General features: G+C 57.0%; 103 protein-coding genes, 7 tRNA genes and 2 rRNA genes (1 of these 112 running past the window's edge). 73 read left to right on the forward strand and 39 right to left on the reverse strand.

Annotated elements, in window-relative coordinates:
• Both GNX18_RS02525 and rrf read left to right on the forward strand, forming a co-directional pair.
• Nucleotides 1–2,818: ribosomal RNA gene (locus GNX18_RS02525) — 23S ribosomal RNA — on the forward strand; it begins 65 nt to the left of the window's first position.
• A gap of 213 nt (nt 2,819–3,031) precedes the next feature.
• Nucleotides 3,032–3,147, forward strand: a 5S ribosomal RNA gene (rrf, locus tag GNX18_RS02530).
• Between the two features lie 669 nt (nt 3,148–3,816).
• Here the strand turns inward: rrf and GNX18_RS02535 are convergent.
• Nucleotides 3,817–3,903: transfer RNA gene (locus tag GNX18_RS02535), tRNA-Leu, on the reverse strand.
• Between the two features lie 144 nt (nt 3,904–4,047).
• On the opposite strand from GNX18_RS02535, the gene queA reads away from it, so the two are divergent.
• From queA to secF, 4 genes are all read left to right on the forward strand, one after another.
• Nucleotides 4,048–5,106, forward strand: a complete 1,059-nt coding sequence (gene queA / locus GNX18_RS02540) for a tRNA preQ1(34) S-adenosylmethionine ribosyltransferase-isomerase QueA (protein WP_166215232.1) — start codon at nt 4,048–4,050, stop codon at nt 5,104–5,106.
• Between the two features lie 51 nt (nt 5,107–5,157).
• Complete coding sequence (gene tgt / locus GNX18_RS02545; RefSeq protein WP_205828039.1) at nt 5,158–6,291, forward strand: tRNA guanosine(34) transglycosylase Tgt; 1,134 nt, start codon at nt 5,158–5,160, stop codon at nt 6,289–6,291.
• Between the two features lie 194 nt (nt 6,292–6,485).
• Nucleotides 6,486–8,354 (forward strand): protein translocase subunit SecD, encoded by a 1,869-nt coding sequence (secD, locus tag GNX18_RS02550; RefSeq protein ID WP_166215234.1) that lies wholly within the window; start codon nt 6,486–6,488, stop codon nt 8,352–8,354.
• A 10-nt stretch (nt 8,355–8,364) separates the two neighbouring features.
• A complete protein-coding gene (gene secF, locus GNX18_RS02555; RefSeq protein WP_166215236.1) occupies nt 8,365–9,366 on the forward strand; it encodes a protein translocase subunit SecF in 1,002 nt (333 codons plus the stop codon).
• 87 nt (nt 9,367–9,453) lie between these two features.
• Here the strand turns inward: secF and GNX18_RS02560 are convergent, their stop codons facing one another.
• The 4 genes from GNX18_RS02560 to pyrC form a co-directional block, all read right to left on the reverse strand.
• The gene (locus GNX18_RS02560) at nt 9,454–9,630 is read right to left on the reverse strand and encodes a hypothetical protein (RefSeq protein WP_371808096.1); all 177 of its coding nucleotides are present in this window, start codon (nt 9,628–9,630) and stop codon (nt 9,454–9,456) included.
• A 197-nt stretch (nt 9,631–9,827) separates the two neighbouring features.
• Nucleotides 9,828–10,778, reverse strand: a complete 951-nt coding sequence (locus GNX18_RS02565; RefSeq protein ID WP_166215240.1) for a PHB depolymerase family esterase — start codon at nt 10,776–10,778, stop codon at nt 9,828–9,830.
• A 98-nt stretch (nt 10,779–10,876) separates the two neighbouring features.
• Nucleotides 10,877–11,557 carry a ribonuclease T gene (gene rnt / locus GNX18_RS02570; RefSeq protein WP_166215242.1) on the reverse strand — a complete coding sequence of 227 codons (681 nt, stop codon included), beginning with the start codon at nt 11,555–11,557 and terminating at the stop codon, nt 10,877–10,879.
• A 46-nt stretch (nt 11,558–11,603) separates the two neighbouring features.
• Nucleotides 11,604–12,641, reverse strand: a complete 1,038-nt coding sequence (gene pyrC / locus GNX18_RS02575; RefSeq protein WP_166215244.1) for a dihydroorotase — start codon at nt 12,639–12,641, stop codon at nt 11,604–11,606.
• A gap of 354 nt (nt 12,642–12,995) precedes the next feature.
• Between pyrC and GNX18_RS02580 the strand changes: the two genes are divergently transcribed.
• The 14 genes from GNX18_RS02580 (at nt 12,996) to GNX18_RS02645 (ending at nt 28,142) form a co-directional block, all read left to right on the forward strand.
• Nucleotides 12,996–14,216, forward strand: coding sequence for an argininosuccinate synthase (locus GNX18_RS02580; protein WP_166215246.1), 1,221 nt, complete (start codon nt 12,996–12,998; stop codon nt 14,214–14,216).
• 145 nt (nt 14,217–14,361) lie between these two features.
• Complete coding sequence (ccoN, locus tag GNX18_RS02585; RefSeq protein ID WP_166215248.1) at nt 14,362–15,822, forward strand: cytochrome-c oxidase, cbb3-type subunit I; 1,461 nt, start codon at nt 14,362–14,364, stop codon at nt 15,820–15,822.
• Between the two features lie 12 nt (nt 15,823–15,834).
• Entirely contained in the window at nt 15,835–16,452 is a 618-nt protein-coding gene (ccoO, locus tag GNX18_RS02590) for a cytochrome-c oxidase, cbb3-type subunit II (protein ID WP_138237281.1), read from the forward strand.
• A 15-nt stretch (nt 16,453–16,467) separates the two neighbouring features.
• A complete protein-coding gene (locus GNX18_RS02595; RefSeq protein ID WP_166215250.1) occupies nt 16,468–16,710 on the forward strand; it encodes a cbb3-type cytochrome c oxidase subunit 3 in 243 nt (80 codons plus the stop codon).
• Nucleotides 16,707–17,615, forward strand: a complete 909-nt coding sequence (gene ccoP / locus GNX18_RS02600; RefSeq protein WP_171019041.1) for a cytochrome-c oxidase, cbb3-type subunit III — start codon at nt 16,707–16,709, stop codon at nt 17,613–17,615. Before GNX18_RS02595 ends, ccoP begins: the two co-directional genes overlap by 4 nt.
• 155 nt (nt 17,616–17,770) lie before the next feature.
• Nucleotides 17,771–19,186, forward strand: coding sequence for a cytochrome c oxidase accessory protein CcoG (ccoG, locus tag GNX18_RS02605; protein WP_138237283.1), 1,416 nt, complete (start codon nt 17,771–17,773; stop codon nt 19,184–19,186).
• A 50-nt stretch (nt 19,187–19,236) separates the two neighbouring features.
• The gene (locus GNX18_RS02610; RefSeq protein ID WP_138237284.1) at nt 19,237–19,794 is read left to right on the forward strand and encodes a FixH family protein; all 558 of its coding nucleotides are present in this window, start codon (nt 19,237–19,239) and stop codon (nt 19,792–19,794) included.
• A 4-nt stretch (nt 19,795–19,798) separates the two neighbouring features.
• Nucleotides 19,799–22,306, forward strand: a complete 2,508-nt coding sequence (locus GNX18_RS02615) for a heavy metal translocating P-type ATPase (RefSeq protein WP_166215252.1) — start codon at nt 19,799–19,801, stop codon at nt 22,304–22,306.
• A gap of 69 nt (nt 22,307–22,375) precedes the next feature.
• The gene (ccoS, locus tag GNX18_RS02620; RefSeq protein ID WP_138237286.1) at nt 22,376–22,603 is read left to right on the forward strand and encodes a cbb3-type cytochrome oxidase assembly protein CcoS; all 228 of its coding nucleotides are present in this window, start codon (nt 22,376–22,378) and stop codon (nt 22,601–22,603) included.
• Nucleotides 22,603–23,496, forward strand: coding sequence for a sulfite exporter TauE/SafE family protein (locus GNX18_RS02625; RefSeq protein ID WP_166215254.1), 894 nt, complete (start codon nt 22,603–22,605; stop codon nt 23,494–23,496). Before ccoS ends, GNX18_RS02625 begins: the two co-directional genes overlap by 1 nt.
• Nucleotides 23,497–23,652: 156 nt before the next feature.
• Nucleotides 23,653–25,074, forward strand: coding sequence for an isoprenylcysteine carboxylmethyltransferase family protein (locus GNX18_RS02630; protein ID WP_240914175.1), 1,422 nt, complete (start codon nt 23,653–23,655; stop codon nt 25,072–25,074).
• A 23-nt stretch (nt 25,075–25,097) separates the two neighbouring features.
• The gene (locus GNX18_RS02635) at nt 25,098–26,621 is read left to right on the forward strand and encodes a glycosyltransferase family 39 protein (protein WP_205828040.1); all 1,524 of its coding nucleotides are present in this window, start codon (nt 25,098–25,100) and stop codon (nt 26,619–26,621) included.
• A complete protein-coding gene (locus GNX18_RS02640) occupies nt 26,608–27,036 on the forward strand; it encodes a GtrA family protein (protein ID WP_166215256.1) in 429 nt (142 codons plus the stop codon). The genes GNX18_RS02635 and GNX18_RS02640 overlap by 14 nt, the downstream gene beginning before the upstream one ends.
• Nucleotides 27,024–28,142 (forward strand): glycosyltransferase family 2 protein, encoded by a 1,119-nt coding sequence (locus GNX18_RS02645; RefSeq protein ID WP_166215258.1) that lies wholly within the window; start codon nt 27,024–27,026, stop codon nt 28,140–28,142. Before GNX18_RS02640 ends, GNX18_RS02645 begins: the two co-directional genes overlap by 13 nt.
• Here the strand turns inward: GNX18_RS02645 and nadC are convergent.
• Nucleotides 28,070–28,927 (reverse strand): carboxylating nicotinate-nucleotide diphosphorylase, encoded by an 858-nt coding sequence (nadC, locus tag GNX18_RS02650; RefSeq protein ID WP_166215260.1) that lies wholly within the window; start codon nt 28,925–28,927, stop codon nt 28,070–28,072. The genes GNX18_RS02645 and nadC overlap by 73 nt on opposite strands.
• Before the next feature lie 408 nt (nt 28,928–29,335).
• Here nadC and GNX18_RS02655 point away from each other — a divergent pair, with 408 nt between their 5' ends.
• From GNX18_RS02655 to GNX18_RS02685, 7 genes are all read left to right on the forward strand, one after another.
• On the forward strand, nt 29,336–31,606 hold the full coding sequence (locus tag GNX18_RS02655) for a DUF1631 domain-containing protein (RefSeq protein WP_240914176.1): 2,271 nt from the start codon (nt 29,336–29,338) through the stop codon (nt 31,604–31,606).
• A 438-nt stretch (nt 31,607–32,044) separates the two neighbouring features.
• A complete protein-coding gene (locus GNX18_RS02660) occupies nt 32,045–34,441 on the forward strand; it encodes a DUF1631 family protein (RefSeq protein WP_166215262.1) in 2,397 nt (798 codons plus the stop codon).
• A 222-nt stretch (nt 34,442–34,663) separates the two neighbouring features.
• Nucleotides 34,664–35,251, forward strand: coding sequence for a 1,6-anhydro-N-acetylmuramyl-L-alanine amidase AmpD (ampD, locus tag GNX18_RS02665; RefSeq protein ID WP_166215264.1), 588 nt, complete (start codon nt 34,664–34,666; stop codon nt 35,249–35,251).
• 60 nt (nt 35,252–35,311) lie between these two features.
• Nucleotides 35,312–36,235: a regulatory signaling modulator protein AmpE gene (gene ampE, locus GNX18_RS02670; protein ID WP_166215266.1), complete on the forward strand. Its 924-nt coding sequence runs from the start codon at nt 35,312–35,314 to the stop codon at nt 36,233–36,235.
• Nucleotides 36,236–36,289: 54 nt separating this feature from the next.
• On the forward strand, nt 36,290–37,294 hold the full coding sequence (locus GNX18_RS02675) for a threonine/serine dehydratase (protein WP_240914178.1): 1,005 nt from the start codon (nt 36,290–36,292) through the stop codon (nt 37,292–37,294).
• Nucleotides 37,295–37,520: 226 nt separating this feature from the next.
• Nucleotides 37,521–37,964, forward strand: a complete 444-nt coding sequence (locus GNX18_RS02680; protein WP_205828041.1) for a YbhB/YbcL family Raf kinase inhibitor-like protein — start codon at nt 37,521–37,523, stop codon at nt 37,962–37,964.
• Nucleotides 37,965–38,050: 86 nt separating this feature from the next.
• Nucleotides 38,051–39,421 (forward strand): AmpG family muropeptide MFS transporter, encoded by a 1,371-nt coding sequence (locus tag GNX18_RS02685; protein ID WP_166215268.1) that lies wholly within the window; start codon nt 38,051–38,053, stop codon nt 39,419–39,421.
• Nucleotides 39,422–39,447: 26 nt separating this feature from the next.
• Here GNX18_RS02685 and GNX18_RS02690 read toward each other — a convergent pair whose 3' ends face one another.
• Entirely contained in the window at nt 39,448–39,780 is a 333-nt protein-coding gene (locus tag GNX18_RS02690) for an MGMT family protein (RefSeq protein WP_166215269.1), read from the reverse strand.
• Nucleotides 39,781–39,968: 188 nt separating this feature from the next.
• Between GNX18_RS02690 and GNX18_RS02695 the strand changes: the two genes are divergently transcribed.
• On the forward strand, nt 39,969–40,955 hold the full coding sequence (locus GNX18_RS02695; protein WP_240914179.1) for a DUF481 domain-containing protein: 987 nt from the start codon (nt 39,969–39,971) through the stop codon (nt 40,953–40,955).
• A gap of 52 nt (nt 40,956–41,007) precedes the next feature.
• Nucleotides 41,008–41,769 (forward strand): SDR family oxidoreductase, encoded by a 762-nt coding sequence (locus GNX18_RS02700; RefSeq protein WP_166215272.1) that lies wholly within the window; start codon nt 41,008–41,010, stop codon nt 41,767–41,769.
• Nucleotides 41,770–41,821: 52 nt separating this feature from the next.
• On the opposite strand, the gene cfa is transcribed toward GNX18_RS02700, so the two are convergent.
• Nucleotides 41,822–42,997 (reverse strand): cyclopropane fatty acyl phospholipid synthase, encoded by a 1,176-nt coding sequence (gene cfa, locus GNX18_RS02705; RefSeq protein WP_166215273.1) that lies wholly within the window; start codon nt 42,995–42,997, stop codon nt 41,822–41,824.
• Between the two features lie 253 nt (nt 42,998–43,250).
• Between cfa and GNX18_RS02710 the strand changes: the two genes are divergently transcribed.
• From GNX18_RS02710 to groL, 3 genes are all read left to right on the forward strand, one after another.
• Nucleotides 43,251–43,730 (forward strand): FxsA family protein, encoded by a 480-nt coding sequence (locus GNX18_RS02710; RefSeq protein ID WP_166215275.1) that lies wholly within the window; start codon nt 43,251–43,253, stop codon nt 43,728–43,730.
• 236 nt (nt 43,731–43,966) lie between these two features.
• Entirely contained in the window at nt 43,967–44,260 is a 294-nt protein-coding gene (gene groES / locus GNX18_RS02715; protein ID WP_105104448.1) for a co-chaperone GroES, read from the forward strand.
• A 47-nt stretch (nt 44,261–44,307) separates the two neighbouring features.
• Nucleotides 44,308–45,948, forward strand: a complete 1,641-nt coding sequence (groL, locus tag GNX18_RS02720; RefSeq protein ID WP_138237302.1) for a chaperonin GroEL — start codon at nt 44,308–44,310, stop codon at nt 45,946–45,948.
• A 51-nt stretch (nt 45,949–45,999) separates the two neighbouring features.
• Here the strand turns inward: groL and GNX18_RS02725 are convergent, their stop codons facing one another.
• The gene (locus tag GNX18_RS02725; RefSeq protein ID WP_166215276.1) at nt 46,000–46,980 is read right to left on the reverse strand and encodes an integron integrase; all 981 of its coding nucleotides are present in this window, start codon (nt 46,978–46,980) and stop codon (nt 46,000–46,002) included.
• Nucleotides 46,981–48,334: 1,354 nt separating this feature from the next.
• Between GNX18_RS02725 and GNX18_RS02730 the strand changes: the two genes are divergently transcribed.
• From GNX18_RS02730 to GNX18_RS02760, 7 genes are all read left to right on the forward strand, one after another.
• Nucleotides 48,335–48,646 (forward strand): hypothetical protein, encoded by a 312-nt coding sequence (locus GNX18_RS02730; RefSeq protein WP_205827903.1) that lies wholly within the window; start codon nt 48,335–48,337, stop codon nt 48,644–48,646.
• A gap of 1,007 nt (nt 48,647–49,653) precedes the next feature.
• Nucleotides 49,654–50,166 carry a hypothetical protein gene (locus tag GNX18_RS02735; RefSeq protein ID WP_166215277.1) on the forward strand — a complete coding sequence of 171 codons (513 nt, stop codon included), beginning with the start codon at nt 49,654–49,656 and terminating at the stop codon, nt 50,164–50,166.
• Nucleotides 50,167–50,221: 55 nt separating this feature from the next.
• Nucleotides 50,222–50,596, forward strand: coding sequence for a hypothetical protein (locus GNX18_RS02740; RefSeq protein ID WP_166215279.1), 375 nt, complete (start codon nt 50,222–50,224; stop codon nt 50,594–50,596).
• A gap of 1,229 nt (nt 50,597–51,825) precedes the next feature.
• Nucleotides 51,826–52,221, forward strand: coding sequence for a hypothetical protein (locus GNX18_RS02745; protein ID WP_166215280.1), 396 nt, complete (start codon nt 51,826–51,828; stop codon nt 52,219–52,221).
• 164 nt (nt 52,222–52,385) lie between these two features.
• On the forward strand, nt 52,386–52,835 hold the full coding sequence (locus GNX18_RS02750) for a DUF5063 domain-containing protein (RefSeq protein WP_166215282.1): 450 nt from the start codon (nt 52,386–52,388) through the stop codon (nt 52,833–52,835).
• A 748-nt stretch (nt 52,836–53,583) separates the two neighbouring features.
• Nucleotides 53,584–55,128 carry a group II intron reverse transcriptase/maturase gene (gene ltrA, locus GNX18_RS02755; RefSeq protein WP_205828042.1) on the forward strand — a complete coding sequence of 515 codons (1,545 nt, stop codon included), beginning with the start codon at nt 53,584–53,586 and terminating at the stop codon, nt 55,126–55,128.
• Nucleotides 55,129–55,378: 250 nt separating this feature from the next.
• Complete coding sequence (locus GNX18_RS02760; RefSeq protein WP_166215285.1) at nt 55,379–55,651, forward strand: hypothetical protein; 273 nt, start codon at nt 55,379–55,381, stop codon at nt 55,649–55,651.
• Nucleotides 55,652–55,898: 247 nt separating this feature from the next.
• Here the strand turns inward: GNX18_RS02760 and GNX18_RS02765 are convergent, their stop codons facing one another.
• Together GNX18_RS02765 and GNX18_RS02770 are read right to left on the reverse strand one after the other, a co-directional pair.
• Complete coding sequence (locus GNX18_RS02765) at nt 55,899–56,945, reverse strand: transposase (RefSeq protein WP_166215286.1); 1,047 nt, start codon at nt 56,943–56,945, stop codon at nt 55,899–55,901.
• A 1-nt stretch (nt 56,946) separates the two neighbouring features.
• A complete protein-coding gene (locus tag GNX18_RS02770; protein WP_166214670.1) occupies nt 56,947–57,846 on the reverse strand; it encodes a site-specific integrase in 900 nt (299 codons plus the stop codon).
• Between the two features lie 254 nt (nt 57,847–58,100).
• Between GNX18_RS02770 and GNX18_RS02775 the strand changes: the two genes are divergently transcribed.
• On the forward strand, nt 58,101–58,442 hold the full coding sequence (locus tag GNX18_RS02775) for a DUF6508 domain-containing protein (protein ID WP_166215287.1): 342 nt from the start codon (nt 58,101–58,103) through the stop codon (nt 58,440–58,442).
• 247 nt (nt 58,443–58,689) lie between these two features.
• Here the strand turns inward: GNX18_RS02775 and GNX18_RS02780 are convergent, their stop codons facing one another.
• The 9 genes from GNX18_RS02780 to GNX18_RS02820 all read right to left on the reverse strand — a co-directional run bounded on the left by GNX18_RS02780 (nt 58,690) and on the right by GNX18_RS02820 (nt 67,446).
• Nucleotides 58,690–59,736 (reverse strand): transposase, encoded by a 1,047-nt coding sequence (locus tag GNX18_RS02780; protein WP_166214667.1) that lies wholly within the window; start codon nt 59,734–59,736, stop codon nt 58,690–58,692.
• Between the two features lies 1 nt (nt 59,737).
• Complete coding sequence (locus GNX18_RS02785) at nt 59,738–60,637, reverse strand: site-specific integrase (protein WP_166214670.1); 900 nt, start codon at nt 60,635–60,637, stop codon at nt 59,738–59,740.
• A gap of 222 nt (nt 60,638–60,859) precedes the next feature.
• Nucleotides 60,860–61,177 carry a CcdB family protein gene (locus GNX18_RS02790; protein WP_166215289.1) on the reverse strand — a complete coding sequence of 106 codons (318 nt, stop codon included), beginning with the start codon at nt 61,175–61,177 and terminating at the stop codon, nt 60,860–60,862.
• Nucleotides 61,177–61,422 carry a type II toxin-antitoxin system CcdA family antitoxin gene (locus GNX18_RS02795; RefSeq protein ID WP_166215290.1) on the reverse strand — a complete coding sequence of 82 codons (246 nt, stop codon included), beginning with the start codon at nt 61,420–61,422 and terminating at the stop codon, nt 61,177–61,179. The genes GNX18_RS02790 and GNX18_RS02795 overlap by 1 nt, the downstream gene beginning before the upstream one ends.
• Nucleotides 61,423–61,753: 331 nt before the next feature.
• Nucleotides 61,754–61,830, reverse strand: a tRNA-Arg gene (locus GNX18_RS02800).
• Nucleotides 61,831–62,422: 592 nt separating this feature from the next.
• Nucleotides 62,423–64,216, reverse strand: a complete 1,794-nt coding sequence (gene polX / locus GNX18_RS02805) for a DNA polymerase/3'-5' exonuclease PolX (RefSeq protein ID WP_205828043.1) — start codon at nt 64,214–64,216, stop codon at nt 62,423–62,425.
• 40 nt (nt 64,217–64,256) lie between these two features.
• Nucleotides 64,257–64,475 (reverse strand): BRCT domain-containing protein, encoded by a 219-nt coding sequence (locus GNX18_RS02810; RefSeq protein WP_138235231.1) that lies wholly within the window; start codon nt 64,473–64,475, stop codon nt 64,257–64,259.
• Nucleotides 64,472–66,307: an NAD-dependent DNA ligase LigA gene (gene ligA, locus GNX18_RS02815; RefSeq protein ID WP_166215292.1), complete on the reverse strand. Its 1,836-nt coding sequence runs from the start codon at nt 66,305–66,307 to the stop codon at nt 64,472–64,474. The genes GNX18_RS02810 and ligA overlap by 4 nt, the downstream gene beginning before the upstream one ends.
• A gap of 161 nt (nt 66,308–66,468) precedes the next feature.
• Nucleotides 66,469–67,446 (reverse strand): tRNA-dihydrouridine synthase, encoded by a 978-nt coding sequence (locus tag GNX18_RS02820; protein ID WP_138235496.1) that lies wholly within the window; start codon nt 67,444–67,446, stop codon nt 66,469–66,471.
• A gap of 338 nt (nt 67,447–67,784) precedes the next feature.
• Here GNX18_RS02820 and GNX18_RS02825 point away from each other — a divergent pair, with 338 nt between their 5' ends.
• The 8 genes from GNX18_RS02825 to GNX18_RS02860 all read left to right on the forward strand — a co-directional run bounded on the left by GNX18_RS02825 (nt 67,785) and on the right by GNX18_RS02860 (nt 75,197).
• On the forward strand, nt 67,785–68,033 hold the full coding sequence (locus GNX18_RS02825) for an OadG family protein (protein ID WP_240914181.1): 249 nt from the start codon (nt 67,785–67,787) through the stop codon (nt 68,031–68,033).
• A 128-nt stretch (nt 68,034–68,161) separates the two neighbouring features.
• Nucleotides 68,162–69,952: a sodium-extruding oxaloacetate decarboxylase subunit alpha gene (gene oadA / locus GNX18_RS02830; RefSeq protein WP_138235233.1), complete on the forward strand. Its 1,791-nt coding sequence runs from the start codon at nt 68,162–68,164 to the stop codon at nt 69,950–69,952.
• 11 nt (nt 69,953–69,963) lie between these two features.
• The gene (locus GNX18_RS02835; protein WP_138235234.1) at nt 69,964–71,277 is read left to right on the forward strand and encodes a sodium ion-translocating decarboxylase subunit beta; all 1,314 of its coding nucleotides are present in this window, start codon (nt 69,964–69,966) and stop codon (nt 71,275–71,277) included.
• 170 nt (nt 71,278–71,447) lie between these two features.
• Entirely contained in the window at nt 71,448–72,236 is a 789-nt protein-coding gene (gene djlA, locus GNX18_RS02840; RefSeq protein ID WP_166215293.1) for a co-chaperone DjlA, read from the forward strand.
• An 18-nt stretch (nt 72,237–72,254) separates the two neighbouring features.
• Nucleotides 72,255–72,560, forward strand: coding sequence for a BolA family transcriptional regulator (locus tag GNX18_RS02845; protein WP_166215294.1), 306 nt, complete (start codon nt 72,255–72,257; stop codon nt 72,558–72,560).
• A gap of 482 nt (nt 72,561–73,042) precedes the next feature.
• The gene (locus tag GNX18_RS02850; protein ID WP_166215296.1) at nt 73,043–73,795 is read left to right on the forward strand and encodes an OmpW family protein; all 753 of its coding nucleotides are present in this window, start codon (nt 73,043–73,045) and stop codon (nt 73,793–73,795) included.
• Between the two features lie 121 nt (nt 73,796–73,916).
• Nucleotides 73,917–74,867 (forward strand): DnaJ C-terminal domain-containing protein, encoded by a 951-nt coding sequence (locus GNX18_RS02855; protein WP_138235237.1) that lies wholly within the window; start codon nt 73,917–73,919, stop codon nt 74,865–74,867.
• Between the two features lie 12 nt (nt 74,868–74,879).
• Nucleotides 74,880–75,197, forward strand: coding sequence for a chaperone modulator CbpM (locus tag GNX18_RS02860; RefSeq protein ID WP_166215297.1), 318 nt, complete (start codon nt 74,880–74,882; stop codon nt 75,195–75,197).
• 12 nt (nt 75,198–75,209) lie between these two features.
• On the opposite strand, the gene GNX18_RS02865 is transcribed toward GNX18_RS02860, so the two are convergent.
• Together GNX18_RS02865 and recQ are read right to left on the reverse strand one after the other, a co-directional pair.
• Nucleotides 75,210–76,193: a calcium/sodium antiporter gene (locus tag GNX18_RS02865; protein WP_166215299.1), complete on the reverse strand. Its 984-nt coding sequence runs from the start codon at nt 76,191–76,193 to the stop codon at nt 75,210–75,212.
• Nucleotides 76,194–76,351: 158 nt separating this feature from the next.
• Nucleotides 76,352–78,220: a DNA helicase RecQ gene (recQ, locus tag GNX18_RS02870; protein ID WP_166215300.1), complete on the reverse strand. Its 1,869-nt coding sequence runs from the start codon at nt 78,218–78,220 to the stop codon at nt 76,352–76,354.
• 163 nt (nt 78,221–78,383) lie between these two features.
• Between recQ and GNX18_RS02875 the strand changes: the two genes are divergently transcribed.
• Nucleotides 78,384–78,872, forward strand: coding sequence for a hypothetical protein (locus GNX18_RS02875; protein WP_166215302.1), 489 nt, complete (start codon nt 78,384–78,386; stop codon nt 78,870–78,872).
• Nucleotides 78,873–78,912: 40 nt separating this feature from the next.
• Here the strand turns inward: GNX18_RS02875 and GNX18_RS02880 are convergent, their stop codons facing one another.
• Nucleotides 78,913–79,695 (reverse strand): glutaminyl-peptide cyclotransferase, encoded by a 783-nt coding sequence (locus tag GNX18_RS02880; RefSeq protein WP_166215304.1) that lies wholly within the window; start codon nt 79,693–79,695, stop codon nt 78,913–78,915.
• A gap of 51 nt (nt 79,696–79,746) precedes the next feature.
• Between GNX18_RS02880 and GNX18_RS02885 the strand changes: the two genes are divergently transcribed.
• A complete protein-coding gene (locus GNX18_RS02885) occupies nt 79,747–80,373 on the forward strand; it encodes a DUF502 domain-containing protein (protein WP_138235243.1) in 627 nt (208 codons plus the stop codon).
• A 62-nt stretch (nt 80,374–80,435) separates the two neighbouring features.
• Here GNX18_RS02885 and mnmC read toward each other — a convergent pair whose 3' ends face one another.
• The 4 genes from mnmC to GNX18_RS02905 form a co-directional block, all read right to left on the reverse strand.
• Complete coding sequence (mnmC, locus tag GNX18_RS02890; RefSeq protein WP_166215306.1) at nt 80,436–82,481, reverse strand: bifunctional tRNA (5-methylaminomethyl-2-thiouridine)(34)-methyltransferase MnmD/FAD-dependent 5-carboxymethylaminomethyl-2-thiouridine(34) oxidoreductase MnmC; 2,046 nt, start codon at nt 82,479–82,481, stop codon at nt 80,436–80,438.
• Between the two features lie 8 nt (nt 82,482–82,489).
• Complete coding sequence (gene fldB, locus GNX18_RS02895; RefSeq protein WP_138235245.1) at nt 82,490–83,011, reverse strand: flavodoxin FldB; 522 nt, start codon at nt 83,009–83,011, stop codon at nt 82,490–82,492.
• 51 nt (nt 83,012–83,062) lie between these two features.
• The gene (trmL, locus tag GNX18_RS02900; RefSeq protein ID WP_166215308.1) at nt 83,063–83,527 is read right to left on the reverse strand and encodes a tRNA (uridine(34)/cytosine(34)/5-carboxymethylaminomethyluridine(34)-2'-O)-methyltransferase TrmL; all 465 of its coding nucleotides are present in this window, start codon (nt 83,525–83,527) and stop codon (nt 83,063–83,065) included.
• Nucleotides 83,528–83,631: 104 nt separating this feature from the next.
• Nucleotides 83,632–84,162 carry a glycine cleavage system protein R gene (locus GNX18_RS02905; protein ID WP_166215310.1) on the reverse strand — a complete coding sequence of 177 codons (531 nt, stop codon included), beginning with the start codon at nt 84,160–84,162 and terminating at the stop codon, nt 83,632–83,634.
• Between the two features lie 210 nt (nt 84,163–84,372).
• On the opposite strand from GNX18_RS02905, the gene GNX18_RS02910 reads away from it, so the two are divergent.
• From GNX18_RS02910 to GNX18_RS02920, 3 genes are all read left to right on the forward strand, one after another.
• Nucleotides 84,373–85,191 (forward strand): class I SAM-dependent methyltransferase, encoded by an 819-nt coding sequence (locus tag GNX18_RS02910; RefSeq protein ID WP_166215312.1) that lies wholly within the window; start codon nt 84,373–84,375, stop codon nt 85,189–85,191.
• 248 nt (nt 85,192–85,439) lie between these two features.
• Complete coding sequence (locus GNX18_RS02915; RefSeq protein WP_138235249.1) at nt 85,440–85,670, forward strand: YheU family protein; 231 nt, start codon at nt 85,440–85,442, stop codon at nt 85,668–85,670.
• Entirely contained in the window at nt 85,670–86,326 is a 657-nt protein-coding gene (locus GNX18_RS02920; protein WP_166215314.1) for an alpha/beta fold hydrolase, read from the forward strand. The genes GNX18_RS02915 and GNX18_RS02920 overlap by 1 nt, the downstream gene beginning before the upstream one ends.
• On the opposite strand, the gene GNX18_RS02925 is transcribed toward GNX18_RS02920, so the two are convergent.
• On the reverse strand, nt 86,304–86,588 hold the full coding sequence (locus GNX18_RS02925) for an antibiotic biosynthesis monooxygenase (RefSeq protein ID WP_138235251.1): 285 nt from the start codon (nt 86,586–86,588) through the stop codon (nt 86,304–86,306). The genes GNX18_RS02920 and GNX18_RS02925 overlap by 23 nt on opposite strands.
• Nucleotides 86,589–86,745: 157 nt before the next feature.
• Between GNX18_RS02925 and tusA the strand changes: the two genes are divergently transcribed.
• Nucleotides 86,746–86,979 (forward strand): sulfurtransferase TusA, encoded by a 234-nt coding sequence (tusA, locus tag GNX18_RS02930; protein ID WP_138235252.1) that lies wholly within the window; start codon nt 86,746–86,748, stop codon nt 86,977–86,979.
• 68 nt (nt 86,980–87,047) lie between these two features.
• Here tusA and GNX18_RS02935 read toward each other — a convergent pair whose 3' ends face one another.
• Nucleotides 87,048–87,734 (reverse strand): hypothetical protein, encoded by a 687-nt coding sequence (locus GNX18_RS02935; protein ID WP_166215316.1) that lies wholly within the window; start codon nt 87,732–87,734, stop codon nt 87,048–87,050.
• A gap of 569 nt (nt 87,735–88,303) precedes the next feature.
• Here GNX18_RS02935 and GNX18_RS02940 point away from each other — a divergent pair.
• Genes GNX18_RS02940 through GNX18_RS02960 form a run of 5 tightly spaced genes read left to right on the forward strand, consistent with a single transcriptional unit; the run spans nt 88,304 to nt 93,056 of the window.
• A complete protein-coding gene (locus tag GNX18_RS02940) occupies nt 88,304–88,843 on the forward strand; it encodes an elongation factor P hydroxylase (protein WP_240914182.1) in 540 nt (179 codons plus the stop codon).
• Nucleotides 88,840–89,781 (forward strand): 5'-3' exonuclease H3TH domain-containing protein, encoded by a 942-nt coding sequence (locus GNX18_RS02945; protein ID WP_166215319.1) that lies wholly within the window; start codon nt 88,840–88,842, stop codon nt 89,779–89,781. The genes GNX18_RS02940 and GNX18_RS02945 overlap by 4 nt, the downstream gene beginning before the upstream one ends.
• A complete protein-coding gene (locus GNX18_RS02950) occupies nt 89,778–90,908 on the forward strand; it encodes a 4-phosphoerythronate dehydrogenase (protein ID WP_166215321.1) in 1,131 nt (376 codons plus the stop codon). Before GNX18_RS02945 ends, GNX18_RS02950 begins: the two co-directional genes overlap by 4 nt.
• Before the next feature lie 15 nt (nt 90,909–90,923).
• Nucleotides 90,924–92,117, forward strand: a complete 1,194-nt coding sequence (locus tag GNX18_RS02955; RefSeq protein ID WP_166215323.1) for an ATP-NAD kinase family protein — start codon at nt 90,924–90,926, stop codon at nt 92,115–92,117.
• Nucleotides 92,118–92,120: 3 nt separating this feature from the next.
• On the forward strand, nt 92,121–93,056 hold the full coding sequence (locus GNX18_RS02960; RefSeq protein ID WP_166220312.1) for a class I SAM-dependent methyltransferase: 936 nt from the start codon (nt 92,121–92,123) through the stop codon (nt 93,054–93,056).
• Nucleotides 93,057–93,219: 163 nt separating this feature from the next.
• Here the strand turns inward: GNX18_RS02960 and GNX18_RS02965 are convergent, their stop codons facing one another.
• Both GNX18_RS02965 and GNX18_RS02970 read right to left on the reverse strand, forming a co-directional pair.
• Nucleotides 93,220–93,615 carry a hypothetical protein gene (locus GNX18_RS02965; protein WP_166215325.1) on the reverse strand — a complete coding sequence of 132 codons (396 nt, stop codon included), beginning with the start codon at nt 93,613–93,615 and terminating at the stop codon, nt 93,220–93,222.
• Nucleotides 93,616–93,632: 17 nt separating this feature from the next.
• Complete coding sequence (locus GNX18_RS02970; RefSeq protein WP_138235259.1) at nt 93,633–94,847, reverse strand: pyridoxal phosphate-dependent aminotransferase; 1,215 nt, start codon at nt 94,845–94,847, stop codon at nt 93,633–93,635.
• A gap of 263 nt (nt 94,848–95,110) precedes the next feature.
• Between GNX18_RS02970 and msrB the strand changes: the two genes are divergently transcribed.
• The 9 genes from msrB to queF all read left to right on the forward strand — a co-directional run bounded on the left by msrB (nt 95,111) and on the right by queF (nt 99,810).
• A complete protein-coding gene (gene msrB / locus GNX18_RS02975; protein WP_166215327.1) occupies nt 95,111–95,518 on the forward strand; it encodes a peptide-methionine (R)-S-oxide reductase MsrB in 408 nt (135 codons plus the stop codon).
• Nucleotides 95,519–95,565: 47 nt separating this feature from the next.
• Nucleotides 95,566–96,327, forward strand: a complete 762-nt coding sequence (locus GNX18_RS02980) for a DUF1499 domain-containing protein (protein WP_138235261.1) — start codon at nt 95,566–95,568, stop codon at nt 96,325–96,327.
• A 248-nt stretch (nt 96,328–96,575) separates the two neighbouring features.
• Nucleotides 96,576–96,651, forward strand: a tRNA-Glu gene (locus GNX18_RS02985).
• 1 nt (nt 96,652) lies between these two features.
• Nucleotides 96,653–96,728: transfer RNA gene (locus tag GNX18_RS02990), tRNA-Gly, on the forward strand.
• A 114-nt stretch (nt 96,729–96,842) separates the two neighbouring features.
• Nucleotides 96,843–96,918 (forward strand) — tRNA-Glu (locus GNX18_RS02995).
• A 40-nt stretch (nt 96,919–96,958) separates the two neighbouring features.
• Nucleotides 96,959–97,034 (forward strand) — tRNA-Gly (locus tag GNX18_RS03000).
• Between the two features lie 137 nt (nt 97,035–97,171).
• Nucleotides 97,172–98,122, forward strand: coding sequence for an ABC transporter ATP-binding protein (locus tag GNX18_RS03005; RefSeq protein ID WP_138235262.1), 951 nt, complete (start codon nt 97,172–97,174; stop codon nt 98,120–98,122).
• Entirely contained in the window at nt 98,119–98,892 is a 774-nt protein-coding gene (locus GNX18_RS03010) for an ABC transporter permease (protein WP_138235263.1), read from the forward strand. The genes GNX18_RS03005 and GNX18_RS03010 overlap by 4 nt, the downstream gene beginning before the upstream one ends.
• An 87-nt stretch (nt 98,893–98,979) precedes the next feature.
• A complete protein-coding gene (queF, locus tag GNX18_RS03015; RefSeq protein WP_166215329.1) occupies nt 98,980–99,810 on the forward strand; it encodes an NADPH-dependent 7-cyano-7-deazaguanine reductase QueF in 831 nt (276 codons plus the stop codon).
• 108 nt (nt 99,811–99,918) lie between these two features.
• Here the strand turns inward: queF and GNX18_RS03020 are convergent, their stop codons facing one another.
• Nucleotides 99,919–101,313, reverse strand: coding sequence for an adenylate/guanylate cyclase domain-containing protein (locus GNX18_RS03020; RefSeq protein ID WP_166215331.1), 1,395 nt, complete (start codon nt 101,311–101,313; stop codon nt 99,919–99,921).
• Nucleotides 101,314–101,639: 326 nt separating this feature from the next.
• Here GNX18_RS03020 and GNX18_RS03025 point away from each other — a divergent pair, with 326 nt between their 5' ends.
• Both GNX18_RS03025 and GNX18_RS03030 read left to right on the forward strand, forming a co-directional pair.
• Nucleotides 101,640–102,212, forward strand: coding sequence for a nitroreductase (locus tag GNX18_RS03025; protein WP_166215333.1), 573 nt, complete (start codon nt 101,640–101,642; stop codon nt 102,210–102,212).
• A gap of 196 nt (nt 102,213–102,408) precedes the next feature.
• Nucleotides 102,409–102,496, forward strand: a tRNA-Ser gene (locus tag GNX18_RS03030).
• A gap of 468 nt (nt 102,497–102,964) precedes the next feature.
• Here the strand turns inward: GNX18_RS03030 and GNX18_RS03035 are convergent.
• Both GNX18_RS03035 and GNX18_RS03040 read right to left on the reverse strand, forming a co-directional pair.
• Complete coding sequence (locus GNX18_RS03035) at nt 102,965–106,120, reverse strand: efflux RND transporter permease subunit (protein WP_166215335.1); 3,156 nt, start codon at nt 106,118–106,120, stop codon at nt 102,965–102,967.
• A gap of 12 nt (nt 106,121–106,132) precedes the next feature.
• Nucleotides 106,133–107,308, reverse strand: coding sequence for an efflux RND transporter periplasmic adaptor subunit (locus GNX18_RS03040; RefSeq protein WP_166215337.1), 1,176 nt, complete (start codon nt 107,306–107,308; stop codon nt 106,133–106,135).
• A gap of 303 nt (nt 107,309–107,611) precedes the next feature.
• Here GNX18_RS03040 and GNX18_RS03045 point away from each other — a divergent pair, with 303 nt between their 5' ends.
• On the forward strand, nt 107,612–108,001 hold the full coding sequence (locus GNX18_RS03045; protein WP_138235269.1) for a MerR family transcriptional regulator: 390 nt from the start codon (nt 107,612–107,614) through the stop codon (nt 107,999–108,001).
• A gap of 5 nt (nt 108,002–108,006) precedes the next feature.
• Here GNX18_RS03045 and GNX18_RS03050 read toward each other — a convergent pair whose 3' ends face one another.
• Nucleotides 108,007–109,185 (reverse strand): pectinesterase family protein, encoded by a 1,179-nt coding sequence (locus GNX18_RS03050; RefSeq protein ID WP_138235270.1) that lies wholly within the window; start codon nt 109,183–109,185, stop codon nt 108,007–108,009.
• Nucleotides 109,186–109,387: 202 nt separating this feature from the next.
• Between GNX18_RS03050 and prfB the strand changes: the two genes are divergently transcribed.
• Nucleotides 109,388–110,483 (forward strand): peptide chain release factor 2 gene (gene prfB / locus GNX18_RS03055; RefSeq protein WP_166215339.1). Its coding sequence is split into 2 segments (ribosomal slippage): nt 109,388–109,459 and nt 109,461–110,483, totalling 1,095 coding nucleotides; the frame shifts between segments, so codons are not numbered across the junction.
• 277 nt (nt 110,484–110,760) lie between these two features.
• A complete protein-coding gene (lysS, locus tag GNX18_RS03060; protein WP_138235272.1) occupies nt 110,761–112,254 on the forward strand; it encodes a lysine--tRNA ligase in 1,494 nt (497 codons plus the stop codon).
• Nucleotides 112,255–112,335: 81 nt separating this feature from the next.
• Here lysS and GNX18_RS03065 read toward each other — a convergent pair whose 3' ends face one another.
• Genes GNX18_RS03065 through GNX18_RS03080 form a run of 4 tightly spaced genes read right to left on the reverse strand, consistent with a single transcriptional unit; the run spans nt 112,336 to nt 115,317 of the window.
• Nucleotides 112,336–113,208, reverse strand: coding sequence for a PDZ domain-containing protein (locus tag GNX18_RS03065; RefSeq protein ID WP_166215341.1), 873 nt, complete (start codon nt 113,206–113,208; stop codon nt 112,336–112,338).
• Nucleotides 113,209–113,246: 38 nt separating this feature from the next.
• Nucleotides 113,247–113,855 carry a TPM domain-containing protein gene (locus tag GNX18_RS03070; protein WP_205828044.1) on the reverse strand — a complete coding sequence of 203 codons (609 nt, stop codon included), beginning with the start codon at nt 113,853–113,855 and terminating at the stop codon, nt 113,247–113,249.
• A gap of 34 nt (nt 113,856–113,889) precedes the next feature.
• Entirely contained in the window at nt 113,890–114,630 is a 741-nt protein-coding gene (locus GNX18_RS19770; protein ID WP_166215343.1) for a YgcG family protein, read from the reverse strand.
• A 39-nt stretch (nt 114,631–114,669) separates the two neighbouring features.
• Complete coding sequence (locus tag GNX18_RS03080; protein ID WP_166215345.1) at nt 114,670–115,317, reverse strand: LemA family protein; 648 nt, start codon at nt 115,315–115,317, stop codon at nt 114,670–114,672.
• Between the last annotated feature and the right edge of the window lie 26 nt (nt 115,318–115,343).

A 115,343-nucleotide genomic window follows, 5' to 3' on the forward strand; every position in this document is an offset into this window, starting at 1 on the left:
CTGCGAAAAGTCTAGGGGAGCTGGCACACAAGCTTTGATCCTAGGATGTCCGAATGGGGAAACCCACCCGCTTGCGGGTATCACATAGTGAATACATAGCTATGTGAGGCGAACCCGGGGAACTGAAACATCTAAGTACCCGGAGGAAAAGAAATCAACCGAGATTCCCTGAGTAGCGGCGAGCGAAAGGGGACTAGCCCTTAAGCTCTTTATGTCTTAGTGGAAGGATCTGGAAAGTTCCGCGATACAGGGTGATAGCCCCGTACACGAAAAGGCACATTGAGTGAAATCGAGTAGGTCGGGACACGTGTTATCTTGACTGAATATGGGGGGACCATCCTCCAAGGCTAAATACTCCCAGCTGACCGATAGTGAACCAGTACCGTGAGGGAAAGGCGAAAAGAACCCCGGAGAGGGGAGTGAAATAGAACCTGAAACCGTATACGTACAAGCAGTAGGAGCACCTTCGTGGTGTGACTGCGTACCTTTTGTATAATGGGTCAGCGACTTATTGTCTGTAGCAAGGTTAACCGCATAGGGGAGCCGTAGAGAAATCGAGTCTTAATAGGGCGTTTAGTTGCAGGCAATAGACCCGAAACCCGGCGATCTATCCATGGGCAGGTTGAAGGTTGAGTAACATCAACTGGAGGACCGAACCGACTCCTGTTGAAAAAGTAGCGGATGACCTGTGGATCGGAGTGAAAGGCTAATCAAGCCGGGAGATAGCTGGTTCTCCTCGAAAGCTATTTAGGTAGCGCCTCGCGTCTCACCCTCGGGGGTAGAGCACTGTTTGGGCTAGGGGGTCATCCCGACTTACCAACCCCATGCAAACTCCGAATACCGAGGAGTGCAATCGCGGGAGACACACGGCGGGTGCTAACGTCCGTCGTGAAAAGGGAAACAACCCAGACCGCCAGCTAAGGTCCCAAATACCAGTTAAGTGGGAAACGATGTGGGAAGGCCCAGACAGCTAGGAGGTTGGCTTAGAAGCAGCCATCCTTTAAAGAAAGCGTAATAGCTCACTAGTCGAGTCGGCCTGCGCGGAAGATATACCGGGGCTCAAACTGGTAACCGAAGCTGCGGATGCTCTTATGAGCATGGTAGAGGAGCGTTGTGTAAGCCGTTGAAGGTGAACTGTGAGGTTTGCTGGAGGTATCACAAGTGCGAATGCTGACATGAGTAACGACAAGGGGGGTGAAAAACCTCCCCGCCGGAAGACCAAGGGTTCCTGTCCAACGCTAATCGGGACAGGGTTAGTCGGCCCCTAAGGCGAGGGCGAAAGCCGTAGTCGATGGGAAACAGGTTAATATTCCTGTACTTGCAATTGCTGCGATGGAGTGACGGAGAAGGCTAGGCCAGCATGGCGATTGGTTGTCCATGTTTAAGGTCGTAGGCTGGGGGATTAGGCAAATCCGGTCCCCTAAGGCTGAGAACTGATGACGAGTCTCTTTTAGAGACGAAGTGGTTGATGCCCTGCTTCCAGGAAAAACTTCTAAGCTTCAGGCAATTGCGAACCGTACTCTAAACCGACACAGGTGGTCAGGTAGAGAATACCAAGGCGCTTGAGAGAACTCTGGTGAAGGAACTAGGCAAAATGGTACCGTAACTTCGGGAGAAGGTACGCCGGTTTTGGTGATGGGACTTGCTCCCTAAGCTGAGGCCGGTCGAAGTGACCAGGTGGCTGCGACTGTTTATTAAAAACATAGCACTCTGCAAACACGTAAGTGGACGTATAGGGTGTGACGCCTGCCCGGTGCCGGAAGGTTAATTGATGGGGTTAGCGCAAGCGAAGCTCTTGATCGAAGCCCCGGTAAACGGCGGCCGTAACTATAACGGTCCTAAGGTAGCGAAATTCCTTGTCGGGTAAGTTCCGACCTGCACGAATGGCGTAACGATGGCCACGCTGTCTCCACCAGAGACTCAGTGAAATTGAAATCGCTGTTAAGATGCAGTGTACCCGCGGCTAGACGGAAAGACCCCGTGAACCTTTACTATAGCTTTGCACTGAACTTTGAGCCTACTTGTGTAGGATAGGTGGGAGGCTTTGAAGCAGGAACGCCAGTTCTTGTGGAGCCATCCTTGAAATACCACCCTGGTATGTTTGAGGTTCTAACTCTGGTCCGTAATCCGGATCGAGGACAGTGTATGGTGGGTAGTTTGACTGGGGCGGTCTCCTCCCAAAGAGTAACGGAGGAGTACGAAGGTGCACTCAGCATGGTCGGAAATCATGCAATGAGCATAATGGTATAAGTGCGCTTGACTGCGAGACAGACATGTCGAGCAGGTACGAAAGTAGGTCATAGTGATCCGGTGGTTCTGTATGGAAGGGCCATCGCTCAACGGATAAAAGGTACTCCGGGGATAACAGGCTGATACCGCCCAAGAGTTCACATCGACGGCGGTGTTTGGCACCTCGATGTCGGCTCATCACATCCTGGGGCTGAAGCCGGTCCCAAGGGTATGGCTGTTCGCCATTTAAAGTGGTACGCGAGCTGGGTTTAGAACGTCGTGAGACAGTTCGGTCCCTATCTGCCGTGGGCGTTGGAGATTTGAGAAGAGTTGCTCCTAGTACGAGAGGACCGGAGTGAACGAACCTCTGGTGTTCCGGTTGTCACGCCAGTGGCATTGCCGGGTAGCTATGTTCGGACGGGATAACCGCTGAAAGCATCTAAGCGGGAAGCCTCCTTCAAGATGAGATCTCCCTGAGACTTCGAGTCTCCTAAAGGGCCGTGGAAGACTACCACGTTGATAGGCTGGGTGTGGAAGCGTTGTGAGGCGTTGAGCTAACCAGTACTAATTGCCCGTGCGGCTTGACCATACAACAGAGATGGTTACTAACGAACGGATTGTGAAAGCAACCGAGAGACGCGCAAGCTACTCGCAAGAGATCGACTTGCGGTGTATTACTACAGAATGTTTCGCCGACTTATTTGGGTTGATTGTTATCGCTGAATACAGCGAAGGCAGACAGACAATCAAACGGTAGCGCAGGGCACAGCCCGTAAGACCAGCACCAACCCAAGCCAGTTTGCCTGACGACCATAGAGTTGTGGAACCACCTGATCCCTTGCCGAACTCAGAAGTGAAACGCAACATCGCCGATGGTAGTGTGGGGTTTCCCCATGTGAGAGTAGGTCATCGTCAGGTTTTATTCCAAAAGCCCTGATCGCTAACGCGGTCAGGGCTTTTTTCATTGAACCTACCGATAACCTACTCTCCCGCTACGCGGGAAGGTCATGGTGATTCGGGCCTGCGGCCCTCACCCTTCGGGCTGCCTGCGGCAGTCCAAACGGCGTTGCCGTTTGTCAGGCTTCTAAATAAAAGAAAGGGCCACCCAAACGGGTGGCCCTTTTTTTATTTTGGATACGATGAACTCCTGCCACGACCTCGCAGCGCACCGCGCTGCCATGTGAAAGGTCGTGCGCGACCCCGGCAGCACCGAAGGTGCGGGCTTGGGGCGCCCGCAGGGCGTCGCACCGCGATGGCGAGCACCGCTCGCCACCCACTGTAGGTCATCGCTCTCCCCGCCAGCACAGGCCCGGATCAAAACCAAAAAGGCCCTGACCGCCAGCGCGCTCAGGGCCTTATCATTGATATTTGCAGAAAATTTTAATGCCTGCGAAAACTGGGGGTCGGCAATCCCGCAGCCAACTGCCCGAGGCTGGACTGATCACATTGGCTGCGCCAATGTGCCCCAGCGGGTGCCTTCAGCGTCCCAACTGCTGGCCCAGGTGGTCGAACCGAGTGCAGGGCTCGCCAATTTCCAGCACCAAATAAAAAAGCCCTGATTACTGTCGCAATCAGGGCTTTTTTATTTGGTACCAGAGGCCGGACTCGAACCGGCACGCTTTTAAGGGCGGGGGATTTTGAATCCCCTGTGTCTACCAATTTCACCACTCTGGCATGAACACGAGGCAAATGTGCTTTCCTGTGCCTCGGTAAGGGTGACGATTATAGCGATGGCCCGTTTTCGGTCAACCAGATTTGGAGAAGCCGGCGGATTCCGTTAATCTTCGCGCCCGTAAATTGTCCACCTAGACTGATTGCATGCACCGCCAGGATTTTCATTTCGACCTTCCCGATGAGTTGATAGCCCGCTCGCCCGCAAAGGAGCGCCGCGGCAGCCGTCTATTGTGCCTGAGTGGCCCAAGCGGAGAGATGGCTCATCGACAGTTCACCGACCTGCCAGACTTGTTGGCACCGGGGGATCTGCTGGTGTTCAACGACACGCGAGTAATTCCCGCAAGGCTGTTTGGCCGCAAGGCCAGCGGTGGCAAGCTGGAAGTACTGGTAGAGCGGGTCCTGGATGACCGCAGGGTGTTGGCCCATGTGCGCTCCAGTAAGTCGCCCAAGCCGGGCGCTGAAATCCTTCTGGACGATGGCACGCCGCTGCAGATGGTGCAGCGCCACGATGCACTGTTCGAACTCGCGTTCCCTGAAGAAGGGGTGTTGGCGGTGCTGGAGCGGCTTGGACACATGCCTCTGCCGCCCTATATTGACCGACCGGACGATGACACCGATCGCGAGCGCTACCAGACGGTGTATGGCCGCAAAGCCGGTGCCGTGGCAGCGCCTACGGCAGGTTTGCATTTCGACGAAGAGATGCTGGATACCTTGCGTGCAAATGATATCGAGACCGCATTTGTTACCCTTCACGTGGGCGCGGGTACTTTTCAGCCTGTACGGGTGGATGATATCCATACCCATAAAATGCACAGCGAGGTATTGGATGTATCGGAAGCGGTGTGCCAAGCGGTGGCTGCCTGTCGCGCCCGGGGGGGCAAGGTGGTGGCAGTGGGCACCACCAGTGTGCGGGCCTTGGAAAGCGCCGCGGCTTCCGGCCAGCTGCGGCCGACGGTGGGGGAAACCGAAATATTCATCTATCCCGGTTATGAGTTCCGAGTGGTCGACCGCCTGATTACGAATTTTCATCTGCCGGAATCCACTCTGCTGATGCTTGTCAGCGCATTTGCCGGCTATCGCCACGCAATGCATGCCTATCGCGAAGCCGTAGATCAAAAGTACCGATTTTTCAGTTATGGCGACGCCATGCTGATCGACCGCAATCCCGCTGTGGATCCTGCGGAAGTCGGGTGCTCTGAATAAGGCCGTAGGTCTATTGAAAGCTGAGCCCGGAATTCAATTGAGGAGAAACCTGTGAGTCGCCAGTGTTTTATGCAGTTTGAGCTGGACACTACCCAAGGCAAAGCCCGGCGAGGCCGCCTGAAGTTTCCCCGCGGGATAGTGGAAACCCCCGCATTCATGCCTGTGGGAACCTACGGAACGGTTAAAGGCATGTTGCCGCGCGATGTGGAGGCTATCGGTGCCCACATGATCCTTGGCAATACCTTTCATTTGATGCTGCGCCCTGGTACCGAAGTCATCAAAGCGCATGGCGATTTGCACGATTTCATGCAGTGGCACGGGCCAATACTGACCGATTCCGGAGGCTTCCAGGTGTTCAGCCTGGGACAGATGCGCAAAATCACCGAAGAGGGGGTTTCTTTCAAGTCCCCGGTAGACGGCAGCCCCGTATTTATGGGGCCTGAAGAGTCTATGGCGGTTCAGCGGGACTTGGGGTCGGACATCGTGATGATTTTTGACGAATGCACTCCATATCCGGCCACTACCCACGAAGCACGCCAGTCTATGGAGCTTTCACTACGTTGGGCCAAGAGATCCAAGGATGCCCATGGAGATAACCCCTCGGCCCTGTTCGGCATAGTGCAGGGTGGAATGTACCCGGAGCTGCGCGACATCTCTTTGGCAGGGCTGTCCGAACTGGGCTTTGATGGGTATGCCATCGGCGGACTCTCTGTGGGAGAGCCGAAAGAAGATATGATCAGGGTGCTTGACCACATTGCTTATAAGATGCCCGAAGACAAGCCCCGCTACCTCATGGGGGTTGGCAAGCCAGAAGATATCGTCGAGGCCGTGCGCCGCGGGGTCGACATGTTCGACTGTGTGATGCCCACGCGCAATGCGCGCAACGGCCATCTTTTCACCTTCGCTGGGGTGGTGAAGATACGCAACGCGGTTCACCGCCATGACACGCGACCGCTAGAAGAAGAATGTGACTGCTACACCTGCACGCATTTTTCCCGCAGTTACTTACATCATCTCGACAAATGCGGGGAAATTCTCGGTGCCCAGCTGAATACCATTCACAACCTGAGGCACTATCAGCGTCTGATGCAGCGGATCCGGGATGCATTGGATGCGGGAGATCTCGACCGTTTTGTCGCAGATTTCTATCGCGGCCTCGGACGAGAGGTGCCCCCGTTGGGATGAGTGAGGGCGCCGTGCATTTGTACCGACTTTCTATCCCCGTATAATCAGCGACCACCTTTTATCACCTCTGCGAAGCGGGGGGCCGGTTCGTTCGAGCGTGAACTGACCTTGTAATGGTAAGAGATAGCCCGCATATCCAAGGATATCGCTAAAAACGAGCCCGCCCAGCGGGCCATTCCAACAATGAGAAAAGCATGAATCGCTATCCCCTCTGGAAATATCTCCTGATCCTGATCATTACCGGGTTGGGGCTGCTGTACGCGGCGCCAAACCTGTATCGCCCCGATCCCGCGGTACAGATTTCCGGGCAGTCCAGTGCGCTGAAAGTTGATCAGAATGTGCTCAGCCTCGCCGAAAAGGCACTGGATGATGCCGGTATTGCCTACTTTGGCGGTGAGGTACAGGAAAAATCTGTCCTGCTGCGCCTAAAGTCGATTGAAGAGCAGCTTCCAGCGAAGCGGGCTATCCAGGATGCGTTGGGATACACCGAGTATGTGGTGGCTCTGAACCTGGCTCCGACTACACCTGAGTGGCTCAACAGAATGGGGGCGAGCCCGATGAAGCTCGGGCTGGATCTCGCTGGCGGGGTACACTTCCTGATGGAAGTGGATACCAACTCCATCGTCAAGACCAACATGGAAGGCTATGTATCCGACGTGAAGTCCAAGCTGCGTGCGGCAAATGCCCGTTATCGAGGGGTCGCATTGGACGGTGATCGCGAGATCGTTGCCAGCTTTCGTGATGAGGAACTGCGCAGCCTTGGGATGCGCACCTTGCGCAAAGAATTTCCCACCCTGCAACTGACTGAGGCGGGGAGTGGCGAAAACCTTGAGATCCGGGCCACACTTTCCGAACAGGAAATCAAGCAACTGGAAGACTATGCCGTTACCCAGAACCTCACGACGTTGCGCAACCGAGTGAACGAACTTGGTGTTGCCGAGCCAATTGTTCAACGTCAGGGGCGCAACCGCATCGTAGTCGAGCTCCCCGGAGTTCAGGACACCGCGGAAGCCAAGCGGATTATCGGCAAGACTGCGAATCTGGAATACCGCATGGAGGCTAAGCCCGATGCGCTGGTAACAAACAAGGAGTTTTTCGAGTACCGCAACGAGCAGGAGCGTGCAGCCTACGGTGGCGCCTGGCTGGAGCGCAAAGTCATTATTTCCGGCGAAAGGGTGACCGATGCACGAGTAGGTTACGACGAGAGTGGTTTTCCGCAGGTGAACATCACACTTGATGCCCGCGGCGGTGAAATGATGCATCGGGCAACCTGGAAAAATGTCGGCCGCCGTATGGGGACGCTGTTTGTGGAAAGCCGCTTTACGCCGGAAAAGCAGCTTGATGCCGAAGGCAATGAGATCGTTGTCCAGAAGCGCACTGATGACAAGAAAATCATCAGCCTGGCGACGGTACAGAGTCCGCTCGGTCGCCAGTTCCGCACTACCGGTCTGGGAAGTCCGGCGGAAGCACAGGAACTGGCATTGCTGCTGCGTTCCGGTGCACTCGCGGCACCCATGTACTTTGTGGAAGAGCGGGTGATTGGTCCTTCGGCTGGAGCCGACAATATCAAGGTAGGTGTGACCTCGGCCCAGATAGGCCTTATTGCCGTACTGATATGTATGCTGGTGTTTTATCGGGTATTCGGTCTCGCAGCCAACATTGCACTTGCGGTAAACGTAGTGCTGCTGGTCGCGGTCATGTCGATACTCGGCGCGACGCTTACATTGCCCGGTATTGCTGGAATGGTGTTGACGATGGGTATGGCGGTGGATGCCAATGTGCTGATTTTTTCGCGAATACGGGAAGAGCTGCGCAGAGGAGTTCCACCACAATCGGCAATCAGTGCCGGTTTTGACAACGCCTACAGCGCGATTGTGGATGCGAACATCACCACCCTGATCGTCGCGGTCATTCTCTATGCAATTGGTTCCGGTCCCGTGCAGGGCTTTGCGGTAACACTTTCCATTGGCATCCTGACAACCATGTTCAGTGCCATCATGGGGACTCGCGCGTTAATTAACTTGTTCTACGGCGGTCGCCGTGTACAGAAACTCTGGATTTAAGGGGTTGGTGATGAAAGAAACCAAAGAAGAGAACGGCCGCATCACTGAGTACATGGGCAGACGTGTATGGGATTTCATGCGCTGGCGAAAGCTCGCGTTGGCGTTCATCGCTGTGTTGGTAATCGGCTCAGTGGCGGCGCTGGCGGTAAATGGACTGAAGTTTGGCCTGGATTTTACCGGTGGCACCCAAGTTGAGGTGGGGTATCAGACTGCGCCGCAACTGGAAGCCGTGCGTAGTCAGCTTGTGGCGGCGGGATTTGAAGGGGCCACTGTGGTGCGTTTTGGCTCTGACAACGAAATCCTGATCAAGCTGCCTCCGGAAGAGGGGGATGGATTGTCTCAGCGCAATGCGCGAGATGAAGAGGCGATTCAAACTATTGGTGGCAAGGTAGTTGAGGTTCTGCGTGCGGGCAGTGACAGTAGCGTGGAACTGCGACGGGTAGAAACCGTTGGGCCACAAGTGGGCGAAGAATTACGCGATGACGGCGGTCTCGGTATGTTGTTCGCGTTTGCGGTGGTAATGGCTTATGTCGCATTGCGATTCCAGTACAAATTTGCCGTTGGTGCGGTGGTGTCACTGGTTCACGACGTGATCATTGTGCTGGGTTTCTTTGCGATATTTCGACTGGATTTCGATCTTACCGTGCTCGCGGCAGTTCTCGCGACGATCGGTTACTCGATCAATGACACCATCGTGGTGTATGACCGTATCCGTGAAAACTTTCGCAAAGTACGCCAGGCGACCTCCGAAGATATTATCAATATCTCTCTCAGCCAGACTCTGGGGCGTACAACGATGACCTCATTCACCACCTTGCTGGTGCTGTGGGCACTGCAGTTTTTCGGTGGCGAGCTGATCCACAACTTCTCACTGGCAATGATCGTCGGGGTTGTAGTCGGGACATTCTCGTCCATTTATGTGGCGGTGGGAGTGCTGATGGCGATGGATATATCTTGCGAAGACTTGATGCCCCCAGTTAAAGAGGGCGCAGACCTGGATGAAATGCCCTGATCGAAATTACTTTCAGGTATGGCAAAGGCGGGATTTTCCCGCCTTTTTGCTGTCTGGCCGGGCGTTCACCGAGAGCTCTGGGAAGGTTCAGGCGCGAGGCTTTTTGCCCAGTGTGATGTGCTTGGGGCCGGCGGTATTGGTTTGCCCGCTGACGCCCTTGGGAATCTGTTCAATCTTCCCGCCATTGGCGAGAAATGCCTGAACTTGCGCTTCAATTGCTTCGCGTGACTCGGTCGACACGGTTTCCTTGCCCCGCTTATTCACGCTGGATGCTTTCTTAGCCACTATTCTGTCCACTATTCATGTATGAGCGGCAGATATTACCGCAATCTGTGCAAAAAATCACCCACACCTATTGACGGCCCGGAATGGCTCTGATTAAGGCGCGGGGAGCTGGATGTTGCCAGACAGTGGAGCTCTCATCGGGGGAATCCGCGCTGAACTTTGGACTGTATAGTCCATTATTCACCAGCAGTACCCTGAACGACGCGTTTGTTGTGGTCGATGAAGTACTGGCCCAGATAGCGGGCATAGTTGACGCCCGCATCGCTGACATAATTGCCGCTGGCACCCTCTCCGCCGGACCAGGAGTGATCCACTCCATTCAGCCATAACATGGAAACCCGGCCATCCTGCCACAGGGTTTCATTCGCGGTATGACTGCCGTCATTGAAGGTGTTACTTCCGGGCACCTGGTCGACGGCGTAAAGTTTCGCCATACCCTCCGCATTCTGGGTGTGGTAGCAGTGGTCCACTACCGTGTCATTGACGCCGTGGGTGATGGAGGCAATCTGGGAGCTGAAGTGACTGGCGTAACTGCCGGCATAGGAGCTGCAGCGACTGGCTACATCGGCTGATTCACAATTGCGGATGGCACCGCCGGGGCTGGTGCCAATGCTTGGTCCGGCGCTGATACCCATACCGGCAAAGACATCCGGCGCAATGCAGGCGGCGGTATTGGCAAAGGTGGCGCCGGAAGAGAGTCCGGAAATGTATACCTGATCCGGGTCTATATCGCGGCTGCCGTCGCCACTCAAGGTGTTGGCCAGATTGATCAGGTTTTTGAAATCTCCCGTTTCACGGGTCTTTTCGCCTTCCCAGTAAGACCAGCAACCGTAACCGGCCTTGTTCATGGCGTCTGGAACGGCAATAACCATACCGAACTCTTCCGCGGCATCTTCAAGGTTGGCTGTCAGGTAGGCGTCGGTTGGTTGAACGCAGCCGTGCAGCACGATCAGCAGGGATTTGCCGTTGCCGATGGGGGAGGTGGTGTCGGGGGTGTAGATGTGGACCTTGTCGAAGCCGCCTGCGGCGACGTTCTGTTGCCAGCTGCCGGCACTTGCGGTGCCGGCGGCCAGCGCCAGGGAAAGCCCCAAGCCGGAGGTCAGGAGCGCACGCTCGATTCTGTTCATGGCATCCACCGTTATCACTATTAGTTGCCGCCTGAGCCTAGCGGGGCGTAGTAACGATGAACATGCGACCTAGGTATTAATCTCGGCCGCAGGGCAGACTACTCGTCAGTGGGAGTATCAGTTTCTGTCTGCAGTGGCATCAGCGGCCAACCACCCAGATCGCGCCAGCGATTGACGATGCCGCAGAACAGTTCCGCGGTTTTCTCCGCATCGTATTCCGCAGAGTGAGCGGCGCTATTGTCGAAGGCGATACCCGCGGTCTGGCACGCCTTTGCCAACACTGTCTGGCCGTAAGCGAGACCTGAAAGGGTAGCGGTATCCATGCAGGAGAAGGGGTGAAACGGATTGCGCTTCAGTCCGCAGCGGTTAACCGCCGCATTGATAAAGCCGAGGTCAAAATGGGCGTTGTGCGCCACCATGATGGCGCGGGTGCAGCTGTGGAGTTTGATTGCACGGCGAATCTGACGGAAAAGCTCCGGTAGCGCGATTTCTTCCGGCCAGGCGTCGCGCTCCGGTGATTCCAGATCGACACCGATAAAATCCAGTGCCGATTGCTCGATATTCGCCCCCTCGAACGGTTCGATATGGAAGCTGTGGGTTTCCTCCGGATAGAGGGTGCCCTGTTCATCCATATTCAGGATCACCGCGGAAACCTCCAGCAGGGCATCGGTGCGGGCATTGAAGCCCGCAGTCTCGAGATCCAGTACTACCGGCAGGAAGCCGCGGAATCGCTGGGCCAGGAGGGATTTGGGGCCTGTCGGTGTTTCTGCTGGGGTCACGGGGGTTCCTGGTACTTCTATCTTTCGTCGTTTGTTGTCGCTGCGTTCACAGCAGTCGCCAGTTGAGCGTTTCGCCAGCTGCCAGCGGTATCAGAGCGTCGGCGCCCATCGGCAGCGCACTGGGCAGCGTCCAGGGTTCCCGCACCAGCGTGATGGTGTCGTTGTTGCGCGGAAGGCCGTAAAAATCGGGGCCATATTCACTGGCAAAGCCTTCCAGCCTGTCCAGTTTGCCCGCACGCTCGAAGGCCTCTGCGTACAGTTCAATGGCGCTGAAGGCGGTGTAGCAGCCGGCGCAACCGCAGGAGGTCTCCTTCCGCCCCTGTGCGTGGGGTGCGGAATCGGTGCCGAGGAAAAACCTCGGGCTGCCGCTGGTTGCCGCTTCAATCAGCGCGTCCTGGTGGGTGCTGCGCTTCAGGACCGGCAGGCAGTAGTAGTGGGGGCGAATGCCGCCCACCAGCATGTGGTTGCGATTGTACAGCAGGTGATGGGCGGTAATAGTTGCCGCGACACCCTTGCGGGCCCTGGCGACAAATTCCACCGCGTGTGCGGTGGTGATGTGCTCGAGGACGATTTTCAGGTTGGGGAAGTCCGCAACCACCGGGCCGAGAATATTCTCGATAAACACCCGCTCGCGGTCGAAGATGTCGATGTCGCTGCTGGTGACTTCCCCGTGCAGCAGCAGCTTCATACCACAGGACTGCATCGCCTCCAGTGCGGGGTAGATGTTGGCGATGTCGGTGACGCCGGAATCCGAATTGGTGGTGGCGCCGGCGGGATACAGCTTGGCGGCAACGACGCCCGCGGCATGGGCTTCCCGCACGGTTTCGGGGGAAGTCTTGTCGGTCAGATAAATGACCATCAGCGGTGTGAATGCTCTGCCTGCGGGCACTTCGGCTTCGATGCGGGCCTTGTAAGCCAGCGCGCCTTCGGCATTGACCACCGGCGGTACCAGATTGGGCATGATGATGGCGCGGCGGAACTGTCGGGCGGCGTCGCCAACGGTGCGCCCAAGGGCGGTGCCATCCCGCAGATGAATGTGCCAGTCGTCAGGCGCGCGCAGGGTAATTTGCTGTCTGGAGTCCACCGAATATCTCCTTCCGGATTGATCGCGGCGCCGATGCTACCTGAAGCGCCAATAAATTGCGAAAACTGGGGGAATCGCCTCGTCCCCCGGTGGATTGAATATAAAGTAAGCAGGGTTGCTGTTTGCTTTGTGGGCAACCCGCTGAGAATCTGTCGGGTGCTAGTCGCGGGCGAATCTAGGCGCTACAATCGCGCCCCGAAAAAAGGCGGCCTTTCCGCACTTCCTGGGCACATATCCAAAATAAATCTCCCCAGACTGAAACATTCACGGGTGATCGGCTTCTCCTGAGGCGTTGTAACACCCGCTGGTGACGGCTTTGCCCCCATATACGGGGCCACTATACAGAGGATAGTAATGAGCAAGATCGACAAGGTGGTACTGGCGTATTCTGGCGGTCTCGATACTTCGGTTATCGTGCGTTGGCTACAGGATACCTACGGATGCGAGGTTGTTACCTTTACCGCCGACATCGGTCAGGGCGAAGAGGTCGAGCCCGCCCGCGCCAAGGCTCAGGCACTGGGCGTGAAAGAGATCTATATCGACGATCTGCGTGAAGAGTTTGTGCGGGATTTCGTGTTCCCCATGTTCCGCGCCAATACCATCTACGAAGGCGAGTATCTACTGGGCACCTCTATTGCCCGCCCGCTGATTGCCAAGCGCCTGATCGAGATTGCCAACGAGACCGGAGCGGATGCGATTTCCCACGGTGCCACAGGCAAGGGTAACGATCAGGTGCGTTTCGAGCTGGGTGCCTACGCCCTGAAGCCGGGTATCAAGGTGATTGCTCCCTGGCGCGAGTGGGATCTGACCTCCCGCGAAAAGCTCATGCAGTACTGCGAGCAACACAAGATTCCGGTGGACTTTTCCAACAAGAAGAAAAAGTCTCCTTACTCCATGGATGCCAACCTGCTGCATATCTCCTACGAAGGTGGCGTGCTGGAGGAGCCCTGGGCGGAAGCGGAAGAGGATATGTGGCGCTGGAGTGTCAGCCCTGAGGCCGCTCCCGACGAGCCGACTTACATTACCCTGCAGTTTGAGAAGGGCGACCCCGTTGCCATCGACGGCGAGCGCATGAGCCCGGCAACGCTGCTGGAAACATTGAACAAACTGGGTGGCGCCAACGGCATCGGCCGCCTGGATATCGTGGAAAACCGCTACGTGGGCATGAAGTCCCGCGGTTGCTATGAAACCCCGGGTGGCACCATCCTGATGAAGGCGCATCGTGCCATCGAATCCATCACGCTGGATCGCGAAGTTGCACACCTGAAAGATGAACTGATGCCGCGCTATGCAAAACTGATCTACAACGGCTACTGGTGGTCTCCTGAGCGCCGTATGCTGCAGGCCGCCATTGACGAGTCGCAGGCGGTGGTCAATGGTGAAGTGCGCCTGAAACTGTACAAAGGCAGTGTCAGTGCTGTCGGTCGCCGCTCTGCCGATAGCCTGTTTGATGAGCGTATCGCTACCTTTGAGGACGATGCCGGCGCATACAACCAGAAAGACGCGGAAGGGTTCATCAAATTGAATGCGCTGCGTCTGCGAATTGCTGCCGGTAAAGGCAGAGACTTGATCTGAATCAGTCGGGAACGGCGATAGAAGCGTTTAAATCGTCGTTCCTGTGCCCGCTCGGTCTACCGTGAAGGGACCCAGCCACTAGCGTAGTGGTGGATATCCTCGCGCTTGACGGAAACGAATCTCTAAAAGCAACGGAAGTAACACAATGACGACAACAGTGGCAGAGGCCGGCAAGCTGCCGGACTATGACTACAACATTGTGCGCCAGTTCACCATCATGTCGGTGGTCTGGGGTATTGTTGGAATGGGCGTCGGCGTACTTATCGCCGCACAACTCGCGTGGCCTGCTCTGAATGATCTCTGGCAGCCATTCACGCATTTCGGTCGTCTGCGTCCGCTACACACCAACGGTGTGATTTTTGCGTTTGGCGGTAGCGTATTGTTCGCCACTTCCTACTACGTGGTTCAGCGCACCTGTCAGACCCGCCTCTGGGGTGGCTGGCTTATTCCCTTTACCTTCTGGGGCTGGCAGGCCGTCATTGTTGCCGCCATCATTACCTTGCCGCAGGGTCTGACGTCGACCAAAGAGTACGCGGAGCTGGAGTGGCCTATCGACATCCTGATCGCGTTGATCTGGATTGCCTATGCGGTGGTGTTCTTCGGCACTATTGCCAAGCGTCGCACCTCCCATATCTATGTGGCCAACTGGTTCTTCGGCGCCTACATCATCACCATTGCTGCGCTGCACATCGTCAATAATCTGGCGATACCGGTCAGCGCGTTCAAGTCCTACTCCATCTTCTCGGGCACCAAGGATGCCATGGTCCAGTGGTGGTACGGGCACAATGCGGTGGGCTTCTTCCTCACCGCGGCGTTCCTCGGGATCATGTACTACTTTGTGCCGAAGCAGGCTGGTCGTCCGGTCTATTCCTACCAGCTGTCCATCGTGCATTTCTGGGCGCTGATCTCCATTTATGTCTGGGCCGGCGGCCACCATTTGCACTACTCCGCGCTGCCGGACTGGACCCAGAGTCTCGCCATGGTGATGTCCGTGATCCTGCTGGCGCCATCCTGGGGCGGTATGATCAACGGCATCATGACCCTGTCCGGTGCCTGGCACAAACTCCGCACCGACCCGACCCTGCGCTTCCTGGTGGTATCCCTGTCCTTCTACGGCATGTCCACGTTCGAAGGCCCGATGATGTCGATCAAGACCGTGAACGCGCTGTCACACAACACCGACTGGACCATCGGCCACGTGCATTCCGGTGCTCTCGGCTGGGTTGCGATGATCTCCATCGGCGCGCTGTATCACCTGGTGCCGGTGCTGTGGCATCGCAAGCAGATGTACAGCGTGAAGCTGATCAACGCGCATTTCTGGCTGGCTACCGTGGGTACGGTGCTGTACATCGCGGCGATGTGGGTCAACGGCATCACCCAGGGACTGATGTGGCGTGCTTTCAACGCCGACGGCACTTTGACCTACAGCTTCGTCGAAAGCGTCATCGCGAGCCATCCTGGCTACATCGTGCGCTGGTTGGGCGGTGCCTTCTTCCTGACGGGCATGTTCCTGATGGCGTACAACGTATTCCGCACCATTACCGACGAGCCTGAAGAAGATGAGGTGCGTCACGATGAACATCTGCCAATCGCGAAGTCGGTATAAGGGGAGCGAATCGTGAAGAATCATGACATCGTAGAAAAAAACATCGGTCTGATGATCATCCTGACCATTGTCGCGATCAGTTTTGGCGCACTGGTAGAAATCGTCCCGCAGTTATATCTCAAGGACAACAACGAACCGATTGCGGGCCTGAAGCCGCTTGGCGCGGTAGAGCTGGAAGGTCGTGACATCTACATCCGTGAAGGCTGCCATGTCTGCCACACCCAGATGGTCCGCCCGCTGCGCGCAGAAGTGGAGCGTTACGGCCACTACTCGATGGCGCAGGAGTTTGTATACGACCACCCGTTCCTGTGGGGCTCCAAGCGCACCGGCCCGGATCTGGCCCGTGTTGGCGGCCGCTACTCCGACGAGTGGCACCGTGCGCATATGTACAACCCGCGCAACGTGGTACCGGAATCGATCATGCCGTCCTACCCATGGTTGTTTGACAACGTGGTCACCGGCGAGCACACCGCGGACAAAATGCGCGCGATGCGAGCGATCGGTGTGCCTTATACCGATGAAGATATTGCCAATGCCAGCAAGCCATTTGTCGGCGGTCGCGTTCACGAGATTGACGCGCTGGTGGCCTATCTGCAGCAGCTGGGCACGCTGGTTCAGCAGAAGCGCTAAGGGCGGGGCGAAATTTTGGATATCAATATTTTGCGGCAGATAGGCGTGGTCCTCGGGTCCATTGCCTTCCTGGCAATCTGCTGGTGGGCCTTTTCCCCGAAGCGTAAACAGCGCTTTGACGAGGACGCCAAATTGCCATTTGCGGACGAACAGGAATCAACTGAAAAGGGCGCTCAAAAGAGCGAATCCCGCTCCGATGATAAAGACGGAGCCAAACAGGAACAGGAACAGGAACAGGAACAGGGGCAAGACAAATGACTACAGGTTGGAGTATCTGGGTAATTGTGCTCACCCTTACCAATCTCGCACTGATAACCTGGGTTTTGTTTGCCAACCGCAAAATAGCGGTGAGCGACCAGGACGACCCGGAAAACCGCACCACTGGCCACGTGTACGATGGCATTGAGGAATACGATAACCCACTGCCGAAGTGGTGGTTCCTGCTGTTCATTCTGACGTTGGTGTTTTCCGCCGCTTACCTGGTGATCTATCCGGGTATGGGAAACTATAAGGGAATCGGTGGTTGGACCTCTGTCGGCGCGCTGAAGGCCGATCAGGCCAAAGCGCAGGCCGAATTCAAAGAGAGCTTCGGCCAGTACGTGGATATGCCGATCGAGAAAATTGCCGAAAGCCCTGAAGCCCTAAAAATGGGTGCGCGGATTTTTGCCAACAACTGCGCGGTGTGTCACGGCGCTGACGGTGGCGGCAACTACGGGTTCCCGAACCTGACCGACAGCGACTGGCTGTACGGCGGCACTCCGGAAAAAATCCTGGAAACCCTGCACAATGGCCGTCAGGGCCTGATGCCACCGCAGGGGCCTGTGATTGGTGAGACGGGTGTCAAAAATGCCGCGGAATACGTGTTGGCCATGAATGGTCTCGAGCACGACGCGGCCATGGCGGAGCAGGGCAAGCAGATATTCGGTACTGTGTGCATGGCGTGTCACGGTGCCGATGGCAAGGGTAACCAGGCGCTGGGCGCACCGAACCTGACCGACAATATCTGGCTCTACGGCAGCAGCCGCGAAGAGATCCAGCACACCATTCGCGGTGGTCGCAGCAACCATATGCCAGCGCAGAAAGAAAAGTTGCGCGAAGACAAGATCCGTCTGGTGGCAGCGTATGTCTACAGCCTGTCTCGTCAGGATGAGATCCAGCAGTAAGCTTCATTTGAGCGAACTGGTGTGAAAGGAAAGTGGCGGCATCGCCGCCACTTGCATCGCCGGGAAGGGCACCGCAGGGAAGAATAACAAGCCTCATTGCATGTAACTGCAGTCATGCCCTGATCGGGAATAACTATTCGGGGGAGCGAGGTGTTGTGAGCGAAAGAATACCCACCAGAGAAGAGCAGGACGGCGACGGCGAAGTCCGTTATCGCATGCTCTACGAGTCTGACGACAAGGTCTATATCCGCCATATCCGCGGCGTCTTTACCCGAATTCGAAAATACACCGGGTTGCCGCTGCTGTTGGCGTTTTTCTTTATCCCCTGGCTCAACATCGACGGGCACCAGGCGGTGCATTTCGATCTCCCCGCACGACAGTTCCATATTCTGTGGGCCACGTTCGGTCCCCAGGACGGCTTCCTGCTGGCCTGGCTGCTGATCATTGCGGCCTTTGCGCTGTTTGCGGTCACCACCTGGCTCGGCCGTGTCTGGTGCGGGTTCACTTGTCCGCAGACCGTGTGGACGCTGATGTTCATCTGGGCGGAGAGGGTATGTGAGGGGGATCGCAGCAAGCGGATGAAGCTGGATGCCGCCCCCTGGAGCGTGGAAAAAGTGCTGCGCAAGAGCGGTACTCACGGGATCTGGCTGCTTATTTCTCTCGCCACCGCGCTGGCGTTCGTGGGATATTTTTACGGAATCCGCGATCTGGTGGTGGATCTGGCCACCTTCAATGCCCATCCCCAGGGCGCCTTCTGGGTCGCTTTTTTCACCTTCGCCACCTACATGAACGCCGGCTTCCTGCGCGAGCAGGTGTGCAAGTACATGTGCCCCTATGCGCGTTTCCAGTCGGTGATGTACGACAAAGACACCCTGGCGGTCTATTACGATGCCCGCCGCGGCGAGGCCCGCGGGCCGCGCAAGAAGAATGTCGACTACAAGGCCCAGGGTATGGGCGACTGTATCGACTGTTACTGGTGTGTGCAGGTGTGCCCGGTGGATATAGATATCCGCGACGGGCTGCAGTTCGAGTGCATCAACTGTGGCCTGTGTGTGGACGCCTGCAACAGTGTCATGGACAAGATGGAGTACCCTCGCGGCCTGATTCGCTTCACTTCAGAAGATGAACTCGAGGGTGCGAAAACCAGGTTTGCACGACCGCGGTTGTTCGGGTATGCGTTGGTGCTGCTGTTGATGGTCGGTCTGTTCTCTCTCGAGGTGCTGACCCGCAGTCCGGTCCAGGCTGAAGTGCTGCGGGACCGCGGTGCGCGTATGTACCGGGTATCCCAGGGGCTGGTGCAGAACGTCTATACGGTCAAGATCAACAATATGGACCAGAAGCCCCACGAGTTCACTATCCGAATCGAGGGCAAGGAGGGGTACGACTACTCACTGCGGATGCAGCGGGGCGCTCTGGTGAACCCCGGTGAGATATACTCCGTGCCCATCCGGGTCAGTGTGCCTCAGCAGCAGCTGAAGGAAACCAAGCACGATATCGAGATCGTGATTCAGGCCAAAGATGCTCCAGAGCTTGAAGATCGCCACAAGACCGTGTTTATCGGGCCGAAATGACCGTGGGGCGACGGACGGATGCCGTCTAACCTGCGCAGTAACGAATATTGATGGTTAAACAGAAAGTGTCACAGACAGTCGATCGAAACGCCGATACACCGCGCCCCTGGTACCGCGAACCCTGGTTCTGGCTGGTGATGTCGCCACTGGTACTGGTGGTTATTATTTCTTTCACCCTGGTCTCCGTTGCGGTGCGCCACGGCGATGACGTGGTGAGTGACACTTACTATAAGGAGAGCCGTCTGTATCACTACAGTGCGGAGCAGGATCAGCGGGCGAAGGAGCTGAACCTGGCCGGTGTACTGCTGTTTTCTCCGGAGGAGAATGTCGTCACGCTGGATCTGCGCGGCCAGCTCGAATACCCGGACAAACTGTTGCTGTCCCTGAGTCATCCGGTGGAGGCAGACCTGGATGAGCATATTCTGCTGGAGCAGCTGTCCATCGGCCGCTACCGGGGCGAGGTGCAGGCGTCGCTGCAACACCGCTGGTATCTGCAGGTAACGCCGCAACTGAACCCGGAAGAGTTTCGCAACGCCCCGTGGCGACTCAAAGGGGAAATCAATTTCGACCTCGGCAATGGAGTGCCCCTGAAACCCGCCGAGCAGTAAGCGTATGACCGCATCGCCTGCTCCCCCTCCCGCACACATCCCTGCGTCGGCAGATGCCGCGGACTGCTTTCACTGCGGTCTGCCGGTAGCCGAGGGCAGCGCGTTTTCTGTCGCGATCGACGGCGTACGTCGACCCATGTGTTGCCCGGGATGCGAGGCGGTGGCGGGCGCGATTGTGGCCGGTGGGTTCGATAACTTCTATCGCTTCCGCGAGCAGAGCAGTCAGCGTCCGGAGTCGGTACCTGAGGCCGATCGCTGGAGCGCCTATGACCTGGTGGAAGTGCAGGATGAATTCGTGCGGGATTTCGATCAGCCGGCGCGCGCGGGCGAGGGTGTCACCCTGCGGGTTGCCAGTCTGCTGGTCGGCGGCATCACCTGTGCGGCGTGTGTGTGGCTGATCGAAAAGCAGCTACAGCGGATGCCCGGCGTGGAGCGGGTATCCGTTAACGCCAGTAACCATCGCGCCCAGATCGTGTTTGATCCTGATCAGGTGGCTGTCAGCCTGCTATTTGCCGCCCTTGCCGCTATTGGCTACCGCCCTGCACCTGCCACCGCTGCCAACAGTGAACGCCTGATCCAACAGGAACGCCGTGCATCCATGCGCCGGCTGGGGGTGGCGGGGCTCGGTACCATGCAGGTAATGATGTTCGCCATCGCGCTCTACTTTGGCGCCAGCAAGGGCATAGAAACCGCGTTTGAGCAGTTTTTCCGCTGGGTGTCGCTGGTGGTGGCCACGCCGGTGGTGTGCTATGCGGCACAGCCCTTCTTCGCCGTGGCCTGGCGGGCACTGCGCAGTGGGCAGCTGGTAATGGATGTGCCGGTGTCCCTAGCGATTGGTCTCGCCTACGGCGCCAGTGTATACGCCACGGTATTCGACACCGGGGAGGTGTATTTCGAGTCGATTTCCATGTTCACCTTCTTCCTGCTGCTGGGGCGCGCGGTGGAAATGCGCGCGCGCCATCGAGCGGGGCTCGCCAGCGGCGGACTGGCCCAATTGCTGCCGCTCGCGGCGCAGCGGCTGCGGGAAGCGGGCGACGGTACCGTCGAGGAGTCGGTACCGGTCACCGCATTGAAAGTGGGCGACCGTATATTGCTGCGCCCGGGAGACACGATTGCCGTTGACGGTGTGGTGATCGACGGCGCCAGTGGTGTTGATGAGTCCATACTCACCGGTGAGTCCGCGCTGCAGCAGAAGGTTGTAGGCAGCGCCGTATTTGCGGGCAGTGTAAATGGTGACTCCTCGCTTACTGTGGCGGTGGCTGCAGCGGGCAAGAGCACCCGGCTCTCCGCTATCGAAAAGCTGGTGGAGCGGGCGCAGCTGGACAAGCCGGCGCAGGTGGCGCTGGCGGACCGTCTGGCGGGGCGGTTTATTGCCGCAGTGCTGTGTATCGCGGCAGCGGCTTTTGTATTCTGGTGGCAACAGGCGCCGGATCGGGCCTTCTGGATTGCGCTGTCGGTACTGGTCGTGACCTGTCCCTGTGCGCTCTCCCTGGCGACGCCGGCGGCGCTGGCCGCCGCAACCCTGCGCCTGCAGCAGTTGGGGCTGTTGGTGGCGCGGGGCCATGTGCTGGAAACGTTACCAACACTCAGCCGGGTTATTTTCGACAAAACCGGTACTCTCACGGAGGGCGAGCCGCGGTTGCAAACGATCGTGCACCTGCGTGCGGGTGGAAGCGATATTGAGGTGCGGGAGATCGCCGCCGCGCTGGAGGCCCACAGCAATCACCCGCTGGCGCGGGCGTTCCGGCCCTGGGGGGGGAATCGCTCCGCACAGGAATTGCGCTCGGTTACCGGGCGCGGGGTGTCTGGTATCTGTGGTGGAGAGTGTTTTCGCCTCGGGCGTGCTGACTTTGTGCAGGAGGGGTTCGCCGGGACGGCGTGTCAGCTGGCACAACTACAGGCACCGGCGGAGCCCGGACAGTGGCTGCTGCTGGGAGACTCCAACGGACCTCTGGCGTGGCTGGGGCTGGGGGATTCCATGCGCGAAAGCGCGCCCGTTTCGATTGCACAGCTGCGCGAGCAGGGGCTTGAGGCGGAGTTGCTGAGCGGCGACCAGTCCGCAGAGGTGCCGAGACTGGCCAGACTATCCGGGATAGACCACTTCCGCGGAGGCGCTTCTCCCGAGCAGAAGCTCGCGCATCTGCAGTCGCTGCAGGCGCGCGGTGAGCGATTACTGATGGTGGGGGATGGCATCAACGATGTGCCAGTGTTGTCTGGGGCGGATGTTTCCATCGCGATGATGTCCGCTGCAGACCTGGCCCAGTCGCGTGCGGATGCCATTCTGCTGCAGGGGGACCTGCGTGCGCTGCCTCGCGCCTTTGCGCTTGCGCGCAAGTGCCGCACAATCATTCGCCAAAATTTGGCCTGGGCCGTTCTCTACAATCTGCTGGCGCTGCCGCTGGCGTTTCTCGGCCTGGTGCCGCCGTGGGCTGCGGCCATCGGTATGTCGCTGAGCTCACTGATCGTGGTGGCCAATGCGCTGCGTCTGTCCCGTTGGCAGCCGGCAATCTGACTGCCGTCGGAACTATGAGGTCCGCCGGGAAAATCCCGCCACCGTCTCTGAAATCGTTTGAGGTAAGTCTTGGACAGTATATTTTTGCTGGTTCCTATCGTTATTTTCTTTATCGCCTGTGCGGTAAAGCTTTTCTTCTGGGCGGTGAACAACGGTCAGTACGATGACCTGGAGACCGAGGGGCGGCGCATCCTGTTTGATGACGATCAGCCGCGGAAATCCGGTATCGACCAGGCGGGGCAGGGGAGCGAGTCATCACCGTCGTCAACTTCGAATGACACCCCGGAGCGGCACTGATGCCTGAGTGGAGCAGCCTCGCAGCGGCCTTGGCCATCGGTTTTTTGGGCAGCAGCCACTGTATCGGCATGTGTGGCGGTATTTCCGGTGCCCTCGGGCTCGCGGTGCCCGGGCAGAAACCCGCCTGGCGACGCCTGCTCGGCTATTCTGCCGGTCGCGTGGCCAGCTACACCCTGATGGGGTTGTTAGTCGGGTTGCTGGGGGCCTACCTGGCGACAGATATTGCCAACAGCCTGGCACCACTGCGCCTGGCCGCGGGTGTGATGTTGATTGCCATGGCATTGTATCTGGCGGACTGGTGGCGTGGGCTGACGCGCCTTGAGCGCGCGGGGGCTGTGCTGTGGCGAGGAATACAGCCGCTGTCGCGCAAGCTCTTGCCGGTCAGTTCCACGCCACAGGCCGTCGCTCTCGGTGCCCTCTGGGGCTGGCTCCCCTGTGGTCTGGTGTACAGCGCGCTCACTTTTGCGCTGGCTCAGGGCAGCGGTGGGCAGGCTGCGCTGTCCATGCTCGCATTTGGGGTTGGTACATTGCCGGCGGTACTTGCGACAGGTTTTGCGGCGACGCGTTTGCGGGAGATCGTGCGTCGGTCAGGAGTACGCCTTACCATGGCGGCACTGGTGTTATTGTTTGGAATCTGGACCATCTGGGGCGCGTTGGGGCATCGGGGGCACGGTGCGCACAGTAATCACTCTGCCGGGCACATACATGCGCCAGAACATGATGTCGATCACGATTCTGGTCAGAATTCCGCGCCTCCACACCATTCTGAGCCTGTGGAGCATCATTTTGTACCCGCCAATTCGTCTCAGGAGGAAGAGCGGGATGATCGCCACGGTAGTCATCATCATAACCCGCATCCGGGTGAGAACTCCGGCGCCGGTTCTGCGGACTGAATCCCGCCGTCGTCCGAAGCGTTTTTCGCGGCGTGGCGGATCTCCGACGTTACAGGTACACTGGCGCCTGTGCAATTTCTGGCCTGACCACTTGGGCCGTGAACTCGACTGTACTCGATGTTGCCAGAACGTTGCGAAGTGACAGCTGGATTGGCTATGAAAAAAATAAAAAGCAAATCAGCCGGTGCGAACGGTACCGAGCGTAGAAAATCGACTTCGGAATCCGCAGTAATTCAACGCTGCCCCGATGCCCCCACCAGTATCTGGATCAATCTGTTTGCGCTTGCGGTCTCACTCGCGGCGGTTTACTGGCTGCGCGCCTATGGCCAGGATCTGGAGGTGAAAACACAGGCACTGGTGATCGTGGCACTGGCGCTCGCCCTACCGATCATTGTGCTTGAGTGGTTTTTCCTGAAGCCCTACCGCAACCCGTCCGCAGGGCTGGATTTCGGGCGCAGGAATCACAGCCTGCGCCGCACGGCGGTGAAGCTGCTGGGCTTTTATTTCGCGGTGGGTTCGGTAGCGTTCGTATACTGGCTGTTCCCCGAGTACCACGGCTCCTTCTACGACAACTATTTCTCGGTGGTACGCGCCGTTCTGCCCTGGTGGATGCTGCTCGCGGTGCCATATTTTTACCTGCTTGATGGTGCCATGCACTCGCCTAAAGACAGTTACTGGCAACTTGGCAGTTGGCTGTTGGGCAAGCGCCGGGGTGTTTCCGGCAAGGCCATCGGCCAGTTATACCTCGGATGGCTGGTGAAGCTGTTCTTCCTTCCGTTGATGTTCGTGTACATGGGCAATAATCTCGGCACATTGCTGGCCTTTGATTTTTCCCGCCTGCTGCAGAGTTTCAAGGCAGTCTTCGATTTCACCTTCAACTTCCTGTTCTACATCGATCTGCTGTTTGTTACTGTGGGTTATGTGTGCACCTTGCGGCTGTTTGATTCCCATATCCGCACTGCCGAACCCAGCTTTCTTGGCTGGGGGGTGGCGCTGATCGGTTACCAGCCATTCTGGAGCCTGTTCTCCGGTACCTACCTCAAGTACGACGATGTCCCGGCCTGGGGATACTGGTTCTGGAATACTCCGCTGGCGTATGGCATCTGGGGTTCAATTATCCTGCTGTTGATCGCCGTGTACGTGTGGGCGAGCATCCCATTCGGAATCCGCTTCTCCAACCTGACCCATCGCGGCATTCTTACCAATGGTCCCTACCGCTATACCAAACACCCGGCTTACATCAGTAAAAATATCTCCTGGTGGATGATCTCCATGCCATTTATGGTGAGTGCCAGTGTGCCTGAAGCTTTGCGGCATTCGCTGTTGTTGCTAATGGTGAACTTCATCTATTTCATGCGGGCGCGCACCGAGGAACGCCATCTCTCCTGGGACCCGGTCTATGTCGCCTACGCCAATTACATTGGGGAGCGGGGACTGTTTGCCTGTCTCGGCCGCTGGTTCCCAATTCTGCGCTTCGGCAACGGGCGTTTGTTCTATCGCGGAGAGGGCGCGCCGCCGCCGGCACCGCTGGTCACCGGGAGTGTTTCCTCAGGTATTGCCGCGTCGGCCAACCCCTGAGCGAAATTGAGGAGTCGTGCCAGATGGTGGGGAATGTTGTGGGGGGGCTGGCCGCAGGTGCGCGACTCTGGTGGCGTGACCGCAGTGCGGGACTTAGCGCCAACGGTGGAGCAGCGGGGGTATTCCTCGGGGTATGGGAGAGGACGCCGCCGGCTGTGCGACGGGTGAATCACCGCTGGTGGACCTACGCCGGGCTCTACCTGCTGATCGCCGTTGGTATCTGGCTGCGGGTGGACCAGGTGTTTACCCACAATCCCATGGACCACATCTGGAGTGACCCGCAGCGTCACTGGGAGCAGGGTACCGAGAGCCTGCGGCGGGACCCCATGACCCTGACCGATCCGGTGATGTACCAGGTCTATGTGGGGGTGCTCGCCAAGCTCACTCTGGGTGAGCCACTGCTTGTGGCTTTTTTTACTGCTTTACTGGCCTGTCTGACGCCCTGGATCTGGTATCGCTTTGCCCGCGAGTTGCTGCCCGGGCGATTGCAGGCGACGGCGGTCTGGGCTGCGCTCTCCCTGTTACCTTCATGGATTGCCATCTACAGCTATTTCATGCAGGAGACGCTGCTACTGCCTCTGCTTGGTACCGCGCTCTATGCTAGCTGGCGCTGCCGGCGCAAACAGACACTGGCGAGCTTTCTCCTGATGGTCACCGTGTGGGCGCTGGCGGGACTGACCCGCGGTATAGCCATTCCTCTGGCGGCGGTGGTGGCCACCTGGTTGTGGCTGGTGCAGTCGCAGAAACTCGCCAAGGCCGGCTACAGCCTGCTGTTACTCGGGCTGTTGATGGGGCCACTGGCCTACCGCAGTTACGCCGCCATGCATATGGTCTCACCCCACGGCATCGGACAGCTGGTAGCGCTGTACCTGCGTTCCGGCAAACGGGAAATTCGTGTGCATTACAGCCGCGAAGGGGCGCAGTGGAATTACTGGTTCGGATCTCCCTCCACCGGCGAAAAACCGTTGGCACCGCTCAGTGACTGGACCACGTCCCGCGAAGGCCAGGTGCACGCGCGTATCCGCATTGAGAATGGCGTCGAAGACTGGGACCGCGCTCTGGCGCGATATCCCTGGACGGTAGAGCGCTACCTGACGCTGACCGGGGAGAACCTGATCTACCTGTTTTTTGGCTCTTCGTGGCCGGATAACAATCGCGAGCGCTGGCTGGAAGCGGTGAACCACCAGAGCCGCTGGCTGTGGGCTCCGTTGACCCTGTTGCTGCTTGTGGGCACGGTGCTCTGTTGGCGCCGGCTGCGGGGTGCACGCCTGTTTGCGGTGCTGCTGATGACCTGGATTCTGGTGCAGGGGCTGCTCCCCATCGCGGTCAACGAAGGGCGTTACCGCAAGCCCGCGGAAGGGATGTTGCTGACTCAGGCCATTTTGCTGGCCACTGTCCTTCGCCGCCGCACGCGACGGCGGAGTGACAGTGAAGTCGAAGCGCCGCTGTGGCAGACACCAGGTTCGACCGCGAAAGCAGGGCTGCCAGCTGCCGCCGAGGTCTGGGTGGCGGAAGAGCGGCGGGAAAGAAATGATGCAGTCGTCTGATTCCGCGATCAGCACATCCCGGTGGTTGCGACAACTGCTGGGTAGAGCGGGGCGCTTTACCCTGGTGGGGGGATTAGCCACACTGGTCCAGTACCTGCTGCTGGTGGTTTTGGTGGAGCTGGCCGCGATGGCTACGGTGCTGTCGTCCGCGCTTGCGTTTACACTCTCCGCTGCACTCAACTATTTGTTGAACTTCTACTTCACCTTCGGCGGTGGTGCACGCCACCGGCAGGCACTGCCCAAATTCGTGGCAGTCGCGACCATCGGGCTCGCCACTAACACCCTGTGTTTTTCCCTGGCACTGCTGTTGTTGCCCTATCTGCTGGCGCAGCTGGTCGCCACGCTGATCACACTGATCGGCAACTTTCTCCTGCATCAATTCTGGATCTACCGGGAGTCCCAATGGAATTCGTAACTGAAGCTGATCTATTGGCCCCCTCGCTGGCCATCGTTGTCCCTTGCTACAACGAGGAGGAGGTGATTGCGGATACCACTGCGGAATTGCTGAAGACATTGGAGAATCTGGCGTCGGAGGGGCGAATCGCGGCGACGTCGAAAATCTATTACGTCGACGATGGCAGTCGCGATGCCACCTGGTCGATGCTGGAAAAGATCGCGCGTGACGATAACCGCGTCGTGGCGGTAGCACTCTCGCGTAACCGCGGTCATCAGAATGCGCTGTACGCTGGCCTTTCGCAGACCCAAGAAGACATGGTGGTGAGTATTGACGCGGACCTGCAGGATGGGCCGGAGAATATCACCGCCATGGTAGACGCCTTCCGCGCCGGCTTTGAGGTGGTATTTGGGGTGCGTGAAGAGCGGGGCACGGATACTTGGTTCAAGCGTATGACAGCGGAAGGTTACTACCGGCTGATGCAGCGCCTTGGCGTAGATCTGGTGTTCAACCACGCCGACTTTCGCCTGATGTCGCGACGCGCGGTAGATACCCTGCTCGAGTATCCTGAAACCAACCTGTTTCTGCGCGGCATGGTGCGCGAACTCGGATTTCGCTCCACCACGGTTGCCTATGCGCGCAGACCGCGTATGGCAGGTGAGAGCAAGTACCCGCTGCGGCGGATGCTGTCGCTGGCGTGGAGGGGAGTAACGGCGTTCTCCATTGCACCGCTGCGGGCGATCACCCTGCTTGGGTTGGTGTCCGGTGGGTTGGCACTGGGGTTGATCGCCTGGGTGTTGTTTGTAAAGGTTTTTTCCAGCTCTGCCGTGCCCGGTTGGGCATCTATCATGGTGCCGGTATTGTTTATCGGCAGTGTGCAGCTGCTCTGCCTTGGGGTGATCGGAGAGTATCTGGGCAAAATCTACGAAGAGGTGAAGCGCCGCCCGCGGTTCCATCTGCGGGAAGTGGTGGGTGCCGACCCGGTCTCTGATGTCGGAACGGGCGGTTTACTGTCGGGGATGCCGCGGGCGCATCGGGGTGTCGGATTTCCTGATTATTCCGACAGCAATCGCAGGGACAGATCGATAGCGCGCAGGTGCTTGGTCAGGCTGCCGGAGGAAATGTAATCCACCGCGAGCCCTGCAAGCTGCTTCAGTCGCGCTTCATTCACACTGCCAGAAATTTCTATTTTTGCGCGGCCGCGCGCGAGTGTTAGTGCCTGTGCGGTCATGTCATCGGTGAACTCGTCGAGCATGATCACATCGGCGCCGGCATCCAGTGCCTGTTGCAACTCCTCCAGGCTTTCCACCTCTACTTCCACCAGGGCACCGGGCTTGATTCGATGCGCCTGACTTACCGCTTTGTCAATTCCGCCGGCAGCGGCGATATGATTTTCCTTGATCAAAAAAGCGTCATAAAGGCCGACGCGGTGGTTGTGGCAGCCGCCACACAGCACCGCATATTTCTGCGCAGTACGCAGACCCGGAATGGTCTTGCGGGTGTCGAGAATACGGATTTCGGAGTCCGCGGCCAAAGCCGCATACTCTGACGCCGTTGTTGCCGTGCCGGACAGTGTCTGTACAAAGTTTAGTGCACAGCGCTCGCCGGTCAGGATCGAGCGCGCGGTGCCGCATAGCTCAAACAACGTGCTGCCAGCTGCGACCCGGTCCCCATCCTGCACGTACCACTGCAACTGGAGCGCCGGGTCCAGCTGCCGAAACACTTCCTCTACCCAGGGCCTTCCGCAGAACACGCAGTCCTCTCGGGTAATTACCCGCGCGCGCGCCTGGCGCTCCGGTGGAATCAGCTGCGCAGTGATATCGCCATCGCCGATGTCTTCCGCCAATGCGACTGTCACGGCTCTCTGGATATCCTGTTGCAGATTGGGGATAGCGGCGTCGGCGGGAGTCATAGGGAACCTCGGCTAGGTTAGTCCGACGCAAAGGGCGGCCGGATATTGCGGCTGGCAATACTAGCAAATTCGCAGGCTGGGCCAGAAGCGAATTGGCGGTTGTACTCGGATTATTATTTTCCGCCGACTCGCGCATGCGGGGGCTGTGACTACTGTCGCAAAATGGTTCGCGCGAGCGATGCGGCGGTTGTGTTGCCCGCGCGTAAGTCCGTAGAATCGAGAGTTGACCAGAATAGGTCGTTTCGCGCGGCTGTTCCGCTCTCCCGTAACCCTACCAGCGGTAATGTTGTGGTTGCCACATGGCGAGCGGTAGGCGCAGAAAATAAGACATCAGGTCCGCAGGCGGTTTCCCAGAACTTCTGCGGTTGCATCACCCGGCTGCCCGACGGGGCCACCGGCCGAGGCTAAATGGCAATGACAGACTCCAACAACGTGGTATCCATTCAGGGTTTACAACGGGAGCCGCGCGAGAACAAGAGAGGCGCCAGTCTTCCCGCGCCAGTGGTCGCAGTGCGCGAAAAGGCTCGTTCTCTGCTCGCGGAGCAGGCCAAGTTACTGTTTGCCAAAGTGGACGACTCACTTTTCGCCATGGCGGAAAAAGCCCACGGCCAGGAGGAACAGGACGGCCTGTTCCAGGCGCTGCGTCTGCTGCGGGTGGAGCGGCGCAAGGTGGTGGACCAGTTTGCAGACAATGTGGCGCGCGCATTCCTGGTGCGGGATTCCTCCGAAGACGGGCGTGAAGATCTGTATTCGGCCGATAACCTGTCATTGGTGCACAACGACGACCTCGAACAGCTGGTCGCGGTGGACACCATGGTCGCCAATGCCAAGCGGGATTTTGCCGAGCCGCTGACCGAAATATCCCTGCGGCTCAATACCCTGCTATCTGTCAAAATCTATGACAAGAACAATCCTCTAGGCCCCGACGCTATCTGTGATGCATTCGTCGAGGCGTCGCGCCCGCTGAACCTGCACATCCGTGCCCGCCTGACCCTGCTGAAGAAGTTCGAGCAGGTTGTCATGCTCAATCTGGGAAAAGTCTACGACCAGTGCAATGACCTGTTTGTAGAGCAGGGTGTGTTGCCCTCGCTCAAGCAGCAGCGCCGTGCCGCGCGTCAGCAGCAGCGGCCTGCTGCCAGCACATCGGTGCCACACTCGGGCGCGCAACCCGCCAGTCCGGCGGCATTGGGGGGCAGTGTTACCGCAGCGGGTTACGGGCTGCTACCGGTGAATTCTGGTGTTGCTCCCATGGCGGCGCAGGATCTGCTTTCTCATCTCGGCGCTCTACAGAGCCACCTGCCTGGCAGTTATAGTGACGCTGGCATTCAGTTGCTGAACGTCAATAGTCTGCTTCAGGAGCGTCTGGTTGATGTGCGCCAGTCGGCGGCGCTTACCAAGGTCGACAGCGACATTATCAAGCTGGTGGAAATGCTGTTTTCGTTCATCCTCGAAGACCGCAATCTCGCCGAGCCAATCAAGACTCAGCTGGGGCGCCTGCAGTTGCCGTTACTCAAAGTGGCCATTGCCGACAAATCGTTCTTCAGCAAAGGCGGCCATCCCGCCCGCAAGCTTCTGAATGAGCTGGCGGACGCCTGCACCGGATGGCAGGCAAAAGATAATTTTGAGTCCGACCCGCTGTTCAAGAAGGTCAGTGAGGTGGTCGCCCGGGTGTTGGCGGAGTTTGATCAGGACATCAATGTCTTTTCCTTGCTGTTGGAGTCCTTTCGCGAGTTCATTGAACGCGAGCGCAAGCGTGCCCAGAAACTCGAACAACGTATCGTGGACGAGGCCGACGGCCGCGCCAAAACCCAGGCCGCACGCGCGCGGGTGGCTGCCGTTATGGATGCCCTGGTGGCGGAGCGGGATCTGCCGCCGGTGGTCACTGAGTGGCTGAACAAAGTCTGGTCCAACATGCTGTTCCTGAGTTGTATCAAGGACGGTACCGATAGCGAAAGTTGGAGCCGTGATGTGCGCACCGCGAGAGATCTGGTGTGGAGTGTGCACGCGCCGATGCCGGAAAGTCGCAAGCAATTGCAGGGGCTGTTACCTGCGTTGCAAGAGCGCCTAAAAGTGGGGGTGGAGGCGGTGTCGCTCAACTCGTTTGAAGCGCGACGCATGTTTGCCGGCCTAAAAGAGGTATACCGCGAACGCTTTGCGCTGGCGCAGCGCATTACTGAAGAGCGCGCCCGTCTGGCTCGCGAAGAAGCCCGCGACGAAGTGCGAGAACAATTGCGCGACGAGGTGCTTGAGGAGGTCCGCGCGGTCTCGCAAGTTGCTCAGGCAGAGGTGCAAGAGGTCGTCGAGCTTCCGCAGATGGAAGAGCTGGAGCAGGTGGTTGCCGAGGTCGAACTCAAGGTACAAACAGCGGAAACCGAGGCGGTGCCCGAGGATGATTCCTACTGGCAGCAGACCTTCCGTCTCGCCCAGGGCAGTTGGTTCGAATTGAAGCGGGGAGGCGAAGAGCAATTCCGTTGCCGTTTGGCGGCGGTGATCAAAGATATCGATCAGTTCATCTTCGTCAATCGCAACGGCGCCAAGGTGGCAGAGTTCACCCGTGTGGAGCTGGCGCAGGCATTGCGAGCGGCACAGCTGCTGCCACTGGATGACGGCATGCTATTTGAGCGCGCGCTGCAGTCTGTTATTGGTACTGTGCGCAAATCCCGTGGAGAAATGCACTAACCGGGTCTTCCGGCATATCTCGACGTTTAAACCCTTCCGGCGGCTTTTCATGCAGTCGCCGCATATTGTCGCGGAATGCTCCCAGGGCGGCGAAGAGCAGCAATCTGCCGCCCCTGAGCCCCCTCCGTGCGTGACTTTCCTGACTTGTCAATAAAATCCTGATTTATACACTCCAAGTGGCCAAAAATGGCCCTTTTTGGTACTTGTGTATCGTTTATGTTTGCCGGATATTGCGCAAAAGTTCCGCTTATATCGATGGCCATCCTCTGCTGAGGCGTCGTTTGGGGGTCGGCTGTACACCGTTACGGTTTTGCGCTTGATGCGCTTGTCCGGCAGGTGGAATGTCTTTTTGTCTGCCGCGGAGTATTGGGGGACGCAGTAAACGTCTCTGCGGTGGAAGTACTCAAATCAATTGCCAGGAGGGCAGCTGGGGTGAGCATGGACGATATGGAAAGAGATAATAAAAAGCTATTTGTCATCGACGGTGGTGCTTCGGATGACGACAAGAGAATGACAAATGGCAATCGAAAAAACCGCGCGAATCTCCGTATATCGGCACCGCGACAATTGTCCAAAACTGTGAATCTCGTTAATCAGAAAGCAATTCAGTGGCTGCAGGCCCGGGCGGAAGAAGTACTTGCCCAGGTGGACGATTCCCTGTTCAGCATGGCCGAAAAGTCCCACCAGCAGGAGGAGCAGGATCGCCTGTTTCTGGCGATTCGCGCTATTCGAGGGGCGCACAGTAAACTGTTGAGCGATTTCTGCGACGGTGTAGAAGAGCGATTTCACGCTCCGCGCAACGATATCCCGGGGGAGGATTTTGAGCGCGATCCATCCTCTGCGCTGCCTCCCTTGTCGCTACTCAACGACGACGATCTGGAGCAACAGGTGGCCATTCGCACCATGGTGTCGAATGTCCAACGGGACCAGGCGGAATCCGTTGCGTCGCTGTCCCTTCGCCTCGACACGCTGTTGCCTGGCAAAATTTACGGCGAAAACATGCCCCTGGGCCCGGCAGCTATCTGTGCCGCCTTTGCCGATGCGCTTGATGATGTAGATATCTCATTGCGCGCGCGCATGACCGTGTTCAAGAAGTTCGAATTGCAGCTGGTCAACCGCCTGGGCGAACTGTATAAGATCTGCAACAACCTGTTGATTGAGCAGGGGGTGCTGCCCGCAATTGAGGACCCGCTGCACCGCCGCAGTCGCCAGGGGCGAGTACCCGGCTCCCCGGGCGCCGTCGATGCGCGTACTCCTGAGCAGTCTGCCGCAGTGCGGGAGGGCGCGCTGGTTGCGGGCGGCGGCGCCACCGGCCACGGCAATTTCATTGCGGGGTTAATGCCTTTGGGGTCTGGTGCTGCCCCAATGGCAACACCGACGTTGTTGCAACATCTGGGGCAGTTCCAAATGTCCTTGCCAGTCCAATCCGGTGCAACGGGTGAGTTGGTGAATGTTACCGAGCTTATCCAGCAGAGTCTTGTCGCCAGTAAGCAGAGCGCCTCACTGCACGAACTGGACAGCGAAGTGATCCGGCTGGTAGACATGCTGTTTTCGTTCATGCTGGAAGACCGCAATTTGGCGGAACCCATCAAGGCGCAGTTGATCCGCCTGCAGTTGCCCATGTTGAAGTTGGCGGTGGCGGATAAGGCATTTTTCAGCAAGAGTGGACACCCGGCTCGGCGTTTGCTGAACGAGCTGGCCGATGCCGCGATTGGCTGGCAGCCCGGTGAAAAGTATCTCGACGATCCCTTGTATCATGAAATTTGCGCCATCGTGGATGGTGTGCTGTCGGAATACGGTGAAGATGAGCAGGTGTTTGCCCGGTTGTTGGAATCCTTTCGCGAATTTTCAGTGCGTGAGCGCAAGCGGGCCGCGGTTATGGAGCGGCGCACCATTGATGAGGCCCGGGGTTCCGCCCGAGTAGAGGCGGCCAAGGCCCGGGTGGCTGCGGTATTCGATGCGCTCACCGCGGAACGCAAGCTGCCTAAAATTGTGCACGAATGGCTGGACCGGGTTTGGGGCAGCGTGCTGTTTCGGACCTGTCTGAGAGACGGGACCGACAGTGGTTCCTGGCGCCAGCATGTGTTGACCGCGCGCGACCTGATTTGGAGTGTGGCGGCGCCAATGCCTGAGAGCAGCGCTAAAATGCGTCAGTTGCTGCCGGATCTTAAAAAACGGTTGGAAGAGGGGGCGCAATCATTGTCTCTGAGCGGTGGTGATCTCCAGCGCTTGCTGGGTGGGCTCGAGGTACTATACCGGGAGCGGCAGAAACTCGGTGAGCGTGTGGAGTCCGAGCGCGAGCGCCGTATCCGCGAGCGCCTGGTCCAGGAATTGCGCCGGGAGGCGGACAGCGTGTTGGCCATACCGGTGGCGGATGGCGTGACTTCTGCCGCCACGCAAGAATTTGATGTGTTGACCGTAAGGTTGGATGATACACGTGAACTGCCTTCCACTCAGAAGGCTCTCCCCGCAGTTGAAGAAATCCAGCAGGTGGTCACCAAAGCGAGTGTGACCAGATCCGGCGGTCTGACCGCACTACCCGAGAATGACGACTACTGGCTGCAGACCTATCACCTCAAAGACAGCTGGTTCCTGCTGCGGCAGCTGGAAAAATTGCCGATACGGTGCCGCCTGGCGGCGATCATCTCTGACTTGGACCAATTCATGTTCGTCAATCGTCAGGGGGCCAAGGTGGGTGTTTACTCTCGCCTGGAACTTGCCCATGCGTTGCGCGATGAGGAGTTGCTGCCGTTGGAACAGGGGCCTCTCTTCGAGCGCGCGCTGCAGCATGTGGTGGGAAACTGTGGTGAAAGCCGACTCGCCATCAGCGTTTGAAGGCCGCCTCCCTATTATCGGAAGGCTGTAACGGGCAACGGATAGCAAAGCAGTCCCGGATGCGTTACATATACGGCGTTGCGGATGGGGTTCGGCGATTTCTGATGTTGCGCGCGCGCTTGGCCGTGGTGGTGTGGGCCTGCAGAATCGGATATTGCCAGTGGCAGTTGGTACGTTGCTTCCATAAAATGTACTCTGCTTAATTCCAGCGGAGTCGCGTTTGTGAAATATCAGGTCCAGTCCGGCTGGTTGTCCGGCGCACGTCGCTTGCCGAGCCCACACTGCAACAGCCGCCCGGAAGGCTCGGCTGTGGATCTCCTGGTCATTCACAGCATCAGCCTGCCGCCAGGGCAGTATGGCGGGCCCTACATTGATGACTTCTTCCTCGGGCATCTGGATGTAGATGCACACCCCTATTTTTCTGAAATCGCCAGTCTGCAGGTGTCTGCACATTTGCTGATTGACCGCAATGGTCATGTTACCCAGTATGTCCCGCTCTCCGAGCGCGCCTGGCATGCGGGGCAGTCCGCATTTTGTGGCCGGGAAAACTGCAATGATTTCTCCATCGGTATCGAGCTCGAAGGGCTGGATACCGACACTTATACAACGGCGCAGTACGAGTCCCTGGCTGAGGTGACGCTGGCGATCATGGATGCCTACCCGTTGATTGACAAGTCGCGCATCACCGGTCATTCGGATATCGCGCCAGGAAGGAAATTGGACCCTGGTCCAGGGTTCGACTGGGCTCTGTACTTCGAAAAACTGGATCGACTGGTGGAAGCCGGATCATCGGGCGCCGACGCTCGCTGATGGAAGTTGTACCGTCCATTGATCGACCAATTAATAATCAGAAATTGAAGCGGGGGTAGTATGGCGCTTTTGATCGTACTGTTGGCATTGGGACTGGTGCAGATCTGGGGTTCCGGCGGACCTGTGCATCGGGACAGTTGGTTTGTCCACTGGCAGCAACTCATCTACCGGCGCGCGCTGGTACGCGACAGGCCGGGAATCGGCTTTGGTCTGCTGGTACTGGGGCCCACACTGCTGGTGGCATTGTTGCTGGTCGCGGCGGAGTCGGTGCTCGGCGGTATCGGTCTTTTGCTGGTGAGTGTCCCGGCACTGCTGTACAGCTTCGGGCGCGGCAATTTCAATGGCGCGATGTCCGGTTATCTGCGGAGTTGGTATCAGGGGGATATGGACGCTGCCAAAGCCGCTGCTGAGCCGTTGCTGGCGCCGGGAGATATGGCAGAGGTCTCATCGGTAAGCGATCCGCAGGTCTTGCATCAACTGGTATTTCGCGCCGCTGCATATCGCGCATTTGAACGCCTGTTCGCCGTGCTGTTCTGGTTCCTGCTGCTTGGTATTCCGGGCGCGATTCTGTATCGACTGAGCCGGCTTGCGGTAGACACCTTGGCGCTGGACGGTACTGACACACAGGCGTCTCCCATTCCCGTAGCGGACCGGGAATTGGCCGTGCGCTGGCTGTGGCTTATCGAGTGGTTGCCGGTGCGGGCCGTGGGGTTCACCCTGGCAATCGTTGGCAATTTCGCCGGTTGTTACCGGGTATGGCGTGAACACTTGACGTGCCGGGAAAGTCGAACCGAAGATATTCTGGAGAATTATCTTGAAGGTGCTCTGGGTGGAATCGACAGCAGTGAATGCAGCGCAGGCGCAATGGTGAGCGAGGGGCAGCGCCTATGTGGTGCGGAGCTCGAAGCCATGCAGGGCGTGCTCTCCCGTGCGCTGTTGATGTGGCTGACGGTGATGGCGTTGGCTGTGCTGTTTGGCAGCTAACGACACAAGCTCTTGGACACTTTGATTTCCTGAAATCTGCGCATTGAGGATTACGTGACCGATACCGACAGCCCGCCGTCTGATCTGCCTTCGGCAGCGGACGTGTTTACCGCCGCTGAACGCCTGTATGGGTGGATTCACCGTACGCCATTGATGACGTCTGCAAGTATCAATCAGTGGCTCGGGGCGGAAATCTATTTCAAGTGCGAGCATCTGCAGAAAGTGGGGGCCTTCAAGGCACGGGGTGCGGCCAACGCGGTACTGCAGCTGCCGGCGGGCACGGAAATGGTTGCCACGCACTCCTCTGGAAATCACGGCGCGGCGCTGGCCTGGGCTGCAGCTGAGCGGGGCATTCGCTGTACTGTGGTTATGCCGGACAACGCGCCTGAGGCCAAGAAAGCCGCTGTGGCCGCATACGGTGCAGACATCATCTACTGCGCCCCTACGCTGGCGGCGAGGGAGGGCGCACTGGCAGAGCTGGTGGCGAAGACTGGCGCCCATGTGGTACCGCCATTTGATGATGCTCACATCATTGCGGGGCAGGGCACTGTGGCGCAGGAAATTGTGGGTCAATGCCGTGAGCGGGGTTTCTGCCCGGATCTGGTTGTTGCCCCGGTGGGAGGTGGTGGACTACTGGCAGGTATCGCCCTGGCTATTTCCGCAATGGCACCGGATATCAAGGTGCTCGGCGCTGAGCCCGCAGGTGCGGACGATGCCCAGCGCTCACTGCGTAGCGGCGTGCGGGTCACGGAGCAGGTTCCCGAGACCATTGCGGACGGTTTGCGCACGACGCTGGGAGTGCGCAATTTTGCCGTGATCCGCGAGCACGTTAACGACATCGTGACGGTGTCGGAGGCGGGAATTCGATTGGCTCTGGCGTTGTTGTGGCACCGTACGAAGCAACTGGTAGAGCCTTCGGCCGCGGTGGGACTGGCGTCTGTAATCGAACACGGAGCACGCTTTCGCAATAAACGAGTGGTTGTGGTGCTGAGTGGGGGGAATATGGATCTCGCGGCAGTGGCAGGTTTGCTGACCGATCCAGAGAATGACCAATTGTGAACGGCACTTGGAGGGCAGGATGAAACGCGGTGATATTTTCTTTGCGGCGCGGCTGGAACCTGGACGCGCGGCGCGATGTGTTAGGTGGTCTGCTGCTACACTGTGTGCAGTTGTATCCCGGTTTGCGGCTGTTCTGCTGTTGCTGCCACTGCTTGTGCCTCCGGTTGCGCATGCGGATGTTAAAAAATTTACGCTGGCATCAAAAACCTTTGTCAACGGTGCGCGTATGCAGCCCGCACAGCTGTACTTTGGCTTTGGCTGCAGTGGTGAAAATATATCCCCGGAGCTGCACTGGCGCGGCGCGCCAGAAGGCACTCGCAGTTTTGCGTTGACGGTACATGACCCGGATGCACCTACTGGCAGTGGCTGGTGGCACTGGATCGTATTCAATATCCCGGCGGATATGAATTCACTGCCGGAAGGGGCGGGAGATCCCAAATCAGGACTGATTCCCGAGGCGATTCAGAGCCGCACCGATTTTGGCAGCTCAGGTTATGGTGGAGCCTGCCCGCCGGAGGGACACGGCGACCACCGTTACCAGTTCCGGATCTACGCGCTCAAAGTTGACCAGTTGCCATTGGACGAGAACAGTCCGGCAGCCATGGTGGCTTACTACGTTAATGCCAACAAGCTGGCTGAGGCGCAACTGGAAGTCATTTATGGCCGTTGATCCCGTCCCCGGGAGCAGCCGTCATTGATCTGCCGGGTTAGGCCGCTGGTTGTCTGCCACATACAGGAAGGATGTAGAACTCGCCCATGCAGCAAAATAAAATGACCTGGGGAGAGGCACTTGAGGTTTATTCACGACCAAAAGTGCTGGCCATGTTTTTCCTGGGGATATCCGCTGGTCTTCCGCTCCTACTGGTTTTTTCCACACTGACGGCGTGGTTGCGCGACTACGGTGTCAGCCGCACCACGATCGGGTTTGCAGCCTGGATTGGCATTACCTTTTCCATCAAGTTTGTATGGGCGCCGGTGATAGACTCACTGCGTATCCCGTTCGTTACCAACCTCATGGGTAAGCGGCGCAGTTGGATGCTGGTATCTCAGATTGGCATTGCCGCAGGACTGTTTGCGATGAGCCGAATCAATCCGCAGCTTGCGCTCCCCGCGATTTTTGGGTTTGGTGTACTGGTGGCGTTCTGCTCGGCGTCTCAGGATGTGGTGATTGACGCATTCCGAATCGAGGCGATGGAGAAGCAGTATCAGGGCGCCATGGCGGCAATGTACGTGTTTGGCTACCGGGTGGCGTTGCTGATTGCCGGGGCGGGCGCTCTGTTTATTGCGGAGTACGCCAACTGGAGCATTGCCTATATGTCCATGGCGGCGCTGATGCTTGTCGGTATCGTCACCACACTGCTGGTGTCTGAACCTGACCATCAAAAGGCGCGCGCTCAAGGAGAGGAGTTTCAACACGAGTGGGTGGACCGCGTACTGGGAAGTGGTAAACACAGCAGAATCAGTGAGTGGTTTGTGCGCTCTGTTGCGTGCCCGTTTATCGATTTCTTTGAAAGGAATGGTCGTTTTGCGATCGTACTGCTGCTGTTCATCGGTATCTACCGCGTCAGTGACATTGCCATGGGGGTCATGGCGAATCCCTTCTATTTGGACCTCGGTTTTAGCAAGAACGATATCGCCCAGATCGGCAAGCTGTTCGGCTTTGTTTGCACCATGATCGGAGCCTTTCTGGGTGGCGCTATGGTTGTGCGGTACGGCATTCTACGCCCTCTGATACTGGGCGCGGTGATGGTTGCCGCAACCAACCTGCTATTTGCGCATTTGGCCACTCTGGGTGCGGATAAAACCTGGCTGGCCATTGCGATCAGTGCAGACAACATCAGCGCGGGCATTTCCAACTCGGTATTTATTGCTTTTCTTTCGAGTCTGGTCAATCAATCCTATACCGCGACCCAGTATGCGCTGTTCAGCTCCTTAATGACGCTGCCGGGCAAATTTATCAGCGGTTTTTCCGGCATCGTCGTGGATGCTGAAGGGTATTACTCCTTCTTTATCCTCGTGGCCATTCTCGGTATTCCTGCTGTTCTGCTGTCCATCTATATCTGGTACCGCTACAAGGATGAGGAAGCGGCGAATGCCGCAGAAAAAAGGGAGACACTGCAGAGTTAGCCACACTTGAGGAACCGGGGCGATGGCTAAAGTTCTTTTTCTTGCGGCCAGAGATAAATCCCGAGATCCACCTTTCCGTTCATCAAGGTGATTCCTTCCGCTTCAAGCCGTTTTATCTGTCTTTGGGCACCGGGCTGGGGCAGAGAGATTTTCCCTTGCGCATTCAGCACCCGGTGCCACGGCAAGCTGGTATCTTTAGGCAATTTGCGCAAAGTTTGTCCCACAAGGCGAGCCGCCCTCGGTAATCCGGCCAGCTCCGCGAGGCGTCCGTAGGTGACAACCCGACCCGACGGGACCTGTGCAAGTGCAAGGCAGATGCGACTTGTGGCATCATTGGCCTCGCTTTTGATTTTCCGCATTGTACTGGTCCCTGAAGTCTTAACAGTTTCACTTCCAGATTTATTGCGCACTTTCAGCTAATAACTCCAGGCTATTTAAAGGTTGTTTCGTGCATTCTGATGTATCCAGAACGTTAGTTTCCAGAACTTTCCGCTCTTTTTCCTCAGTTCTCCGCCCGCTATCCACGGCGCTGTTGACTGTCGCACTGTTGACCACTGCTGTTTCAGAGGTCAGTGCGGGTGTATTGAGCCTCGCGAATGGAGACCGGATTTACGGCGAGCTCGTGGTAGTGGAGCGCGATCACGTGGTGTGGAAATCGGAAACCTTCGGAGATATTACTGTAGAGAAAGGCAAAATTCTGTCTCTGGAGACCGACAAGGATCTGAAAATAGCCGGCAGGGATGAGCCCTGCGCCTTGGCTGGACACCGTCGCGAACAGTGGGAGCTTTACTGCGATGAAGGCGACGGCTGGGTGATGGACTTTCCCGCCATTGATCATGCAGAACCCTATGTCAACTTTGTGGGCGACCCGATCGTATTCCGCGGTAACGTGGCGGCATCCGGAGTGTTCGAGAATGGAAACCGCGAGCGAGAGGATTGGGATATCAACGCCAATTTTGATGTTCGCAATGGCGACTTTCACCATCTGGTGGGTACCCAGTACCAGAACCAGAACAGTGCCGACGTGGATAATCTGGAAAAATATCGTTTCAACTATGATCTGCGCTGGATCTTTTCCGAGAAATGGTTTGCCGCCGGCAACAGCGCCTTCCTGCATGAAGAAGCACGCAATCTGGATCTTAGTACCACCGTGGGTCTCGGCCTTGGTTACCTGTTTTTCGATACGGACAAGTCTGCATTTTCTATCCAGGGGGGTATGAGCAGCGTAAAAGACGAGTTCATAGACCCTTCTCTGAGTGAAACGTCCGACAAGCGTTATGCGGCGGGCCGTACCGCGTGGGATTTTCGCTACAAATTCGAACTGGGCCCCGAGGTGTATTACAACCAGGAACTGCTGCAGTCACTGGATCGTAGCGCAGATTATCAGAGCAATGCGGAAATCGGAGTCCGGACCCCGCTCGTGAAAGGCATTTTGATGGAAGTGAAATACGCTTGGCAGTATGACAATACGCCATCGCTCGACAGTGCAAAAGAAGACACAAAAATGACCGTCGGTGTAGGCTATTCCTGGTAAGACGATAAAAGAACTACCGGAAGCTGCACGATCATTCAATTTAGAGGGCGCTATGCAGGTTGCACACAGTGTTATCGCTATTACCGGAGCTGGTCAGGGCCTCGGTCGGTCCATGGCCGTTTATCTCGCCGAGCGTGGCGCACGGCTTGCGTTGCTCGATGTTAATCAGGCCGGTCTTGACGAGAGTGTTGCCGCCTGCGTCAGCATCGGTGCTGAAGCGCGCAGTTATGTGGTGAATGTCGCTGAGGAGGAGGCTGTTGATCGCACCTTCGCCGCGATCGCAAAGGATTTCGGTGGGTTGCATGTACTGGTGAACAACGCCGGAATCATGCGGGACGGTATGCTGCTCAAAGTGAAAGATGGCAAGGTGACCGAGAGGATGTCGTTGGCGCAATGGCAGTCAGTAATTGATGTGAATCTGACCGGCGTGTTTCTCTGCACCCGCGCGGCCGCGGCCATTATGGCGGAGCGGGGCGAAGGTGGTGTGATTGTCAATATTTCCAGCGTTTCGCGCGCCGGCAATATGGGGCAGACCAATTACTCGGCCTCCAAGGCGGGCGTTGCCACTATGACCGTGACGTGGGCTCGGGAACTCGCGCGCTACGGTGTGCGGGTTGCCGCCATTGCCCCTGGATTTATCGGTACTGATATGGTGGCGCAGATGCGCCCGGAAATTCTCGACAGCCTGGTGAAACAGGTGCCGCTGCGACGTATCGGGGAGCCCGCGGAAATCGCCAGCACCGTGGCCTTTATCATCGACAACGATTACATCAGTGGGCGTGTTATCGAGGTGGATGGCGGCGCGAGAATGTAGTTCATTGCTGGCTCTTCGCGCTTGTCTTCCAGAGATGCCCGCGGTGCGGGCTTCAGCACACCCTGACCACGCCGCCGTGACGGCGGTCAGAAAGTATCCACTGCCACAACTGTATATGGCGGGCTCGGAACGCACCGGCGCAGGAAAGTAGATAGTAGCGCCACATACGATAAAACTCCGGCCCATATCGGTCTGCGAAACGCTCCCAGCTGTTCTCAAAATTCTGATGCCAGGCCATCAGGGTTCTATCATAGTCGCAACCGAAATTGTGCAGGTCTTCCACCAGCAGGAGGCTTTCCGCAGCTTCGCAGATCTGGCTGTTGGCGGGCAGGTCCCCGTTGGGAAAAATATATTTTTCGATCCAGGGATCGCAGGTGGTATGGCGCAGGTTCTTGCCGATGGTGTGTAGTAATAGCAGACCGTCAGGGTCTAGGCAGCGTTTCGCGACCTGCATGAACGTGCGGTGGTTATGGCGGCCAACATGCTCAAACATACCGACACTGGCGATGCGATCGAATTTTCCGCTGAGCTTGCGGTAATCCATCAGTTCGACACGAATAGGGAAGTTGGCGTAGTGCTCGTCGACAAACTGTTTTTGTTCGCGGGAAACTGTTACCCCCACGCATTCAACGCCATAGTGCTCCGCGGCGTAGCTGACGAGACTGCCCCAGCCGCAACCGATATCCAGTAAGCGCATGCCCGGTTGCAGGTCGAGTTTGCGACAAATCAGATCGAGCTTTGCCGCTTGTGCCTGTTCCAGATTTTCGGCGTCCTTCCAGTAGCCACAGCTGTATGTCATCCGACTGTCCAGCATTGAGCGGTAGAAATCGTTGCCGAGGTCGTAGTGATGTTCGCCCACCTGAAACGCCCGGCGCTGGCTCTGCAGATTGATGAAATAGCTGCGCGCGACTCGCCATAGATGGCGAAATGGTTTGATCTGGTTTTGCAGATCTGCCCGTAGGAGTCGGTAGAAGAACTCGTCCAGCGCGATACAGGACCAGTCTCCACGCATATAGGTTTCACCGAGGCCCAGACTGTGGCGGGCGACAATTTCATCCAGAGCCCGGGTTTGATGCAGTTGTATATCCCAGGGTCGGTCGCCATTTATTCTGATGTCCGCGGCCCGCAATAGCTCAGCCAGCAGGTGTGTTGCATAGGAACTCGTTGTTGCGCTGGACTTGGTGCGGGCATTCTTTCGCGGGGTGTTGGTAACGGTGTCGCTTTCCATATTGCCGTCTCTCCTATCACTGCCGGAACCAGCTGGCAGCTGATTCCGTGTCATTGTGGATAAGGGTTCGGTAGCGCGGATTTGCGCGTCACACAGGGGAGTGGCTACACTGCGAACCCGATGACTTGCGCCGATTTCCCCCTACTGTGGGTTCTGCGCGTTTTCCCGTTAAGCATATTAGAAATACCGGAATTCGCCGGTATTCAACACAGGGGCAGCGCCTAGGCGCGGTACACCTGGGGAGCCCAAGACCATGCGTCCATTGTTGATACTGTTTATCCTCCTGCCGATTCTCGAAATATGGCTGTTGATCTCTATTGGAGACGTAGTTGGCGCATTGCCCACCATTGGTCTGGTTCTGTTGACGGCGGTTGTGGGGGTGGCGCTGCTGCGTCATCAGGGAATTTCCACCCTAATGCGCGCTCAGGACAAGATGCGCGCGGGGGAGGTGCCCGCGCGGGAAGTAGCGGAGGGTATTTTCCTTGCGGTTGGTGGAGTGCTATTGCTCACCCCGGGTTTTATCACCGATACGCTGGGGTTCATCTGCCTGATTCCGGGGTTGCGTCAGCTGGTGCTCGGGAAACTGCTCGGTCGCATCATTGTAGTCCGGCCTGGTTACGGCCCAGGAGGAAATGGACCGGAGCAGGGGGGAGGAAATATCATTGATGGTGACTATCAGCGGGAGGGAAAAGATCAAAAATCGAGTAAAAATTCCGGGGGCGACAATCACTAAGTCCATAGAGTTGCCTGTTTTTTGTGCTACTCCACCTCCGGCTGGTGTTAGTTGCAGATTTTTTCCCAGTTTTTTTCCTACCGCCGTTGAAATCCCTCCGCTCGGCCCTTAGATAGCCTGCACCTCAAGTTTTTGCCCCGGTGCATTTGATGCAGTGGGGCTGGTCCCACGACCGGATAAGGGCGTGGATTCCACTTGTTATTGCAACCCCAAATAACTCAATGGAGAGCCAATCCATGAAAATTCGTCCTTTACACGACCGCGTCGTAGTACGCCGTAAGGAAGAAGAAGCCAAATCCGCCGGCGGTATCGTTCTGCCGGGCGCTGCAAAAGAAAAACCGAATCAAGGCGAAGTGGTTGCCGTGGGTGAAGGCAAGCTGCTGGACAACGGCGACGTACGCGCCTTGTCCGTAAAAGTGGGTGACACCGTGGTGTTCGGCCGTTACGCCGACAGCAACACCCTCAAGGTGGACGGCGAAGAGCTGATCATCATGAGCGAAAGCGACATCTACGGCGTTCTGGAAGGCTGATAAGCCTCCTGAACCTTCATCGCACACAGAATTGAGGAAATAAGATCATGGCAGCTAAAGACGTAAAATTCGGTGATGACGCCCGTCAGAAAATGCTGAACGGCGTAAATATCCTGGCCAACGCGGTAAAAACCACCTTGGGCCCGAAAGGCCGCAACGTGGTACTGGACAAATCCTTCGGTGCCCCGACCGTAACCAAAGACGGCGTTTCCGTGGCTAAGGAAATCGAACTGAAAGACAAGTTCGAGAACATGGGCGCGCAGATGGTGAAAGAAGTGGCCTCCAAGGCTTCCGACACCGCTGGTGACGGCACCACTACCGCTACCGTACTGGCACAGGCCATCGTGACCGAAGGTCTCAAGTCAGTAGCGGCTGGCTTCAACCCCATGGACCTGAAGCGCGGTATCGATAAAGCCGTTGCTGCAGCCGTCGAGCACATCGCCAGCCTGGCCACCCCCTGTGAAGACAGCAAGTCTATCGCCCAGGTTGGTACCATCTCCGCCAACAGCGATGAGCACGTGGGCACCATCATCGCAGAAGCGATGGAAAAAGTAGGTAAAGAAGGCGTAATCACCGTTGAAGAAGGTTCCGGCCTCGAGAACGAGCTGGACGTGGTTGAAGGTATGCAGTTTGATCGCGGCTACCTGTCTCCGTACTTCATTACTAACCAAGAAAACATGACTGCCGAGCTGGATAACCCATTCATCCTGCTGGTAGACAAGAAAATCTCCAACATCCGCGATCTGCTGCCGCTGCTGGAGCAGGTAGCCAAGGCCTCCAAGCCGCTGCTGATCATCGCAGAAGACGTGGAAGGTGAAGCGCTGGCCACCCTGGTTGTGAACAGCATGCGCGGTATCGTGAAAGTAGCTGCCGCCAAGGCTCCGGGCTTCGGCGATCGCCGCAAGGCCATGCTGCAGGATATCGCTATCCTGACCGGCGGTACCGTGATCTCCGAAGAAGTCGGCCTGGAGCTGGAAAGCGCCACTCTGGAGCACCTGGGTACCGCCAAGCGCGTAACCCTGTCCAAAGAGAACACTGTGATCGTCGACGGTGCCGGCAACGTTGCTGACATCGAAGCGCGCGTCAAGCAGATCCGTGCCCAGATCGAAGAGTCCTCTTCAGACTACGACAAAGAGAAGCTGCAAGAGCGCGTAGCAAAACTGGCTGGCGGTGTTGCCGTGATCAAGGTTGGTGCTGCCACCGAAGTCGAAATGAAAGAGAAGAAAGCCCGCGTTGAAGACGCCCTGCATGCGACTCGTGCTGCGGTAGAGGAAGGCGTTGTTCCCGGCGGCGGTACCGCTCTGGTGCGCGCTACCCAAGCGATCAAGGTCGTCGGCGACAACGAAGACCAGAACCATGGTATTGCCGCTGCTCTGCGTGCAATGGAAATGCCGCTGCGCCAGATCGTTGCCAACGCCGGCGAAGAAGCTTCCGTTGTTGTCGACAAAGTGAAGCAGGGCGAAGGCAACTTCGGCTACAACGCCGCTACCGGTGTGTACGGCGACATGCTGGAAATGGGAATCCTGGACCCGGCCAAGGTTACCCGCTCTGCACTGCAGGCGGCTGCTTCCATCGCCGGCCTGATGATCACCACCGAAGCCATGGTTGCTGATATTCCGGAAGACAAGCCCGCAATGCCTGATATGGGCGGCATGGGCGGTATGGGTGGCATGGGCGGCATGATGTAAGCCGGCCTCCAGCCAAACAAAAAACCCCGCTTTGCGGGGTTTTTTTATGGCTTAGTCCAGTGGGCTGACCACACCGCGCTCATGCACACCAACGACATGGGTGTAAATCATGGTGGTATTGACGTCACTGTGGCCTAGCAGTTCCTGAATGTTGCGTATATCGGTACCTTTGGACAGCAGGTTTGTCGCGAATGAGTGCCGGAACGTATGGCAGCTTGCTTTCTTACGGATGTCGGTAGCCCTCAATGCCGCTGCCACCGCCCTGCGAACTTGTTGTTCACCGATATGATGGCGGCGAATGGTATCACTGCGGGGGTCCGTCGCTCTCTCCGGAGCGGGAAACACATACTGCCAACCAGGGCTTATTGCGGCATTGGGATACTTTTTGGCAAGGGCTCCAGGCAAATACACTTCGCCATACCCTTCCTCCAGATCACGCTTGTGTAATGCTAGCGCGAACTCGACCTGGGTCTGCAATGGCTGCAAAAGGGAACGCGGCAATATCGTTCGCCGCCACTTATCTCCTTTGCTTTCACGAACAAACAAGCATTGGTGGCCGAAATCCACATCCTGAACTCGCAATCGGACCGTTTCCATCACGCGTAGACCAGAGCCATACATAAGACTGGCGGCGAGTTTGTGGTGGCCCTGCATATTCGCAAGGACCGCTATGGCTTCCTCATGGGTAAATACTACCGGGAGCCGTTTCCCTTTACTGGTTCGCACAAACTGCAGATCGCCCAGATCAACATTCAAAAACTGCTTGTACAAAAAAACAACAGCGTTGAGTGCTGTTTTCTGAGTGTTGACAGAAACCGCGCGACGATTAGCCAGATAGCCAAGCCATTCATCGACTTGCGTCTTTCCCAACTCTTCCGGACGCTGCATACCATTAAACCGGATAAAGTCCTTCACCCAAAAGCAGTAGGTCTTCTCCGTTTTGTAAGCAAGATGCCGTGAACGAATAAACGCCCTGAAGCAATCCATAAACCTGCTGGGATGAGTGGGCAGGGGAATCGGAATATCATCCATCATGCAGTCCTTTGCATCCAAATTATGACTGTATTTATATACAGTATATTCGCTAATGTTGACTGAAAGTCAACACGTATTTCACACACGTCGACCACTATTTCGCACGGTAGCGTTGAGGTAGTGGAAAATGATATATATATCAATAAGTTAACGTTGGTTCCGCAAAGCGAAATAGTAGCCGTGGCGACCTATTTTGAGTTTGGGTAGTGGAGGTGGGAGCAAATTTAAGCCATTGGCCCAGCTTGGATTTTTTTGGCTTTTGGCATTAAATGGCTTATGGAATAGAATCCATTGAATAGCAGCCCTCGGGGCTACGATTAAAATGTTAGTGTTTTTAAGAGCTGTCGAAAGAAAATACGGCTTCGTAGAAAGTAATGAATAATGGACGGTGGTAGCTTCAAGCCATAGGTTTCTCAAAAACATCGTAGAAATCGTGGTTCCACCATTTGGCTTTTGCGGTCAGGCAATGCGGCACTTTTCAGCAGTTTTACTTGTGCCGCGCCACAAATTTGGTTAATTGTCGGCTTCGCCCACGATCCGGTGCGGAAGCTTTGCGCCAGGAGGGCGGCGCCGCACCCTGGTATATTTCAGTTTCGTAAAGGGAATGTCCCGTTCGTTCTCTTGGGTGGTTTCGGAAAGCGCAGTTCCAGGAAAGCGGTCGGTAGAGCCCCAAAACACTAACAATCAGCGGCAGAGCGACAGCCAACGCTACGCACCTTTTGTGTTACTCGCTGGCGCTCAAACATTAACACAAAATGTGCTCCGCGCTGGCTGCGCCTGCGCAGGGCGTTATAGCCCACGGTAAGAGTTGTTGGGTTATTGTGTAAGCGGCAAGTAATTTGTTCTTTGTCCAGTTCTCCAACATTGAACATTTTCCTAAAAATTTATGCTTGGCAGTTTTGTTCCTAGTGGGTTCGTTCTGGTTCGCAGTTGATGCAGATCCAAACCAGCATTGTAGAGTGGTTTCAATTTAGGAATTTCCGAGAAATGTATGATTGGCAGTTTCGTTCCTAGCAGGTTCGTTTTAGATCGTAGAAATGCCAATTCCGAACAAGTAATGTAGAGTGGTTTTAAGATAGTAAGTGCGTGCTGAAAGTTAAGTGCTTTGGCAGTTTTCTAAACTGGCTCAGTCAGTCCTTGGTGCCCAAAGCAGGTGTGCATAGTTTATGTGTCGAGCGAGCCCGGCTATAACAAAGCCAAGCAGTTCGCTCCGCCCCTTCGGGGCTCCGCGGGACGGCTTACTTTGTGCACTTATTGCGCGGGTCGCTGCGCTCCCATTTTCGCGCAATAAGCGCACAAAGTAAGCCGCCCCTGTTGGCGGCGTTATGTGAGTATGAGTTCGAGATCACAAGTGGCAAAGAAAGGTTTTGTTTCAAATAAGATTAAGCCATGGATTGAGGCTAGAGAAAAATATCAGCTATCTCACGCTCAAATACAAATGGCAAGAGAGCTAGGTCTTAGCCCAAAAAGCTTTTCGAAAATGGATGCAAATAGCCAGGAAGAATGGAAATTGCCTCTTCCAAAATATCTCGAGCATTTGTATCAAAGTAAATTTGGAAAGTCGTCTCCAGACGATGTACGCTCGTTAGAAGTAAAAGATAGAGAAAAAAGAGAGAAAAAGGCAGCAAGAAGATCTCTGCCAGATACTGGTGGCTCCGAGTGAGATTCCACATAACAAACAGCGGCAGAGCGACAGCCAACGCTACGCACCTTTTGTGTTACTCGCTGGCGCTCAAACATTAACACAAAATGCGCTCCGCGCTGGCTGCGCCTGCGCTGGGCGTTAGTGTTTTCAAGAGCTGTCGAAAGAAAATACAGCTTCGTAGAAAGTAAAGAATAATGAATGGTGGGGGCTTCAGGCCATAGACTTCTCAAAACCACTGTAGAAAACGTGGCTCCACCATTTGGCTTTTTCGGTCAGGTAATGAAGAAATTCTCGGCGGTTTTGCTTGTGCAGCGCCGCCAATAGGTTAATCGTCGGCTTCGCCCACGATCTGCGGTGTGGAAAGTCTGTGCCAGGATCGGCGGCGCCGCACCGTGGTATATTTCAGTTTCGTAGAAAAGGTGCATGTCGTTCGTTCTCCACGGTGGTTGCGTCAAGCAACATTCCACGAAAACGGTCGGTAGAGCCCCAAAACACTAACAAGGCGCTGCAGAGCGACGGCCAACTTTGTGCACTTTATGCGCAGTCGCTTCGCTCCTATTATTGCGCATAAAGCGCACAAAATTGTCCGCGCCTGAGCTTGGCGTTATGGTGGCTTGGCAAAAATTAAAAAGTTAGTGCCTGGGAATGTTTCCGTGATTTTTGTGAAGTTCCATTTTGATGGCACAGTGCACAATTTCGGTTAAGCAGTTTCGTTCCCGGTGCCTTTGTTCTGGGGCGATCGCCGCGGCAAGTTCAAGCCAGCATTGTGGGTAAGCAGTAAGAAAATTTATTGGTGCGGAAATTTTGGTATTCTTCCGCATCTTAAATAGGCGGTGGCCCTCCGCTGCGCTACGGACAGAGTGCTTGTAGTGAGCTCAGAGCGGCGCCAGCCATAACCAGGCCAGGCAGTACGCTCCGGCGCTGCGCGCCTCCGCCGGACGGCCTACACAACGCGCTTCGCGCTAAAAACGTTACGGCCGCCGCTGCTGGCGGCGTTATGCGGTCTTGGGATCACGTAAAAATATATGAGATTAAGTAAAATTGGTGTTTTGGTGAAAGAGGTTTTTGACGAGTACAAAAAAGCAGCTATAGCTTTGCTGGTACAGTTAGTATCAATAACCGTAATTTTCAACTGGCTGGTTTCTTACTTTTACCTAAAGGATTACACGCTTCCAAGAAGTTTGGTTGTTGTCTCAATTTTGCTTATTTTATGGTTTGGTATTATTTATAGACGAACTTATCGAGAACTGAAATCGTATAAACATCCGAAATTGACAGAGGATCAAGAGTATATACTGTCAATGCATAAAGACCTTCCGCTGGGTAATGGACAATGTGCATCTACATTACTGGGGGGGCAGGCTGAGGCCCATATTCAAGAAGCCCAATATCATCTTGATGTTCTAAATGAACTAAATCTAATAGAAATAATTAACCGATTGGATCTTGATGAAGAAGAACCTTTATATAGGTTAACTAAATTAGGCCGGAAGTATCTTTATGAAAATAATGTTCTCTATAAGCAGTGGGGCGCATAACAATGCCAGGCAGTAAAGCTCCGGGCCTTCGGCCCTCCGCGGGACAGCTTACCTTGTGCACGTTTTGCGCAGGTCGCTGCGCTCCCATTTTCGCGCAAAACGCGCACAAGGCAAGCTGCCCCTGCTGGCGGCGTTATGGCTCCTTAGTAGAAAATTCCGAGTTATGAAAAAAGTTCATGAATGTGAAAAAATGAAGCTTGTGGAGTCTTGGATAGAATGCGATGAAGATCATTGCAGTTTATATATTAACCACGTCGCCTCTGAGGCGGATCTAGAAGAGAACCACTATCTGGAGTACGCAGGTCAAACTATTGATAACGTTTCTATAGATGTTTTGTTTTGCCCCTACTGTGGAGTAAAACTTTTAGATGAAGACTCTGGGTTTTGTCCATCATTTTCATACAATGATTTTTCAAGGCATATTAAATAAATTTTTCATGGAGTCTTTACGTCTCGAGTTCAGGTTTTGCCTCGGTAGCGGCTCTGGTGCTGCTCCACGGTTCAAGCCATAACAATCAGCGGCAGAGCGACAGCCAACGCTACGCACCTTTTGTGTTACTCGCTGGCGCTCAAACATTAACACAAAAGGTGCTCCGCGCTGGCTGCGCCTGCGCTGGGCGTTATGTGTCGTCTATGAATGACTTTCGAGCATAAAATTGAAGTATTTAGGATGGTTATTTCTGATTCCTGCATTAGCTGCAGCTACCTATTATGAATACTTCAGTCTAAATCGGGCTATTGAGTCTGAGAAAACACAATTTGTAAGTGGAAAAGTTTCAGCTCTTTGGACGTACAACGGGTATTCATCCTTTGAGGTGGAGGGTGTGAAATTTCGAATGCAGTCCTTGATTCCCTGCATTGATCAGAGAGATAAGATCCATGATGGCCTGGAAGTGAGTATTAAGTTCAAGTCAATACCAAGGTGGCCGGGAACCCTTGAGAGCTACGGCTGCATTTTAGAAATTGAGTATATTGGTGAATTAAAGAGCAGGCCGACTGGTCAGATGCCCCGTGGCACATAACAAACAGCGGCAGAGCGACAGCCAACGCTACGCACCTTTTGTGTTACTCGCTGTCGCTCAAACATTAACACAAAATGCGCTCCGCGCTGGCTGCGCCTGCGCTGGGCGTTATGTGTCCGAGTAGAAAATCATGAGAAATCTGATAGAGGCTCTAGGTAATATTTCTATATATGTAGGGCTCGTCGTAATGCTGATAGCGGGAGTGATTGCCTTAAAAAGATATAGAAATCTTAGCTCTTCGCTTTTACTCGCGGGCGGGATAGTCATAATAGTTTGCTACACAATGATTATTCTGGGAATCCCAAAATTTGCGGTAGACTTAGGTCGTATCGATGAGAGCTATGTGAATATGAGGGCATGGTTGTCTGTTCTGATGCAGGCAAGCTTGGGTATAGGGCATCTGGCTATAGCTACCGGGGTACTCGGTATAGTCCTGCGGAAAACACATAACAATCACGGGCAGTGAAACTCCGGCCCTTCGGGCCTCCGCGGGACGTCTTACCTTATGCACGTTTTGCGCGGCTCGCTTCGCTCCCATTTTCGCGCAAATCGCGCATAAGGTAAGCCGCCCCTGCCGTGAGCGTTAGCTTTCAGAGCGGTGAAAGTTGGCCTTAACAAGAACAAGGTGTAGAAATCCATGAAACTGAAAAATGTAATCTCTATTTCCTTTCTGTTGGCTCTATCTCCGTTTTCATTTTCGTATGAGTGGAGCGCTTCGGAGTATGTAGATAATTGTTCCGTTGTCTACAAAAGTGAATTCACTATCGAAGATAGAGCATTGCTAAATTATTGTGTAGGGGTTACCAAGGGAACTTTATCGGGCATTATTTTTACAAAATCTATTGAATCTGGTAGGCCATTCATACCTAATTGCTTCGATGCCAGTAACGACAAATTCTTGAATTTACAAAAGGATCTGGTGGCAACTATGAGGCTAAGTAATAAAGGGCTTTCTGTTGCAGCTGAACCAAATACGGCAAATGCTGCAGTTGCAAATGCTCTCTTAAAATTACTCCCGTGCTTGATCGAGTAGAAGGCTTGCATCCAAAGCTAACAAACGCAAGCAGTATGCTACGGCCCTTCGGGCCTTCGCGGGACGCCCAACGCTATGCACGTTTTGTGCGAGTCGCTGCGCTCCCAGTTTCGCACAAAACGTGCATAGCATTGGTCGCCCCTGTTGCGGGCGTTAACTGCAAGATGAATATCGAAGCATCAATCAAAGAATTTGTAGATTTCATCCTGGTGGAATCTGTAGATGGGGATGATCTCGGATTGCTATTGGAGCATCTCGATAAACTTCCAATCATAGTTTCTTCTGCAAAGTTTACCTTTGATGAAAAAGAGTATGCTGATACTCCAAGTAAAGATTACAAAACAATTAGGTCAAAGATTGAGTCAAGGTTTCCAAAGATTGGCTACTACAACACTGTTTTAGAAATCTCTGAAAAGCTTGAAAATACGGAGATTTCAGTCGGGGATGCTGTAGACGATCTGGCAGATATCGTAGGTGATCTACTAGATGTTCTCTGGTATTTTAAAAACACCTCAGAAGATGATGCGTTATGGCACTTGGAGCAAAGTTACATTTCGCATTGGGGCTTGCATCTAAGAAGCATTCAGCTCTACTTGCACGATCTCTGGTGGTAAGCAGTTAACAAGGCGCTGCAGGCCGACGGCCAACTTTGTGCACTTTATGCGCGGTCGCTGCGCTCCCATTATTGCGCATAAAGCGCCCAAAATTGTCCGCGGCTGAGCGCGGCGTTATTTGCGACGTGAAGTCGTATAAATTTCTGTTACACACTCTGATAAATCACAGGAGGTTATTTCTCAGAACGATGTAACCCGATGTTCTACCATCGGTTTCCTACCGGCACATGCGTGGAGAGTAATTTCCGGGTGTGAAGCTGCCGGGACAATGTAACCTGCGGGCTCTGCCCGGAAGAGAATAACCGCGAGGCATTCTCAACTCTGCCAGCATCGAGGCGGTAAGGGGCTAGGAACGGATAGTATGGTCAACCCAGGTGAACTGCTGCACTCCCGTTACGCGCAAGAAGCCAAAGGTGCTGACAGGCTTTAACCAAAAAGGTAAGTGGACAGGCTGGTGGGCTTATAACGTCCTGCCACGTAGATGCCGCTCCACCGGGGGACGGGCAGGACCTAACCTATCCCGAGATTTATATGGAACACGATAACCCCGTATCGTACCGGGCAACCGGAAAGCGAGCCGTGAGGCGAGCCGATTGCGGTGCGGGTGTAGGAGACTGGAAGAAGCGAATGCCGCGCTGTAATGGCGCGGATACGGGTTCCAACTTTGCCCGGCGCGAAAGCGAGCAGACGTCCAGCTGGTGCCTCATCGCGAGAGAGGTTGGAGAACCGGTTTTGTGGGGGAAAGCAAATGACGGCGATCGTGGAGCACCCGGAGACGGACAGGCCGCGTTCCAGTGCCGGTGCGCCCCCAGCGGGAACGGCGAGCCAGACCGACAGGCCGGCAATGGCCATCGAGACAGCCCGTTACCACGTCCACCGGCTGCAGCGGCGTATCGCGAAGGCGGTTGAAGACAAACGTTACAACAAAGCCCGCGCACTGCAACGGCTTCTCACCAGCTCCCATGCTGGCAAACTGCTGGCCGCGCACCGTGTCATGCACAACCGCGGCCGCAAGACTCCCGGTATCGACGGTATCACCTGGCAGTGGCCGCAAGATCGCGCTGAAGCGATACAGTCCCTGCAGCGGCGAGGCTATCGCGCTCAGCCGCTGCGCCGCATCTCCATCCCCAAGGCCAATGGCAAGGAGCGCCCCCTGGGCATTCCCACCATGGTCGACCGCGCGGCCCAGGCCCTGCAGCACCTCGCGCTGGAACCCTGGGCAGAAGCGAAAGCCGATCGCCATTCCTACGGCTTCCGCCCCAAACGCTCGACCGCAGATGCCCTGCAACAGTGCTATATCGCCCTGTCCCGCAGAACCTGCGCTGAATGGGTATTGGATGTGGATATCAAGGGCTGCTTCGATCACCTCAGCCACGAATGGCTGCTAGCGCATATCCCCATGGATAAACACCTGCTACAGCAGTGGCTGAAGTGCGGCTACATCGATCGACAGGTCTACTACCAGACTGACGAAGGTACGCCGCAAGGTGGCATCATCAGCCCACTCCTCGCCAACATGGCTCTGGACGGACTGGAAGCTGCCATCGAGGCTGCCGTGCCCAAGAGTGGCAGCCGCGTCAATATCGTTCGCTACGCGGACGACATCGTCATCACCGGCGCCAGCCGGGAACTACTGGAGCAACAGGTAAAACCCGCTCTCGAAGCCTTCCTGGCCGAACGCGGACTCATTCTGTCTCCCGAGAAGACCCGCATTGCACATATCAACGAAGGGTTCGACTTCCTCGGCTGCAACCTGCGCAAGTACAGTGGCAAGCTGCTGACCCGGCCCGCCACGGACAAGGTCCGGGCCTTCGCAGGAAAGATCCGCACCCTCATCAAGCGCGGCGTCGCGCTACCCACCTTCCAGCTGCTCACACGCCTCAATCGCGTGTTGCGAGGCTGGTTCAACTACTACCGCCCCTGGGTATCCAAGGCGACCTTCGCCTTGATCGATACCCTGGTTTACCGGGCGCTGTGGTGGTGGATGCGACGGCGACACAAAAACCGTCAGAAACACTGGCTTTACGGTCACTACACCCGTCCACAACGCACGCCCAACGGCAGCTATCGGCGGGTGTTCACCGGCCAGACCCGCACCGCTCTGGGGATTATCCGCAGGATAACCCTCTTCAAACTGAGCGACCTGCCAATCCGGCGCCACACCAAGATAGTGGCAAAGGCTACCCCACATACGCCGGGCTGTGGAAGCTACTTCCGCAAGCGCTGGCAACAGGGGCAGAGCAACCGCAGGGCAGACCGGGCCTACCTTGCCAGATACCAGCTGGCGGCGTAATGTGGAAAGCAAAATTGTTTATAACGAGTCAAACTGCCGGGTTCCTTGAGCCTTTGAGGGGCTTGAGCCGTATGCGAGGAAACCCGCACGTACGGTTCTTAGAGGGCTGGGAGTCGGTAACGGCTCCTGGCTACTCGGCGCATCACAAGTTATGAAATTTTTACCGCTCATAATTGGAATTTTTCCTGGCCTGTTGCTAGCTAGTACGATCCCTTTAGATAAGGACGTTATCCAAGTAAGAGAATGTGGTATGGAACAAAGAGATGGCCATGGGCAGTTGCTGCCAATAGCTGTTTCAACTCCGCTTGAGTTAAATTGCCTCAATTGCAAAATTGAGTTCAATTTTAACGTGCCTGCAGGTGGAGGCTATCCAACCAATGTGAGTGCGAAATCCAGCGGCATCTCAAAACAGCAGGAAAATCAGTATAAAAGTACATTTTCTCGTGGCTGGGCATTTCCAGGTTGTAGCCATAAAGGTAAAGCCAGAGGCTTTCAGAGAGAGCGCAGGGCCTTCAATGCTTAACAAATAAGGATATGTTGCGCTTGCCGCAACATATCTGGTTGTTGAACGAGCCCGGCCAGCTCTATTCATGTAAATAAGTCGAAGGAGGATGGGCGGGGAAGGCCAACGTTAACCGCTAGCCTTTTCTACGGGCGAGCAAGACCCTCGCCCGGAAGGCGATAAAAAATTCGTTGTTACATCGTGTATTCGCTCCTTTAAGTTAGGCCCGTTAATCCTCGTGTTGGTAGCATCCGTGCTCTATCCGTTTTTATCCGGGCTGGGCTTTGCGAGGATAGATACCGGTCACCCGCATAGGGCTTCGGCAGTGAGGGCAAGGCAAACTCGCGGTTTTCTTCGTCGGTGGTGCAGGCCTCTGCACCTTCAGTACCCACTGTAGAATGTGCATAACCGCCTTCGCGTTGCCGTGTAAGTACCCATAATCTCGGGCACGGCGAAAGCCCTTTGGCAGGCAGTGTTGCAGGATTAGTGCGATGAACTGCTCACCGGTAACGGTACGGGTTTTCCATTGGTGGGTATTGGCGTCACGGTAGCGAAAGGTCACGTTGCAACCGTCATCGGACAAGATGTTGGTATTGCTAATGACACCGCGATACAGATAGCGCGCAAGATAGCGCAGCGCTTCCGTGCCTTTGCCGACACGTTTACATTGCGCCACCCATTTCTTTGGCGTTCTGCCGGGGGTTATCCCGGCCTGAAAGAGCGCCTTAAGAAACGCACCTCGAAAGGCTTTTGCCAAGGCGCGTCCATTAAACAGGTATTGGCCACGGACTTTGCACCACTGTCGGCGCGCTTTATTAACCGCTCCACCGGGTACCACAATATGAACGTGCGGATGGTAGTCCAGACGGCGAGTGTGGGTATGTAGGACAGCGCAGAAGCCCAGCTCTCCGCCCAAGGTACTATCGTTTTTGGCAAAGGTTTTGAGTGTCTGCGCGGCACAGCGCATCAGCAAGTCGTAGCAAGTGCTGCGGTACTGTCGAACGACACCCCGCAGCTCCTTGGGAAGCGTAAAGGTGACCATGTAATAGTTCACCGGCAAGCGTTTTTGCTCCTGGCGTTGCAGCCAGGCTTGCGTACTCTGGTCCTGGCAGAGGTTACAGGCGCGATGTCCGCAGGAGCGTGGCGTGTGGGTGTTATGAGAGCAACGTTGGCAGGTCCATGCCATCTCACCGTAGGGACCTTGGCGGCAGCCCTCGATAGCGTTGAGGGCGGACCACTGGTCGCGACTGAGCGCGTGACCGAACTGCTCGATAAAACGGTGGCGGTAGCGTTGAACAATCGTTTGCAATGTCATGCTACGCCCCCCATACCACGCGCAGCTTGGCCAGCAGGCCGTTGATGCGCCGATCGGTATCGTTTTGCGTATAAGTGGATAGCTGGGTGTACAGTGCGGTGGTCTTGGGGCACTCGTGCCCCATCTGCTCTTGGATCGCCCGCAAACCCACGCCCGCGTCGGTCAGGAGCGTGCCATAGCAATGGCGCAAGGTGTGGATGGTAATCTCTTTGCGAATACCGACGTCGCTGACGATGGCTTTGAAGGACTTCTGTGTGCCGCCACGGTCCATAGGCTCACGAGCCTGGTGCTGCTCCTCGGGTGTGCGTCCGCGAGGAAAGAGCAGCGTGGGATTGCGATGTGTGACCCAGTACGCGCGCAGTGCTTCCAGCGTCATCTTGGGCAAGAAGACGAAGCGGTCCTTCTTCCCCTTTGCTTGACGTACGTGCAGAAGGCCGCGCTCGCTGTCGATGTCGGCCACGCGAATGCCAAGAGCTTCGCCCAAGCGCAGGCCCATGCTAAAGCAGGTGAGAATGAAGGTCTGGTATCGCCGCTCGCGGGTACCATTGATCAATCGCTCCAGCTCTTTGAGTGTAAGCACGTCGGGGAGGTGCTTCTCTTGAGGTGGTTTGACAATATCGACCCACTGCCAGTCGCGCTTAAGTACATGCTTGTAAAAGAACTGCAGGCCATTGCGATCCACCTTCACCGTTGACCAGGAGTGGGTGCTGATGAGGGACTCGAAATAGCCCTCAAGCTGCTCTTGCGTGAGGGTGTCGGGTGGGCTGTCAAAATACTCGCAGACGCGCCGTATGGCACGGCTGTAAAGATCAATGGTTGAGTCGGCTTTGCCCTGTCGTTTGAGTGCGCTAAGATGTTTTCGGTACAGTGAATCGAATCGTTTTTGCTGTGCTTTGTTCATAAAGATATTCCCCTAGTTGTCGTGCTCGGGGGTGAGCACGTAGGGGAATTATCTTTATTTACTGGGGGTTGAGCTTTGCCGCGTAGCGGCTTCGTTCAACAAACGCAGGCAGTTTGCTCCGGCCCTTCGGGCCTCCGCGGGACGCCCAACGCCATGCACATATTGTGCTGGTCGCTGCGCTCCCTTTTTAGCACAATATGTGCATAGCATTGGTCGCCCCTGCTGCGGGCGTTATGCAAAGGAATGTTGAGATAGTGAAAATCGACGATATATGGAAGTTGGTGTTGAGCTATCAAGCAGCAGTTTCAGCGGTTCATGAGATCTCTCGTAGTGATGGATACCCGATTTATCCGGAAGAAATTTCAAGTTTCATGAAATTGTTGCAGTCTCCACCTTGGGTTGCATATGAATATCAGCCAAACGAAATTAGCGGGATTCTAGCGTCAATAGAAAGCGCGACCACAGAAGAGATTAAGTGGGCCTTAACTGCTGCGGCCAGGTCTGAAAGATTTTGTGATGGATCTTGGGAGCAAATTCTAAAAAATAGGAGGCTGGATCCAGTCCTTGAAAGGCTTCAGGAGCTGCATCATGCATAACAAATAAGGATATGTTGCGCTTGCCGCAACATATCTGGTTGTTGAACGAGCCCGGCCAGCTCTATTCATGTAAATAAGTCGAAGGAGGATGGGCGGGGAAGGCCAACGTTAACCGCTAGCCTTTTCTACGGGCGAGCAAGACCCTCGCCCGGAAGGCGATAAAAAATTCGTTGTTACATCGTGTATTCGCTCCTTTAAGTTAGGCCCGTTAATCCTCGTGTTGGTAGCATCCGTGCTCTATCCGTTTTTATCCGGGCTGGGCTTTGCGAGGATAGATACCGGTCACCCGCATAGGGCTTCGGCAGTGAGGGCAAGGCAAACTCGCGGTTTTCTTCGTCGGTGGTGCAGGCCTCTGCACCTTCAGTACCCACTGTAGAATGTGCATAACCGCCTTCGCGTTGCCGTGTAAGTACCCATAATCTCGGGCACGGCGAAAGCCCTTTGGCAGGCAGTGTTGCAGGATTAGTACGATGAACTGCTCACCGGTAACGGTACGGGTTTTCCATTGGTGGGTATTGGCGTCACGGTAGCGAAAGGTCACGTTGCAACCGTCATCGGACAAGATGTTGGTATTGCTAATGACACCGCGATACAGATAGCGCGCAAGATAGCGCAGCGCTTCCGTGCCTTTGCCGACACGTTTACATTGCGCCACCCATTTCTTTGGCGTTCTGCCGGGGGTTATCCCGGCCTGAAAGAGCGCCTTAAGAAACGCACCTCGAAAGGCTTTTGCCAAGGCGCGTCCATTAAACAGGTATTGGCCACGGACTTTGCACCACTGTCGGCGCGCTTTATTAACCGCTCCACCGGGTACCACAATATGAACGTGCGGATGGTAGTCCAGACGGCGAGTGTGGGTATGTAGGACAGCGCAGAAGCCCAGCTCTCCGCCCAAGGTACTATCGTTTTTGGCAAAGGTTTTGAGTGTCTGCGCGGCACAGCGCATCAGCAAGTCATAGCAAGTGCTGCGGTACTGTCGAACGACACCCCGCAGCTCCTTGGGAAGCGTAAAGGTGACCATGTAATAGTTCACCGGCAAGCGTTTTTGCTCCTGGCGTTGCAGCCAGGCTTGCGTACTCTGGTCCTGGCAGAGGTTACAGGCGCGATGTCCGCAGGAGCGTGGCGTGTGGGTGTTATGAGAGCAACGTTGGCAGGTCCATGCCATCTCACCGTAGGGACCTTGGCGGCAGCCCTCGATAGCGTTGAGGGCGGACCACTGGTCGCGACTGAGCGCGTGACCGAACTGCTCGATAAAACGGTGGCGGTAGCGTTGAACAATCGTTTGCAATGTCATGCTACGCCCCCCATACCACGCGCAGCTTGGCCAGCAGGCCGTTGATGCGCCGATCGGTATCGTTTTGCGTATAAGTGGATAGCTGGGTGTACAGTGCGGTGGTCTTGGGGCACTCGTGCCCCATCTGCTCTTGGATCGCCCGCAAACCCACGCCCGCGTCGGTCAGGAGCGTGCCATAGCAATGGCGCAAGGTGTGGATGGTAATCTCTTTGCGAATACCGACGTCGCTGACGATGGCTTTGAAGGACTTCTGTGTGCCGCCACGGTCCATAGGCTCACGAGCCTGGTGCTGCTCCTCGGGTGTGCGTCCGCGAGGAAAGAGCAGCGTGGGATTGCGATGTGTGACCCAGTACGCGCGCAGTGCTTCCAGCGTCATCTTGGGCAAGAAGACGAAGCGGTCCTTCTTCCCCTTTGCTTGACGTACGTGCAGAAGGCCGCGCTCGCTGTCGATGTCGGCCACGCGAATGCCAAGAGCTTCGCCCAAGCGCAGGCCCATGCTAAAGCAGGTGAGAATGAAGGTCTGGTATCGCCGCTCGCGGGTACCATTGATCAATCGCTCCAGCTCTTTGAGTGTAAGCACGTCGGGGAGGTGCTTCTCTTGAGGTGGTTTGACAATATCGACCCACTGCCAGTCGCGCTTAAGTACATGCTTGTAAAAGAACTGCAGGCCATTGCGATCCACCTTCACCGTTGACCAGGAGTGGGTGCTGATGAGGGACTCGAAATAGCCCTCAAGCTGCTCTTGCGTGAGGGTGTCGGGTGGGCTGTCAAAATACTCGCAGACGCGCCGTATGGCACGGCTGTAAAGATCAATGGTTGAGTCGGCTTTGCCCTGTCGTTTGAGTGCGCTAAGATGTTTTCGGTACAGTGAATCGAATCGTTTTTGCTGTGCTTTGTTCATAAAGATATTCCCCTAGTTGTCGTGCTCGGGGGTGAGCACGTAGGGGAATTATCTTTATTTACTGGGGGTTGAGCTTTGCCGCGTAGCGGCTTCGTTCAACAAGCGGTTGTAATCGCCGCGAAAGACGCGGCTGGGACGGCTTACGCTATGCTTCAGCCGCCCCTAAACCGAGCGTTAGAGATTTGAGGAATAAAACATATGGAGCTGGAACAACAGACAGCGTTAAATACCAGTAATGGCAAAATCTAGAGCGGCTAAAATTTCCGCTCGAATGTGTTCGAGAGTACCAACGGGATTTTTCAATTTGCTAGTCGGCATTGAAGCGATTTGTGGGGTAAGTATTAGAAGCTCTTCGCCGTCATACTCGATTATCGGCGTTAGCTTGCCTAAATTCTCGTTTCGAAAATATTTTAAACGGCCGAGTGGAAGCACGATCCTTGTGCCTATATCTGAAATATGTTCGTGCTGAATATCCAGGATAAAGGGGAAGGCTTGCTGGGTGTTTGTGCTGGGATTTTTGTATACGTCAAATTGAGACATCAAAAAGTTCTAAACTCGTCGCCGAAGCAGCCATGTTCTTCCACAAACTCGTTGTAGGCCTTTATTGCCGCCTTGTGTTCGTCTTTCCACTTTTGGGCCTCACGCTTGGCTAGCTCTTGGCTCAAGGCCTGCTCTAAAGTGGCAGACAAATTGATATGCATTGATCTAGATTTGATCAATAAGTCACTATTTATGCTGAGATTTGTTGCCTTTTTTGGGGCATTTGCGTCAAAAAGAGGGTTCATAGTGGGGCTCCCGACAATGCGCATACCTGTGCGCATCTGAATGGTAGGCCGAATTTCCATGGTTCTCAACTCGTAATGTAGCCCGGAGCCCGATAGCATTTAACAAGGCTTGGCTACTAGCTTGACTCATAACCGGCTTAGCTGCGGGTCTGTATCTATGTCTGTGACTGATCGGCTGATATTAGTCGGAAAGATGGTGCGTAGCCCTATATTGGGGGGGGATGAGGAGGCTGGACAGCCGATCAAAGCTGGAAGTTGTCTGCTGCCTTGAGGGCGAAGAAAGGTGCTTCAAACAAAAAAGCCCGATCCTTTCGGATCGGGCTTCTCTATTTGGCGCACTCGGGAGGATTCGAACCTCCGACCGCTCGGTTCGTAGCCGAGTACTCTATCCAGCTGAGCTACGAGTGCGTCGTTGTGGTTGCGAACTATAGTGATCTGCCTTGGCCTCGTCAACTATTTTTTAAAGATTTTTTGTAAAAACTCTTTAAAAATCCGCAGGTTACCGAGCTCTTGGGACTGCCGAAGTCGGCTGCTTCAACTCGATAGGGCGCGCATATTGCCCTGGCCGGCGGTGCTTTGCAAGCATTTTTTGACGACCGCTATGATAAGGGATGGTGGAATCCTGGCGTGCTGACCGGCAAACCACGAGGCCCTGCGCGAGGGCTCTTGTGGCTCGCACGGGCTAAAGGGCGCGTTCAGAGAGAGGAGGGGCTTCACTCGGGGCCGTTCGTGGGAATGGCTACCTGTTTCTCGATGAGAATGTGCGCAGAGTTGGGCAGGGCGTCTTTCTGTGCATTATTTTTGAGCAATGCACACAATACCGAGTTCGGAGGCGGTAGAGCTGGCGGTAGTTTTCGGTGTTGAATTCTAACAGCGCGCACCTGGGTGTCGTGCCGACGGGCAGCGGGCACCGGAGCGCGAACTTAGGTAGCAGGTGGTGAATATGGAGCGCAAAAAAATTGCACAGGAAGTATTCAACAGTGGCTGTTTCCAGCATAAATTATCTTTTAAACAGTTCCAGCAACTGATTGCGCGGCAGACAGTTGATTACGTCTTTTACTTCCAGCCAGCCGCGACGTGCCTGGTCGATACCACAGCGCATATGCTTAAGGTCTGACGTGCTGTGGGCATCAGATGCAATGGAGATCCTTACGCCCATATCCTTTGCCATCTTGCAGCCTTCGTCTGTCAGGTCAAGTCGCTGAGGTTGCGCATTGAGTTCAATAAAGCAACCACGCTCTTTGGCGGCCTCAAGGATTTTTTCCAGGTTTGTATCATAGGGATCTCGCTCATTGATTAGACGACCGCTGGGATGTGCGAGAACATGAAAGTAGGGGTTGTCCATTGCGCGCAATATGCGCTCTGTCTGTTTCTTGCGGGAGAGATCGAATTTCTGGTGGATAGCACAGACTGTGAAGTCGAGTTTTTTGAGAATGTCATCGGGGTAGTCGAGGCGACCATCTTCCAGAATGTCCACCTCGCTGGACTTGAGCAGAACGATATTTTCAAGTTGCGCGTTCAGCTCGTCGATTTCATCCAGATGTCTGGATAATTGATCTCTATCCAGACCGCTGGCGATGGAAAGGCTCCTGGAGTGTTCGGTAATGGCGAGATATTCATAGCCCAGTTTTTCCGCGGCCTTGGCCATTTCCTTCAATGAATGATGGCCATCGCTCGCCTTGGTGTGAGCGTGGAGGTTACCGCGAATGTCGCTCAAGGTAATTAGCCTGGGTAGGGAGCCGTCCGCGGCGGCATCCAGTTCACCGCGATTTTCTCGCAGTTCAGGTTCGATATATTTCCGGTCGATACACTCGTATACTGACTCTTCTGTTTCGCCGGCAATGCGTTCATTATCTTCGAATACACCATATTCATTGATTTTATAGCCCTTCTTTGTGCCTAGTTTACGCAAGGCGATGTTGTGGGCTTTGGAACCGGTAAAATAGATCTTTGCTGCGCCGTAGCTTTCTTCCGGGACAACACGTACGTCTACCTGCATTCCTGAGCGCAGGTAAACCGTAGAGCGTGTTTCGCCCTTGGACACGATTTCTTCCACATCGTCGTACCTGATGAAATGATTCATCACTGGGGAACTGTCCTTTGCTGTGATAAGTATGTCCAGGTCGCCGACAGTTTCTTTGCGGCGACGATAGCTTCCTGTGATGATGATATTTCCAATACCTTTGGCGTCTTTCAGATAGTCGAGTAGGGGGCCCGCAATCTCCTCGGCATCGATGAGCAGGGTACGCTGTTCATTGCCAGAGTATTTCTCCAGGCGTTGCTTGATTTTTTCTGCGCTTTTGTTGCCAAAACCCGAAATTTTCTGGACTTTCCCTGCCTTGATTGCCTCTTCAAGGTCATTCAGTGACTGGATGTCGAGCTCTTCGTACAGTTTGCGTACGCGCTTTGGTCCCAAACCTTCTATTTTCATCAGTTCGCTCAACGCTGGAGGTGTACGGTCCTCTACTTCTTGCAGCAATGGCAGCTCTCCGGTCATTACCATGGTCTGTATTTTTTCTGCGAGATCGTCACCGATGTTGGGCAGCTTGCTCAGGTTCTCACCGTCGTCCAGCATGTCGGACATACTACGCGGATAGCCGCGTACCGTGCTGGCTGCTTTGCGGTATGCGCGCACACGAAAGGAATTTGCGCCCTCTATTTCAAGCAGGTTGGCGAGCCGGTTGAGTTTGGTAGCGATCTCACGGTTGTGAATAGGCATGGTAGAGGTCTCGTCACTGGGAATGGCCAGGGCTGATGGCTTCAGAATAGTTGGGTGGTGAATGCGTGATTGCACGACGGCCTCCACAGAATGCTCTCACGTCAACTCATAGAGATTAGCTGCCCTCGAGAAACTCCTTGAACGCGTGTTCGTCAATGCATTTCACTCCCTGTGCTCTGGCTTCCTGCAGTTTGCTTCCCGGGTTTTTGCCAACTACCAGGTAATCGGTTTCGCCAGTAATGCTGGAGGTGGTGCGGGCACCCATCGCCTCAACTTCTTCCTTGGCTTCATCGCGGGTAAAATTTTCCAATGCGCCACTGAATACAAACGTCACTCCATGGAGAGGCTGCCGTGTTTTTTTGGCATCGGTTGCACGTGTATGCCCATTTTTCGCAGACGTTCCAGAACGTCACGATTACGTTTATCTGCAAAGAAATTTTTTGTGGCACTGGCCGTCTCGCTGCCGATACCCGATATCCCTTCAATTTTCTTGAGGGGTGCGTGCGCGAGCCTTTTCAGTGTGCGGAATTCGCCGGCGAGCAGCTGTGCTGCCCGCCTTCCCACATGGGGAATGCCCAGTGCATACAGGAAGTGATCCAGGCGCGGATTTTTGGCTGCGTGGATAGCGTTTCGCAACTGCGCTGCTGAACGCTCGGCGAATCCCTGCAGCTGTCGCAGATCCTCTTCCTTCAGGGTGTAAAGATCGGCAATGTCAGCCACCAATTCGCGTGTTACCAATTGCTCAGCGGCCTTTTCGCCCAGGTGATCAATATCCATTGCATTGCGGCTCGCGTAATGTTTAATGCGGCCGCTGAGTTGGGCCTCGCAGGAGAGGCCGGCTGTGCATACGTGATAGGCTCCGTCTCGGGCGACTTTGGCGCTACATACCGGGCAGCGGTGCGGCATCTTGAACGGCGCGCAACGCTTTCTACCCGGTTTTTTGATACGTTCTTCCACTTCAGGGATAACGTCACCGGCGCGGATAACACGCACATAATCACCGACGCGAACGTCTTTTTCGTGGACCTCGTGCTCGTTGTGCAAAGTGGCGCGACTGACTGTGACACCCCCCACATCCACGGGCTGCAGCAGGGCGACAGGGGTTAGTATTCCGGTGCGGCCTACCTGCACCGTAATATCTTGGATCTTGGTGATCTCATGGCGCGGTTCGAATTTCCATGCCTGTGCCCAGCGTGGGCTGCGATTGCGACTGCCGAGGGTGTCGCGCAGTGCGTGGTCGTCTACTTTGATCACGATGCCATCAATCTCGAAGTCGAGGTCGTCGCGCTCCTCGTTCAGTCGACGGTGGAAGTGCTCGACGTCCTTGAAGGTGGTGGCCGTTTTGTTCAGTGGGCTGGTTTTGAGGCCCCAGTCGCCGAGTTGTGTCAGCACCTGCTGATGCGTGGCCGGCATCTCTTCATCCATCGCCAAGATTTCATAAAAAATGATACATAAGGGTTTTCCTGCAACCCGGCGCGACTGGTACTGACGCATAAGCCCGGCCGCCGCATTGCGCGGATTGGCAAACGGTTCCTCTCCATACTCGACCCGTTGGCGGTTCAGTGTGGTAAAGCCCTGTTTGGGTATGAAAACTTCTCCGCGGACCGAGAGGGTATCTGGTGCCTTGTTGCGATGCTGGAGGGTTAGTGGTAGTGTCCGGATGGTCTTCAGGTTGTGGGAAATGTCTTCTCCGGTATTGCCATTGCCCCTGGTGGCACCATAACGGAAGCGGCCACTATCATAAACCACCTCTACCGATAACCCGTCAAACTTCGGCTCTACCACAAAGTTGATTCTGTTCTTGCCCGCTTTCTCTCGCGCGTTCTTCATAAACCGCTGTACGGCGGTAGCTTCGAGTGTGGCCTGCAGGCTCTGAAGAGGTGCCCGGTGTTCCACTTTTTCCAGAGTGGGTACCGGCTCAGCGCCGACGCGTTGGGTTGGTGAATCCGGAGCTTTCAAATCCGGAAAGGCATTTTCCAGATCCTGTAGCCGTTGGAACAGCCTGTCGTATACCGAGTCGGCAATTTCCGGATCATCTTGCACATAGTAGCGAAGGTCGTGGTAATTGATTCCTTCGCGCAATGCACGCACCTGCTTTTCGGCCTGCCTTTGGCTGAGTTCGCCGACAGGTTGAAAATCGGTGGTCGGATTTTTTTTGAAGTTCATAGGCGTATTCAGAAATCGACGCGAGATTGCGCGAAACATACGAGCCTAATCTACTGCCGCCGTGGGATTAGGTTATTGACCAGGGGGGAGTATAGAAGGAAGTGCAAACCCTCGGCGCGGCAACAGGCGTCGGGTTTGGCCGGGATGTGGTACGGACGGAATCAGGCAGCTTCAATTTCTCGTGGGCTGTTACCCAGCTGGCGGGCAAAGGCCTGTTCAAGCAGTTCCGGTTCGCGCAGCCGCTTGATTTCCTCAAAAAAATGCGCGGCCTGGGGATAGCTGAGTTTCAGATATGCCAGCCATTGCTTGATGCGGTTGCCGAGATATTTCCCAGGATAATCTGAACGGGTGGTCTCGTAATAGCGGTACAGCAGCGCAACAATCTTTGACCAGCTCATAGGCTCATAGGGTTGGTTGCTACAATAAGCTCGGATCTGCAGGCCGATATCCGGACGCGCCAGCAGGCTGCGGCCGAACATGAAGGCATTGCAGCCGGTCACGTCGCGGCAGCGCAGAAAATCCTGCACGGTCCACAGATCGCCGTTGGCAATGACTGGAATGTCGATGTGCTGGCGGATTTCACCGATGTACTCCCAGTAGGCGGGTGGGCGATAGCCATCCACCTTCGAGCGGGCGTGCACGGCGAGTTCCGAGGCGCCGCCGGCTTCTGCGGCGCGGGCATTGTCGAGGTAACTGCGGCGGTCTTCGTAGCCAAGGCGGATTTTTGCTGACACCGGGACGTCCACGGGGACAGCCTTGCGCACTGCTGCAACAATGCCTTCTACCCGCGATGGCGACTGCAACAGGCAGGCGCCGCCGTCGCTATTGTTGACAGACTTGGCCGGGCAGCCAAAGTTCAGGTCGATGGCGCGCGCGCCGGCCTCTACGGCACGGGCGGCATTACAGGCCATGGATTCGGGGTTGCCGCCCAGCAGTTGCAACTTCACGGGAGTGCCGCTCGGGGTTGCCGCTCCCTGTTCCAGTTCGGGGCAGAAGCGGGTGAACACCTTGCGTGGCAGCTTGGTATGGGTAACCCGCACGAATTCCGTAACGCACACATCAATGCCGCCGATGGCGGAGAGCAGCTCGCGCACATGGTGGTCGATGACGCCTTCCATTGGTGCCTGGTAGATTTTCAGTGCATAAGAAGCTTCGCTGTGGGGTGTGGAATAAGTTTGCTGGTCGCGCATGTGCAGGGTTACGGCTTGCAAGGAAGATGGCTCGGGCGCGTATTGTACGTAATCAGTGATCCATATGCGCAATTTTTCGGCAGTCGGATGCCATTCCTGAGCCTTTGATGAGTTGGTCGAATCTGGTAGTGAAAATGAGCGAAAACACCGGCTTTGTTCTGGATCTTGGTTGCTTCTGTAACTAATAAGTGTTTGATTTTTAAGGGATCTTGTATTGATAATGTGGCCCGCTTGATTCACAGCAAAGCAATAACAAACCTATTTACGAGCAAAGAAGCGAGGGGAAGGTGGAGCAATCACTGTTGCAGCAAGGTCTTGATATCACGCTGTTCGGCATGGGCATCGTGTTCACGTTTCTACTACTGCTCGTGATCTGCACCAGCATCATGTCTCGCGTAATGACGCGCTTCTTCCCTGAGCCAGAGCCGGTGGCCACGCCGACGAGCGGGGCATCCGTTGCTGACCCCGCCAGCGATTCGCACCTCAGAAAAGTCATCGAGACCGCGATCAGGCAACACCGCAACAAGCGCCGCTGATATCTGCCGATACATTGCCGGGGCGAATACACCACAGAATGCAAGACGACCCGTAGCTCTTCGCCAGTGCTTCGGGTGTCCACGCAAATTTTCAGATTCAAAGATCAATTTTCCAAGAGAGACGACCCATGACTGAGGTTAAAAAGCCCCTGGGGATTACAGATGTAGTCCTTCGCGACGCCCACCAGTCGCTGTTCGCAACCCGCCTGCGGCTGGATGACATGCTGCCGATTGCGGAGAAGCTGGATAAGGTCGGTTTCTGGTCTCTTGAGTCATGGGGCGGCGCCACCTTCGATGCGTGCATCCGCTACCTCGGCGAAGACCCATGGGAGCGTATCCGCGAGCTGAAAAAAGCCATGCCGAACACCCCGCAGCAGATGCTGTTTCGCGGCCAGAACATCCTCGGCTACCGCCACTACGCGGACGATGTAGTGGAAAAATTCGTCGAGCGCGCGGCTACCAATGGCGTGGACGTCTTCCGCGTGTTCGATGCCATGAACGACATGCGCAACCTGCAGACGGCGCTGGCCGCGGTGAAAAAGCAGGGTAAGCACGCGCAGGGCACTATCTCGTACACCGTGAGTCCGGTACACACGATGGATATGTGGGTGGACCTCGGCCGCCAGATCGAGGACATGGGTGCGGATTCCATTGCGATCAAGGATATGGCTGGCCTGCTGCGTCCCTACGAGGGCTTTGAGCTGGTGACCCGGCTCAAGGCCGCGGTGGATATCCCGATCCACATGCAGTGTCATGCCACTACTGGCCTGTCCACCGCCACCGCGCTGAAGTGCGTGGAAGCGGGCATCGACAATATCGACACGGCGATTTCCTCCATGTCCATGACCTATGGCCACAGTCCCACGGAGGCGGTGGTGGCGATTCTCGAGGGCACCGAGCGCGATACCGGTCTCGATATCAAGCTGCTGGAAGAAATTGCGGCTTATTTCCGCGAAGTGCGCAAGAAGTACGCGAAGTTCGAAGGCTCCCTGCGCGGAGTGGATTCCCGCATCCTAGTGGCCCAGGTACCCGGTGGCATGCTGACCAATATGGAAAACCAGCTGCGTGAGCAGGGCGCGGGCGATCGCCTCGATGAGGTGTTGGAGGAAATCCCACGCGTGCGCAAAGACCTGGGTTTTATCCCGCTGGTAACCCCGACCTCCCAGATCGTGGGTACCCAGGCGGTACTCAATGTGCTCACCGGAGAGCGCTACAAGTCTATCTCCAAAGAAACGGCCGCCGTCCTCAAGGGCGAGTATGGAGCGACCCCGGCAGACATGAACAAAGAACTGCAGGATCGTGTGCTGGACGGCGCCGAACCCGTCACCTGCCGCCCGGCGGACTTGCTGTCGCCGGAAGTGGACAAACTGGCGGCGGAGCTGCAACAGAAGGCGGCGGAAGATTCCATCGCGCTCACCAGTGGCGAAGGCGAAATCGACGACGTACTGACTTACGCACTGTTCCCGCAGATCGGTCTCAAATTCTTGAAAAACCGCGGTAACCCGTCGGCATTTGAGCCTGTTCCCACCGGGAAAGAGGGCGCTGAGATCAAGAACGATCAGGGGGAGAGTGTCTACACCGTTTCCGTGGAAGGACAGAGCTACACCGTGACCGTGAGCGACGGCGGGGATCTGACTGGGATGGTCCGCATCGGCGGTGGCACTGCGGCGGGTGTCAGCGCGCCGGCACCGGCGACTGCAGGTAGTGGAACACCGGTGAAAGCGCCGCTGGCGGGGAATATCTTCAAGGTGCTGGTAAAGCCTGGGGATCAGGTGGCGGAAGGGCAGAGTATTGTGATCCTGGAAGCCATGAAGATGGAGACAGCCATCAGTGCGCCGCGTGCTGGCAGCGTGACCGGCGTCAGTATTAAAGAGGGCGATTCTGTGGCCGTGGGCGATGCCCTGCTGACCATCGCGTAACGGGGGCGAAAGTGGACAATCTGACAAGTCTGTGGTTTTCGTCCGGGGTCTATCAGATGACCTCCGGGCAGTTCATCATGATCCTCGTGGGGCTGGGCCTGCTGTTTCTTGCCATTCGCAAGAATTTCGAGCCGCTGCTGCTGGTGCCGATCGGGTTTGGAGGCATTCTTGCGAATATTCCCGGTGCCAACCTGGCCGCCCCTGCGGTGGAGGCGGCGATCTATGCCGGCGATGCCGGGGTTCTGGCGCAACTGGCGCAGGCTGTGGGCCTCGCCGGGTTTGAATCGGTTGACGGGCTGAAAGCTGCGCTTGAGCTTGCGCCGGCGGCGGCCCAGGAGCGCGCCGCGCAGGTGGCTGCGGACGCTGGTTTCTCCAATGGCATGCTGTACAACTTTTATAGTGTGGCCATTGCCTCCGGTGTTGCGCCGCTGGTGATTTTCATGGGGGTGGGCGCCATGACGGACTTCGGTCCGCTGCTGGCAAACCCGCGCACCCTGTTTCTCGGTGCAGCGGCCCAGTTCGGTATTTTCGCGACGGTACTGGGTGCGGTGGCTATGTCTGCCGCCGGCATCATGGATTTCTCTATCGCCGACGCGGCGGCCATTGGTATCATCGGCGGCGCCGACGGCCCCACTGCCATTTATGTTTCCAGCCTGCTGGCGCCGGATTTGCTCGGTGCCATTGCGGTGGCGGCTTACTCCTATATGGCGCTGGTGCCACTGATTCAGCCTCCGATCATGCGTGCACTGACTACCGAGCAGGAGCGCCGGATCGAGATGGTGCAGCTGCGCCACGTGAGCAAGCGCGAGAAAATCGTGTTTCCCCTGGTGCTGTTGATTCTGGTAGCGCTGTTTCTGCCGGATGCGGCACCGCTGCTCGGTATGTTCTGCTTTGGCAATCTGATGCGTGAGTGCGGGGTGGTGAACCGCCTGTCCGACACCGCACAGAATGCGTTGATCAATATCACCACGATTTTTCTGGGGCTTTCGGTGGGATCGAAGCTGGCGGCGGACAAGTTTCTCGACCCGAAGACTCTTGGCATCCTGGCGCTCGGTATCGTTGCCTTTGCTATCGGCACGGCAGCTGGTGTGCTGATGGCGAAACTGTTGAACGCCTTCAGCAAGAACAAGATCAACCCGCTGATCGGTTCTGCGGGTGTTTCCGCGGTACCAATGGCGGCACGGGTCTCCAACAAGCTGGGCCTTGAGGCAAACCCGCATAACTTCCTGTTGATGCATGCCATGGGGCCGAACGTTGCCGGGGTAATCGGCTCTGCGGTAGCCGCGGGCGTGATGATCACCATGGTGCGTGCCATGACGGGCTGACACTGGCTTCCAGGGCTCATCAACCCCGCTGCGGCGGGGTTTTTTATGCATATGCGGTGAAGGGAACCGGCTGGTCGCCAAGGGTTCCGGGGAATCCGGCCGGGCGTGTTAAGATGGCGGCCCTTTTTGACTGTATGATGGCGCCACTGTCGGTGCCGGAAGGAGTGGTTATGTCCTGGTTGGGTGCGGGTATCGGCGCCGGTATCGGCATGATGTTTGGCGGCCCTATTGGCGCGGCGCTGGGCGCCTGGGTGGGCAGCTCTTTCGGTTCCGGCCTGAAGAAGCTCAGCGATGCCGGTGTTACTCTGAACCGCGATGGCGCGCAGACGGTATTTATCGTCGCACTGTTCTCCATGCTGGCGAAAATGGCCAAGGCCGATGGTCAGGTTTCCAAGGCGGAGGTCCAGCTGGTTGATGATTTCATCAACACCAACTTGCGTCTCAGTGCCGAAGATCGTCAGCAGGCGATCAAGATTTTCCAGAATGCAAAAGACGACCAGTTCAGCATTTACGATTACGCGAATCAATACCGCCAGCTGATTCGCAATCAGGCAATGCGGGAGATGGTTTACCGACTGTTGTTTGCGGTGGCCTTCGCCGATGGCGAGCTGCACCCGGCGGAAGAACAGATTCTGCGCCGGATTCCGGAAGCCCTCGGGCTGAATGCCTCCATTTTTACCACCATGTTCAACGAGTTCGCGCGTCAGGGGCACGGCCCCCAAGGTGACTCGCTGCAGGCGCATTACGATGTGCTCGGCTGTAGTCCGGAGGTGGATGATCGGGAGCTGAAGCTGGCCTATCGCCGCAAGGCAGCGGAATTCCATCCGGACAAAATCGCCTCCAAGGGATTGCCGGAGGAATTCATGCGCCATGCGGAGGATCAGATGAAGAGTGTTACCGTGGCGTACGATACCATTGTTGCCGCGCGCAAGCGGCAAGCTGCGGTTGAGCGGGCATAACAGATATGGGAGCTTAATATGTCTTTGGCGCAACGGATTCAGCAGAAACTGAGCGACGCTTTCAACCCTTCTCATATTGAAGTCGAGTGTGAAAGCCACAGGCACAATGTGCCTGCCGGTTCGGAAATGCACTTCCGCGTGGTGCTGGTGAGCGACGCATTCTGCAATGCGCGCAAGGTGCAGCGGCACCAGAAGGTTTACGCGGTACTTGCGGATGAAATGGCGGGACCGATTCACGCGCTGGCCCTGCATTTGTATACCGATGCCGAATGGGCCGGCCAGGCGCCCGCCAGTCCGCAGTGTATGGGGGGCAGCAAGGGCTGATTCTGCCGCTAGCCGTGTATGCGGGCCGGCGTTTCGGCTCGCGATTGGTTTGCGCTGCTACCCGCCTTCTCTGGGCGATTCATTTCCGCGCCTTTTCCTGAAAACAACACTTCTTTACTCTTTTGGTACGTCCAAATTCGCGACCTGAATGTCGTCTGAATGGCTGACGGAAATTTTCCTATTTTTTCCTGCCACACGTTGCTGCTCTGCGTTTCTTGGCGCGAATAATGTTCTGCCGAGCCCTAATTGGCACCCAATACACCGAAATCGGCGTGATTTTTTCCTTGCTGGTTGTGGCAAAGTCTTTAACGTCTGGCGTGTATTACATCGAATAAAAGAAAGCGGGCGACCCAATCGTGCAAAAGTTCCAAAGATAAAGATTTTTTTCGGCTGTTTTTTCTACACCGATATCGTCCCGTGTCTAGACTGACAAGTGATTGGGTTGATTGCTGTTTAATTTGCCGAATACGATGGAGTTCTCAATGAAAATGACACGCGTTCTGACACCGCTTGCAATCGCTGTAGCTGCAATGGTAAGTGCCCAGCAGGCTTCTGCAGATTGGTTGAGTGATGGTGACTTTGTTGTTCGTGTTGGTGCGAGCTGGATTGACCCTGATGACAGTCATAATGATCTTCGCTTCACTGAAGATTTTATCCACGAAGACTTCGACATCGATGCCGATACCACCTGGAATATTTCCGCGGCCTGGTTGCCGGTAGAACATTGGGGTGTGGAACTGATGTATATCGGTTCCACCAACCACGATCTGGATCTAGAGCGCATCAGATATGACGATGTCTACGTTGATGTTGGTGACTATGATGTCGGTGATTTTGACGCGAGCTATGCCAATGCTTACCTCAACTGGTATCCGCTGAGCCGTGACTGCATGGTTCAACCCTATGTTGGTATTGGTGTTAACTACACCGACTTCAGCGATGAAAGCTTTTCTCGCCGATTCAGGGATGATCTGAATTCGCTTGATCTCATCGATGTTGATTACGGCCTCAGCCACTCCTGGGGGTTCACTGGTCAAATCGGTGTGGACTTCAAATTCGGTCGCGAGAGTGCATTTCTTGTGAATGCTGCGGTGCTGTACATCGATGCCGATACTGACTATCGCGTTTCCTACACAGACAACCTGTTGCTCCCGCCGGCTCGTTTCACCAACGAGATTACCGATGTGGACTACAGCCCCTGGGTGTTTAATCTGGGTGTTGGCTACTCTTTCTGATCCCTGAATTCATCGGGTATCAAAGAGTCGCGTTCAAGGACGAACGGAAAAGGCACCTGCGGGTGCCTTTTTCATACATCGGAAAAATTAGAGCGTGTGACAGGGTAGTAAGCATTTCTGTATGGAATACCGCGACTATTACAAAATCCTTGGCGTGGAGCGCAGTGCCGCCCAAGATGAAATCAAGCGTGCTTACCGCAAGCTCGCCCGTAAATATCACCCGGATGTCAGCAAGGAAGATGCTGCGGAGGAGCGCTTCAAGGAAGTTAATGAAGCCTACGAAGTGCTGAAAGATCCGGAAAAGCGGGCTGCTTACGATCAATTGGGCAGCAGTTGGAATAGCGGTCAGGACTTCCGGCCACCGCCCAACTGGGATCAGGGGTTCGAGTTTCACGGCGGTGGCTACACCGAGGCGGACCCAGCGGCCTTCAGCGACTTTTTTGAAAGCTTGTTTGGCCGCGGTGGCTTCAGTCGTGGGAGTTTTCACGGTGGAGGCCAGCGGTTTCACGCGCAGGGGGAAAATACCCATGCGCGTATTGCCATAGACATCGAAGACAGTTACGCCGGCAGCAAGCGACAGATTACGCTCAAGCACTCTGAGCTGGGACCCAATGGCCGCCCGGTAGTAAAGGAGCGCAAGCTCAATATTACCATTCCGAAAGGTGTGACCGAGGGACAGCAGATCCGCCTGGCGGGGCAAGGCGAGCCGGGAATGGGCGACGGCAAGCCGGGCGACTTGTATCTTGAGATCGTTTTCAACCCGCATCCCCGTTTCAGTGTGGAGGGCACGACGGTGTATCTGAACCTGCCGGTGTCGCCCTGGGAGGCGGCGCTCGGTGAGAAGGTTCCGGTGCAAACCCCCAGCGGTACCGTGAACCTCACGCTGCCCCCCAACAGTAAAAGCGGGGGCAAGCTGCGTTTGAAAGGACGGGGGTTACCGGCAAAAGAGCCTGGGGATCTGTATGTGGTACTTGATATTGTGACACCACCTGCCGATACGGAGCAGGAGCGGGAAGCCTATCGAAATTTTCGCGACTCGTTCCGGTTCGACCCTCGTACCGGTGCCAGCTAAAGGATCTCTGCAATGGACAATCAATTTGACACGAACGAATTGACGGCGGTACTTCTGGATGAAAACAGCCGGGTCACGTTGCGCGAACTATGTCAGGCCTGCGCATTGACAGCGGAACAGGTAACGGCGCTGATGGATGAGGGGGTGGTAGAGGCGCAGCAGGTTTCCGGAACACTGTATTTCAGTGGCGTGTGCGTGCGCAAAGTGCACCGTATGGTGCGATTGGAGCAGGACCTCGGCGTCAACCACGCTGGCGCCGCGCTGGCGCTGGAGCTGCTCGAGGAGATCGAGCAGCTGCGCGCGCGAATTCGCCGCTTGGAGCGGCATTGATAGCGGCGGCCTTCACGCCGCCTTGTTGGTGATCTCGACCACCAGATAGGTCGTGTAGGCTATATAGCCTGCGAGCAGCAGGGCGCCCTCAACGCGGTTGATGCGGCCGTGCCGCTTGCCAAATCCATAGCCAAACACGAACAGTGCCAGGGTCAAACCGATAACCACTGGCCAGTCGCGGGTTAGGAGCTCGGGGGGAATGTTCGGCATCGGCGCGATGACGCCGGCGATTCCCACCACCGCTAGCAGGTTGAACATGTTTGACCCAACGACGTTGCCGATGGCGATATCGTGTTCTCCCTTGCGAGCGGCGACCACGGTAGCGGCAAGCTCGGGAAGTGACGTACCGAGCGCAACGATGGTGAGGCCAATGACCAGATCGCTGACGCCCAGTTGCTGGGCAATGGTGACTGCGCCCCACACCAGCAGGCGCGAGCTCAGAATCAACAGGGTAAGACCAGCCGCGACCCAGAACAGAGCTCTGCCCAGGGGCATATCGTGTTCTGCCAGCTCCTTTTCAATTTCACTTTCGACGATGTCGCCCTTGCCGCGCAGCGCCGAGAATATTGACCAGCCGATCAGGCCAAAAAAGCCTGCCAGCAGAATAAGCGACTCTGTGCGGCTGAGAGCCCCGTTCCAGAAGAACACCGCGGTGACACAAGTGATCGCCAGAAGCAACGGCAGTTCTTTGTTGATGATTTTGCTGTTTACCGTAAGCGGAATCAGCATCGCGGTGGCACCCAGGATCAGGCCGGTATTGGCGATATTGGAGCCGTAGGCATTACCCAGCGCGAGCCCCGGGCTGCCATCCATTGCCGCCATGGCCGATACCACCATTTCCGGCGCCGATGTACCGAATCCCACAATTACCATACCGATCAACAGCGGCGGCATGCCGAGATGCCTGGCTGTTGCGGCGGCGCCTTCCACAAAGCGATCCGCGCTCCATACCAACAGAGCAAATCCGGCAACGATGGCGAGCAAGGGAAGAATCATGGGCATCCTTAATCTGGAGGGATTGAGTTTAGCCACGGCCGTGGCGATTGCGGAGGCGATTGTAACGGCTCTGCCGTCGCCTTGCAGGAGAGATTGAACAGCTGCCCATCCCCTGCAGGGCAACGTCCGCGAACGTTGCCTGTAGAGATTGGGCACTCTCAGACGTCTGTGCAAGCGGGTTCAAACTCCTGCAACAGCGCCAGAAACGGTTCCCCGAATTTCGCCAACTTGCTGTCGCCGATACCAGATATTGCCAGCATCTCGTCGCGATTGCGGGGGCGGGCGCTGAGCATTTCCCGCAGGGTGGCGTCGTGGAAAACCACGTACGGAGGCACGCCGCGTTCCTCCGCCAGGGATTTGCGCAGAGCGCGCAGTGCGTCCCACAGCGGTTGATCTTCCGCGGAAATTTCCGCGCGGGGGGCGCCGGCGCTGGTATCGCGCCCGGAGGCTTTGGCGGGAGCGGATTTCGGCAAGGTGCGGAGCAACAGGGTTTCCTCACCGCGCAGCACCGGCCGGCATTGCTCGGTTAATTGCAGTGCGTTGAACGCTTCAGCGTTGACCTGCAAATAGCCTCGCACCACCAACTGACGGGCGATGGCGCGCCACTCATTGGCGCTCATATCGGCACCTATGCCGTAGGTGGAGTTCCGGTCGTGACCAAACTGGCGGACTTTTTCGGTATCAGCCCCCCGCAGCACGTCGATCACATGGGCCGCGCCAAAGCGCTGGCCGGTCCGGTAGACCGCGGACATTAACTTACGTGCGGCCTCGCTCGCATCCCAGGTGGCGGGCGCTTCCAGGCAGGTGTCGCAATTGCCGCAGTCCGCCGCCAGTTCCTCTTCGAAATAGCGCAGGAGGGCGCGGCGCCGGCAGCTGGTGATTTCGCATAGTCCCAGCATGGCATCAAGCCGCTGGCGCTCCTGGCGTTTGTGCTCTTCGCTGCCTTCTGAGGTGGCCGCCATCTGGCTCAGTTTCACCACGTCTTCGAGGCCATACAGCAGTAGCGCGGTGGCGGGTTCGCCGTCGCGCCCGGCGCGCCCGGTCTCCTGGTAATAGGCTTCGATGCTTTTGGGCAGGTCGAGATGGGCGACGAAGCGCACATCCGGCTTGTCGATCCCCATGCCGAACGCGATGGTGGCCACCATGATTACGCCTTCTTCCCGCAAGAAGCGGCGCTGGTGCTCGGCGCGGACATGGGCCGACAAGCCCGCGTGGTAGGGCAGGGCGTTGAATCCCTGCTGTTGCAGCCAGTCCGCGGTGGATTCCACCTTGTTGCGGGAAAGGCAGTAGACCACGCCGGCGTTGCCCTGCTGCTCGCTGTGCAGGAACTGCAGCAGTTGGCGCTTGGGGTTGTTTTTGGGGGCGATGCGGTACTGGATATTCGGGCGGTCGAAGCTGCTGACGAAGTGGCGCGCATTCGCCAAGTCCAGGCGCTGGGCAATTTCCCGTCGTGTGCGCTGGTCTGCAGTGGCGGTGAGGGCAACCCGCGGCACCTCGGGAAAACGCTGATGCAGGCAGGAAAGCTGCAGATAGTCGGCGCGGAAATCATGTCCCCACTGGCTCACACAATGGGCCTCGTCAATGGCGAAGAGCGAGATTTTTGCGCGCGCCAGCAGATCCAGGGTGCGGGGTTGCAACAGCCGCTCCGGCGCCAGGTAGAGCAGGTCCAGCTCGCCTTGCAGCAGCCGGCTTTCGATCTGCTGGGCCTCGTCGAAATCCAGCGACGAGTTCAGGAAAGCCGCGGCCACACCGGCGGCCCGCAGGGCCTCCACCTGGTCCTGCATCAGTGCGATGAGTGGCGAAATCACAATCCCGCATCCGGGGCGCGCCAGCGCCGGAATCTGGTAACACAGGGATTTGCCACCACCGGTGGGCATCAGCACCAGTGCATCATCACCGGCTACCAGGGTGTTGATGATCGCTTCTTGATCACCGCGGAATCCGGTGTAGCCGAACGTGTGCTCGAGGATAAAGTGGGGGTTGCCCGCGGAGTTGGATGTGGCCGGAGCCGGGTGTGATTCTGTCATGGGCGGCAGTATACCGTTTGCCCGGTGCCCAGTGTGAACCGGTTCGGGCAGTCAGATGTCCAATTGTTGGCGCCCTCTTGTCCTTTACTGGCGTCTGTTTGCTTCAAGTAGTGTGAGCTTGGTCTATAATCCCACCACCGCAGACATAGACAGGGACAATGCTATGCGCGCAATGACAACGACGTCAGCTGAGAAGCCAACTACAACTTCCTCCGTGTTGATCGGCACTCTGATGGCCTGTGCTCTGTCCTGGCTTGCTGGCTGCACCACAAGCGGCCCCAGCGCCATCAACCCCCGCAACCTGGCCCAGTCCGCCGTGGCGGATACTCATCTCGGGTGGAAACCTGCGCCCGCTCATCAGCTCAATTATTCACTGGCCACTTCCAGCGGTATCGCCCGGATGGAAGTGCGTGAGTTACCCGCAGATCTGCAGACGGTCACTATTGAGTTGCCGGGGATGCGCAATGTGGAAGGGGTGCAGTGGCGGGGGGGCAGCGGCGAGCACGCCATGCTGTTTGACGGTGCGGAAGGGGCAGATGGTGTGACTTTAGAGCGCCAGCAGCGTGGTTACCGGCTACAGCTGCAGGGTACGGCGCTGGAATCCATTCGCAGCGGCGGTTTTCTTACGGTGATCGACTATTATCGCAATTGATCGGTGCCGGAACTGATTGCCCTAGGGCGGGATCGGTGCTTTAGAACCCGAGCCCATGCGGGCGGATCAGGTAGAGTTTCGGCCAGAATTTTCCCGTCACCCACAGTCCTTTGCGATTCTGGTCCCAGGCAATGCCGTTGGCGACGGCATCTACATTCCATTGGTCGCGGACGCTGTCCTGGCGCAGTTTTTCCAGGTTCAGCACGCCCTTCACCTCACCGTTTTGTGGGTCAATAGCGATAACCCTTGGGTCCTGCCAGATATTGGCCCAGATCAGTCCGTTGGCATATTCCAGCTCGTTTAACCGTGTCCAGCGCTCTCCGCCACCGGTGACCCTGAGTGTTCGGGTGACGGCGAAGGTGTCCGGATCGCGAAACACGAGGCTGTCGCTGCCATTGCTCATGATCAGCTGTTTGCCATCGCTGGTGAGCCCCCAACCCTCGCCTTTGTAGTTCAGCGTCTTTTCCAGTGAAAAGTCCCCCCGCCGGTATATCTGCACCTCGCCTGCGCGGTAGGTGAGCAGGTAGAGCCGTTCACCGAAAACGGCGATCCCCTCCGCAAAACGGTCACTTGCCAGCCACTTGCGTCTTACGGGACTGGCGCCGGGGTCGGTATACTCCGCTAGCCATGAGCGGCCATAGAGTCCGCTGCTTTCCAGCCAGCGCTCGCCGTCGTAGTACAGTCCCTGGGTAAAGTGATCCGCCGGGCGTTTTTTGCTGTCGAGCAGCTGATAGTCGAGTTGTGGTGGCGTTGATGCCGCTGCGGTCGGCACGGCGACCGTCAGGAGTAGCAGCGACAGCAGTTCGGTAATGTAGGATTTCATGGTTGGCCGAACGTATTCCTGTTTAACCGTTATTGTTCAGTGCAGTAGTTTATGACCAGAGTAAAAGCCTTTGTCACTTTGACGCTGTTGGGTGGTCTGGCGGTGGTGTTGCCCATTGCCATTTTCATCCTGTTGTTTCAGTGGCTGTTCGGCCAGATCAGCGAGTTGGTGGCGCCGGCCACGGAGTGGATGCAGGCACATACGGAGTTCAAGGATAACTTTGCCCGCCTGATCGTCCTAGGGCTGATTCTCGGTTTGTGTTTTTTGATCGGTCTGTTGGTGAAAACCAGTGTAGGGCGCTGGGCGCACCGGCACCTGGATCACTGGCTTGGCAGGTTGGCACCGGGGTACAGCACGATCAAGGATGTGGTACTGCAGTTTATTGGTGGTGCGGGTACGGAGGGGGTGTTATCTGGGCCGGTGGCGCGGGCGCGGATTCACGGTGCGGATAATCCGCTTTCGGTGACGGCGATTGTGACATCCCAGCATCCGAACGGAGATTTCACGGTGTATGTGCCGACGGCGCCGGTACCGACTTCGGGTTTTGTGTACCACTTGCCTCCGGAGTGTGTGGAGATTCTGCCCCATGTGACGGTGGAGGCGGCTATGAAGTCTATTGTGTCTTGTGGGTCTGGTAGTGGGGCGTTGTTACGGGTTCCTGCTACCCAGGATTCTTGATTAATTGTGGTTCTAGGAAGGATACCCAGCACTTCCCCTTCGCGTCACGTTTTGCGCACTGTTCAGTGCGGCGCTTTGTTTTTTCCAAGATTTCTTATTGCGAAGCGCATTGGATGTAGTGCTTTCACAAGATCTTCTGATACCGGCATCACTTCTTTACTGATCCACGCGGCCAGCACCTCCGCGGCGAGCGGTGCATAGGTAAATCCTCGTGATCCCAGTCCCGCCAGCACATACAGGTTTTGCTGGTATGGAGTGCGGCGGTCGATCCGTTGCTTGCGGTTTTTGCGCAGCGCGCCGTAGGTATTTTCCAGCTGAGCCCATTCGGCGACCGGGCCTGCCATCGGCAGGTAGTCCGGGGTGGCGGCGCGGAGGGCGGTTCTCCCGCGCAGTTGCTGGTGGCTGAGTGATTCGGCGATTTGCGGTAACAGGGAAGCGAGTGTTGCCAGGTTTTCCTGGTGTTCTTCTTCGCGTATTTCCAAATCCGTTTGCTTCAGTTTGAAGGTGGCGCCGAAGCTGTGTTGTGGTGTTTTGTCAGGTTCTGAAACCGGCGCTGCGGGGGCGATGTAGCCTTCGCCGCAGAGGGCAATGTTCAGGGCTTGTGATACTGGTGTCGCCCGGGCGAAAGAAACCTGGCCGCGTATTGGCTGCAGTGGCAGGGGGGCGGTGTTGGGGAACTGGCGATTGAAGTTGGCGCTGCACAGGATGATGGCATCAAACTGATGCGATGTCTTTTTCCCGCGATTTTCTGTTTCCAGTTCCCACCGCGCTGCGGTCTGCTGAATACCGAGTACGGGTGTTTCCGGATGGAAGTGGATATTCGGGTGATTCAGCAGGGTGCTGCAGACCTGTTTCGGACGCAGCCAGCCGGCTTCCGGGAAGTAGAGCCCCGGTATATTGAGATCGACACCGGCGAGTTCGCTTGCCTGCGGCGCGGATACCGGTTGCGCGAGCAGGGAATTGCTGTCCAGCTCCAGGTGGTCGATGACCTGCTGTTGCAGCTGTTGCTCCTTTTCCGTTTCTGCCAGTTGCAGCAGGCCGTCGAAATGGATCGCGTCGGGGCAGTGCGACCGGTAGAAGCGCTGGGCGAATTGCAGGGCCAGTAGGTTGAAGTCGCCGTTGGGGCCGGGTTTTGGGGAGAGCTTTGCGTACAGGATGCCCTGGTCATTGCCAGAGGCGCCGCTGCCGGGTTCATTGCCCTGTTCGAACACCGCGACCTGGAAATTGCGGTCCGCCAGTGCGCGCGCGGCGGTTGCTCCGGCGATGCCCGCGCCGATCACAGCGATGGTGGCTGGGGGCTCGGTGTTTGTGACGGGCAGGTGCCAGGGGGTGGTGCGGTGCGGCCCTTGTTCGGCCGGTGTTGCCGCACTGAAGCGCCCGCGCAGCATTTCCCGCTTGCGCCCGAAACCCGGTACTTTTTCCAGCGCAAAGCCGACGGCTTTCAATCCCCTCTTGACGATGCCGGCGCAGGTAAAGGTGGCGAGTGTGCTCTCCTGAGCGCTGAGCTGTGCGATGGCCCGAAACAGGTCGTCGCTCCACATCTCCGGGTTTTTCGCCGGGGCGAACCCGTCCAGAAACCAGGCGTTGACCAAGCTGTCCCTGTGCGGATCATCCAGTTGTATACGCTCGAAGCCTCGGCTCGCCTCGTCGATGATCAGGGTCAGGTGTACATTGCCGGCAAAATTCAGCCGGTGTACGCCGCTCGCGAGATACGTTGGATATTGCGCGATTAGTTGTTCGCTGAGCTCGCGCAATTCCGGCCACAGCGCCAGGGCGCGGCGAAGGTCGTGAGGGGCAAGGGGGAACTTTTCCACACTGACAAAATGCAACTGTGCCGTTGCGGGCGCGGTCTGCCGCCACAGTTGCCAGGCGGCGAGAAAATTGAGACCGGTGCCGAAGCCGGTTTCACCGATGCTGAAGGTGGCGTTGTCGGCGAGGTTCGCCCAGCGCTCACTGAGGTGGTTGTGCTTCAGGAATACGTGGCGGGTTTCTTCCAGACCCGAGGCGGTAGAGAAGTAGATGTCGTCGAAGGCCGACGAAACAGGCTGGCCGTCTTCTTTCCATTCGAGCTGCGCCAGTATAACCGGAGTGTGTTGCTGTTCAGACATGGAGGCGGTCAGCGCAGGCCGAATTCGCGCATGATCTGCGCGCACCACTGGTCGAGGCGCTCATCGCTTTTCTCGAATTCGTTCTCCTCATCAAGGGCCAGACCGACAAACTGGCTGCCGTCCGGTGTCAGCCCTTTGGACTCTTCGAATTCGTAACCTTCCGCTGGCCAGTAGCCCACGGCTTTGGCGCCGAGGGCAAGGACTTGGGCGTGCAGGTAGCCGAGTGCGTCCTGATACCACTGGGGATAGCCCGCCTGATCGCCGAGCCCGTAGAGGGCGACGGTTTTGCCGGCGAGATCCAGGGTTGCCAGCTGGTCCCAGCAGTTTTCCCAGTCTTCCTGCAGTTCACCGTAATCCCAGGTGGGGATGCCGAGAATCAGGAAGTCGTACTCCCGCATCTGGGTGACATCGTCGTCTGCGACATTGTGGATGTCGATCCACTCCTCGCCGATGCGATCGCGGATTTTCTCCGCCGCCATTTCGGTGTAACAGGTACTGGAGCCGTAAAAAAGTCCGATGGGTGCGCGCATGGTTCGGTCAGAATTCCGGGGAGTTAATCGTATTGAAAAATTATCAAGCGCTTATACCGCGCCTTGATAACCCAGCTGCCGCCAGGCCTCGTAAATCACAATCGCCGCCGCATTGGACAGATTGATGCTGCGGCTGTTGGCGCACATAGGGATGCGCAGGGTGTGCTCGCTGCCGGCCATGGCCAGGAATTCCGCGGGCAGGCCGCGGGTTTCAGGGCCGAAGACGATGGCGTCGCCGTCGTGAAACTCGACTTCCGAATGGGCCCGGGAGCCTTTGGTGGATAGAGCCAGCACCCGCGCCGGCCGCTCGGACTCCACAAAGGCCCGCCAGTCCCCGTGGCGCACGACGCGGCTGTACTCGGCGTAGTCGAGTCCGGCACGGCGCAGGCGTTTGTCGTCCATGGCGAAACCGAGGGGTTCGATCAGATGCAGTTCGGCACCGGTATTGGCGCACAGGCGGATGATATTGCCGGTGTTGGGAGCAATTTCCGGTTGGTAGAGCACGATTTTGAACATGGCGACAACTTGGGCTGATCGGGTTTGACCATTAATACCCCGTTGTGGGGGCAGACAGGCGGCCCAGGTCGATTTATGAACAGCCGGGCCGCGAAGGGCGGGGATTATAGCGCGGAGGAGGTCTCTTCGCAGTCGATCTCGACTCCGAGTTCGTCGGCAATTTCATCCAGTTCATCGTGCAGGCCATCGATGCTGACGTCTTCCGCCACGCTGATCGTACACTCGGCGGTGAACAGGGGCTCGCCGCTCCAGGGGGTGCTGCCATAACGGGTGTCGAGGGTTTCCACATTGATCTTGCGGGCAGCGAGGGCGCGGGAGATTTCCTTGACGATCCCGGGGCGGTCATTGCCCACGAGTTTGAGCTGCAGGGTCTGTCGGCTGTCGGCGGCTACCGCAAGGGCGTCTTCTACCTGCAGCTTAAAGTCGGCGCCGGCGAGGCTCATCAGCGCCTCCTTGAGACGCGGACCGTCTTCGGCGGCCACGCTGACCCGCAATATGCCGGCAAACTTGCCTGCAAAGTGGGCCATGCGGCTGTCTTCCCAGTTGCCGCCATTTTCCGCCACGGCGGCGGAGAGCATTTCCACTACGCCGGGTTTGTCGTCGCTGATAATGGAGATGACGAGGTGTTGCTGCATGGGGATGTCCTTATTGGCACTGCTGGATTGAGGTACCTGGCTGCGATACCTGCTGGCTGAGCTGAATTGTAGCCAGTATGGCGCCCGGTGGGCAAAGTTCTCGCTATGGAACCCCGGGGGCGGTCTGAGGCTTTACAAGAGGAGATCGGGAGTGTTGAATCCCCAATCGAGGAAAATAATTCCAAGCAAGCTCTCAAAAGGAGAAGCCCGATGTTAGATCCGAGGAAAGTTGCACACTGGTTGGCCGGTCTGGCCTGTGCGGTATCGTTTGCAGGGGCGGTTCAGGCCGATACCCTTCAGGGCGCTATCAAGGGGGATCAGCGCACACCGGCGAATGTAGCGCGGGACAAGTACCGCCACCCGGCGGAAACGCTGGCCTTTTTTCATGTGAAGCCGGAGATGACGGTGGTGGAAATCTGGCCGGGTGGCGGCTGGTACACTGAGATTCTGGCGCCGATGTTGAAGGACAAGGGTACGCTGTATGCGGCGCATTTCCCGAAAGCAACGGAGGTGGGGTATTTCAAAAATTCCCTGGCCAAGTTTGAAGAGAAAATGGCGGCGGACAAGGATACCTACGGTGCGGTGAAATTGACGGAGTTCGTGCCGGGTGGTGGTAGTGAGATTGCGCCGGCGGCTTCAGCGGATGCGGTGGTGACCTTCCGCAATGTGCACAACTGGATGGGCGGCAATAATGAGCAGGCGGCATTCAAGGCGTTTTACGCGGCGCTGAAGCCGGGTGGTGTGCTGGGTGTAGTGGAGCACCGGGCGAAGCCGGGTACCAGCCTTGAAGATATGAAAAAGAGCGGTTATGTGACTCAGGATTATGTGATTGAGCTGGCGAAAAACGCGGGGTTTGTGCTGGAGGAGTCCAGTGAGATCAATGCGAACCCGAAGGATTCCGCGGATCACCCGAAAGGTGTCTGGACTCTGCCCCCGTCCCTGCGTCTGGGGGATGAGGATAAGGACAAATACCTGGCGATCGGGGAAAGTGACCGTATGACATTGCGGTTCCGCAAGCCGAAGTCCTGATAATTGCTGATTACCTAGATAAAATGCCCCGGACAATCCGGGGCTTTTTTTGCCATTCCGCGGCGGACAGGCACCGGGTATTCGTTTTCGAAACCGGGCTAGGCGCCCCTCTTAAATTCATCCCTGTACGCTGCGTCGCAAACATCCCTGTTTGCGACGCTTTCGAAAACGAATCCCCGCCACCTGTCCTTCAGTTCGAGTCATGTGCTTTGTAAGCGTTAAATACATTCACGCGTAGTGAGAGTGAAATGATCATTCCCCATAACCAATTAGACCCCGAAACCCTGCAAAACCTGCTGGAGGAATATGCCACTCGTGACGGCACCGATTACGGTGAGCAGGAGGTGAGCCTGGAAAACAAGGTGGCCAGCCTGCGCCGTCAGCTGGAGAAAAAGACCGTGGTCATCTGGTTTGAGCCCGGTGAGGAGTCGGTGAATCTGATTCTGGCGGAAGATATTCCGAGGGATGGTGATTACTGATGGCCGAATTGGATGGCTGGCTGGTGGACCGACCGCGGGACGCTCCCGAAAACTGGTTTCTGTTTGCACACGGCGCTGGCGCGCCGATGGATAGTGATTTCATGCAGGCTTTGGCGGCGTTGCTGGCAGAGCGGGGCGTGGGGGTGATCCGGTTTGAGTTTCCGTATATGGCGGAGCGGCGGGAAGCCGGTAAGCGGCGGCCGCCGAATAAACTGGATGTATTGCTCGCGGATTTTCAGGCTCAGATCGAGCATTTCCGTGCTGTTTTCCCAGGAGAGCGGTTATTTATCGGTGGCAAGTCCATGGGCGGCCGGGTGGCGAGTATGCTGGCGGCGGAAAATCATCGGGCGGGAAGGGTGGATGGGGTGGTTTGCCTGGGGTATCCGTTCCATCCGCCGGGAAAGCCGGAGAGCTTGCGCACCGGGCATCTCGAAAGCCTCGATTGTCCCGCACTGATGGTGCAGGGAACCCGGGACAGGTTGGGGGATCGTGCAGAGGTGGGTGGCTATGCGCTGTCCTCCGCGATTGAGGTGTTGTGGCTGGAAGACGGTGACCACGATTTCAAGCCGCGCAAAGCCAGCGGTTTCACCCAGCTACAACACTGGCGGGCCGCCGCGGATGGGGCCGCAGCGTTTATGCGCGCTGCAATATCGTGATGCGCTCCTCGTGCGCGAGCATGGGAGTGAGTTGGGCCATCTGTTCGCGGCGTTGTTCGCTGCTGTACCACTGTTGCCAGTGCAAGACAGACTTCCACTGGGACAGGGTGAAGCGGCGGCGGGGGTTGTCGAGTTCGGTGTAGGTATGACCGTCGACAAAGCCATCGGTCTGGTAGGCATTGGTCAGCAGTCGCCGTGCGGCCTCCTCGTAGGTCGCTTCCAGATCTTCGGCTATTTCCCGTTCAATCAGTACGTAAATCATCGGTGTTTGTGATCCTCAGCCGGTGTGCACTTCTGGTGACACCTCAACTTGCAGTCTAGTCTTTCCCAACAGCGACCGGTGAGGCGTCAGGCGGCTCTATTCTGTCCGGTCAGTCTTTGTGGATGACGCGCCATGGCAAATCTCCGACAATAGCCCCATGAAATCACACCATACCCTCGATGCCCGCGGCCTGCTGTGCCCGGAACCGGTCATGATGCTTCACTCTGCGGTGCGCAAGGTCGCGGCGGGTGAGGTGTTGCAGATGTTTGCCACTGACCCTTCCACCCAGCGCGATGTGCCTAAATTCTGTCAGTTTCTCGGTTATGAGCTGGTGCAACACCGGGAGGAGAACGATGAGTTTGTGTACTGGATCAGAAAATCTGAGGAATGATTATTTGTCCGGAAACAACAAGGGCGACCACTGGTCGCCCTTGTCTTTTCTGGATTTGTGGGAAGTGTCTAGGGCGAAGTGACAAGCGCCGCGATCGCGGCCAGGGCCTCCGGGTCCTCGGATTTGATCTTGTTGGCGATGTGGTGTTGGAAGAAATAGCGGAAACATTCCGATTCCTGGGCCGAGTACAGGCAATCGTCCCCGGGAAGAACCGGCGTAGTCTCCACACTGCTGTGATCAATCAGCATGCCGTGGATTTCGCCGCTGGCAAACAGCCGCCAGCTCACGACTTCGGAAAGAGTCAGGTTCTCCCGGTCCGCATCCATGAATACCGCGTGGGTACCAATGGTGTCGGGGATCTCCTGTACAACCTCGTCCGCTTGGTTGCTTTCAAATTCGAAGTATTCCGCCGCAGTCTCCAGCTCGACGATCTTGTGGATGGGGGGCTCATGGAAAATTTCCTCGATACCCGGGTCGTAGTAGCCCTCAAACCGGCCGTCCAGGGGATCCTGGATATCCGGGCAGGCGGTGATGGAGTTCAACCAGGGAACCAGTCCGACGACCTCGCCGTTAGCACGCAGGCCCCAGCAAAGGATTTTCAGACTGTAGAGATCAGTTCCGCTGGAATTGTTGGAGTAGAGCATTTCCAAGCCATCCAGCTCCGGAGATAGGCGAATAAACCGCCGGCTCTCTGAAGTTTCGATAGGCTTGCCGGTGAAGAGGTCAACCACGTTGCTGTTGCGGTGGTCGGTCATAGTGCACCTCCTTGCAGGGCCGGTAGTAGGGCGGGAAGGTCTTGTACTGCTTATCAAGTGCAACCGGCGCAGAGATAGCGAGCGAAGGCCGGGCGACCAATCGCCGAATCCTGACTCCGGAGGCGCCTTTATTGCCTCCCTGGGAAGCCGGTACCGCAACCGAAAACAACCACCCATAGCCCTCATTATGATCGCTTTGAGCGGCAGCAGGTTTCCGGTATCCCTGTATTCAAAGGTATATTCTGATTCGTGGAAATACAACCGGCGGATGCAGGTTCTTTATCTCGTTTTCCCGCCTTTCAGCACCGAAAACACAGGTGGTGGCGCCGATTGGCTGAATCGTCACTGATCTGCGTATTTCGCCTATGGGGGCATGGCCTTGATCCCCCCGCGCTCGCTGTTATAGTCCGCGCCAATTCACAATATGAGGTGTCGACTGTTTCTGGCACCGGTTCATGGCACAGGTTCAGGAGCCACAGTTGTCACACCTTTGCCCGGCAGATATCCAAGACCAGCAAGTTTCGTACCATCCGGAGGGGGCGACCGCGCACCAGGCAGCGGAGAAATCGGTGACTGAACGTATAGTCAGCGTGTTCGATACCTGTTTTTCGTCGCCGGACGGGTTGAATACCCGCCTCATGGGCGGCTTTGAAGAACCTTATTACCGTCCAGCCTCGGAAAACGGCGCCAGCTGGCATCAGGTGGAATTCACCCGCGATTATCCCGCCAGCGCCCTGCATGAAGCAGCACACTGGTGTGTGGCAGGCGAGTCGCGCCGGAAACTGCCTGACTATGGATACTGGTATGCACCGGACGGCCGCTCCAGCGCACAGCAGGCGGAGTTTGAGCGGGTAGAAGTGAAACCCCAGGCGCTGGAGTGGGTCTTTGCCCGCGCCTGTGGTTTAAAGTTCCGCGTCAGCGCCGACAATCTCGATGCCGGGCTCGGCCCCAGTGCGGTATTCAAAAGCGATATCTGGCAGCAGGTGCAGAACTACTGCCGCGACGGCCTGCCCTCCAGGGCCCGCCAGTTTGCCGGCGCGCTCGCCCGCGCCTGTGCGCAGCCGGAACCGTTTTTAGCGGAACACTATCGTTTGGAGGATCTCGGGTGAGTGAGACTTATCTGATCGACGCCTCGGTCTATATTTTCCGCTACTATTTTGCCCTACCTCCCAACTGGGTAAGCCGCTCCGGTTACAGTACCGAGGCGGTGTATGGATTCAGTAACTTCCTGTTGGATGTCTTGTCCCGCGATCCCGGACACATCGCCTGTGCCTTTGATGAGTCTCTCGGCAACTGCTTCCGCAACGACATTTATCCGGATTACAAGAGCAGCCGCGCACTGCCGGATGAGGCCCTGGCATATCAGCTGGCGGCCTGCCGTGAGATGGCGGAAGCGCTGGGGATCGCAAGCTTTGCCAGCGAACGCTTTGAGGCGGACGATATTCTGGCGACATTGACCCGAATGTGCGCGGCGAACGACCGCGCGCCGTTGGTGCTCACCCGCGACAAGGATCTGGGGCAGCTGCTGGACTGTGGCGCCGCCAGCCTGTGGGATTTCGCCGCAAACGAGATTCTGGACCGGGAGAGTATCCGGCAGAAATTTGGCGTGGAGCCACGGCAGATACCCGACTATCTCGCGCTGGTGGGCGACAACATCGACGATATTCCCGGTGTGCCCGGGATCGGAGCCAAGACCGCGGCGCGTTTGCTGGCGGCGTTTGCCGACGTGGAAGCCCTGATCGCCAATGTCGCGCAGATCGCCAGTCTCAAACTGCGCGGGGCGAAATCCATCGCAGAAAAAATTACCAGCCATTCCCGACAGATCCGCATGGCACGGCAACTGGCGCAGCTGGAATATGAGGTTCCTCTCGCGATTGAGGTTGATAGCCTGGCTCGCAAAGCCGTGGAGCCGGAGTTTGCCATTGCGCTCGCGGAGGAATTCGGCATTGGCGGTCTCGCCAACAAAATCCGCCGCACGCTGGACAACCGCGCGCATTCCAATGATGCAAATTCAGCGCGCGAACATATGGAGTCCGTAATTTCATGAAAAGCAACGGGAATGCAAATCCGCAGCTCAACATCGTCGCCGATGAGAATATCCCGGGGTTGGAAACCTGGTTCGGAAATCTGGGCGCAATTACCAGAATCCCCGGACGCACTATGTCGCAGACGCAGCTGGCAGACGCCGATGTGTTGCTGGTGCGCTCGGTCACCGAAGTGAACCAGTCTTTGCTGGAGGGCACCCCGGTGCGCTTCGTGGGCAGCTGCACCATCGGTACCGACCATCTGGATACTGCGTGGCTGGAGGCACAGGGAATTGCCTGGAGTGCCGCACCCGGTTGCAATGCCAATTCGGTGGTCGAATACGTATTCTGTGCGCTTGCTGCGCTGAACGTTGACTGGCGCGGGCGCAGTTTCGGTATCGTCGGTTGTGGCAATGTGGGTGGTCTGTTGCAGAAAAAACTCCACGCACTTCAGGTCCCGTGCAAGGTTTACGATCCCTGGCTAACCGAAAATCCCGACAGCAGCGATCTGAAATCTGTATTGCAACAGGACATTGTCTGCCTGCACGCGCCGCTGGTAAAAGACGGTCCGCATCCGAGCCTGCACATGATTGACACCGCGGCTCTCGCTGCGATCAGGCCTGGTACCGTGTTGATCAGTGCCGGGCGCGGCGCTGTCATCGACAATGCGGCACTGCTTGAGCGTCTCCGGGGTAAGCCCGACATCACCACCGTGCTGGATGTTTGGGAAAACGAACCGGATATCCGCACCGACCTGCTGGCAAGGGTGGATCTCGGCAGCCCGCATATCGCCGGTTACAGCCACGATGGCAAACTCGCCGGCACCCGTATGATTCGCGATGCGCTCAACCGCGTGCTGGGATGGCCGGAAGTGGCGCAGCCGGACACCGATGCGAAAGCGAAGCCGCCGGTTGTCAGTGAGCAGTCCGGCTTCGCCGCCATTCGTGAGCTGCTGCTCAACGTCTACGACCCGAGAGCGGATGACCGTCGACTGCGGGACGCCGCAGCCGGCGATCAATCCATGGTGAGGTCCTTCGACCTGCTGCGCAAGCACTACCCACAGCGCCTTGAGTTTTCCCATTTCAAGGTACAGGCACCAAACCTGGATGACGCCGCGCGCAAGCAGCTGGCTATTCTCGGGCTCAATTGACGATCAGGTCGAACCGTGAAACTGAAAAAACTCGGACTTGTTATCAACCCATGGGCGGGCATCGGCGGTCCCGCCGGCCTGAAGGGCAGCGATGGAGCCGATACCGTCGAGCGCGCATTGGCAGCGGGCATCCAGCCCCAGTCGCACAAGCGCGTGGCCATCGCGCTGGAAGCGCTAAAACCTTTTACCCCACAACTTGAGCTAGTGACCTTCGCCGGCGATATGGGCGAAAACCTCGCCCGCGAACTGGGTTTCCAGGTAGTCGTAGTGGGGGCCGCACGGCATGCGCGCTCGACACCGGAAGACAGCGAGGCCGCCGCGCGCACGATCCGCGACGCCGGTGCCGACCTGATCGTTTTCGCCGGTGGCGATGGCACGGCCCGCAATATGGTCAACGCCCTTGGCGACAGCTTTCCGGTACTCGGCATTCCTGCCGGAGTCAAAATGCACTCCGCGTGTTTTGCTATTTCTCCCAGAGCGGGGGGCGAGGTATTGCGACGGCTGATGGCGGGGGAACTGGTGGACCTGCACCAGCGGGAAGTGCGCGATATCGACGAGAACTCCTTCCGCGAGGGACGTGTCAGCACACGTTACTACGGTGAGTTGCTGGTGCCGGAAGAGGGGCATTTCCTGCAGGCAGTAAAAAACGCCGGGCGTGAGGTGGAAGAGCTGGCGGTGGCCGATATCGCCGCGCAAGTGGTGGAGGAAATCCATCATCTCGACCCGGAGACGCTCTACATCGTCGGCCCCGGCTCCACCACGCTCGCGGTGCTTTCCGAACTGGGGGAGGGGGGCACCTTGTTGGGGGTGGACCTGTGGTGTGACGGCAATCCGCTGGCTGCCGACGTGAGTGCGCCACAGATCGAGGAGGCCATCGCCTCACATCGCGCAACGCAACCCCATCTCCCGGTCAGAATCATTCTCACCGCCATCGGCGGCCAGGGCCATCTCATCGGCCGCGGCAATCAGCAATTGAGCCCGAAGGTATTGCGCGCAGTGGGGCGAGAGAATCTGATAGTGATTGCCACCAAAACCAAAATCACCGAACTGGGTGGGCGCCCGTTGCTGATCGACAGCGGCGAGCCATCACTGGATGAAGCCTGGAGCGGCTTTGTGCGGGTGATTACCGGCTACCGCGATGAAATCCTTTACCCGCTGTCTGGCGATGGCAGCGGGGAAGTTCCGGCAGCACAGAACACAAGCGAGTAAATGATGGATTGGGAACCTTTGTTGCGGGTTGTGCGCGGCAAACTGGAAGAAAAAAAGTCGGACAGCCGCCGCCTGTTTCACGGCCGAGGGCGCTGCTACCCGGGCTTTGAAAGTATCTGTGTCGATAGTTATCACCCGGCAATGTTGGTAACGCTGTTTGATGCCTATGACGGTGAAGACGTGCTGGTAGCATCGCTGTGGGCGCTGGCGGAGCCATTTGGTTACACCGGTATTGCGGTACAGCGCCGCTACGAGCGTGGTGCGCCCATCGTGTGGCAGGCCGGCACGCCGGTGGAATCACCGGTAGCGAGGCGTGGCGATCTTGAGATTCCACTGACTTTTGATCGCCAGAATGTTGGTTTCTTTCTCGATATCGAGCCCGGACGCCGCTGGCTGGAGCTACAGGTGCAGGAGAAGGCGGGGCAGGTTGAGAACCTGAAATTGCTCAACTTGTTTGCATTCACCTGCGCATTTTCGGTGGTGGCGCGCGCTGCCGGTGAGTTGGGGGTGCTTAATGTGGACCTCAACAAGGGTGTGCTTAGACGTGGGGAGGCCAATCACCGTGCGAATGGGTTGCCGTTGAAGGGCATCAGTTTTCTGGCGAAGGATGCACTGCGGGATTTCCGCAGTTATGACCGTCGGGGGCCTTTCCAACTTGCGGTTGTGGATCCGCCCACATTTCAGAAAGGCAGTTTCGATGTGAGAGAGAATTACGCTCGGATGCTAGAGCTGCTGCCGGCCTGCCTGGCGGATAAAGCGGATTTGCTGCTGGTGGTGAACTCGCCCTGGATCAGTGAGGCTGAATTCCGTGCACTAATCAGCTCTGCAAATCCAGGGTATTCGGTAATTGAACGGTTACCGCAGAATCCTGACTTTCCGGATAGTGATCCGGATGCGGCGCTAAAGATGCTGCATGTGAGGTATTGTCGAAGCGCTTAGCGCTACGAAGCCATGTTCTTGAATCGAAGGTGGAGTGCCGGGTACGGGTTTTCAGGATCGTCGGCAACAGGGATGTATTTAAGGGGGGCGCCTAGCCCGGTCCTGAAAACCCGTACCCGGTGCTTTGCCGCCACATAAGGCGACTACGAAGTTCCACTGGGATCTAGCTCTGAAGTTGAGCCATCAACCCCACCATCAACTCCTCGAGCTGAGGCGAAGATCCTCCGCGCACAACTTGATCCAGCTTCTCAGCGTTGCTGATCCCATCCTCCCCGCGACTCACCAGCACCAGAAAACTCCGGTGAGACAATGTCGCATCCTCGATCGCTTCCTGGCGCACCAACTGCAAAAAATGGATATAACCGCACTGCTTGAGCCAGGTCATCGCACCCAGGCAGGCGAGATGGCGGGGCGAGTGAAGGCCGAATTCGTCCGGGGTGTCGGGACCGGCGATATCTTCCACGTAGATCGTGGCCGGGGCCGGAAACCGCTGAAACAATGCCAGCAGAATCCGTCCCGCATCGCGGTAAAAATCGTGAATATGCAGATCGTCCAACATTGATCGCTTACAGCTTATTAACCAGTGTAACGCTCAAGGAAACTGCCCAAACGCTCAATCGCATGGGAAAGATCATCCACCCGCGGCAGGAACACAATCCGCAGATGGTCCGGCGCATCCCAGTGGAAAGCACTGCCCTGCACCAGCAGAATTTTTTCCTGGCGCAGGAAATCGAGCACGAACTTCTCGTCGTTCTCTATCTTGTGACGGTCCAGATCAATACGCGGGAACATATAAATCGCCCCCTGAGGCTTCACACAGCTGACACCGGGAATATCGTTCAGCATCTGCCACGCCAAATCCCGCTGCTCGCGCAGGCGGCCACCGGGTAGCACCAGATCCTTGATACTCTGGTAGCCGCCTAAGGCGGTCTGCACCGCGAACATGGCCGGCACGTTGCCGCACAGGCGCATGGACGACAGGATATCCATGCCCTCAATAAACCCGCGCGCGCGCTGCTTGGCGCCACTCACGATCATCCAGCCGGAGCGGAAACCAGCCAGGCGGTAAGACTTGGAGAGGCCGTTGAAAGTCAGGCACAGCACATCGTGGGCCAGAGTGCCCATCGGGGTGAACTCAGCGTCGTCATACAGGATCTTGCTATAAATCTCGTCGGCAAAAATGACCAGATTGTGTTGCTGCGCAACCTCTACAATTTGCTCCAGCAGGGCTTTGGGGTACACCGCGCCGGTGGGGTTGTTCGGGTTGATCACCACAATACCGCGGGTGCGGGGAGTGATCTTGGATTTGATATCGTCAATATCCGGCAGCCAGCCCGCCTGCTCATCGCAGCGGTAGAGCACCGGCTTGGCACCGGTCAGATTGGTAGCGGCCATCCACAGCGGGTAGTTAGGCATCGGCAACAGCATTTCGTCGCCGTTATTCAGCAGTGCCTGGGTGGACATGGAAATCAGCTCGGACACGCCATTGCCCAAATAGATATCGTCGATATCGACTCCCGGCACACCGAGGATCTGGCACTCGTGCATGATGGCCTTACGCGCCGCGAACAGCCCCTTGGATTCCACATAGCCCTGTGCCTGGGACAGGTTGTAGATCACGTCCTGCAGAATTTCGTCTGGCGCATTAAAACCGAATGGTGCCGGATTGCCGATGTTCAGCTTCATGATCCGGTGGCCTTCTTCCTCCATGCGCGATGCCTGCTCCATGACCGGACCGCGGATTTCGTAGCAGACGCCGTGGAGTTTTTCCGACTTGTGAATATCCTTCATTGCTGTGTACTTCGTAGAGTCCTCAACTGATAGAGAGCCTTCAACTGGTTTAGAGTCTCCAACTGATGTTTTTGAAAGAGAGCCTGCGGGAGGCCATCTTGTGGGCAAATTTTTCCAACCTGCATCCGGCTTTCTTGTAGGCTTGCTATCGGTAGCGGGGCGGATCTGGCACCGTGGATAATCGTGGTGCTGCTGCTAAGCGTTGGGCCGGGCAGGGTAGTGCCGCTGGATACTGACTTATCAGGCGAAAAAGGAACCACAGTATGTCAAAAGAGAAAGACGATAACTACTGGCGCGAGCGCCTGACTCCTGAAGAGTTTCGGGTTTGCCGGGAGGGCGGTACCGAGCGGCCATTTTCCGGTGAATATTGGGCTACCTTCGAGGACGGCCAGTACCGCTGTCGCTGTTGTGGTGAGGTGTTATTTGACTCGGAATCCAAGTTCGAGTCCGGTTGTGGATGGCCCAGCTTTGACGCAGAGGCCAGCGGCGGTGCGATTGAGGAGCGCCCGGATCACAGCTTCGGTATGCAGCGTACCGAGATCCTGTGTGCCAATTGCGGCTGTCACCTGGGACACGTGTTTCCCGACGGACCGACCGACACTGGGTTGCGCTATTGTGTTAATTCACTGTCGGTAAAACTCGACCCCGGGCGGGAGGAGGGCGCTGACTGAGTGCAAGCCGAAAAATGTGACTGCAAGGCACTGACCAGAGGGTATCCATGATCCGATCCGCCCGAAAACGCCACTGGAGCCGGTGGCTGTACCGCGTTCAGTGGACGCTGCTTGCCATCATTGCCCTGGCGGTGGCGGCGGTGCGGCTCGGGTTGTTGCACTACCTGACCGCCTTTGAGGTGTTCAAGTATGCCGGATTGGCGGCAGTCGCCGTTGCGCTGGCGTCGATACTGGTATTTATCTGGGGGCTGGTCAAACGTCACCCCGAAGCCCGCAGCGCGGCTCTCTGGGCCACGATTCTGGGCGCGATACCGGTGGCGATTCCGCTGTTCACAGTGGGGGAACACAACTTCCGCGCACCTCCCATCCATGATATCTCCACTGACCTGAAGAACCCGCCGGCGTTCGAGGCAGTCCTGTCTTTGCGCGGTCCGGGCGATAACCGCGCGGATTACGCGGGTGACGCGGTGGCCAGTCAACAGCGCAATTCGCCCCTCTATGAAGATATTCAGCCGCTGCTGCTTAATATGACCGTGGCCGAGGCCACGGAACTCGCCGCCTCCGTGGCGGAAGAACTCGGCTGGCGGGTGGTGGCGAAAAGCCCCAACAAAGGGCGTCTTGAAGCGGTGGCGCGCACCCCGGTGCTCGGCTTTACCGAGGATGTGGTGGTGCGGGTGAAAAAGGAGGGGCAGGGCGTAACAGTGGACATCCGGTCCGCTTCCCGCAGCAGGGCGGCGGATTTTGGCAGTAATGGCCAGCGTATTCGCACTTTCCTGAAGGAGATGACGAGCCGTGCAGAAGGGCGCTGAAGAGAGGTGCTGATTCTCCCGGTACTTATCGTTTATTCCCTGGCGCGTTGATCTTCATCCGGCAGCTGCCTGCCGTTTGTCGCGCTTTGTGGCGGGGGTCCGGTAAGTGCCTGTATGCAAAGGAAAAATTCTTAAATTTTTTTTCATCCAAGTGTTGACAGCCCCCGGGGGTCTCCATAGAATGCGCCCCACTTCGACGCAGTACGCACTTGCCGAAACGCAGTGAGGAATGCCAAGAAGGTTTCTGGGTCCCCATCGTCTAGAGGCCTAGGACACCGCCCTTTCACGGCGGTAACAGGGGTTCGACTCCCCTTGGGGATGCCACGCGGGAATAGCTCAGTTGGTAGAGCGCAACCTTGCCAAGGTTGAGGTCGCCGGTTCGAACCCGGTTTCCCGCTCCAAATTTTGCTCAGTCGTCCACTCTAGGGGCGTATGAGCTGACGGGACAGGTTCTGTTTTGTCACCCCGGTCTGACAGGCCGGCTGCTTTGAGTACCAAGTCAAGGCGAAGTTTCTGTCCCCATCGTCTAGAGGCCTAGGACACCGCCCTTTCACGGCGGTAACAGGGGTTCGACTCCCCTTGGGGATGCCATTTTATCGGGGCTGCGCAAGCAGTTTCGATGACAAAAAAAGCGGGAATAGCTCAGTTGGTAGAGCGCAACCTTGCCAAGGTTGAGGTCGCCGGTTCGAACCCGGTTTCCCGCTCCAATTTCAAAGCCGCTCAATGAGCGGCTTTTTTTTTGCCAATGGACCGGGTCGTGCTGTCAGAGCACGGAAGTAGCGTCCCGCCGTTGCAATCTGCAGACCAAGGGCGTTGAATAACGCCACCCATTTAAGGAGGCACCATGACCGCTGCGCTCTCCATCAAGAACCTCGAAAAAACCTACGACAACGGCTTCCAGGCGCTCAAGGGCATCAGCTTTGAAGTGCAGCCTGGAGATTTCTTCGCCCTGCTGGGCCCCAACGGCGCCGGCAAGTCCACCACTATTGGCATTCTTTGTTCACTGGTGCGTAAGACTGGTGGCGAGGTGTCGATCTTCGGCATCGACATCGACCGGGATTTTCCCGCGGCCAAGCAAATGCTCGGCGTGGTGCCGCAGGAGTTCAATTTCAGCCAGTTTGAAAAGGTGTACGATATTGTCTGCACCCAGGGTGGCTTTTACGGCATGCCGCGCGCGCTGGCCGAAGAGCGCACGGAAAAATATCTGCGCAAGCTGGGCCTGTGGGACAAGCGCAACGCCCAGGCGCGTATGCTGTCCGGCGGTATGAAGCGGCGGCTGATGATTGCCCGCGCGCTGATCCACGAGCCGCGCCTGCTGATTCTCGATGAACCCACCGCAGGTGTGGATATCGAACTGCGCCGTTCCATGTGGGAGTTCCTGCAGGAGATTAACGCCCAGGGCACCACCATCATTCTCACCACCCACTATCTGGAAGAGGCGGAGAGCCTGTGCCGGAATATCGCCATTATCGATAAGGGCGATATTATCGAGAACACTTCGATCAAATCCCTGATCAAGACCCTGAATAAAGAGGTGTTCATTCTCGACAGCCGCGAGATCCTGAGTGCGACGCTGGACTTTGGTGACTTTGAAGGTCGCCGTCTGGACGAGCATAGCCTGGAGGTGACCGTAGAGAAGGGGCAGTCCCTGTCCGACCTGTTCGCGCATTTGAGTGCACAGAATATTTCCGTGACCAGCATGCGCAACCGCGCCAATCGCCTTGAGGAGTTGTTTGTTTCCCTGCTGGCACAAAACAAAATGCAGGAAGCCGCAAACAAGGAGGTGAAGTCATGAGCCCGCAACTGATCTGGACCTCCTTCTCCACCATACTCCGCCGCGAAGTGCGGCGCTTTACCCGCATCTGGCCGCAGACGCTGGTGCCACCGGTCATCACCATGTCCCTGTACTTCGTCATCTTCGGCGCGCTGATCGGCAGCCGTATCGGTGACATGGGCGGCTTCTCTTATATGGAGTTCGTGGTGCCGGGGCTGATCATGATGGCGGTGATCACCAACTCCTACGCCAATGTGGTTTCGTCGTTTTACAGTGCCAAGTTCCAGCGCAATGTCGAGGAACTGCTGGTCTCACCGACACCCAACTGGGTGGTAATGGCCGGTTATGTGCTGGGCGGTGTGGCCCGCGGTCTGATCGTCGGCTTTATTGTGACCTTGATCGCGCTGATCTTCACATCGTTGAGTGTGCAGCATATCGGGGTGACGATCCTGATTGTGTTCCTGACGTCGGTGCTATTTTCCCTTGCTGGATTTATCAACGCGATTTTTGCCAACAGCTTCGACGATATTTCCATCATTCCCACGTTTGTGCTCACACCGTTGACCTATTTGGGTGGAGTGTTTTATTCCATCGAGCTGCTATCGCCATTCTGGCAGGGGTTGTCGAAGCTGAACCCGATCCTGTATATGGTTAACGCCTTCCGCTACGGCGTGCTCGGCGTTTCCGATATCCATGTGGGCTGGGCCTTTGCCGGCGTGCTGGTGTTTATCACTTTGCTTTCCGGCTGGGCGCTGCATCTGATGAAACACGGCAAGCGTTTGCGTCATTAATTGGATTTGGTTCGCCTGCAAGGCAGGCTCCTACAGTGCACTTTGTAGGAGCCTGCTTGCAGGCGAACAAATTGATCGAGCAGAAACATGAACCGAGAAGACTGGCAAAACCTTCCCCTGGGTCAGGAGACCCGCTACGAATCGAGCTACAATCCCAAGCTACTGCACCCCATTCCGCGCTCGGTGTCGCGTGCACAGTTGGGGCTGGAAGGGCAGGTGCTGCCATTTACCGGCGCGGATGAGTGGTGGGGATTTGAGCTTTCGTGGCTGAACCCAAAAGGTGTGCCACAGGTGGCCGTTGCCCGGTTCCGCTTCGCAGCATCGAGCCCGGCGATGATCGAATCGAAATCCTTCAAGCTGTATCTGAACTCCTTCAACCAGAGCGAGTTCCCCTCGCGGGAAGCGGTTCAGGCGACGCTGGAAAAGGATCTGGGTGCGGCCGCCGGCAGCGATGTGGCAGTGACCCTGTTCGATGTGGAAGACACCGCGCTCGACGTGCACAAGCCCGCGGGGTTCTGTCTGGATGGACTGGATATTCAAGCCCGCACTTACCAGCCCGACGCTGCGTTGTTGAAGCTGGAGGAGGGCGGTAAAGCGGTGGAAGAGGTGCTCTATAGCCACCTGTTGCGCAGCAACTGCCCGGTAACCGGCCAACCCGACTGGGCCACCGTTACGATCGAGTACCGCGGCCCAGCGCTGGACCGGGCTGCACTGCTCGCCTACATCATTTCTTTCCGTGAGCACCAGGATTTTCACGAGCACTGTGTAGAGCGCATCTACTGCGACCTGCAGAATCTGGCAGAGTTTGAAACGCTCACCGTGTGCGCCCGCTATACCCGCCGCGGCGGTCTGGACATCAATCCGCTGCGCACCTCAACCGGCGAAATCGTTTTTCCAGGGCGCTTTGCGCGGCAATGACACGGGATGGAATGGGAAAGTAAGGGAGAAAAGTAAGGGAGAAAAGTAAGGGAGAAAAGTAAGGGAGAAAAGTAAGGGAGGTGTGGGCGTCGAAGTCCGCCCACGAAATCAGATAATCACTTTGCTCTTCAGGCGCTCCTGCGCCTTCTGCAGCGCTTGCAGTACCTTGTCCTTGTCGTAGTTGCGGATCTTGTCCAGATCCAGGTGCATGGCGAAGCCCGGTGCGTGCTCTTCCAGATAGCTCAGCTGGCCGCCAAGGTTTTTGCGCAAATCAGTTACCGAGTACACCTTAACCGGGGTGCTGAATCCCTTTACGCTCACGTGGCCTTTGTCTCGGCACATCACCGTCTGTTTGATCATTGCCCAGGTTTCGTGGCTGATCAAAATTTCGCCCGGCTCCGCTGCACTTTCCAGTCGTGCGGCCAGGTTCACGTGGGTGCCCATTACGGTGTAGGTCTGGTAATCCGCGGTGCCGAATACCCCCACGGTGCAGTAACCGGTGTTGATGCCGATGCGGATCTGCAGGGGGTGGGAAATACCCTGGTCGTACCACTCCTGCATCATTTCCCGCACCCGTTTACGCATCGCCAACGCCATGGCCACGCAGCGCAGCGCGTCGGATTTGGGGCCTTTGCTCTGGTCGTCCCCGAACACCACCATCACCGCGTCGCCGATAAATTTGTCGATGGTGCCACCATAGTGGGCAACGATACGGGACATTTCGGTCAGATAATTGTTGAGCAGGCGGGTCAGGGTTTCCGCCTCCATCTCCTCGCTCAGCTGGCTGAAATCCTTGATATCAGAGAAGAACACGGTCAGCAGCTTGCGCTCGGTCACGATATCTTTCTCTTTGCCGCTGGTTACCGAGCGCCACAGGCGTTTGGACAGGTAGCGGGAGAGCTTGTAGCTGGCCAGGTTGGCCGTGCGCTGTTCCCTGTGCAGTTGCTGGTTATCCGCCTTCAGGCGCGAGATCTGCTTGTGGGTATAGAAGGCGTAGCAGCAGAAGTAGGTAAATACTCCGATCAGGCTGGCGGCACTAATGTTCAGATCCGCATTTACCACCAGCGCCGGCCGGTGGATCAGGTAGCCGATGGCCACACCCAGCAGCATCGCCGTGTTGTGCTCAAACCAGCAGCGCCCGCCGCCCTCGGTCAGGGCGTTGAACTGGATCATGGTGAGGAACAGCAGGCAGGGCAGCAGGCTGAAGTTGGACATCGCCATCGCCATGCCGATCAGCAATGCGTCGCTGAAGGCGAGCCAGCGGCGCACTTCCGTGCTGCTGTCCGGGTCGCTGCACCGTCCGATCTGGTAGGCGATGGGGATGTAGCCCAGCAGCAGGGCTGCCATGGCCAGCTGCATCAGGGTGTTCTGGGTAAAGACGGAGGACCAGTTGATGCTGTTCAGAAGGGTGCCCGATGCCGCAAAACAGATCAGGGCGCGGAAATAGAGCGGATACCGGGACTCCGTCTGGCGGCCGCTGGTTTCTTCTGGCGGATTCTGCATGAACGCTGGATCTTATCTGATAGCTTGGTCTGGGACGTCCGGAGCCTGTTGTTTTTTCTCTGACTGGCCAGCTCTGCAGGCTCGGCTCAGTTTATCTCTCGACGTTAAATTCAGCGCTTTGGTAGCAATTTCGAGGGATGGGTCACGGACAGGCGCAAAGTTTACCCTCATGAACAGGGGAAAGCGACGGGCAATCGGGACAAGTTCCTAATATTAGATGTTCGTCTGGCATCGGAATCTCTCCGCCATGGGGTAGAATCCCGCACTTTTCATGGCCCGATACTCAGTGTCTCGGTGCCAATGGTAACCAGATTCAGGAGGCAACCATGGACGCACTGGAAGCGCTGCACAACCGCGTATCAATCGGCGCACTGACAGACCCGGCTCCTAGTCGCGCGCAGCGCAACAATATTTTCCGCGCCGCTCTGCGTGCCGCAGACCACGGAAACCTGCGCCCCTGGCGCTTCCTCGTCATAGAAGGAGACGCCCGCAAGCGCCTTGGGGAGATATACTTAAGCGCCAGTGAGAGCGGCGCCACTGCGGGCGAACCGCTGAGCGACGCTCAGCGTGAGCGCTTCCTCGCCATGCCCCTGCGGGCGCCCCTGCTTCTCGTTGCCGTCACCCGTCTGCAGGAACACCCCAAAGTCCCACTCAATGAGCAGCGCATGTCCACGGCTGGCGCCGTGCAGGCCATGCTCACCGCCGCTTTTGCCGAAGGTGTCGGGGCCTATTGGCGCACCGGTGAGCTTGCCGAGAACCGCCAGGTCGCCCGTGCCCTCGGCCTCGCCGACAACGAAGAGATCAGCGGCTTCATCTACATGGGCACCCCGCAAAAAGCCCCGCGCCCCGCACCGGAACTTGCCGTGAGCGATTTCTTTGCCGACTGGCAGGGCGAATAAGTCCACAGGGCGCACACAGAGAGGCGGCTGGCAGGATTTTTTTCGAAATGCACTTGCACCCACCGCCGCCTTTCTGTAAAGTTCGCGCTCGCTGATCGGGGAGCTATGTTACTGATTAGCAAGGCAAAACGCCGACGAGCCCGCAAGCGTGCGGACGGTAAGCTCGCTAAACAAACCGTGACAACGCATACAATTTGGTGAGGTGTCCGAGTGGTCGAAGGAGCACGCCTGGAAAGTGTGTATATCGAAAGGTATCGAGGGTTCGAATCCCTCCCTCACCGCCACATACGAAAAAGCCCGGCATATAGCCGGGCTTTTTCGTATGTGCGGTGAGGGAGGTTTGGATGAGAACCCCGTTCGAGCCGGAGGCGCATAGCGCCGGAGACCAGCGAGCGCAGCGAAGCTAATCCCTCCCTCTCTCACCTCAGCTCAACTCGCAAAGCGAATTGAGACTGAGGCGAAGCCGAGCCCGCAGAATCAAAACACGCCTGAGCGTATTTTGATTCCATATTGCACTGCCGTAGCGATCCCATCTCAATCTTCGGCTACGAATTTGCCGGTTTTCCAAATTTTTCCTGAATCTTGGTGGATTATTTCTGCTTGGGCTGATCCCGTTCGGGTTTCTTGTGCGGGTAATTTACCGTGCGCTCAGGGACGGGGCACCGACAGGCAGGAATTGACGAGATATTTTAGATAGCCAGCTTGTGAAAGGCGGCCGCTCCAACCCTGTTGGAGTGGCCGCCACCAGTTCATCAGTCCGCAGCCACCACATTCCCCTGAGCAGCATCCCCGCCCAGGGAAAACAACTTCTGCTTCAGTCTCGCAAAAAACGCACTGATATCCACCCCGACCCCATACATGGCCGGCACCAACAGCAGCGTCACAAAGAAGGCCACGAACACCCCGAACGCCAGTGCGATCACAATCGGCTGCAGGAACGCGGCCTGGATGCTGCGCTCCAGCATCATCGGCAGCAGGCCGACAATGGTAGTGACAGTGGTGAGCAGAATGGGGCGGAAGCGGGATACGCCGGCCTCGACGATGGCTTTCAGCGGTTCCACACCTTTTTCCCGCAGGCGGTTGCACTGGTCCATCAATACCAGGTTGTCATTCACCACCACACCCGCTGCCGCGGCGATACCGAAGTAACTGAAGATGGCCATAGTCATGCCCATGACACCGTGCCCCAAAATGGCACCGATAAACGCGAAGGGAATGGCCACCAGGATCAGGATCGGCTGGAAGTAGCTGCGGAAAGCGACTGCCAGCAGGCTGTACATCGCGAAGAAGGCCATGACGTAGAGGCCGAGTACTTCCTGTATAAAGCGTTTCTCTCCCTCGGCCTGGCCGACGGCGCCGCGCACAATGCCCGGGTAGCGCTTTTCCCAATCCGGGAAGAAGTTCTCTTCCAGATCTTTCATGATGTCGCCGCGCACGTCGTCTTTGAGGTCTGCCATCACGCGTGCGGCTCGGTTGCCGTTCCAGCGCTGAATGCGTTTGATGCCAGGCGCGTATTCAAGGTCGGCCACCGCCAGCAGCGGTACTTCGCGGCCGTCGGTAGTACGCACGCGGAAGTCCTTTAGACTCTCAATGGAGCGGCGGGATTCCAGCGGGTAGCGCACCATGACTTTCACGTCCTGGCCGGCGCGGGGCAGGCGCTGCACTTCTTCCCCGTAATAAGCCTGTCGAACCTGACGATTTACTTCCGCCAGTGTCAGGCCAAGTTTGGTGGCACCGGGCTTGAGGTCGATGCGGATTTCTTCCGATGCTCCTTCAAGGTTGTTGCGCACGTCGTAGAGGCTTTCATAGGTTCGCAGTTTGGATTCCAGGTCCGCTGTTGCCTCGCGCAGTACATCCAGATCCGGGTGTCGAATGGAGAGCTCAAAGCCTGGACCGTTGTTGTTCAGCGAGTATTGCACCGAGACTTCTTTTGCATCCGGTACGTCGCCAAGCAGTTCGCGCAGGCGCAGGGCGGCGTCCTTTGCGGTCATGGAGCGGGTTTCCGGCGGTGCCAGCTGCACGATGGCCATCACACTGTCGCGGCGGGAACGGGTATACCAGTTCTCGATGAGGGCATTTTCACCGGATTTGCCTTGTTCAATGGCACTCTGGTTAACTTCTTCCTCAAGGCTCTTTTCCGCATCCTGTAATTGTGCCAGGACCTCCAGCGCGCGGCTGTAGGGAGCGCCCTCGGGCATCACCACGTTGACGATGATCTGGTCGGATTCGATATCCGGCATAAACCCTTTTTTCACCCAGCCGCTGCCGAATGCACCGAAGCCGATCATCATGACCGCAATAAAAATGCTGACAGTAAGGTAGCGGCGCTCCACAGCCCAGCTGCCGATGCGGCGGTAGTGGGTCTGCGCAAAGTGCACGATGCTGTCGGCGATGCGATTCTGTACGCGGCCAAAGCGGCCCGGGTTGGTCTGCGGTTTCAGGTTGTTGAGGTGTGCCGGCAGAATAAAGAGTGCCTCGATCAGCGAGAACAGCAGCGCAAGGATTACTACCCAGGTGATATGCCGGGTAAATTCGCTGGTGGAACCACTGATGAAAATCCACGGCAGGAACGCGAGGATGGTAGTGAGCACCGCGAAAATTACCGGTTTTGCCACCAGTTGCGTACCGAGTGTCGCCGCATTGAGACTGCCACCGGGTTGTTGGTGCTCCGGGTTTTCGGACTCGGTGTGGATGCTCTCGCCGACCACGATGGCGTCGTCCACGACGATACCGAGCACCAGCAGGAATGCGAAGGTAGACAGCATGTTCAGGGATACCCCCACGCTGGGCAGCAGCACAAAGGCACCCGCGTAGGCGGTGCCGATACCGATGGATACCCAGAAGGCCACTTTCGGGCGCAGGCTGAACACCAGCACCAGCAGTACCAGCAACAATCCCTGGAAGGCAGAGCTGCCGATGGTTTCCATGCGGCCCTTGAAGTCTTCGGCGTTGTCGGTCCAGAGTGTGAGTTTTACGCCTGCGGGCAGGGTTTCACTGCGATCCTTGATCCATTTGCGGATGGAGTCGGATGCGGTGACGATGTCCATGGTCTCGGTGCTCATGACCTGCAGCAGTACCGCCGGCTCACCATTCAGAGTGGCGAGGATCTCGTTGTCTTCGAAGCCATCCACCACTTTGGCCACATCACCCACGCGGATGGTGCCGCCGTCGGCGGTCTGGCGCACGATGATGTTGGCGAAATCCTGTTCGCTGTCCGCCTGGTTGCGTACTTTCAGCTGGTAGCTGCCCACTTCGGTGCGCACGGTGCCGGCGGACTGGTTGATGGAGCTGTTGCGGATCGCATCCGCCAGGTCCTGGAAAGTCATGCCATAGCGGCGCAGGGCCTGCTCGCTCACTTCGATCGACACTTCTTCCATGCGCGTGCCGAACAGCTCCACCACGGAAATAGCGGGCAAGGTAGCCACTTCGCGGCGCAGCTGTTCCGCCAGCCGTTTCAGTTCACGCTCGCCCACATTGCCGTGTAGTGCCACGCGGATGAATTCTTCGCGATTCACCCATTGGTGTACCTGCGGTGGTTCAATATCGCGGGGGAACGACGAGATGCCGTCCACACGGATCTTCACGTCGTTCATGAAGCGGGAAAAGTCCACGGAGGTTTCCGCGAGGATATACACCTCGCCCATGCCCTCGGAGGATGTAGAACGGACCCAGTCGATATTGTCGAGGTCGCTTACGGCTTCCTCGATACGGGAGACGATCTGTTCCTCCACTTCCTGCGGCGCGGCGCCGGGCCAGGACACCCGGATTTCAAGGCCGGGGAAGCGGACCTGCGGGTCCATTTCCCGTTCCATACTGAAAAAGCCAAGTACACCGGCCACCAGAATGCCGACCATGGCCAAATTGGCGGCCACGCTGTTGCGCGCCCACCAGGCAATCAAACTGTTCATGGATGGGCTCCCTTAACGGCGTGCCAGATGGGTAATAGGTTGAACTTCCATACCGTCCACCGCATTGGCTACGGTGGAGGTCACCACGCGCTCGCCGTCGACGACGCCGGAGGCAAGTACCACGCGATTTTCCGAGGTGGAGAGTACGTCTACAGTGCGGATGTTCAGGCGGTTATTGTCATCAACCACAAACACCTTGTCGGCACTGCGCAGTGCTTCTCTCGGTACCACCACGGCCTGGCGCTGCAGAGTGGACTCCGCTTCCGCGGTAACGAACAGTCCCACCGCGAGTGGCACACCGTTGCTCGCCCCCTTGCCGTAGGGATCCTCTACTTCCGCTACCGCGTAGATCAGGCGGGTCTGCTGGTCCACGGCCGCCTGGGTGCGCACGATGCGGCCATGCCACTGTTGTTCGTGAGTGCCGACAAGGGCGGAGAGGGTGACTTCCGGGCCTGGGTTCTTCGGGCCTGCTACAAAGCCCATGGGCAGATCCAGCTCCAGCAACTGGCTGTCGGTGAGGGGCAGGCGTACTTCTACCCGGTCGGTGGCGAAGATGCGGCCCAGCGACGTGCTGGCGGTGACGTATTGGCCCACGCCCACGTCGCGGCTGACAACGCGACCGCGGTAGGGCAGGCGGATTTTCGTGCGCGAGAGATTCAGCTCCGCATCGGCGAGTTCCGCCTGTGCGGCGCGCAGATTGGCCTGGGCCTCGATCACCTGCGGCTTGTTCACCTGTAACGGTGTGGGCTCTCTGTTGGGGTTGAGCTCCAGCCATTGCTGGCGCTTGATGGTGGCATTGGCCTCGGCCTGCAATAGCAGGACCTCTGCCTGGGCTACGCGCGCTTTTGCCTGTGCCACCTGCAGCTGGTAATCCGCGTCGTCCAGTCGGATCAGGGTTTCGCCAGCCTCGAATCCGGCGCCCTCGGCAAAGCTGTCGGCGATGGCAACAATACGCCCGGAAATCTGCGGGGTGAGATCGATCTCAGTGTGTGGGCGTACTTCGCCCTGGGTGGTAACACTGAGAGCCACGGATTCTTCCCGAGCCTCGGAATACACCAGGGAAACCAGGCGCTGCTCTTCTTCTTTCTTTTCCGGCTGCGGTTTTGCAGCGGACATCCATTGCACAGCGCCGAAGCCTGCTGCCAGTACCAGTACGGGTGCAGCGGCTTTCAGGATTTTTTTCTTCATATGTTTTATTTTGCCTGTTTGCGGGTTCGCCAGTGGGGACTGCCGGTTTGGAGTTTCCATGGGAGCACGAAGTCCATTTGTTAGCTATTGGTTAGTAGCCGGGACGAACGGAATTGGCGGCGAACGTCCTGGCTGTATGGTGAATGGACTCGACGGGAGAGGATTCTGGATGCAGTAGAGGCAAAAAAATTTGCGAAGGAGGGGCCGACACCGTATGGACGGCATTGCCGGGCTTGACCTTCCCCTTGCGGTAACCTTGAGGCTATACCACCATAACTGGTCGGAAGAGAAGAGGGGCGAGTGATGAATATTTCACAGGCAGCGCAGCGGGCGGGGCTTTCATCCAAGGCGTTGCGCTACTACGAAACCATCAACCTGTTACAACCGGCACGCGGGCCCAATGGCTATCGGGAGTACTCCCGCGATGACGTGGAAACCTTGCAGTTCATCCAGCGCGCGCGGGCCTGCGGGTTTGCTGTGGAGGAGGTGCGGCAGTTGCTCGCATTGCACCGGGACCCGGCGCGGCAAAGTCACGATGCGAAGCAATTGGTGGAAGAAAAACTGCAACAGATCGAGCAGCAGCTGCAGACGTTGAAAATAATGAAGAAGACGTTGCGGGGCCTGGCGGACAGCTGTGCGGGGGATGACTCACCGGAGTGCGCCATCCTGTCGCAGCTTGCGAATCGAGTATAAGTCGCTTAGAAGTTCGGCGCCCACCCGGCGAGAATCCGCTCGCGGGTGTAGGCGGCAGCCTGGTCTTCATTCAGCTGACGGCGCTTGTCACTGGTTGCAACACCGGGACCGTAGCTTTCGAATTCAAAGAAGCGCGAGTTCTCCGGTGTGAACACTGTGGACTTGGTCCCGTCGCGGCTGGTACCGCGCATGGAACCCCAGCCGTCGGTGGTGATGTGGTCGTCCATAAAGGAGCGAATAAACACCGCCGCGCCGATGGCATCCGGGTCCGCGTAGCGGCCGTCGGGGAAGTCGGTAGTGGGGTGCCAGGGGCGGCCGAGCGGAGTGGAGTTGGCGGGCACCCCTTCCGCCTTCAGCAGGCGGCAATTGAGAAACACCAGCCCGAACTCGTTGCTGATATCCGTGCTCGGTGCGGTGACATAGCCGACGTTCTGACGTTCGGTGCCGCGGGGACGGGTGACGATATCGCTGTTCTCAAACAGCGCCTGGCCGGCCCCGAAAATGAAATCCACATTGCCCTCGACCACGCTGTCCACAAAATAGCTGCGGCCCGCCTGTACGAACAGGGTGTCCTGGTAACCGAGAAGACGCACATTGCGGAAGGCGGAGCGATCGCTGTTGAGCCCGGTTTCCAGTGCCACCGCCTGGGTACCATTGATCTTGTCGGTGTGGTCATCGGGGAGGGCGTCGGTAGACAGGAAGTCGAAGCTATTCTCGATGGTGAGGTTTTCCGCGCGGAAATCCGTCGCTTCCACGGTGAGAGTTGCGGTGGCAAAGGTACCCATTTTGGCTTCGGAGCCGGGCTCCGCCGGCATGCCGGCGTAATCCCCGTGGCTGATGATAGTGCTGTCGCGCCCGGCGCCAATCAGATGAATGTTCGGTTTGCTGACCAGCAGCTTCTCGCTATAAATGCCCTCGGGCAGGTAGATGCGATAAGGTTTTGCTCCATTCTCCGGCGCCGCTGCCAGCGCCTCGGCAATGGTGGGGAAGGCGGGAGCGCCTTCGGTTGTCGGTGTCGCAGTACCGACCACTGCGTCATACTTGCGCTGGTCACTGGTCTGGGCGCAGGAGGCGACGGCAAACAAGGCCAGCAGCCAGAAACCAGCCCTGGTGAGAGGATTGTATAAGGTGTGGCGGATCGGGTTGCTCAAACTCGATGCGCGCGAGGCGTTGTCTATCACCATTGGTACAGCTCCGTCTAATTATTGGTAAGGTCAGTTTTTTATTGGTCAGACCATTCTAGCGTCCGCCCTCGGGAGGGCTCAACCCATCCCGGTGCCCCGAATTGTGCCGGAATGGACCTGCAAGGGTGCCGCGCCCCTTATTTTGCGAGGCTGCCTGAGGTAGAATGCGCGCCCGCTTTAACCGACCGAAGCCGACTGCTCTATGGAAATCAACCCGCTTCTCAACCAGATGAAAGACCTCGCAGAGCGCACCGACGTTCTTAGGGGGTATCTTTGACTACGCTGGCAAGAAAGAACGCCTGACCGAAGTCGAACTCGAACTGGCCGAACCCAGCGTCTGGGATGACCCCGACCGCGCCCAGGAACTGGGCCGCGAGCGCTCCTCATTGGAAGCCGTCGTCAAAACCATCGAAGACCTCGACGGTGGCCTCAGCGACTGCCGCGAACTGCTCGATATGGCCGTGGAAGAGGGCGATGAAGACTCCGTGGCCGAAGTGGCCAGCGAACTCGGCAACCTCGAGCAGCAACTCGAAACCCTCGAATTCCGCCGCATGTTCTCCGGCGAAACCGACCCCAACAACGCCTACCTGGATATCCAGGCCGGCTCCGGCGGCACCGAAGCCCAGGACTGGGCCGAAATGCTGCTGCGCATGTACCTGCGCTGGGGCGAAGCCCACGGCTTTAAAACCACCCTCGAGGAAGCCTCCGCGGGTGACGTCGCCGGCATCAAAAGTGCCACCATCCACTTCCAGGGCGAATACGCCTACGGCTGGCTGCGCACCGAAACCGGCGTACACCGCCTGGTGCGGAAATCCCCGTTCGACTCCGGCAACCGTCGCCACACCTCCTTCACCTCCGTGTTCGTCTCCCCCGAGATCGACGACAACATCGAGATCGAAGTGGACAAATCCCAGGTGCGCGAAGATACCTACCGCGCCTCCGGCGCCGGCGGCCAGCACGTGAACAAAACCGATTCCGCAGTGCGACTGACCCACATTGCCAGCGGCATCGTCGTCGCCTGCCAGAGCGAACGCTCCCAGCACCAGAACCGCGACAAAGCCTGGAAAATGCTGCGTGCGCGCCTCTACGAACAGGAAATGCAGAAGCGCAACGCCGAAAAACAGGCGCTGGAAGAAAGCAAATCCGATATCGGCTGGGGCAGCCAGATTCGCTCCTACGTACTGGACGACTCGCGCATCAAAGACCTGCGCACCAGCGTCCAGACCAGCAACTGCCAAGCGGTGCTGGACGGGGACCTGGATCAGTTTATTGAGGCGAGCCTGAAGGCGGGGCTGTAAGGTTCCAATGATTGTTGGGCATGCTTCGCTTTGCCCAATCTACGATTCGGCACGAGTCATTCGCGGCTTACGAAGTGAATTGCTTCGCAGCGAAGGCGGAGTGCCGGGGATCCCTTTTCGAAAGCGTCGGCAACAGGGATGTTGCCGACGCAGCGTACAGGGATGTATTCACAGCGGTTTCGAAAAGGGATCCCCGGTGCTCAGCCGCCCCGGTGCCCAAATAAAGCTCCAATGAGCTACGAAGCTCAATACTTTTTCCCAAAAGACGTGATAGACAATGAGCAATACACCAACTCAGCAAGACGAAAACAAACTGATCGCCGAGCGCCGCGCCAAACTCAGCGCCATGCGCGAGAAGGGCAATGCCTTCCCGAACAGCTTTCGCCGCGAGCACCTCGCCGCCGACCTGCAGAAAGAGTTTGGTGAAAAGACCAAGGAAGAACTGGAAGCCGAAGGCAATACAGCCTGCGTTGCCGGTCGTATCCTCGCCAAGCGCGGCCCCTTCCTCGTCATCCAGGACGTCTCCGACCGCATCCAGCTGTACGCCGACAAAGAAGCCCAGGCCAACATCAAAGAACGCTGGGGCACCTGGGACATCGGCGACATCGTCGGCGTCAAAGGTCAACTGCATAAATCCGGCAAAGGCGACCTCTACGTCAACTGCGAAGAGTACAGCCTTCTTACCAAAGCCCTGCGCCCGCTGCCGGAAAAATTCCACGGCATCGCCGACCAGGAAATGCGCTACCGCCAGCGCTACGTCGACCTCATCGCCACCCCGGAATCCCGCAAAGTCTTCCAGCTGCGCGTCCAGATCATCGACTACATCCGCCAGTACCTGAACAAAAACCACTTCATGGAAGTGGAAACCCCCATGTTGCAGGTCATCCCCGGCGGCGCCGCTGCGCGCCCGTTCGTGACCCATCACAATGCGCTCGACATCGACATGTACCTGCGCATCGCGCCCGAGCTGTACCTGAAGCGCCTCGTGGTCGGCGGCTTTGAGCGCGTGTACGAAATCAACCGCAACTTCCGCAACGAAGGTCTGTCCACCCGCCACAACCCCGAGTTCACCATGCTCGAGTTCTACCAGGCGTACGCAGACTACCGCGACATGATGGATCACACCGAAGCCCTGCTGCGCGGTATCTGCACCGATGTCATCGGCAGCACCACCGTCGAGTACCAGGGCAAGAGCTACGACTTCGCCAAGCCGTTCGCGCGCATCAGCGTGTTTGACTCCATCCTCAAGTACAACCCGGAACTGAGCGCCGCCGACATCGACAATATGGAAGGTGCGCGCAAGGTTGCGGAGAAACTGGATATCCAGGTCAAGGACACCTGGGGGCTCGGCAAGGTGCAGATCGAAATTTTCGAGGCCACCGTAGAGCACCTGCTCGATCAGCCGACCTTTATCACCGAATACCCCACCGAAGTGTCGCCGCTGGCGCGCCGCAACGACGACAACCCGTTTGTGACCGACCGCTTCGAGTTCTTTATCGGTGGCCGTGAAATTGCCAACGGCTTCTCCGAGCTGAACGACGCGGAAGACCAGGCCGAGCGCTTTATGGCGCAAGTGGCCGAGAAGGACGCCGGTGACGACGAAGCCATGCACTACGATGCCGACTATGTGCGCGCACTGGAATACGGTCTGCCGCCCACCGCTGGTGAGGGTATCGGCATCGACCGCCTGGTGATGTTCCTAACCAACTCTCCGTCCATCCGCGACGTGCTGCTGTTCCCGCATATGCGTCCGGAGACATCCGTCGAATAAGTTTTAACGGGTGCGAAAAAGGGCGATGGCTTCTGCGGCCATCGCCCTTTTTTATTGACTCGAATAATGTTCTTTTGGTGATCAGTGGCGAATGCCCAGTGGCCCCGCCGGCAGGTAAATGGTTTCCGGTGCGGAGCTGCCCTGGCGCTGGATTTCCACTGCCACCGACGTGCCCGGCGCCACCTGATAGACCTGTGAGCGCAGGTCGCCCATATGAAAAACCCGCTGGTTGTTGTAGCGGATGATCTTGTCACCGGCGCGCAGTCCCGCGTCATGGGCCGGAGCGGATTCCAGGATGGCACCGATCTCGAATTCCGTGCGCCCGCCGGTGGCCGTCAGATACTGCTCGTATTCCTCTCGGTTAAGTTCCTGCTCGAATACTCGGCGGGGGTTGCTGTAAGTCTGCAGTTTTTCCTGCAATTCCTTGGCGCGCGTGGAGCGTTTGTCCTGCAGGTGATGGTACTCGTAACTGAACTGCATCTGCTCATACTGAATTCGCTCCTGCTTGTCGACGATAAACGCTGCACGTTCGTAGCTGAATCCAGCATCGGTAAAATGCTTGATCTGGTTTTCCCGCATGCGCTCGAAGCGGTTGGCATTCTGGTGGGGGCGGGAGCGCTGCTGCAGGGTGGCTGCTTCGGGCTCCGGCGGGGAGCCCAGGGCCGCGTGGCGCACGTCGCCCAGTGCAGACTCAGGATCCAGGCGGTCGCTGAGATCGTTCACCAGTTCCAGAAGTTGACCCTGAATTCTGAGGGTTTGCTCCAAGTTTTTTTCCAGTTGTTGCACTCGCTTCGTCAGATCGCCGCCCGGTGCTGCCGCCCCGGCGCTATCGGAGATCAGCAGTTCGCGAATGGTCGACGCAACAGGGGTGTCGGAACTGCCCCAGTAGGCCGCTGCGGCCCCTGCGAGGAGCAGGGAAACCGCCAGTGGAATGGCATGTCTGTGCAGATTCATGGGGTCACCAATCGACTTCAGCGTAGGGGGTGAGCCAATTATAGAAGGACTAGATGGTTCGGAAGCTCGTTCTTAACCACTGTGGCAGGTGCGGCTTCTTCCAGCAATAGACCGCACTTTTCCACACAGTGGATGAAGGCCTCGCCGGTTTTCCCTCTCTTTACTTCGCGAATAAAGTTTTCCACGATTTCCTGCCAGCTTTCATTGGTGATCTGCTCCGCCAGGCCGCGGTCGGCGAGGATTTCCACATAGTGCTCGTCCTGGGAGACAAAAATCAGCAGGCCCAGGCGGTTTTCAGTGCTGTGTAATTCGTGCTCGAGAAACTGGCGGCGGGCGAGGTTGGAGGCGCGCCAGTACTTCACTTTTTTCGGGACCAGTACCATGGTCAGAGGCCGCCAGCGGAACAGGACCGCAAGGGCAATAAACAGGATCCACTGCAGGGTGAATGCCTGCTGGTATTCAATCCACCAGGGCAGGAACTGCATCAGTGGTGCCAGCAATAGAGCGAGAAACGCCGCCCATAATGTGGAAATATACAGATAGTTATCGGCGCGGCGCGCCAGCACCGTTACCAGCTCGGCATCAGTGCGGGATTCCACTTCCTTGATGGTCTCTGCGACTTTGCGCTTTTCGCCTGCATTCAGCATGTTGATTGTCCGTTATTCGCCGCTCAGTGCTTGCTTACCAGCCACCGGAAGCGCCGCCACCACCGAAACTGCCGCCCCCGCCGCCGAACCCTCCGCCACTGTAACCACCGCCAAAACCGCCACCGCCGTAATAGCCGCCGTAGCGGCCGCGGCGAAAGGTACCGCTACTGGCCGGTGAGCCAAGCACGGAAGCGCCGAAAATCTGCAGCATGATAAACAGCAGGAAAATGCCTACCAGCAGCGCCAGCTGGCGGTCGCGCTTGGATTCCGTTGGCTCTGGAACATACTCGTTTTTGATCGCGGCAATAATGGATTCGGTGCCATTTACGACGCCGGCGTCGAAATTGCCCTGACGAAAGTAAGGCAGAATCTTGGTGTGAATGATATTGGCGGAAAGTGCATCGGTCAGTGCGCCTTCAAGACCGTAACCCACGTCAATACGCACAGCCCGTTCGCCCGGAGCCACCATCAGCAATACGCCATTGTCCTTGCCTTTCTGGCCGATTTTCCAGTGCCGCCCCAGCTGGTAGCCATACTCTTCGATAGTGAGCCCCTGTAGGTCCGGCAGTGTCACCACCACGATTTGGTTGCTGGTTTCCTTTTCATGCTGTTGCAGCAGTTCAGTGAGCTGGTAACGGGTGCTCTGGCTTAGAAGGTTGGCGTTATCCACCACCCGCCCGCTGAGCGAAGGAAATTTCACCTCGGCAGCAGCGCTCCCGACCCACAACAGGGTCGGGAGCAGGAGAAACAACAGGGCGATCCGCCGGATCGTCATTCAGGGCTCCGCTCGCACAGTTCAGTCAATGGCAATGATCTACTGGAAGTCGACGTCGGGTGCCTTGTCGGCATTTTCCGTGGTGGCCTCAAAGGTGTCGCGAATGGGCAAGTCGCTGTACAGAATGCGGTGCCAAATGCGGCCCGGGAAGGTGCGAATCTCGCGGTTGTAGCGTTCCACCGCGGCGATATAATCCCGGCGGGCGACACTGATGCGGTTTTCGGTGCCTTCCAGCTGGGACTGCAGGGCGAGGAAGTTTTGGTTGGCCTTGAGGTCCGGGTAGCGTTCCACCACCACCATCAGGCGGGAAAGCGCACTGCTGAGCTGGGCCTGGGCTGCCTCGAACTGTTGCAGTTTGGCGGGATCGTTGATGATGCCGGAATCCACCTGCATGGAATTGACCTTGGCGCGCGCTTCCGTGACCGCTTCCAGGGTCTCGCGTTCGTGCGCGGCGTAGGCCTTCACTGTTTTCACCAGGTTGGGGATCAGATCGGCGCGGCGCTGGTATTGGTTCTGCACTTGGGCCCAGGTGGCTTTTACGTTCTCGTCGTAGCTGGGAATGTTATTGATACCGCAGCCGCTCAGGCCGTAGGCCGTGAGAGCGAGCAGCAGTACTTGCCACATGCGGTTGCCGTAGCGCTTGGATTTGACGGGCCGGGGGGCGGAGCCGGTAAGTGTGGTGTGCATTCCTTTCCATCCATGTCGGTGTCGAA

The organism is Microbulbifer sp. SH-1 (assembly GCF_011326135.1).
Classification (GTDB): domain Bacteria; phylum Pseudomonadota; class Gammaproteobacteria; order Pseudomonadales; family Cellvibrionaceae; genus Microbulbifer; species Microbulbifer harenosus.

Excerpts from the sequence above, each read along its gene's own strand:
- queA (WP_166215232.1), top strand. The coding sequence starts at position 4,048 with ATGCACCGCCAGGATTTTCATTTCGACCTTCCCGATGAGTTGATAGCC.
- secD (WP_166215234.1), top strand. The coding sequence starts at position 6,486 with ATGAATCGCTATCCCCTCTGGAAATATCTCCTGATCCTGATCATTACC.
- secF (WP_166215236.1), top strand. The coding sequence starts at position 8,365 with ATGAAAGAAACCAAAGAAGAGAACGGCCGCATCACTGAGTACATGGGC.
- GNX18_RS02565 (WP_166215240.1), bottom strand. The coding sequence starts at position 10,778 with ATGAACAGAATCGAGCGTGCGCTCCTGACCTCCGGCTTGGGGCTTTCC.
- GNX18_RS02580 (WP_166215246.1), top strand. The coding sequence starts at position 12,996 with ATGAGCAAGATCGACAAGGTGGTACTGGCGTATTCTGGCGGTCTCGAT.
- ccoN (WP_166215248.1), top strand. The coding sequence starts at position 14,362 with ATGACGACAACAGTGGCAGAGGCCGGCAAGCTGCCGGACTATGACTAC.
- ccoP (WP_171019041.1), top strand. The coding sequence starts at position 16,707 with ATGACTACAGGTTGGAGTATCTGGGTAATTGTGCTCACCCTTACCAAT.
- GNX18_RS02610 (WP_138237284.1), top strand. The coding sequence starts at position 19,237 with ATGGTTAAACAGAAAGTGTCACAGACAGTCGATCGAAACGCCGATACA.
- GNX18_RS02615 (WP_166215252.1), top strand. The coding sequence starts at position 19,799 with ATGACCGCATCGCCTGCTCCCCCTCCCGCACACATCCCTGCGTCGGCA.
- GNX18_RS02625 (WP_166215254.1), top strand. The coding sequence starts at position 22,603 with ATGCCTGAGTGGAGCAGCCTCGCAGCGGCCTTGGCCATCGGTTTTTTG.
- GNX18_RS02630 (WP_240914175.1), top strand. The coding sequence starts at position 23,653 with ATGAAAAAAATAAAAAGCAAATCAGCCGGTGCGAACGGTACCGAGCGT.
- GNX18_RS02635 (WP_205828040.1), top strand. The coding sequence starts at position 25,098 with ATGGTGGGGAATGTTGTGGGGGGGCTGGCCGCAGGTGCGCGACTCTGG.
- GNX18_RS02640 (WP_166215256.1), top strand. The coding sequence starts at position 26,608 with ATGCAGTCGTCTGATTCCGCGATCAGCACATCCCGGTGGTTGCGACAA.
- GNX18_RS02645 (WP_166215258.1), top strand. The coding sequence starts at position 27,024 with ATGGAATTCGTAACTGAAGCTGATCTATTGGCCCCCTCGCTGGCCATC.
- nadC (WP_166215260.1), bottom strand. The coding sequence starts at position 28,927 with ATGACTCCCGCCGACGCCGCTATCCCCAATCTGCAACAGGATATCCAG.
- GNX18_RS02655 (WP_240914176.1), top strand. The coding sequence starts at position 29,336 with ATGGCAATGACAGACTCCAACAACGTGGTATCCATTCAGGGTTTACAA.
- GNX18_RS02660 (WP_166215262.1), top strand. The coding sequence starts at position 32,045 with ATGGACGATATGGAAAGAGATAATAAAAAGCTATTTGTCATCGACGGT.
- ampE (WP_166215266.1), top strand. The coding sequence starts at position 35,312 with ATGGCGCTTTTGATCGTACTGTTGGCATTGGGACTGGTGCAGATCTGG.
- GNX18_RS02680 (WP_205828041.1), top strand. The coding sequence starts at position 37,521 with ATGCAGCCCGCACAGCTGTACTTTGGCTTTGGCTGCAGTGGTGAAAAT.
- GNX18_RS02685 (WP_166215268.1), top strand. The coding sequence starts at position 38,051 with ATGCAGCAAAATAAAATGACCTGGGGAGAGGCACTTGAGGTTTATTCA.
- GNX18_RS02690 (WP_166215269.1), bottom strand. The coding sequence starts at position 39,780 with ATGCGGAAAATCAAAAGCGAGGCCAATGATGCCACAAGTCGCATCTGC.
- GNX18_RS02700 (WP_166215272.1), top strand. The coding sequence starts at position 41,008 with ATGCAGGTTGCACACAGTGTTATCGCTATTACCGGAGCTGGTCAGGGC.
- cfa (WP_166215273.1), bottom strand. The coding sequence starts at position 42,997 with ATGGAAAGCGACACCGTTACCAACACCCCGCGAAAGAATGCCCGCACC.
- GNX18_RS02710 (WP_166215275.1), top strand. The coding sequence starts at position 43,251 with ATGCGTCCATTGTTGATACTGTTTATCCTCCTGCCGATTCTCGAAATA.
- groES (WP_105104448.1), top strand. The coding sequence starts at position 43,967 with ATGAAAATTCGTCCTTTACACGACCGCGTCGTAGTACGCCGTAAGGAA.
- groL (WP_138237302.1), top strand. The coding sequence starts at position 44,308 with ATGGCAGCTAAAGACGTAAAATTCGGTGATGACGCCCGTCAGAAAATG.
- GNX18_RS02725 (WP_166215276.1), bottom strand. The coding sequence starts at position 46,980 with ATGGATGATATTCCGATTCCCCTGCCCACTCATCCCAGCAGGTTTATG.
- GNX18_RS02735 (WP_166215277.1), top strand. The coding sequence starts at position 49,654 with ATGAGATTAAGTAAAATTGGTGTTTTGGTGAAAGAGGTTTTTGACGAG.
- GNX18_RS02745 (WP_166215280.1), top strand. The coding sequence starts at position 51,826 with ATGAAACTGAAAAATGTAATCTCTATTTCCTTTCTGTTGGCTCTATCT.
- GNX18_RS02750 (WP_166215282.1), top strand. The coding sequence starts at position 52,386 with ATGAATATCGAAGCATCAATCAAAGAATTTGTAGATTTCATCCTGGTG.
- ltrA (WP_205828042.1), top strand. The coding sequence starts at position 53,584 with ATGACGGCGATCGTGGAGCACCCGGAGACGGACAGGCCGCGTTCCAGT.
- GNX18_RS02760 (WP_166215285.1), top strand. The coding sequence starts at position 55,379 with ATGGAACAAAGAGATGGCCATGGGCAGTTGCTGCCAATAGCTGTTTCA.
- GNX18_RS02765 (WP_166215286.1), bottom strand. The coding sequence starts at position 56,945 with ATGACATTGCAAACGATTGTTCAACGCTACCGCCACCGTTTTATCGAG.
- GNX18_RS02770 (WP_166214670.1), bottom strand. The coding sequence starts at position 57,846 with ATGAACAAAGCACAGCAAAAACGATTCGATTCACTGTACCGAAAACAT.
- GNX18_RS02780 (WP_166214667.1), bottom strand. The coding sequence starts at position 59,736 with ATGACATTGCAAACGATTGTTCAACGCTACCGCCACCGTTTTATCGAG.
- GNX18_RS02785 (WP_166214670.1), bottom strand. The coding sequence starts at position 60,637 with ATGAACAAAGCACAGCAAAAACGATTCGATTCACTGTACCGAAAACAT.
- GNX18_RS02790 (WP_166215289.1), bottom strand. The coding sequence starts at position 61,177 with ATGTCTCAATTTGACGTATACAAAAATCCCAGCACAAACACCCAGCAA.
- GNX18_RS02795 (WP_166215290.1), bottom strand. The coding sequence starts at position 61,422 with ATGAACCCTCTTTTTGACGCAAATGCCCCAAAAAAGGCAACAAATCTC.
- ligA (WP_166215292.1), bottom strand. The coding sequence starts at position 66,307 with ATGAACTTCAAAAAAAATCCGACCACCGATTTTCAACCTGTCGGCGAA.
- oadA (WP_138235233.1), top strand. The coding sequence starts at position 68,162 with ATGACTGAGGTTAAAAAGCCCCTGGGGATTACAGATGTAGTCCTTCGC.
- djlA (WP_166215293.1), top strand. The coding sequence starts at position 71,448 with ATGTCCTGGTTGGGTGCGGGTATCGGCGCCGGTATCGGCATGATGTTT.
- GNX18_RS02845 (WP_166215294.1), top strand. The coding sequence starts at position 72,255 with ATGTCTTTGGCGCAACGGATTCAGCAGAAACTGAGCGACGCTTTCAAC.
- GNX18_RS02850 (WP_166215296.1), top strand. The coding sequence starts at position 73,043 with ATGAAAATGACACGCGTTCTGACACCGCTTGCAATCGCTGTAGCTGCA.
- GNX18_RS02855 (WP_138235237.1), top strand. The coding sequence starts at position 73,917 with ATGGAATACCGCGACTATTACAAAATCCTTGGCGTGGAGCGCAGTGCC.
- GNX18_RS02860 (WP_166215297.1), top strand. The coding sequence starts at position 74,880 with ATGGACAATCAATTTGACACGAACGAATTGACGGCGGTACTTCTGGAT.
- GNX18_RS02865 (WP_166215299.1), bottom strand. The coding sequence starts at position 76,193 with ATGATTCTTCCCTTGCTCGCCATCGTTGCCGGATTTGCTCTGTTGGTA.
- recQ (WP_166215300.1), bottom strand. The coding sequence starts at position 78,220 with ATGACAGAATCACACCCGGCTCCGGCCACATCCAACTCCGCGGGCAAC.
- GNX18_RS02875 (WP_166215302.1), top strand. The coding sequence starts at position 78,384 with ATGCGCGCAATGACAACGACGTCAGCTGAGAAGCCAACTACAACTTCC.
- GNX18_RS02880 (WP_166215304.1), bottom strand. The coding sequence starts at position 79,695 with ATGAAATCCTACATTACCGAACTGCTGTCGCTGCTACTCCTGACGGTC.
- GNX18_RS02885 (WP_138235243.1), top strand. The coding sequence starts at position 79,747 with ATGACCAGAGTAAAAGCCTTTGTCACTTTGACGCTGTTGGGTGGTCTG.
- mnmC (WP_166215306.1), bottom strand. The coding sequence starts at position 82,481 with ATGTCTGAACAGCAACACACTCCGGTTATACTGGCGCAGCTCGAATGG.
- fldB (WP_138235245.1), bottom strand. The coding sequence starts at position 83,011 with ATGCGCGCACCCATCGGACTTTTTTACGGCTCCAGTACCTGTTACACC.
- trmL (WP_166215308.1), bottom strand. The coding sequence starts at position 83,527 with ATGTTCAAAATCGTGCTCTACCAACCGGAAATTGCTCCCAACACCGGC.
- GNX18_RS02905 (WP_166215310.1), bottom strand. The coding sequence starts at position 84,162 with ATGCAGCAACACCTCGTCATCTCCATTATCAGCGACGACAAACCCGGC.
- GNX18_RS02910 (WP_166215312.1), top strand. The coding sequence starts at position 84,373 with ATGTTAGATCCGAGGAAAGTTGCACACTGGTTGGCCGGTCTGGCCTGT.
- GNX18_RS02915 (WP_138235249.1), top strand. The coding sequence starts at position 85,440 with ATGATCATTCCCCATAACCAATTAGACCCCGAAACCCTGCAAAACCTG.
- GNX18_RS02920 (WP_166215314.1), top strand. The coding sequence starts at position 85,670 with ATGGCCGAATTGGATGGCTGGCTGGTGGACCGACCGCGGGACGCTCCC.
- GNX18_RS02925 (WP_138235251.1), bottom strand. The coding sequence starts at position 86,588 with ATGATTTACGTACTGATTGAACGGGAAATAGCCGAAGATCTGGAAGCG.
- tusA (WP_138235252.1), top strand. The coding sequence starts at position 86,746 with ATGAAATCACACCATACCCTCGATGCCCGCGGCCTGCTGTGCCCGGAA.
- GNX18_RS02935 (WP_166215316.1), bottom strand. The coding sequence starts at position 87,734 with ATGACCGACCACCGCAACAGCAACGTGGTTGACCTCTTCACCGGCAAG.
- GNX18_RS02950 (WP_166215321.1), top strand. The coding sequence starts at position 89,778 with ATGAAAAGCAACGGGAATGCAAATCCGCAGCTCAACATCGTCGCCGAT.
- GNX18_RS02960 (WP_166220312.1), top strand. The coding sequence starts at position 92,121 with ATGGATTGGGAACCTTTGTTGCGGGTTGTGCGCGGCAAACTGGAAGAA.
- GNX18_RS02965 (WP_166215325.1), bottom strand. The coding sequence starts at position 93,615 with ATGTTGGACGATCTGCATATTCACGATTTTTACCGCGATGCGGGACGG.
- GNX18_RS02970 (WP_138235259.1), bottom strand. The coding sequence starts at position 94,847 with ATGAAGGATATTCACAAGTCGGAAAAACTCCACGGCGTCTGCTACGAA.
- msrB (WP_166215327.1), top strand. The coding sequence starts at position 95,111 with ATGTCAAAAGAGAAAGACGATAACTACTGGCGCGAGCGCCTGACTCCT.
- GNX18_RS02980 (WP_138235261.1), top strand. The coding sequence starts at position 95,566 with ATGATCCGATCCGCCCGAAAACGCCACTGGAGCCGGTGGCTGTACCGC.
- GNX18_RS03005 (WP_138235262.1), top strand. The coding sequence starts at position 97,172 with ATGACCGCTGCGCTCTCCATCAAGAACCTCGAAAAAACCTACGACAAC.
- GNX18_RS03010 (WP_138235263.1), top strand. The coding sequence starts at position 98,119 with ATGAGCCCGCAACTGATCTGGACCTCCTTCTCCACCATACTCCGCCGC.
- queF (WP_166215329.1), top strand. The coding sequence starts at position 98,980 with ATGAACCGAGAAGACTGGCAAAACCTTCCCCTGGGTCAGGAGACCCGC.
- GNX18_RS03020 (WP_166215331.1), bottom strand. The coding sequence starts at position 101,313 with ATGCAGAATCCGCCAGAAGAAACCAGCGGCCGCCAGACGGAGTCCCGG.
- GNX18_RS03025 (WP_166215333.1), top strand. The coding sequence starts at position 101,640 with ATGGACGCACTGGAAGCGCTGCACAACCGCGTATCAATCGGCGCACTG.
- GNX18_RS03035 (WP_166215335.1), bottom strand. The coding sequence starts at position 106,120 with ATGAACAGTTTGATTGCCTGGTGGGCGCGCAACAGCGTGGCCGCCAAT.
- GNX18_RS03040 (WP_166215337.1), bottom strand. The coding sequence starts at position 107,308 with ATGAAGAAAAAAATCCTGAAAGCCGCTGCACCCGTACTGGTACTGGCA.
- GNX18_RS03045 (WP_138235269.1), top strand. The coding sequence starts at position 107,612 with ATGAATATTTCACAGGCAGCGCAGCGGGCGGGGCTTTCATCCAAGGCG.
- GNX18_RS03050 (WP_138235270.1), bottom strand. The coding sequence starts at position 109,185 with ATGGTGATAGACAACGCCTCGCGCGCATCGAGTTTGAGCAACCCGATC.
- lysS (WP_138235272.1), top strand. The coding sequence starts at position 110,761 with ATGAGCAATACACCAACTCAGCAAGACGAAAACAAACTGATCGCCGAG.
- GNX18_RS03065 (WP_166215341.1), bottom strand. The coding sequence starts at position 113,208 with ATGAATCTGCACAGACATGCCATTCCACTGGCGGTTTCCCTGCTCCTC.
- GNX18_RS03070 (WP_205828044.1), bottom strand. The coding sequence starts at position 113,855 with ATGCTGAATGCAGGCGAAAAGCGCAAAGTCGCAGAGACCATCAAGGAA.
- GNX18_RS19770 (WP_166215343.1), bottom strand. The coding sequence starts at position 114,630 with ATGACGATCCGGCGGATCGCCCTGTTGTTTCTCCTGCTCCCGACCCTG.
- GNX18_RS03080 (WP_166215345.1), bottom strand. The coding sequence starts at position 115,317 with ATGCACACCACACTTACCGGCTCCGCCCCCCGGCCCGTCAAATCCAAG.